Here is a 115,343-nt window from a genome sequence, read left to right on the forward strand (position 1 = left end):
GAAGTTTAACTGCTTGTAATTTAACCGTAACAAACAGTGCAATAGTAATTCTTCAAAGTGGAGATACCATAACTCTAAACGGAATTGTAGCGGTAGATTCTGGAAGTACACTTACTTTAAAAAACATGCCACTTTGCTTCAAAACACACCGCTACCAATACGGGAGCAATAAATGTGGAAAGAGATACTAATCCTTTAATGCGTCTAGATTATACACTATGGTCGTCTCTCCTTTGCGGGACACATTACAGGCTTTCTCTCCAGCTACACTAGCTACTCGTTTTTATACTTACAGTCCAATAACCGATTTATATACTGTCGTTGCTTCACCGTCCACAACCAATTTTTGATACTGCAACAGGTTATTTAATTCGGACTCCAAACACACATCCAGTAACTCCAACCATTTGGACAGGTACATTTACCGGAGTCCCAAATAATGGTGATATTGCTTTAACTGTTGACAATGCAACCTATAATGCAGTAGGAAAATCCTTATCCATCTAAAATTAATGCAGACGATTTTATTACAGCAAATGGATTAACAGAAGCATTGTATTTTTGGAGAAAAACAAACAATGCTACCACGGCTTCTTATGCAACTTATACCTTAGCTGTGGTGCAGGAACAGGTGCTAGTCCAGGTGATCCTCTTGCCTTAGTGCCAAATGGTATTATTCAAATCGGTCAGGTTTTATTGCCAAAGCAACATCTACAGCTTTAAATTTTACCAATGCTATGAGAGTATCAAATCCTAGCAATCAATTTTTTAAGACTACAGATTCAAATAGAAGCCGAATTTGGTTAGATTTAACTAATTCTTCTGGTATCTTTTCACAACTTTATTGCCTATATGACTGGCGCAACTGCTGGTGTTGATGCTACATTAGATGGAAAAGTACTAAGTGATGGGCAAACTTCATTAACTTCACTAATCAATAATCAATCTTTTTCTGTACAAGCAAAAGCATTGCCGTTTGAAAATACAGATAGTGTTTCCATTAGGATTTAAATCAGCTATTGCAGGTAGTTATTCGATAGCAATCAATAGCGTAGATGGTTTGTTTGAAAACCAAAATCAACCTATTTTCTTAAAAGATAATCTAAACCAATACTATCCATGATTTAAAAACCGGAAGTTATACTTTTAGCACAGAAGCCGGAGTATTCAATTCCCGTTTTGAAATCGTCTATCAAAACGCATCAACTTTAACCGCTACCCACTTTCTCACAAGATAACGTAGTAGTTTATAAACAAAATAAGCAGATCTTTATTAATACTGGCATTGCCATCATGTCCAAAGTAGAAATCTACGATATGAGTGGTAGGTTATTAATTTCTAAAGACGGAATCAATTCTTCAGAAGTTCATATGAACTCTGGTTTCAAATCAAGTTATCATAGTAAAAATTAGTACCGCTGATGGTATAATTGTATCTAAAAAAGTGTACAATAAAAAATAATCTACTACTATTTAAATCCTGCCTTGTTCCAAAAAACAAGACAGGATTTTTTATTTTAAATACCATTTCAATGCCGGAAACTGAATTTCAAGCAACGTTTGTTTTCTAAAAAATGGCAGATTGATGCTTTTGAAAATTATCAATATGTGCAGGAAAATTTCAAAACTATCGAACGTTTTTCAACATTGAATTTAACCGCGATTGGAATTTGACCACTTTGGAAGGCAATCAGAGTTTATTGATTATGGTTTGGATTTCATTTTGCCCGAAAAAGGAAAGCTAACGTATCAGTTTGAAAAGTTGGATTTCTCCAAAAGTTTCTCGGGAAACCGTCATATTCTCAATGGATTGTTCAAACTTAACAACTGGAATATTCTTCAAAACAGCAGTTATCTAAAAAGTGACGGAAACTTATTCTAATTCAACTTCATCAGAAAACAATTCACAAGTCCGTTATAACTTCAAAAGAATTGATTGGCAGCAGTCTGCGATTTGGAAAACAACAAAGAAAAAATAGTTGCAACACAGCAATTATCATCTTTAAGCCAACGATTTACACAGAATATGGCGCTTTTGTTGGACGAGGCGACAGCACTAAAGTCTTTGTAGAATTGGGTTATCTGCAACGTTTAAATGACAGTTTGCAAAACAGCTTTTTGCAAAAAGTCAACACCTCTCTCAATCGTATATATTTTGAAATCGAAATTAATGCAGACTAAGAAAAGCGATTTGTCTTTGTTTGTGAATTATAGAAACCTAAAATATGTTGATACTGCTCGAAAAAATGAACCTTCCTCTGAATTCCAGATTGTTATATAACGACAAATATTTTAAACCAATTAATGCTTGTAACCACGGCTTATGAAACTACTTCGGGAACGATGCCCAACAGGAATTTACTTATTTAGAAGTCGAACCAGGGCAAGGTGTTTATACACCTGGATTGACTACAACGGCAACGGAATACAGAATTGGAAGAATTTTGAAGTTGCTGCTTGTTCCCGATCAGGCGAAATACGTTCGCGTGTTTTACCGATCAGATTTTTGTTAAAACCATCAAAATAATTCTCTCAAGCCTTGACTTTAAATATGAGTCAATGGCAGAATTCAATTGGTTTCAAAAAAGTTTTGTCCCATTTTTATAACCAAACTTCTTTTTTAATCGAGCGAAAATAAACGGAACGGAGACAATTTCGATTTAAATCCGTTTTCAACTTCCAACGATAATTTATTGGGATTGAACACCAGCTTCAGAAATAGTTTGTTTTACAATCGAGGCAACAGAAGCATTCTGTAACCTATACATTCATCAATAACCGAATAAAAAATCTACTTTCTGTAGGTTCACAGGAAAATATAACAGCACGCACCAATTGCAATATGCACATTTGGTTGAAAAACCGTGGTTGTTTACTTTGGGCACTGAAACTTCAGAATCGGCTTTGACTTCTGAGAATTACAGCAGCAAAATTATAAGGTAAATGGCTATCAAATCGGCCCGAAGATTTCTTTATCTCTTTAATAAAAATGCGAGTTGGGATATTTTTTATGAATATCAAAATAAGAAAAATCAGATAGGCAATTCCGAAAAATTAGTACAAAACCGTTTCGGAACTTCGTTTTCATATGCTAGTGAAAAGAAAGTCACGATGAACGGAGAATTTTCTTTGTATCAAAATAAATTCGATGGCGATGCACAATCAGCTGTGGCATTTCAGATGTTGGAAGGATTACAACCCGGAAAAAATATGACCTGGCGATTGTTGTTGCAAAAAAATCTAACACAGTTTTTAGACATCAACATTAACTACCAAGGCAGAAAAACCGAAACAAGCCAAACAATACATACAGGAAATGTACAATTGAGAGCATATTTTTAAGCATATCATTTTTTTGTGTTAAAAAAAGTATTAATTTTAATTTCAACAAACAAAAATTTTAAAGTCATGAAGAAACTTATTTTATTATGCCTAGTATTTGTTTTCTCAAATACATTCTATGCCCAAACTGCAAAAGAAAAAGCAGCTAAAGCTAAAACCGAAAAGGCTGCAGCCAAAAAAGAAAAAGCAGCCGAAGCAAAAGCTAAAAAAGAAGCTGAGAAGGCTAAAAAAGAAGCCAAAAAGATGCGACAGCAGCAAAAAAGGAAGTAAAAGGCAAAGCAGTTAAACAGAAAAGAAAGCCAAAGATGCTCCAGAAAAAACGGCATCCAAAACAAAAAAAGACGGAACACCAGATAAAGCGTTTTAAAGAAGCAGCAAAAGACGCACCTAAACTTAAAAAAGACGGGACAGTAGACAAACGCTATAAAGACGCAACAAAAGAAGTCAAAACAACTAGTGCGTCAGCAACAGGCAAAGCTAAATCTGTAGAAGGAAAAACTAAAGCAACAACAAACAAAACAGCAGCAAAAGTTAAAAAAACAGCAGCTGAAGAAAAAGAAGATATGAAAGAAACGGCTACGTCAAAAGCAGCCGAAAAGAAAGTTAAGGATAAAGTAACCGGAACGTATAAAGGTAAAAAAGTGTTTACAGGTCCAAGAGGCGGTAAATATTACATCAATAAAAACGGCAATAAAACCTATATTGATAGAGACGGAGAAGAATAAACCCTTTAAGTTTCTTTAAAAAGCCAAACGCATTTTTCAATCATAGAAAAATGCGTTTTTTTTATTCGAAAAATATCACTTTTCAGAAATGTTCAAAAATGTTAAAATTTTAGCGAAAGAAAATTCTTAACTACCTTTGTTTTAGGGGTTTTTCAAAGATTTGAATTTTTTAAACTACTGAAAATCAGTAAATACAAAAACAACAATACGAACATAAAAACACTGTAAATGTTAAAAACTAGAGCGTATTGTGAATAAGTTTGGCTTTCTTTTTACGATTCATTTGACAATCTTTGTAACATACAGATTGTAAAAAAAATCACCAAAAAAATAAAAAGACAAATTCAAAATGGCTAACATCGAACCAATTTTACAAGAAAATAAAAATCGTTTTGTGATTTTCCCAATTAAACATCATGATATTTGGGATTGGTATAAAAAAATGGAAGCTAGTTTTTGGACTGCTGAAGAAATTGATTTGCACCAAGATTTGTCCGATTGGAATAATAAGTTAAACAGCGATGAAAAGTATTTCGTCAAACACATTTTGGCTTTCTTCGCTGCTTCTGACGGAATTGTAAATGAGAACTTGGCCGAGAATTTTGTGAATGAAGTGCAATATCCGGAAGCTAAGTTTTTCTACGGTTTCCAAATCATGATGGAAAACATTCACAGCGAAACTTACTCGCTTTTGATTGATACTTACGTAAAAGACGAAGCCGAAAAAGCACAGCTTTTCAATGCTTTAGAAGTTTTTCCGGCAATTAGAAAGAAAGCAGACTGGGCTTTAAAATGGATTGGTTCTGATTCGTTTGCCGAAAGATTAATCGCTTTTGCAGCCGTTGAAGGCATCTTTTTCTCAGGCGCATTTTGCTCAATTTACTGGTTGAAAAAACGCGGATTAATGCCGGGCTTGACCTTCTCAAACGAATTAATTTCCCGCGATGAAGGCGTTCACTGCGATTTTGCGGTGCATTTGCACAACCACCATTTGGTAAACAAAGTATCAAAATCCAGAATTACAGAAATCATTACCGATGCTTTAGATATTGAACGTGAGTTTATTACCGAGTCACTTCCTGTAAGTTTGATTGGAATGAACGCAACGTTGATGACCCAATACTTAGAATTTGTTGCCGATAGATTGTTAGTAGAATTAGGATGTAAAAGAGTGTATAACTCAACAATCCGTTTGATTTTATGGACATGATTTCATTACAAGGAAAAACCAATTTCTTTGAAAAACGAGTTGCCGAATACCAAAAAGCAGGTGTAATGAATACCGATTCAGAATCAGGAAAGATTAGTTTCGACGCTGATTTTTAATCTTACTTTGTTTCTGAATCATTCAAAATTTGAACCATTAAGAGATTAAGAAAATTAAGCCTTAATGAAACTTAATTTCTTAATGGTTTCAAAAAGATAAAACGGAAAGCTGGAAACAGCTCCTTAAAAAGAAACTGAACTTTTTAATAAATCAGTACAAAGCAAAACCTTAACAAATAACCAAAAGCAGCGAAGGGATTTTCTGTTTTTAAAAACTGACAAGCTTATGTATGTAGTAAAAAGAGACGGCCACAAAGAGCCGGTAATGTTCGACAAAATCACGGACAGAATTAAAAAATTATGTTACGGATTAAACGATTTGGTCGACGCTGTAAAAGTAACCATGCGTGTAATCGAAGGATTATATGACGGTGTAACTACTTCAGAACTTGACAACTTAGCAGCAGAAACTGCCGCTTCCATGACTATTGCACATCCGGATTATGCACAATTAGCAGCGCGTATCGCGATATCTAACTTGCATAAAAACACCAATAAATCCTTCTCGGAAACCATGAAAGAAATGTACTTTTATGTAAATCCAAGAACGAACCAAAAGCACCATTACTTTCTGATGAAGTGCACGAAGCGATTCAGGCAAACGCCGAATTTTAAATTCTCATATCATCTACAACCGTGATTTCAACTACGATTACTTTGGTTTCAAAACCTTAGAGCGTTCGTATTTGCTTAAAATCAATGGAAAAATTGTAGAGCGTCCACAGCATATGTTGATGCGTGTAGCGGTTGGAATTCACTTAAACGACTTAGAATCCGTAATTGAAACCTACGATTTGATGTCAAAAAAATTCTTTACGCATGCAACGCCAACCTTGTTCAACGCAGGAACACCAAAACCTCAAATGTCTTCTTGTTTTCTTTTAACAATGAAAGACGACAGCATCGATGGAATTTACGATACACTAAAACAAACAGCTAAAATCTCGCAATCAGCAGGTGGAATTGGATTATCAATCCACAACGTTCGTGCGACAGGTTCTTATATTCGTGGTACTAACGGAACTTCAAACGGAATTGTTCCGATGTTGAGAGTGTTCAATGACACGGCACGTTATGTAGATCAAGGCGGCGGAAAACGTAAAGGAAGTTTCGCTATTTATTTAGAAACTTGGCATGCTGATATTTTCGAATTTTTGGATTTGAAAAAGAATACAGGAAAAGAAGAAATGCGTGCAAGAGATTTATTCTTCGCCATGTGGACATCCGATTTATTCATGAAACGCGTGCAGGAAGATACGACTTGGACATTAATGTGTCCAAACGAATGTCCGGGATTATGTGATGTTTACGGAGATGAATTCGAAGCATTATATACTTCGTACGAAGCCCAAAACAAAGGAAGAAAAACGGTTAAAGCTCGTGAACTTTGGGAGAAAATCCTCGAATCACAAATCGAAACCGGAACACCATATATGTTGTACAAAGATGCAGCAAACCGTAAATCGAATCAAAAGAATTTGGGCGTTATTCGTTCGTCAAACCTTTGTACCGAAATCATGGAATACACTTCTGCAGACGAAATTGCAGTGTGTAATTTGGCCTCGATTTCGTTGCCAATGTTTGTAGAAAACGGCGAATTCAATCACCAATTGCTATATAACGTAACAAAACGTGTAACCAGAAACTTAAACAAAGTAATCGATAGAAATTACTATCCTGTAAAAGAAGCTGAAAACTCTAATATGCGTCACCGTCCGGTTGGTCTTGGCGTACAAGGTTTGGCCGATGCTTTCATTTTGTTGAGAATGCCTTTCACCAGTGATGAAGCTAAAAAATTAAATCAGGAAATTTTCGAAACCCTATATTTTGCTGCAGTTACGGCATCTATGGAAGAAGCCAAAACAGAAGGACCTTATTCTACTTTCAAAGGTTCGCCAATTTCAGAAGGAGAATTCCAACACAACCTTTGGAACATCAAAGACGAGGAATTATCTGGAAGATGGGATTGGGCAGCGTTAAGAAAAGAAGTGATGAAACACGGTGTGAGAAACTCCTTGTTAGTAGCACCAATGCCAACAGCTTCTACTTCACAAATTTTAGGAAACAACGAAGCATTCGAACCGTACACTTCTAACATTTACACACGTCGTGTATTGTCTGGAGAATTCATCGTGGTAAACAAACATTTATTGGAAGACCTAGTAAAACGAGGACTTTGGACCGAAGATTTGAAACAACAACTGATGCGCAATAACGGTTCTGTTCAGGATTTGGATATTCCACAAGACTTAAAAGAATTGTACAAAACCGTTTGGGAAATGTCAATGAAAGACATCATTGATATGTCGCGCCACAGAGGGTACTTCATTGACCAATCGCAATCGTTGAACTTGTTTATGCAGGATGCAAATTATGCCAAACTAACATCAATGCATTTCTACGCTTGGCAAAGTGGCTTGAAAACCGGAATGTACTATTTGAGAACCAAAGCAGCAGTTGACGCTATCAAGTTTACATTAAACAACGATAAAAAAGCAGAACCAACAGCACAAGTTCCGGAACCAGTAGCTGTTGAGGTTGTTGCGCCAAATGAAACAGGGGAAATGACTGCCGAAGATTTCAAAGCAATGGTAGATCAAGCAAGAAACGCTGGACCGGATGATTGCGAAATGTGTGGGTCGTAAAAAGAGAATAGAATAAGGAAAATAGAATATAGAGAAACAGCTATCGATTGATGGCTGTTTTTTAGTATTTTTAGGAGCTATTTACCGCTATCCGTTGCAATCTTTTTGCTTTGTCACCCTGAGCGCAGTCGAAGTGCTTTTGTTAAAGCAAAAAGGATTTCCACTACTATCGGGGCTAGAAAATAAAATTAACCAAAACTATTTCGGTTAATCAAATCAACGAATAACCAAATCAACATATAAACATTATGTCAAAAGAAAAAAAAGGAGTGTACACAGGAATCATCGAAAAGGACAAAGACGGCAATTATTTTTGCGGTGAATACCTTTTGGATTATAAATATACCGAAGCCAGTTTCAAACTCGGAGACGAAATCAATATCAAAACGGTAATTGCCAATCCGAGTGATAAAAGCTTTAACCAATACCCAAAAAAATCAAGAAATTTCTTTTTGGCCAACCAAAAGGAATAATAATTATGGAAGAAAACAACAAAAGGCAATTCACGGTTACGGAAGAAATTTTAGCTTCACATAGCCAACGATTTTTAAATTTATTGATGGATTATATTGCACAATTGTTCCTGTTTATAATTGCATTTACTATAGCGGTTGCAATAGCCGAGTCAAATGGCAACAAAAACTTCATGACTAATTTTGTAAAAAACGATATTGCACAATACACTTTTGTAACTTGTATCGCTTTGGTTTATTACAATCTTTTTGAAATTTTTTTTGCGCGAACAGTTGGAAAATTTATAACGCAAACCATAGTCGTAGACGAAAACGGAGAAAAACCAAATTACGAACGAATTTTGATGCGTACAATTTGTCGTTTAATACCATTTGAATCACTTTCTTTTTTAACAATACCGGCGCGAGGTTGGCACGATAGTATTTCAAAAACGTATGTGGTCAATAAGCATTTGTTAGACGAAAAAAAGAAACAATTTTATGCTTTGCAAAATTCATAAGCCATGATTACAATTCAAAGAACCACTTCTGATAATGCAGATTTTGGCAATCTTGTGATACAACTCGATGCCTATCTAAGAGTTCTTGATGGTGAAGATCATGCTTTTTATGCACAGTTCAATAAATCTAGTTTGCTTAAAAATGCTGTCATTTGTTATGAAAATGATAAAGCAGTTGGCATTGGGGCCTATAAGGAATTCGAACCCAAAGTAGCCGAAATCAAACGCATGTATACTTTACCTGAATATCGCGGAAAAGGAATAGCCAAAACTACTCTTAACGAATTAGAAGCCTGGGCAAAAGAAGAAAAGTATACAACAGCAATACTTGAAACGGGATTTATGCAGGTTGACGCTATTGGCTTGTATCAAAAATTAGGATATAAAGTGATTGAAAACTTCGGGCAATACAAAGGGGTGGAAAATAGTGTTTGTATGCAGAAAAAAATAAAATGAAAAGTAACAAAACAAACTATTGAAGCATTTACCTAAAATCAATCTTTTTTATTGGGCACTAATTATAAGTGCTAATACTTTAGGAGAAACTGCGGGGGATTTAATCTCACAAACGTTTAGTCTAGGCTATGGTGGCGGAACCCTTGCTTTGATTGTACTTTTTCTGGTTGCCTTGCTGATTTCTATTTATTCGGAAAATCAAAAATCACTTTTATATTGGACCGTAATAACGCTTGCAAGTACAGCCGGAACCACAATTTCCGACTATTTTACAAGGACATTATTTAGAGATAACTTTGGGTATACAGAGCAGCAAGGTTATTTATTTGGGACAATTTTGCTGATTTTCGCTTTAGGTTTAACGTTTATTATTTGGAAAACATACTCCAAATCCAACACAGTTGAAAGCGGTTTAAACAAAATAACCGAGTTTTTGTATTGGATAGCTATTTTAACTTCAAGTACTTTAGGAACAGCGTTCGGAGATTTACTAGCACACGACACACCATTAGGTTTTTCAGGAGGAACATTATTGTTATCCGCTCTACTTGCATTAGTAGTTGGGTTAGTGTATTTGACAAAAATATCTAGAGAATTTCTATATTGGACTGCAATTATCTTGACACATCCAATTGGAGCAACAATGGGAGATTATTTGACAAAACCGGAAGGAATGAATCTAGGAAACATAAAAGCAAGTTTGGTTTTAGTTGTTGTATTTATAATTGTAATTGCGATAGGGCAACTTACTAAAAAGAGACAAACAGACTAAAAAACTGTTGTCAGTATTTGTATAAAAAAATAATTTAAAATGTATATTTGAGTGTAATTCCTAACTCTCAAATTCCTAAATCCTTAATCAATATGACCTGGGAACAACTTTTATCACTAAAACGCCAAGGCGACACTAGCAAACGGTTACGCATCGAGCAAGACGACACACGTCTCGGCTTTGAAGTTGATTATGACCGAATCATCTTTTCGTCTGCATTCCGAAGTTTACAGGATAAAACACAGGTAATTCCTTTATCAAAAACTGATTTTGTGCATACACGTTTGACACACAGTCTCGAAGTTTCGGTAGTTGGTCGTTCTATAGGAAGATTAGTTGGAAAAAAAATACTTGAAAAATATCCGCATTTAAAAGAAGTCCATGGTTATCATATGAATGATTTTGGAGCGATAGTAGCGGCAGCATCTTTAGCGCACGATATCGGAAATCCGCCATTCGGGCATTCAGGGGAAAAAGCGATTGGCGAATATTTCTCCATCGGAAAAGGGCAGCAATACAAAGACCAATTAACCGATAAGCAATGGCAGGATTTAATCGATTTTGAAGGGAACGCCAATGGTTTTTCAGTGCTTTCCAGTTCTCGCCCCGGTATAGAAGGAAGTCTGCGTTTGACCTATGCGGTTTTGGGTGCGTTTATGAAATATCCAAAGGAAAGTCTACCCAAAAAACCAACCAAAAACATCTCGGATAAAAAATACGGTTTCTTTCAATCTGATAAGGATTTCTTCAATGAAGTGGCAGAAGAATTAGGAATGATTTCCAACAAAACCGGAAATGATATTGGTTTCGAGCGTCATCCTTTGGCTTTTTTAGTCGAAGCTGCCGATGATATTTGCTACACGATTATCGACTTTGAAGACGGAATAAATCTCGGTTTGGTTTCCGAAGATTTTGCGTTGGAATATTTAATCAAATTGGTAAAAGACACAATTGATACAGCAAAATATCAAACCTTAACAACAAAGGAAGACCGAATTAGTTATTTGCGCGCTTTGGCGATAGGAAATTTAATAAACGACGCAGTAAGAGTTTTTATCGAAAACGAAGAAGCCATTTTGCAAGGAAAATTCCATTTTGCCTTAACCGATAAAAGCAAGTACAAAGCACAAATGGACGACATCATCAAGTTGAGCGTAAAGAACATTTATCAAAGCCGCGAAGTCATTGAAAAAGAACTTTCGGGTTACCAAATCATCAATAATTTATTAGACAAATTCATCACAGCGTACAATAATAATCACGAAGGGAAAACCACAAATTACGATAAGTTATTATTGAAAATCCTGCCTGAAAAACATCATCTGGAAAAGGAAACTTTATACGAAAGATTACTTCATATTTGCCATTTCATCTCTATGCTGACCGATGGGAAAGCGGTATTGTATAACAAAATTGTGACGGCTTAATCTTCATCTTGCTCTTCTTCCTCAAGCAGTCCTGAGAAAAGTGAGCGTAAACCATCAACATCGATGTTGCAAAATTGCTGCAGTTCGTCAACGGTTCCGTGTTCTATAAAATAGTCAGGAACACCGCAAAGGAAGATTTCGTTAACGTAATCATTTTTTGCTGCAAATTCTAAAACAGCACTTCCAAAACCACCAGTTGTAACGCCATCTTCAACCGTAATAATGGTTGAGAATTTATCACATATTTTGTGCAGTTTCTTTTCGTCTAATGGTTTTACAAAACCAAAATGATAATGCGCAAAATGGCCTTCGTCTTCTATGCCGTTTAACGCCTGAGTTACATTATCGGCAATAGTTCCGGTTGATAGAATGGCAACATTTTTACCTTTTTTAAGTTTTTTAGATTTTCCGATTTCTATCTTTTGAAAATCAGCTGGGAATTTCCAATCAACATTTTTCCCTCTTCCACGCGGATACCGAATCGCTATCGGATTTTTTAAACCTAACGAAGCGGTGTATAGAATATTTTGCAATTCGGCTTCGTCTTTTGGTGCATAAATAAGCATATTCGGGATGCAGCGTAAATAGGCCAAATCAAAAACACCGTGATGTGTTGCGCCATCTTCGCCAACCAATCCGGCGCGGTCTAAACAGAAAATCACTGGTAAGTTTTGCAGTGCTACATCGTGAATCACTTGGTCGTAAGCACGTTGTAAAAACGTCGAATAAATATTGCAGAAAACCACCATGCCTTGCGTTGCCATTCCGGCAGAAAGTGTCACAGCGTGTTGTTCGGCAATGCCAACATCAATGGCTCTTTTTGGGAAAGCTTCCATCATAAATTTCATCGAACTTCCGCTTGGCATAGCTGGTGTAATTCCGATAATCTTCGGATTGTCTTTAGCTAATTCAACTAAAGTCAAACCAAAAACATCCTGAAATTTCGGAGGCAAATTTTCCTCTGATTTTTTATGAATTTCACCAGTCGCCGCATCAAATTTTCCTGGCGCATGGTATTTTACCTGATCGTCTTCGGCTTGTTGTAAGCCTTTGCCTTTCGTTGTTACGATGTGCAAAAACTTTGGACCTTTAACTTTTTTCAAACGCTCTAATTCCTTGATTAAACCATCAATATCATGACCGTCAATTGGCCCGGAATAATCAATGTTCAACGATTTAATTATATTGTTCTGCTTCGGATTTTTGCCTTCTTTAACGGCGGTTAAATAGTTTTTCAACGCGCCAACACTTGGGTCAATTCCGATAGCGTTGTCATTTAGAATAATCAACAAATTGGCATCCGTAACTCCAGCATGATTTAAACCTTCAAACGCCATTCCGCTTACAATCGAAGCATCGCCAATCACCGCAATATGATGTTTGTTTTCGCCTTTAAGCTGTGAAGCAATCGCCATTCCCAAAGCAGCTGAAATTGAAGTAGAAGAATGTCCAACACCAAAAGTATCGTAAACACTTTCACTACGTCTTGGAAAACCTGAAATTCCGCCTAACTGTCGATTAGTATTAAACTTTTTTCTTCGTTCGGTTAAGATTTTATGTCCGTATGCCTGATGACCAACATCCCAAACCAACAAATCATTTGGCGTATCAAAAACATAATGCAAGGCAATCGTTAACTCAACCACACCAAGGGAGGCACCAAGATGACCTTCTTTTACCGAAACGATATCGATAATAAACTCACGCAATTCTTTTGCCAGTTGAGGCAATTGCGAAAGATCTAATTTTCGTAAATCAGTTGGGCTGTCTATATGGGAAAGAAGTGTGCTTTTCATGGTCTTAAAAAGCAAATTTACGGTATTAATCTGAAATTATTTCTTTTCTGTTTTTGTAGAGTCTAAAAACTTTACCTGACTAACCATTCCAGATGTCATTTCATTTTTTTTAGTTTCAGGGACTACTTTGACATCTCCAGTTAAATGCTGAATAACTACTTTTTCTTTTGATGGTTTAATAAATTTGACCTGCTTAACAGGCGGTGGTGGAGGAAGAGGCGGCATTTTTACACCAGCCTTAACTAAGGAATCATACCTTTTCATATCAATTTTACCTAATGTCACATGTTCTTCATTAATAGTATCTTTTTTTGGAAGAATAACACCAGTAGTAGTGTAGGTAGAGTCGGTCACTTCAACTCCATCAATTTTTTGTTTATCCCCATTGGAGTTCTGGCAACTAAACAAGGTCGTCCCCATGCTGACTAACAATGCCAGCATGAATATTTTATGAAACTGAACCTGAGAAAATAAAACGTCTCGTGGAATCTGGATAATAACCGAATCTAATTGCTCCGTTTTAAATCGGCCACAAATTTTTTGACCCTGATTCCGTATAAAATACTCTTGAATCTCGGTAGCTTTCATATCGGAGAAATCAACAACACTTTTTACACAACTATTGCAAAACCTACCTGTTTGGTCGGGCGTCATTTTATCCCAATCTTCGTGACACGGTTTTGGAACAGTTATTTTATAGTTAGTTTCCATAAAGAATAAAGTTTGTGTTTACACAGATAACGATAATAGTACTAAAATAGTATTTTTGTTTTATGGAAAATCCTTTCACCGATGACTATTTTATGAAGAAAGCTTTGCAGGAAGCTGAACTCGCTTTTGAAAAAGGGGAAATTCCAGTCGGCGCCGTAATTGTAATCGACAATAAAATCATTGCCAGAACCCACAATCTTACCGAAATGCTGAATGATGTTACGGCTCATGCCGAAATGCAGGCTATTACTTCAGCTGCAAATTTCATAGGCGGGAAATACTTAAAAGGATGCACACTTTATGTAACTTTAGAACCATGTCAGATGTGTGCCGGAGCTTTGTATTGGAGCCAGATTTCAAAAATCGTTTTTGGTGCTTCGGATGAGCAAAGAGGTTACCAAAATTTAGGGACTTCAATTCACCCAAAAACTCAAGTAATTAAAGGTGTTTTAGCCAACGAATGCTCGGATTTAATGCTTCGCTTTTTTGCTTCCAAAAGAAAATAATTTTACAGGAAAAATATTCCCAAATAATATTTTTTGTATTGAATAATATTTTGATACTTTTAGCGTTATATAGCTAATTGAGGAAAATCACTCAAGGATAAGTTCTAACAAATAATTCTTTTACAACCATGAAAACCAACAAGATTTTCGGCTTGTTCGTTGCAATTTTTTTATTGCAATCCTGTACTAAAAAATCGGCTTCCGATTTTGATTCAGATTACGCTCTTTACAAAGACTACATTACAGGATTTTCATCAGGGTTCATCTCGGTCAATTCCGATTTCAGGGTGCAGTTGGCCTTCAACAAAAGCGATTGGAAACCTAATCAGGAATTAGACGAGGATTTATTTGATATTTCGCCAAGCGTAAGCGGAAAAGTAGTAGCGCTTTCCAGTAATACCATTGCGTTTATTCCAAAAGAAAAATTGGATCAAAATACGTTGTACCAAATCACCTTGCATCTTTCTGATATCACCAATAAAGTTCCGAAAGAATTAAAGGATTTCAAATTTTCAGTAAAAACAATCAAGCAAGATTTTATTGTGAATACACAGGATTTGCAATCTTACAGCAAGGATTGGTATTACTTAAATGGAACTCTAAAAACAGCTGATAATCTTAGTTTTGAAGAAGCCCAAAAAATTATTGAGGCAACACAAAACGATAAAGATTTAAAGATAAAATTTGACAAAGCGACCAGCACCAATACTGAATTTAAATTCATGATTGACAGTATTCAGCGTTTTGAAACCGATAGCAAAATAAAAATTGCATGGGATGGTGACGATGTGGATATCGACCAAAAAGGCAAAGCTGAAGTTTTAATTCCCGGTAAAAACCAATTTAAGGTACTAACTATTCAGGTTGGCGATACCAACAACCAATCGGTGTTGATTAACTTTTCTGATCCATTAAAAAAAGACCAGGATTTTAAAGGATTAGTGTCTATTGAAAACACAAGTAATCTGAAGTTTTCCACTATGGGAAATGTTTTAAAAGTGTTTTACGACAAAGATCCCGTTAAGTCAAAAGTGGATAATGGTGCTTCCAATCAATCGGTAGCTGTTGAGGCAGTTGTTGATACTACAGCTGTTACTGTTGACACCACAGCAACAGTTACAGATGAACCCGAAATTACTCAAGTAGCAGCTGCAATTGAACAATCATTTACGGGAAGTAAATTGGTTGAGGTTTTTCAGGGAATTGAAAGCATCGATGGTTATAAAATGAAAAACAACTATTCTGAAAAATTGATGTTTGACCAAATAAAACCAGGTGTGAAATTATTAAAAAGTGGGACGATATTGCCAAGTTCCAATAATTTAAAAATCAATTTTGAAGCGGCTAATCTAAATGCAGTTGATGTAAAAATCTACAAGATTTACAAAAATAATATCATGCAGTTTTTGCAGGATAATGAAATTAACGGCACACGAAATTTAAGACAAGTAAGTCAGGCTGTCGCCAAATCGACTATCGAACTAAAGCAGAATAATTTACTGGATTATACTAAATGGAATACCTATTCTTTGGATATTTCAAAAATCATAAAACCAGAACCAGGAGCCATTTATCGTGTCGAGTTCTCTTATAAAAAGAAATATTCTTTGTATAAATGCGAGACATCAACAGCAACTTCGGAAGATAACAGCGAGAGCGAAGATGCCGAAGAAGAAAACGAAGATGATGTTAATTATAGCGGCAACGACTATGATGACTATTATTATGAAAGAGATTATGATTGGAGAGAAAGTGAAGATCCATGCACCGATTATTATTACTACAACACCAAAATCGGAACCAATGTTCTTGCTACAGATTTAGGAGTAATTGCAAAAAGAGGAACAGATAAATCAGTTGTCATTGCAGTTAGCAATATCGTTTCCACAGATGCGATTTCCGGCGCTTGTGTTGATTTATACAATTTCCAACAACAAAAAATCGCCACTTCTTCTACTGATGGTGATGGAATGGCTTCCTTCCAATTAGAAAAACTAGCTTATTTCGCCATTGTGACCAAAGGTGACCAAAGCACTTATGTGAAATTAGATGACGAACTTTCATTGTCGGTTAGTAATTTTGATGTTTCGGGTGAAACGTTACAAAAAGGATTAAAAGGCTATTTGTATGGCGAACGCGGCGTTTGGCGTCCGGGGGATACGATGTATTTGTCTTTTATTCTGAATGACAATGCTAATAAATTGCCAGCATCGCATCCCGTAAAATTAAAACTGAATGACCCACATGGGAAAACAGTGTATCAATCGGTTCAAAAACTGAATGAACTTAATCATTACAAATTTGTAGTGCCAACTCAGGATAGCGCACCAACAGGAAATTGGGAAGCGGTTGTAAGTATTGGTGGTGCGCGTTTTTATAAAAGCATCAAGATTGAAACGATTAAACCAAATCGTTTAAAAATTAAAAACAGTTTCAACGAACCTATTCTTTCGGCAAGCAAAAACAATGTGAATAATATTCAGGTTTTATGGCTACATGGCGCCGTCGGCAAAGATTTAAAAACCGAAGTTCAGGCTAAATTCTTCCAGCAGTCAACTACTTTTAAAGGCTATGATAAATATACTTTTGATGATCCGACCAGAAGTTTTTCTACTGAAGAAGTCAATATTTTCTCCGGAAAAGTGGATGGAAACGGTCGTGCTTCCATTCCGATAAAACCGAATATTCAAGGCCAAGCTCCCGGAATGTTGCGAGCGGCATTCATCACAAAAGTTTATGAAAGCGGTGGTGATGTGAGCACAGATGTGGCTTCAACTACCTATTCTCCATACAAAAGTTATGTTGGAGTAAAATCGCCCGAACCAAACAAATACGGCATGATCGAAACTGGGAAGAACAACCGTTTTGATATTGTAACTGTCGGAGAAAACGGAAAACCAAAATCGGTTAAAAATTTAGAAGTCCGTGTTTATAAATTACAATCGCGTTGGTGGTGGGATGCTTCCAATGATGATTTATCGAATTATAACACGTCAAACTCGACGATTGCTTATAAAAATTTCGTTGTCAGTACTGATTTTTCAGGAAAAACCAACATCTCTTTCTCGGTAAGAAATGAAGAATGGGGGAATTATTTAATTCGGGTTTCCGACCCAATCGATGGTCATGCTACAGGAACAAAAGTATATATAGACGAACCTTATTGGTCAGCAGAGGCCAGAACCGGCACAGGCGAATCGGCCACAATGCTACGGTTTTCTACCGATAAAACTAACTATGCCGTTGGAGATAAAGCTAAAATATTCTTCCCGTCAAGCGAAGGCGGCAGAGCCTTGATTTCTATCGAAAACGGAACTAAAGTAGTGAAAACGCTTTGGGCTAAAACCAAAAAAGGAGAAACCACAGTTGAGCTGCCAATTACAGGTGAAATGGCTCCGAATGTCTATATCAATATTTCATTATTGCAACCACATGCTTCAACCAAAAACGATTCGCCAATCAGAATGTACGGCATTGTTCCGATTGAAGTGGTAGATAAAAACACAGTGCTTGAACCACAACTTACGATGCCTGATGTGCTTCGTCCGGAGCAAACAGTGAATGTAAAAGTTTCCGAAAAACACGGCAAGAAAATGACTTATACTATAGCAGTTGTCGATGAAGGATTGTTAGATTTAACACGTTTCAAAACCCCAAATGCCTGGGATAGTTTCTACACCCGTGAGGCTTTGGGTGTTCGAACCTGGGATATTTATGATGAGGTGATTGGCGCTTATGGCGGAAAAGTAAATCAGGTTTTCAGTATTGGTGGTGATGCAGAAGCTGGTGGCGGAAAAGCTAAAAAAGCGAATCGTTTCAAACCAGTTGTACTCTATTATGGTCCGTTTGAATTGGATAAAGGCGAAAGCAAAATCACTAAAATAACCTTACCAAAATACATTGGCTCAGTCCGAACTATGGTTGTTGCTGCTGATGCAGAAACCAGTGCCTACGGAATGGCAGAAAAAGCCACGCAGGTTAGAAGTCCGTTAATGGTTTTGGCTTCATTACCAAGAAAAATTTCTCCTTCCGAAAAAGTGACTATTCCGGTTACCTTGTTTGCAACAGAGAAAAACATCAAAAATGTAACACTTCAAATCAAATCAAATAGCGCCGTTAAAGTGGTTGGAAGTAGTACTCAAAAAGTAACTTTCACTGAGCCTGACGAGAAAATGGCTTACTTCAATTTAGAAGTGGGAAGTATTACAGGAATTGGTAAAATAGATATTATTGCGACTTCCGGAAAAGAAAAATCAACCTATTCGGTAGAAATTGATGTGACCAATCCGAATCCGGTGACCAATGCGTATTCCGATATTGTGATTGAACCAAACAGTTCCAAAACAATTACATGGAAAACCTTTGGCGTAACAGGAAGCAATAAAGCTGGCATAGAAGTATCATCGGTGCCAACAGTAGATTTCGGGCGACGATTGAATTATTTAATTCAGTATCCGCATGGTTGTGTGGAGCAAACTACTTCGGCTGTTTTCCCTCAATTGTATCTTACCGATATAATGGATTTAGATGCCGTTCGCAAACAAAATATTCAGCAAAATGTTACTATTGGCATCCAAAAATTAGGGAATTTCCAATTGCCAAATGGTGGTTTCTCTTATTGGCAGGGAATGACTGAAGCCGATGATTGGGGAAGTTCTTATGCTGGACATTTCCTGATTGAAGCTGAGAAAAAAGGGTACGTATTGCCTATAAGTTTCAAATCTAAATGGATTTCTTACCAAGGCAAAATGGCAAAACAATGGCGTTTCGAAAAACAATATTACAACGATATGGCACAGGCTTACCGATTGTATACACTAGCATTAGCAGGTTTCCCTGATTTAGCTTCAATGAACAGATTGCGAGAAACGGTTGGAATTTCTAATGAAAGTAAACTGCGATTAGCAGCGACTTATGCATTGATAAAGCAAAATGCGGCCGGAATGGCATTGTTGAGTAAATCCTTTATCGATGAGCAAAATTTCAACGATGATTATTACTACTATTACTATGGTTCAGCCGATAGAAATAGAGCCATGGCATTAGAAACTTTGATTTTATTGGGACAAAAACAGCAAGCATTTGCCATGGCAACTAAATTAGCCAAGAACATGTCAAGCGACAAATGGATGAGCACACAAACTACGGCTTATGGTTTGTATGCGATGTCAAAATTTGCTAAATCCAATGGCAGCAAAGGCGTTTCGGTTCAATATACTAATGGAGGAAAACCAGTAATTATCAATACAAACAAAACGGTTGCCCAAAGAAATTTGGTGGTGAAAAATGGCGGAAATGCGATTACAATTAAGAACAACAAAAATAACACACTTTTTGTTCGTGTCTTGAACAGCGGAATCTTACCAGTTGGAAGCGAAAAAGTGATATCCAATAATTTGTCTGCCAGCGTGGTTTTCAAAGACCGAAAAGGGAAAGCTATTTCGGTTACAAAAATCGCTCAGGGAACTGAATTCTATGCCGAAGTTACATTGACTAACCGCAAAAATGAATGGGTTGAAAATGTTGCCTTGTCACAAATTCTGCCTTCCGGATTTGAAATTGTAAACACACGTTATACTGATTTTGGTGATGCAACTAGCAATATTGCTGATTACATCGATATTCGTGATGACAGAGCCAATTATTATTTCGGTTTGAAAGCCAACGAAACTCGAAAATTCAAAATCTTGCTGAATGCTTCTTATTTGGGTAAATATTATTTACCTGGATTACAATGTGAGGCGATGTATGATAATGATTTCTTGGCAAGAACTAAAGGGCAATGGGTGGAAGTGGTAAAATAAATTTACACCTGACAGGTTTTTAAAACCTGTCAGGTGTTTAATTCCATAAACGTGAAAACAAAACTTAAAGCGTTTTTCCAACGCTTCTTCAATTATATCAAGCGCAACCCAAAGAAGTCTGCTATCGTAGCCATTTTGCTGATAGTATATTACTTTTCGTTACCGCGCACCCTTTTCGAAGAACCCTATTCCACCGTTATCGAAAGCAGCGATGGCGAGTTGTTAGCTGCCAAAATAGCCCGCGATGGGCAATGGCGTTTTCCTGCAAAAGACAGCGTTCCCGATAAGTTCAAAAAATGTATTGTTTATTTTGAAGACGAACATTTTTACTATCATCCCGGCTTTAATCCTGTGGCGATGTTCAAAGCATTTCAGCAAAACAGAAGCGCCGGAAAAGTAGTTCGTGGCGGAAGTACCTTAACACAACAGGTCATTCGGTTATCGCGCAAGAATAAAAAGCGAACTTACTTTGAAAAAGGAATTGAAATGATTTTGGCAACCCGATTGGAATTGCGTTATTCCAAAGAAAAAATCCTCGAATTATATGCAGCGCATGCCCCTTTTGGTGGAAATGTGGTTGGGTTAGAGATGGCTTCTTGGCGTTATTTCGGAGTGCAATCGCATCAATTGTCGTGGGCAGAAAGTGCGACTTTGGCAGTGTTGCCCAATGCACCGAGCTTGATTTATCCGGGAAAGAATCAAATCAAATTGCTCAGAAAACGCAATGGATTGCTGTTGAAATTATACAATGAAAAAATCATTGATAAGCTTACGTATCAATTGTCGATTACGGAACCTTTGCCGCAAAAACCCTATTTAGTTCCGCAGATCGCGCCTCATTTATTGCAGCGCGTAGCCAAAACCGATGAAGGCAAACGCATCAAAACTACGATTGATGTTTCATTACAAAATCGCGTGAACCAAATTGCCACTCAATATTATAATCAGTACAAACAAAACGAAGTGCATAATCTCGCTGTGATTGTTATCGATATTCAAAACCGAAATATCATCAGCTATGTTGGGAATTCGCCAACGGATAAAGATCACGACAAAGATGTTGATGTTATTGGTGCGCCAAGAAGTACAGGTAGTATTTTAAAGCCGCTTTTGTTTGCTTCGATGCTCGATGAAGGCGAGATTTTACCCAATACGTTGGTTGCAGATATTCCAACACAGATTTCAGGCTATACACCTGAGAATTTTAACCATTCTTTTGACGGAGCAGTTCCGGCTCAAAGAGCTTTATCGCGTTCGTTAAATATTCCGGCGGTGTTGATGTTGCAGGAACATGGCGTTAATAATTTTTATGAATTGTTGCAAAAATTCAAACTCAAAAATATAAATAAGCATCCTGATCATTATGGTTTGTCGCTGATTTTGGGTGGAGCCGAAAGCAATCTTTGGGATTTGTGCCGAACCTATGCAAATTTGTCGTCAACCATAAATTACTTCAATGCTTCCGATGGAAAATACAGAACCAAAGAGTTTACCGAACTCAATTATGTCAGCGGATTTGAGCAGGATTATGGCGAAGAAAGTTATCAGAAAACAATCTTGGGTGCAGGTTCAATTTTCCTGACCTATAATGCCATGAAAGAAGTGAATCGTCCAGAAGGCGATGAAGCTTGGAAGTTTTACGACTCTTCATTAGAACTAGCCTGGAAAACCGGAACAAGTTTTGGGAATCGCGATGCCTGGGCAATCGGTACCAATTCCCGTTATGTAGTTGGCGTTTGGGTTGGAAATGCCAACGGAGAAGGAAGGCCCGAGTTGACCGGAGTAGGAAGTGCAGCTCCAATTTTGTTTGATGTTTTCAATTTGCTTCCGCGAAAAAAATGGTTCCAAACGCCGTTAAACGATTTGCAATATGCTGATGTTTGTGCGTTGAGTGGTCATTTGGCACAGGATGATTGTACGAAAATCAGACAATTAGTTCCCAGAAAAGGAATGAAAACTTCGGTTTGCGCTTATCATAAGTTGGTGCATTTAGATAAGACAGAGCAATATCGCGTAAACAGCAGCTGTGAAAGTGTAGACAATATCGTTTCCAAAAAGTGGTTTGTCTTGCCGCCGGTTATGGAATGGTATTATAAAAGTCTGCATATAGATTACAAACCTTTACCTCCTTTTAGAGACGATTGCCAGCAAAACCAACAGGCATCCATGGATTTTATTTATCCGAAAACGAACAGTAAAATTTATCTAGTTAAGGATTTTAACAGCAAGATTCAGCCGGTGATTTTAAAAGTGGCGCACTCCAACAAAGAAGCGAAGTTGTATTGGTATGTTGATAATGTCTACAAAGGCACCACTCAAACCTTTCACGAAATGCAAATTGAAGCCGAAACGGGAATTCATTACATTACCGTGGAAGATGAATATGGGAATGATATTAGGAGGAAGATTGAGATTATAAAGGATTAGCCCTAGCCCGGATTGCAACGTAAATCCTTTTTAAGGATTGCCCTGAAGAACAGCGCAAGGGAAATACAATCCTTAAAAAGATTGCAGTGGAAAGCCGGAATAGCTTCAAAAAAACACAAAAAAACCGCCAATCTCACGAAAGGCGGTTTTTATTTATTGTTTGATTTCCTTTCCTTCACCATCGAAGAATTGGTACTCAAAATACGTGTAAGCGTCACGAGGTATGATTTTCACCCACTTTTTATGTTCAAAAAACCATTTTGAACGTAATGATGGAAAACCTTTGGTAAGGTATGCTGCCACAAAAGGATGCACATTAAGTGTCACTTTTTTATGGTCTTTAATTATTTTTTCAAGAGAAAAAGCAATCTTGTCAATAATCTGGATTGGCGCATCGATGTCGCTTGTCAAATTATTTGGATTTTCTTCCCTTGTTTCAATATTTACTTCTGGTCTTACCCGTTGTCGTGTAATTTGAACTAATCCAAATTTACTTGGCGGTAAGATTTTGTGTTTGGCTTTATCATCGCTCATTTCTTCTCTAAGGAAGTTGAACAACACTTGGCGATTGTCTGGATCTTTCATATCGATAAAATCGACTACGATGATTCCGCCCATATCTCGCAATCGTAATTGTCTTGCGATTTCTGCTGCTGCGATCATATTTACTTCCAAAGCAGTATCTTCTTGGTTGTTGGCTTTGTTAGAACGGTTTCCGCTATTCACGTCAATAACGTGTAGGGCTTCGGTGTGTTCTATAATTAAATAGGCACCTTTGCTCATAGAAACAGTTCGGCCAAAAGAAGTCTTTATTTGTCGCTCAATATGATATTTTTCAAACAATGGCGTGTCTTTCGATTGATAAAACTTAACAATTTTTTGTTTGTCCGGAGCTATTTCGGCTAAATAGTCCTTTGTTTCTTGGTACAACTCTTCATCATCAATTTGAATACTGGTAAAAGTATCGTTGAATACATCTCTAAGTATCGAAGAAGCTTTATTTAGCTCTCCCAACACTTTGGATGGATGATGTGCAGTTGGTAATTTTTTACTCATTGCAGTCCATCTATTCATTAAGTTCTGCAAATCTTTTTCTAACTCGGCTATGTTTTTGCCTTCGGCTACTGTTCGCACAATAACGCCAAAACCCCTTTGTTTGATAGATTGTACAAGTTTTTTAAGACGGTCTTTTTCTTCTTTCGATTCTATTTTTTGTGAAACAGAAACGCGATCCGAAAAAGGCACTAAAACTAAAAAGCGTCCGGCGAAGGAAAGCTCACAGCTTATTCTCGGACCTTTTGTAGAAATAGGTTCTTTTACTACTTGTACTAATATTGACTGATTGGCGTTCAGTATGTCTGCAACTGCACCATCTTTGTCAATTTCTTTCTCAAACTGGAAGTTTTTTAGGGAGAAATCTTTTAGTTTACCTGCGCTTACAAGTTTTATGAATTTCAGATAAGAAGCGAAACTTGGACCCAAATCGTGATAATGTAAAAAGGCATCTTTTTCGTAGCCTACATTTACAAAAGCAGCGTTCAATCCGGCAACGGGTTTCCTTATTTTGGCAATAAAAATATCGCCAACCTGGAAGTTGCTTGTTTCCTCTTCTTTGTGTAATTCAATTAGTTTTCCATCTTTTAATAAGGCAAAATCTACAGCGTCAGCACTAGATCTAATGATTAGTTCTTTATTCACTTTGTAAATTTTTATCCAAACTATTAGTTTGCAGTTTACGGTTTACAGTTTACAGTTTTTCAACTCATAACTCATAACTCATAACTCATAACTGAATTGTAAGGATGGATTAAACATTTTAAACAGGTATTGTTTACCCGGTGAAGTTAGATTGTTAGAGTATTAGATTCTTAGATTATTAGATAAAAGCTCTAATTTTCTAAGTCGTCTAAGTCGTCTAAAAGGTCTAATCTTCCATTTCAATGAACGTTTTCTAAAAAAAGAAAAGTAGTTTAAAACTACTTTTTCTTTTTGTGTCGGTTAGCTCTCGCACGTTTTTTACGTTTGTGCGTTGCTACCTTATGTCTCTTTCTTTTTTTACCACTTGGCATAGTGAAGATTTTTGGTGATTAATAAATAAATTTATACTGCTACTTCAGTATTAGTTTTTATTGCTTCTACAAATACTTTTGCAGGTTTGAATGCAGGTATATTGTGAGCAGGTATTTTAATGGTTGTATTTTTAGAAATGTTTCTACCAGTTTTTTCAGCTCTAGTTTTGATAATAAAACTACCAAAACCTCTTAAATAAACATTGTCTCCAGTTTCTAAAGAAGTTTTTACTTCTTCCATAAACGCTTCAACTACTGCTTGAACATCTCCTTTTTCAAGTCCTTTTCTTTCTGAAATCTTTGCTACGATATCTGCTTTCGTCATTTTCTTTCGTATTTAATATTAATTATGTGATTTTTTTGAGGTTGCAAATATATGAATAATAAAAACAATATTTCAAGCATAATCTATTAAAATTTAATAACATAAAGATTTATTTTTGCTAACCATAATTTAACTATGAAATTCTCTAAAGCACTTATCCAATGGTATTTACAAAACAAACGTGATTTGCCTTGGCGAAATGACACAAATCCATACACCATTTGGCTTTCGGAAATCATGCTGCAACAAACACGTGTGGCACAAGGATTACCTTATTTTTTACGTTTTACGGCCGCCTTTCCTACGTTTTTTGATTTGGCAAAAGCCGATGAGGAAGAAGTGTTAAAATTGTGGCAGGGTTTGGGCTATTATTCCAGAGCCCGAAATTTGCATAAAACAGCCAAGCAAATTGCTTTTGAGTTTAATGGGGAATTCCCAAAGTCGTATGGCGAATTATTAAAACTAAAAGGAATTGGCGAATACACTGCGGCCGCAATCGCCTCTTTTGCTTATAATGAAAGTGTTCCTGTTGTTGATGGGAATGTTTTTAGAGTGCTCTCTCGGTATTTTGATGTGGAAACCGATATAGCTTCGACCGGAGCCAAAAAAGAATTCACCCAATTAGCAGCCGAAGTATTGCCAAAAGGACAAGCTAATTTATTCAACCAGGCCATAATGGAATTCGGTGCTTTGCAATGTGTGCCCAAAAATCCAGATTGCGGCATTTGCGTTTTTAATGACAGTTGTTTGGGGTTGCAGCAAAAGAAAGTGGCACAGCTTCCGGTGAAATCTAAAAAGATAAAAGTGACGAATCGTTTTTTTAATTATTTGGTTTTTTCGGATGAGAATGACAAAACTATTATCAACAAAAGAACCCAAAAAGGCATTTGGCACAATCTGTATGAGTTTCCAGTACTTGAAACGGAAATGGCAGAAAGTGACATCGCTGTTTTGGACTTAATTCAAAATCAAAGTTTTGTAGATAATCCAATTCAGGAAATTCAATTATACAATTCCGAAACTATTGTTCACAAACTTTCACACCAACATTTAGCAATAAAATTCTGGAAAGTAAAGGTAGAAGGAACGCTTGACAACGGAATGGATTGTGAATCAGCTTCTAAATTCCCTTTTCCTATTGTGATTTATAATTTTATTTCGAACCAATGGTTTTAATTTTCAAAAAATGTAGTAAATTTGAAAGAACTAAATTTAGTTGAAAAATGAATGGTACCTTAAATAAAGTAATGTTAATTGGTCATCTTGGTGACGACGTAAAGATGCATTATTTTGATGGCGGAAATTGTATCGGCCGTTTTCCATTAGCTACCAATGAAGTGTATATCAACAAACAAACCAACGAAAAAATCACCTCTACCGAATGGCATAATTTAGTAGTTAGAAATAAGGCTGCTGAAATTTGTGAAAAGTATTTGTCAAAAGGAGATAAAATATTTGTTGAAGGCAGAATAAAATCGCGCCAATGGCAAGCCGAAGACGGGACAACAAAATACACAACCGAAATACAAGTGACCGAATTTACATTTTTGACTACCAAAAAAGAGGTTGACGGACTAAAAACTACGCAAAATTTAGAACCAAAAGGAACTAATTTTGAAGCGCCAAATCCGGCAGCACCCGAAAACGATTTACCGTTCTGATATTGTTTAACTAATCTCTACTTCATTGGACCCAGAGCCCAGTACTACTATTTTCGCAACTATAGATACCAATTTACTTTTTGGAATTATAGCCATTACATTTCTTTTATTTTGTTCAGCCATGGTTTCTGCTGCAGAAGTGGCGCTTTTTTCGCTTACACAGCAAGACTTAAATACCTTATCGGAAGAAGATACTTCAAAAGCTAACTTAATTTCGAAATTACTACAACGACCAAAGAAACTTTTGGCAACCATTTTGGTAGCTAATAATTTTAGTCATATAGGCGTTGTGATAATTTTCTCTTTTGTGGGGAACAATATATTTTCAGGAATAGCATCACCAATTCTAAAGTTTCTTGTTGAAGTTTTACTGATAACCTTTCTTATTCTTTTATTTGGAGAAGTGTTACCCAAGATTTACGCTAGCAGAAACAATATTAAGTTCTCGAAGTTTGTGGCAAATCCGTTGACTTTTTTAGACAAACTACTCTCGCCAATTAGTTTGCCAATGCGAGCAGTAAGTGTTTTTCTGCATGAAAAATTAGGGAAACAGAAATCAAATATTTCGGTAGATCAATTATCACAGGCTTTAGGATTAACTTCAACAGAAGACACAACTTCGGAAGAACAAAAAATATTAGAAGGAATTGTCTCATTTGGAAACACAGATACAAAGCAAGTCATGAGTCCAAGAATTGATATTTTTGCACTCGAAATGGAAGAAACTTTTGCTGAGATTTACAATAAAATAGTTGATAGAGGCTATTCCCGAATTCCAGTGTACAAAGAAAGCATTGATCATATTGAAGGTGTTTTATTTGTTAAAGATTTGATTCCACATATTAATAAAAAAGAGTTCGATTGGAACAAACTAATACGGGAACCTTTTTTTGTTCCCGAAAACAAGAAGCTCGACGATTTATTAAAGGAATTCCAAAGTAAAAAAAGTCATTTAGCCATTGTGGTTGATGAATACGGAGGAACTTCGGGTTTGGTTTCGTTAGAAGATGTGATTGAAGAAATTGTTGGCGATATTTCGGATGAGTTTGATGATGAAAACCTGAGTTTTTCGCAAATAGACGACAAGAATTTTCTTTTTGAAGGCAAGATCAACCTCAAGGATTTTTACAGAATTGTTGATGTTGATGAAGAACTGTTCGAAAACAGCAAAGGGGAAGCCGAAACATTAGCCGGATTTATATTAGAAAATTTGGGCAATTTCCCTAAAAAGGGTCAGAAAATCCATTTTTCAAATGTACATTTCACCATTGAAGCTGTCGATAAAAAAAGAATAAAACAATTAAAAGTAACGCTCGAATAAGTTAAAAATGATAAAAAAAACCAGCTATTTTTTAGCAACACAATTGCTTTTGGTTCTTGTCATCAGTTGTAAAGATGACGTTTTGCCCAAACCTGCAAGTCAATTGCGATTGGATTATCCGGTTGCTAAATATGCTTCGTTTAGCAATCATTGTCCATTTGAATTTGAAATGAATGAAGAAGCCGTAATCAAAGAAGATAAAAATTGTGGCTTTTCGATTGAGTATCCCAAAATGAAAGCGACAATTTATTTGACTTATAAGACGGTAAACGGCGATATCAATAAATTATTGCGAGATGCACAAAAACTAACCTACGAACATGTTATAAAAGCAGATGATATTTTGGAACAACCTTTTATAAACGCTGACAAAAAAGTGTATGGAATGTTTTATCGCGTTGATGGAAATGCAGCAACCAATGCACAATTTTATGCTACCGATAGCATCAAACATTTTGTAACAGGTTCCGTATATTTTTATGCTAAACCCAAATTTGATTCGATTATGCCTGCGGCTGATTACGTCAAAAATGATATGCAGCGTTTATTAGAAACAATTAAGTGGAAATAAAAAAGGAACTCATTGAGTTCCTTTTTCGATATATATTGTGATTATACTTTTCCTTTAGTTTTCATTTCAGAAACTTTGTAAGTTTCGCCATCACCAGTAGTTTCTACAGCTTTGGTTAATTTTTCTGTAGATAAGACGGCTGCATCAAATTCGACAGTAGCCTCTTTTTTATCAAAATCAACAGTTGCTTTTTGAACCCCATCCATTTTTGATAATTTTGTTTCGATGGTTTTGGCACAACCCATAGCGCAAGTCATTCCTTCAATTTTAAAACTTGCTGTTTCCGGTTTTGCAGCAACAGCAACTTCTTTTTTAGTATTCGATTCATCTGTTCCAGCAACGGGTTTGCCTGCTGTGTCTTTACAGCTAAACAGTAAGGTGGAAACAAGACCAATAGTTAATAGTGATTTAGTAAAATTCATGATTTGAGAATTTATTAGTTGTGATTATTTTAATCAGGAACAAAATTAGTAAAAAATAAAAGTGATTATTCTTAAAATAATTACAAAATTTGAAGCATTCAAAAATAGTTATGAAAGCACAGCAGTTAAAATGGGTTATTCTGATAACACTTGCCCTGATTTGGGGAAGTTCTTTTATCCTAATTAAAAAAGGATTAGACGGATTGAATCCGTTTCAGTTGGGTTCGTTGCGAATCATTTTTTGCGCTGTTTTTCTTTTAATCATTGGTTTTAACAGTTTGAAATTAATTGCGCAGCACCAATGGAAATATATTGCTTTGACTTCGTTGTTTGGCACTTTTATTCCCGCTTATCTTTTTGCCATTGCCGAAACCAAAGTCAGTAGTTCTATCTGTTCGATTTTAAATTCACTTACTCCCTTGAATACTTTAATTCTTGGCGCCATAGCGTTTGGTTTAAATTTCAGAAGAAATCAGATTTTCGGAATCATCATCGGATTAATTGGCACTGCGGTTTTGATATTTAATGGAAAAGCTCAAGGCGTTTCTGAGGATTATTCGTATGCTGTTTTTGTATTAATAGCAACGATTTGTTATGCCACGAATGTTAATCTGATAAAAAAATACCTCTCTGATGTTAAGCCGTTGAGTATAACCACCGGAAACTTTTTAGTGATGCTGGTTCCGGCGATAGTGATTTTATGTTTAACCGATTTTACTTCCAAAATAAATTTGCCTTCCACACATCACGCGATGTTTTTTGTGATGATTCTTGGTATTGTTGGAACTGGTGTGGCCAATGTTATTTTTTATAAATTAATTCAAATTTCTTCTCCGGTTTTTGCTTCATCGGTTACCTATTTGATTCCGATTGTTGCCTTTATGTGGGGCATTCTCGATAATGAAATGCTCACACCATTACAGTTCTTCGGAGCCTTTATTATATTGATAGGTGTTTATCTTGCTAACAAGAAATAAAAAAAGCCCCGATAAATCGAGGCTTTTACTATAAAATGATTTCAATTATTTATTGAAAATCTGTATCTAAAACGCCTTCATTGATTTTAACATCACTCATTTTGATGTCTAATTCAAAACCAACATTCATTATAGTGTTGAAAGGCACTTTTACTCCTTTAACAGCTCTATAATCTTTGAAGTTAGTTACTCTAGTTGTTTTTTGTCCGCTTTTATCATCAGTAGTTGCTTCAGCAGTTTTCAAACCAGATTTCACATCAAAATAGTAAGTAGTATCTCCATCAACAACGGCATATGCATCAGAACCATCCATTGGTTCAATTCCTGAAACAGTAACGCCAGCTTTTGAGGCTAATAATGTTTCATTAAACAACACGGCACTTTCTTTCATTTTAGCTAGTTCTTCACCTTCTAAAACTTTTTTCTGACCTTGTTGCATCATATATCCTGTATTCCCGTTTACCACTTGTTTCATTATTGAACCCATACCAGCCATAGAAAGTTCTACTGCCATTCTTCCTTTTGAATCTATTTTTGAGCTAAAAGATAAAGGCATTGGAGCCTGAGGAATAGTTGTAGAACCTGTGTAAGCTATAGATTTCACCGCCTTCACCGCTTTATCTCCACCAATGGCAGTCACATAAGCATCGATTACTGTTTTTGCGGTAACTCCGGCAGGAACTGGTTTTTTCATTGCAGGTTTCTCTGTAGGATTTCCGAATTTATCAAAATAGAACATTGGAATTTTTGTACTTTCTAATCCGGCAATTACTTCTGAACCTTTTCCTACGACTAATATTCTTGCATTATCAGCTAAGAAATATTTATTAGCAACTCGCATTACATCATCAGGTGTAACTGCGTTGATGTTTTTGATGTAGTTTTCATAAAAATCTACTGGCAAACCTTCTGTTTCAATGTTTAAAGCATAACGTGCCACAGTGGCTGGTTTTTCAACTTGCATTACAAATTTCCCAACATAACCTGCTTTTACGTTATTCAAAACTTCGTCAGTTACTTTTTCGGTTCTGATTCTTTTTAATTCTTTCAAAGCCTGAACAACAGCACTGTCTGTTACTGCATTTCTTACTTGCGTATTCGCTCTGAATTCACTATATACATTTTTATCGAAACCTATTCCTGAACGTGCACCATATGTCCAGCCGTGAGCTTCTCTTAAATTCATATTTAAGTAGCTGTTAAAATCACCACCATAAACTTGATTGGCCAAAATTACCGGGAAATAATCAGCATCGGTCATTTTAAGATTTACCGTATTTAAAATAGTAATTTCAGATTGAACAGCATTTGGCATATCCACAAAGTTGATTTGAGAATATTGTACATTACTTGGATTAGAATAAGTCAATCTTGGTGCAGTAGCTTTTGTCCATGAACCAAAAAGATTTTCGACTAATTTCTTAACGTCTTTAGTTTTCACATCTCCAACAACTACTAAATAAGCATGTTCCGGAACAAAATAGGTTCTGTAATTGTCTTTTACATCTGCAAGAGAAACATTATTAATGGTTTCTTCAGATAAATATTCTCCAGAAGGATGATTTCTTCCATAAGCTAATACTTTCTCAACTCTACCAGCAACAGCGGTTACACTTTTCTCTTGTGTTTTTAGGCCTTCGATAAGTTTGTCTTTTTCTTTGTCAAATTCGTCTTGGGTAAAGTTTGGCATCAAAGCACCTTCAGCCATTAATTCCATAATTCTTTTGGCGTGTTTCGACAATCCGCTTGCTGATGCACCAGAAGAATAGAAGTTAATGCTGGCGCCAAGGAAATCGATTTCTTCGTTGAAAGGATCTTTAGCTGTTTTTGTTGAACCGTTTCCGATTAAGCTACTGGTTAAATCGTCAACTCCTTTTTTGTTGCCTTCAGCATAAGGGGTATTGTCAATAGTTAAACTATAAGAAACTCTTGGAAGTTTGTGGTTTTCAACAACCAATACTTTTAATCCGTTTGGTAACGAAAAAGTTTCAGGTTTTTTAATGTTGATTTTTGGAGCCGGACCAGGTTTTGGTTGTGTTCTGTCTTGTGCTTGCATAATTAGAGTTAAAAACAAGCTTGATAATACTATAATTGATTTTTTCATTTTCTTACGGTTTATTGTTTGTTTTCAGCTTTGTCTTTTGCAGGTACATAATCCAAAATCAAACGTTGGTTTGGATTTAAGTATTTTTTAGCTGCAGCTCTCATTTCTTCACGAGTTACAGAACGTAAAATGTCTATGTCCGTGTTGATTAAGTTCACATCACCATACAATAAATAATAGGTAGCTAAATTTTCTGCAACACCTTCAATGCTTGAATTAGCATCTACATAATTGCTTTCGTTGATGTTTTGTAATTTTTGAAAATCTTTTTCAGAAATTAAATCGGTTTGAAGTTTTACGATTTCTTCATCAATTTCTTTGATTAAATCATTTGAAGTGAAATCACCTTGTGGCATTCCGTAAAGGATGTATTGTCCATAATCTTCTTGAGCGTAATTGAAGGCTCCAATTTGTAAAGCCATTTTCTTATCGTCAACAATTTTTTTGTACAATTTAGAGCTTTTTCCATTGCTTAAATAAGTAGAAACCATATCTAAAACTCTGGCGTCACGCGTTTTCATAGATGGAATTCTGTAAGCAGCAACCACCATTGGTTTTTGGATGTTTGGATCTTCGAAAGTAGCGTGAATAGTTTCGGTGATTGGTGTTTCAACGAAAGTTTCTTTTTTCAATTCAACACCTCTTGGAATTGGTCCAAAATAGTTATTAATCCACTCTTTAGTTTGCGCAATATCAATTTGACCAGCTACTACTAAAACCGCATTGTTTGGAGAATAAAACTTTTTGTTGAATGCTTGAAACTCTTCTAGTTTTGCAGCATCTAAATGTGCCATTGAACCGATAGTTGCCCAACGGTATGGATGCACTTTAAACATATTTTTCTTTACTTCGGCAATCAATTGTCCGTAAGGTTGATTGTCAACACGAAGTCTTTTTTCTTCTTTTACTACTTCGTTTTGGGTGTCAACACCAATTTGGTTGATAACCGGATGCATTAATCTTTCTGATTCCATCCACAAACCTAACTGTGTGTTGTTTGAAGGGAAAACTTCAAAATAATAGGTTCTGTCTTCTGTGGTGTTGGCGTTGTTAGTTCCTCCGTTAGAAGTTACAATTTTAAACCATTCACCACGTTTGATGTTTTCGGTTCCTTCGAACAATAAGTGTTCAAAAAAGTGTGCAAATCCAGTTCTTTCCGGATTTTCATCTTTTGCACCTACATGATACATAACAGAGGTAATTACAACAGGTGCCGATGGGTCATTGTGTAAAATTACATGAAGACCATTTGGCAAATCGTACTCCTCAAAAGCGACCTTTTGGGCGTGAGCTACTCCTCCAAGCATAAGCATTGAACTTAAAGCGATTAATGAATTTTTCATAAAAAATTAAATTTTTTCAGTTGATTGTTTCGTTAGTAAACTAACCTTAAATTTTGTTACATCAAAAGTAGTTTTTTTTCTTTATTGTGATAAAATTATTTACGGGTCCTAATGGCTTGATTTTTAACACTGAATTTTTTTTACATAAGGGTTGCGTGTGTAGAAAATAGTCGTATATTTGCCCACTTAAAAAAATTAACTAAATAGTAACGTTATGTATGCAATCGTAGAGATAGCAGGGCAACAATTCAAAGTAAGCAAAGACTTAAAGGTTTATGTTCACCGTTTGGCTAATGAAGAAGGTTCAAAAGTATCTTTTGACAAAGTTCTTTTATTAGACGATAATGGTAGCATTACTTTAGGCGCCCCAGCTATAGAAGGTGCTTCAGTAGAAGCCAAAGTGTTATCACACTTAAAAGGAGACAAAGTTATCGTTTTCAAAAAGAAAAGAAGAAAAGGGTACAAGAAAAGAAACGGACACAGACAATACCTAACACAAATTTTGATTGAAGGTATATCTGCAACCGGAGGTAAAAAAGCAGCGCCTAAAGCAGAAAAAGCTGTAGCAGCAACGGAAGAAGTAGAAGCTCCTAAAAAAGCAAAAGCTCCTAAAGCTGAAAAAACAGAAGAAGCAGCTCCAAAAAAGGCAGCTCCTAAAGCAAAAAAAGAAGATACTCAAGAATAATAACAATATAAAACTAATACGTCATGGCTCACAAGAAAGGTGTCGGTAGTTCTAAGAATGGTAGAGAATCAGAATCAAAACGTTTAGGCGTTAAGATTTATGGTGGACAAGCTGCAATTGCAGGTAACATCATTGTTAGACAAAGAGGTTCTAAACACAATCCAGGTGCAAATGTTTACATCAGTAAAGATCACACACTACACGCAAGAGTAGATGGAGTTGTTCAGTTCCAAAAGAAAAAAGATAATAAATCATATGTTTCTATACTTCCGTTTGAAGCATAAGGATTAGATTTATTTAGAATAGTAAAAAACCCGATTCAGTGATGATTCGGGTTTTTTGTTTTTAGACCGGTTAGGTTTGGAAGTAAAGATTTAGATGTTTAATCCTTTTACCATTTTGTATTCGTTTGAATCAAGACCGTATTGCGATAGTATCATATCTTTTATTCTCTTGGCGGTTGCTGAAAGTTGTATGAAGCCCTTTTGTCTTGATGCAATTAGGGGTTTGTATACCGCTAGTTTTTGTGAAACATTGTTAGTAGCGAACGTTGCATTGTTTAATAAATCCTGCAATTTAGAAAGGGATATTTTATCATTAATTGGCTTATAATTGTCGCCGAATTTTGTTAGGAGTGTTATTATATCTCCAAAGTAGATTAATTGGCTACCATATGATTTTTCGGAACGACTTATGGTAGTTTCTTTTGAGTTTTCGGTGATGTTTATTCTTCTTCCTTGTCCTCGTATCTTTAATACTAATGTTCTAATGTCATGGTATTGCTGTGAATCGCTTCCTAATTTACCGCGAACATTTGCCCGTATTGGAGGCAGGAGTTTTGAGATGGATTCGTCGTCTTTGTCGAACAACTTGCGACGGTCTAAAGCGGCTTTAGAGTAATCGAAGTGTTTTGTAGTGTGTTCTTCCTGCACTGCGTGTAGTTCGGTAGTTTGAGTTTGAAAAGCAGCAGCTGTGAGCTCTGCCTCACCTGGGTTGTAGTTGGTGAACGTGTTTAGGTACTCAATTAGTTTTTCCCCTTCTGTTAAACGTGAGCTGAAAGAAGCTCTGGATTTTGAGTTCATAATTTCTCGTTTTTAATGGTTAATACTATTTTTCCTTAAAACAATGTGCATGCCAAAAAGTGTAAGAAATAAACACTTAAGCTAAATTTAAGAATTGACTGTTAGCTAGTTATGAGGTGAGGAGCCGAAATATAAAGTGAGGAAGGGCAGTTATAAAGTGAGGAGGGCAAATTATAAAATCAGGAAGGGCAATTATGACTTCAGGAGGTCATGTTACGCGTTCAGGAGGCGATGTTACAAAGTGAGGAGGTCGTATTACAAAGTGAGGAGGTCAAGTTATGAAGTGAGGAGGTGATGTTACACGTTCAGGAGGTCGTATTACAAAGTGAGGAGGCGATGTTACAAGGTGAGGAGGTGTAGTTACAAAGTTGGGTCTAGCTATTGTGGTTGTTGGGATTTTGGTGGTTTTTTAGGGGTGGAGACCACACAAAGGGATTCATGCGGTAGCGAGGGTTACCAATATAGCATCCCTAACGGGATTGAAAAAAACACTCACAGCAAGGCGAGGGTTTCTTTATTGGGTTCCCGTCTGTGCGGGAATGACAGATTAATGATTAATATCTATAAATACTCAGGCTTAAACGGCCCTCTAAAAATATAATCTTCAATTTCGGCAACCTTAGCTTGTGGGCTATTATTGATTACTTATTTTAAACCAGTTATTAAATAAAAACAAATTTCCATGACCTGGTAAAACGATAGTGTTTTTTGAGGTTAAATTTTTTATTTTATCAATGGATTCTTTATAATCTATCTTGTTACTTCCGGGTAATTTCAGCACTAAATTTTCTTTTTCAATTACAGTATCGCCTCCAAAAAGCATGTTTTTATACATAAAGCAAACTGAAAATTTACTATGTCCGGGTGTTACTATAATCTCAAAAAAATTAAATTCCGTTTGTTTACTTAAAACAGATTCTATCGGGGTATTGTAATAATAAGACAGATTCTTTCTGCCGCATTTAATTGCTTGTTCAAAGTCGATAGAGATACTAAAGGCTGCTGTGTTTTCAAATGCTAACAATTTATTTACATCATAATGATGATCGAAATGTTCATGAGTTAGATAAATGATTTTCTTATGAGCTTTAAATTGTTCTAACCAATGGTAAACTTCTTCACTCAATCTTCCGGGATCAACAATAATTACTTTTTCCTGATCCACTAAAAAATAAGTACACACTCCAAATAAATCGGAAACAGATCGATATACAATAGACCTATCGTCGAGATTACAAAATAGTGGTTCTATCATCAATGCTGTTTTTTTGTTTGGACATTCAGGTTTTTAAATGTAGTATAGAAAATAGTCTATCTTTTACTTTATTTACAAAAGAGAAGTCCTACCGCCGTCAATAACAATTGATTGACCAGTTATCCATTTTGAAGCGTTGGAAAGTAAAAATACAACAGGTAATGCAATGTCTATAGGTTCTCCATATCCTAAAGGGTATTTAGACCGATCAATATCCATTAGTTCTTTGGACAAAATATTTTCTGCCTGCTTAGACATTTCGGTTTCTACCATACCTGGTTGAATGGTATTAACTCTGATATGTTTTGACGATAGTTCATTTGCATACACTTTACTTATACTATCTAAAGCTGCTTTAGTTATAGCATATAGACCGTTTCCTTTAGCGCCTCTAATTGAAGAAATAGAACTTATAAAAACAACAGAGGCATTTTTGTTAATCTTTTTTTTCTTTAACAGTTCCGTAAATAAAACCAATACACTATCTAAATTAATTTTTCTAACGGTTTCATAATCGGCATAATTAAAAAAATGCATTGGACTTACATGTGCAATGCCAGCTGAATGAACAAAACCATCTATTTTTATGGGTAACTCAGCTACTATTAAATGAATGTTTTCAATCTCTATTAGATCAAACTTAACTACTTGTGAAGCTTCTAATTTTTGATCCTCTATGTACTGTTGTAATTTCTCGATATTTCTTCCAATACCAATAAAATTACCTCCAGCAATAGCTATTTGTTTACAAATTTCAAAGCCTATACCAGACGTAGCGCCAGTTACTAAAATTGTTTTATCAATTAAAGAAAAATTATCATCCTTCATATTCAATTAATTCATTTACGAAAACGTCACCTGTTTCAAAATACCCACAACCAATACTTAATCCGATACCGAAACCACACATCGCAATTTTTTTGTTTCTTGCGCCTGCACCAAGTAATGATAAGGTTAAAGGGATGCTTGCTGAACTTGTATTACCATATTTTGTAATTGAATAAGGAACCTGGCTACTTTCCAATTTCACTTTTTTTCTTATCATTTCTAACATAAACATATTAGCTTGATGAAAAAGAAAATAATCAATATCAGAAACGTCCTTATTTATTTGTTGTAGAAATGATTTTATTTCACGAGGTACTTGCGTTATTCCAAAAGAAAAAACATCCGTTCCGTCCATTTTAGGATTTATTTTAGTTCTCTTACTGCCATCGGCATCTTCTATGACATGTAGTGATTCTTCTGAGAATCTATTTCGGAAACCACCATCTGGAATCATTATCGATTTAAAACCAGACCCATCAGACCAAAGTTTAAAATTTATATTTTTTCCTTCCTTACATTCAAAAGCAATAGCACAGCCTGCATCTCCAAATAATGGTGCTGATGTTTTATCTTCTTTATAAGCAAGAAGACTAGAGGAATCACCGACTAATAAAATGCCTTTTTTAAATCCCTGAGAAGTTAGCATTGATGAAATAACGGATGCACCATATACAAACCCACTACATCCTAGCGGAATGTCAAAACAAGCTGTGTTTTTTGATAAACCTAAACGATCTTGTAAAATTATTGCAGTATTAGGAATTAAATAATCTGGTGTTTGTGTCACCATAATTAATACTCCTATTTCATCTTTTTCCCATTCTAATTTTTTAATTAATAGTTCAGCTGCTTCAAAACATAAATCAGATACCAAAACACCTTCCTCTAAATGTCTTTTTTCTTTAACTCCAGTCATTTCAACAAACTTTAGTGCTTCCTCAGAAGAATTAAAAAGTTCATTTTTTACATTAGATATTATGGTCTTTGGAACGCAACTTACAGAACCGGATATTTGTACATTAGATATGTTTAAGATACCGTCTGTCATAATTATTTAGATTGTATTCTAACGTACAAATTTTCGAGAGTCAAACTTTCTTCAATATCTTTTCCAATTATCTGTTTTCCGTATTTTTCGTCTACCATAGCAATAAGCATAAGGCTAGTCATAGAATCCCATTCATCCAGGTTTTTATATTCTGTATTTTGATTTATTTCGCTAGTGTCAGTGTCTTCTAAAATTTCGTAAAAATTTTCAATAAATTCTTCCATGATAATTAAGTTTAAATTTGTATTTTTTTTGCAGGCATACCAAAATAGGTACAGTTATTTTTTATGTTTCTTAGAAGCATTGTATAAGACCAAATGTTATTATTATCTCCAATACTTTTGTTTTGTAAAATGGCAGAATTTAAACCGAATGTATTACCATTACCAATAGTTACATTTCCAGAAATAGAAACTCTAGGTGAAAAGGTGTTAAAATTACCTATTGAAGAGTCATGACCAATTCCTGTTCTGGCCCCAATAATATTAAAGTCACCTATAGTTACATTACCTGTGATACCTACAAAATCCATTATTATATTTCCTTGCCCCAATTTACTGTATTCTTCGTCAAATATTAATGTTTCATCCAGTAAATTTGGAAAATTAATTTTAATATTTTCTTTTAAAATAAGAGCAACAATAGTATTTCTTATTTGTGGATTATTGATTGTAACTAAGGCATCTCTTTCTATATCACCTTCATTTTTGCATTTAACTATAAAATCATTAACATTAGAAATAACATCAACATTTCTGATCTTAGAGCCAATTTTTTCTGAATTATCATCAATAATATAAATGTTATTCCATTTTTTTTTGTAAAATCTATCAATCAAAAACAAAACTTCCATTGTGAATCCACCTGCACCAATGATATACAAATCTTTCATCTGTTTACTATATATTTTTAAAGATTACATGCTGTTAATTATTCTCTCTGGCAATAAAAACGGTAGTATGCTCTTTTAATGATTTAATAATTTATTATTTTACAGAAATCCAATTTTTCTAATTTCCATTTGATAACGCTCCAGGTTAAACCAACTCCAAACCCGCCAAAACAAACTTTATACGAATCAGTTAATGCCTTTTCGCCAATGTTTTCGCAAACATTTAGTGGGACGGTAGTACTACTGCCGTTACCATATTTTTGACTAATATTATTAGGCATTTGTTCATAAGGAATATTCATTTTTTCAGCTAATTTCTCCAGCATAAATTTATTAGGCTGATGAAAAAGATAATAATCAAAATAAGATTTGTCAATTTTCAACGTGTCAAACATTTCCTGAATTATTTCCGGAACTTTAGTTTGGACAAAGTTAAACACTTCGTCACCTTTCATTACCAAGTGATCTAATGCGCGTAAATTTCCAGATTCATCTTTAGTCAACTCAGCTGTTTCCGGTGTAGATGGAAGCCTGAAACCACCGGCGGGAATCTGTAAACTTAATGCACTCGTTCCATCCATTTTAATAAACATATCTATTTCCTCATCATCAGATGAATTTTCTATGATTGTTATCGTAGCACCATCACCAACTAACGGACGACTATTTCTGTCTTTAATAGAAATTTTTTTACTTAAAACATCGGCATTCAGAAGCACTACTTTATTTATATTTCCTGTATTTAATAACATAAATGCTTGCATCAAGCCCACTTCAAATCCGGCACAACCCTGATTTATATCCATTGAAATCACATCTTGACTCAAAGCCAGTCTTCCTGAAATCACGTTGGATGTTGCAGGTAAAAAATAATCAGGAGACTGAGTACACAAAACAACAGCTCCTATAGCATCTTTATCAAGCAATTTATTGTCAAATAAATAATTCATTCCAAAAACACACAAATCAGAAACCGTAGTTTTATTGTCTACAATTCTTTGGGTTCCATAACCCATAATTTTTCCAAGTTTAACGCTTTGTTTTTCTGAAAAATTATAATTGTCTATTTCGTCCAAATAATGAATTTCATTACTTGGCAAAACAGAAAGTATTCCAGTTATTTTTTTGTTTTTAAACTTGAGATGCATCTTTTGAAAGTTGAATTAAATTGGCAATAGCCTCAATGCTTTTGAAATTTTCAGGAACAATTAAGGCACCACTAATTTTTACATCAAAAGCAGTTTCTAAATCAACTACAATACTTATGATGTCAAAAGAATCTAAATATCCGGCTTCCATGAAGTTAGCTATTGATTCATTAAATTCAAATTCGGGGCGTATCTCCGTTAATATTTCAATAATTTTTTCTTTCATGATTCTTTGTATAATATATAATTTTTTAATCCATCTTCTTTAAATCCAAGACGTTTGTGTGCAAGTATTGAATAGTCTAATTTTTGACTTATCCATGAAGTAATTCTTTCTATTTCTTGGTCAGATGTCAGAATTCGTTTCATTAATATATCACCATATTTTCTGCCTCTATAGTTTTGTAAAACTAACCAATATCTGTATACCAAAGTAACACCTTTTTTTTCAGCTATAAAAAAGGCAACTATTTGTCCATTGTCTTTGATTACAAATGTTGTTTTGGCTAAAGATTCTAATTCTTCTACAGAAGGAATTCTATCGCAATAAACATCAAAATTAGCTTCTAATAACTCTTTTATCTTTAAAAAATCCCCTGCGCATGGTGTTTCAACCATACTAAAATCAACATCTTGAACATCGATATCTATTTTATCCTTGTATAATCTAATAAACGTATCGTATAATTTGAATCCTCCTTTTTCTTGAAATGTTTGTACTATTGGTTCCCATTTTTCGTTTTGAGATTCACGTACGATAATTTCTGCTACCAACTTCTTTCCTTGAAAAAAACCCCAAGTAATTTTACTAATATCTTGAATATAAAAATATAATCGCCAAAAATCATACTGGCTTTTTTCAACAAAAAGCAATGCATGTGATTGTTTATCGATTAGCGTATTACTTTCTTCAAGTATACTTAAAGTATCTTCACTAGACCTATAAGAATTTGTGCATTTAATACCTTGTTGTATTTGCTCAAGATATTTTTCTTTCATAAGTGTATATTTCAATTTATAACATATTTTTTAGTTCCAATCGATTAATTTTTCCATTTGCATTCAAAGGAAATTGTTCGATATTAATCCATTTTGTTGGAATCATATATTTTGGTAAAGCAAGCATAAGTTCTTTTTTAATTTCAACCCCCGTTTTTTTGCTTTTAAAAAATGCTACAATTCTTTTTTGATTATCATCGTATAATACGCATGAATTGCCTACTTCTTCGATTCCTAAAATTGCCGTTTCTATTTCTCCTAATTCAATTCGGTAACCCATATGCTTAATTTGTGAATCTTTTCTACCAACAAAAATAATTTCATTCAAATCATTTTCATATACTAAATCACCTGTTTTATATACAATATCGGGATATAAATTATGTAACGGATTTTGAACAAAAGCTTCTTTAGTTTTTTCACTATTATTATAATAGCCATATGCCAATAATGAGCCTCTTACATGCAATTCACCCATTTCTCCTTTTTTTACTGGTTTGCCATCTTCTGCAAAGATGAGCGTTTGTGTGTTTTTGCAAGCTTTACCTATTGGTAATGATTCATCGTCTTTAAAAGTCCTGTTTACAATATAATAGGTAGCAATAACTGTAATTTCTGTTGGACCGTAAAGATTGGAATATAAAGCATTCGGATAATTATTTCTCCAATAGTTCAAATGTTTGTTGGGCATTGCTTCGCCACCAAATAATATTTTAGTTAATGATGTAGGTTTAATTACAGAAAAAGCATCAAAATTTGAAACATTATTCAAAACAGAAGGCACCCAGAAAATTAGATTTATATTTTTTTCGTTTACATATTCAATTAATTTGATGGGAAACGCAAAATGTTCTTCGGGAATAATGTGAAGTGTTGCCCCGGTAAAGACCATTAAATAAATATCTAAGACAGACATGTCGAAATATAACGGGACTTGATTGCCAATTATAGCTTTATCAGTTATATCATAAGTTGATATTCCCCATTCAATAAAATCGATAACCCCTCTGTGAGAAATTAGAACCCCTTTTGGATCTCCTGTAGAACCTGATGTAAAAATGGAATAAATTGGATCTAAATCGATAATTGAATTCGATATTTGCTCTAATTTTGTAATCGCATCTTCTGATATTGGATTACTAACAACGTCTTCAATACAAATAATATTTCCTTGATAACCTAAGTTAATCAAATTTTCTTTGTGCTCATAATTTGTTATTATCCAAGATGAATTTAGGGTTTCAATAATTTTCAAAATGCGTTCGCCGGGAGACTTTATATCTAGAGGAATATAAAAATTCCCACTTTTAAAAATCCCGATAAATGAGGCTACAGACCATCTGTTTTTTGGTAAATAAACCGCAATTGGTTGTCTTGAATCTTTTGTTTTTGAAACTATTTCTAATGCAATTTGGTCAGAAATTTTATTTAATTCAGAGAACGACATTGTAGCTTGATTATCATCAATTGCTACTTTATTCGGGAAACCGGATACTGTATTTTTAAAATATTCAGTTAAATTATTATTCATTGTTCACTTAATTTATAAAATTCAGTATTAGTAAAATTAATCTAATTTTTAATGTTGTAGTGATAATAAAACTATACACTTAATCTTTAGTAGCTATAACCGTCATTATTACAAGCTTTTCAAATAAAATTTGACATAATTTATAATCTTAGGAGGTAAAATAAAAATTACACTTTTACAATTTTGTTGAGGTTATGTTAAGGTATAGAAGATATTTTTTTGCATAATTACTCAATTAATTTATTTTTTAAGCAACGATAAAGCACTAATGATAAAAAACGGGGTGTTTTTTTGAATCTTCTATTAAAACGGAATTAATATTGAATAAATACAAAAAGGCTTGTAAAAACAGTTTTCTATACATTAAACATTTTTAAATAAAATTCTAACCATTTTTCAGAGATGGTTTTTGATGAAAAATTCTCCAATACATACTCTCTTCCTCCTTTACCTAATGATACAACAAGATTTTTATCATTAAATAATTTCTCCATAGCAAGATATAGAGAATCAACGTCTGCTACTTTATGTCTTATGCCTGTTTTGTTTTCAATAATGCTTTCCATAAGGCCATAAGTATCGCTACATATTATTGGTTTTTCCAATAACGAAGCTTCTATTACACTTAAACCAAAACCCTCTCTATAGCTAGGCATGCAATATATATCACAAGCTTGTATTAAGCGCTCAGGTGTTGGAGTAACACCATAAAATATAACGGACTCAATATCTTTTACTTTTTGTTTTACGATAGGCGTCATATTCTCTTCATCACCTCCAACTAGCAATAGACGAACATTTTCATATTTTTTACGTAAACTATTAAAAGCTTCAGCTAATTCATTTATACCCTTCTCGGAATTCATTCGCCCTAAAAACATATAGACCACTTCATTTTCTTTTATGCCTAATTCATTCCTTACTTCCTTTTTTACAATGGCATTTGGAACAAACCTATTTGTATCTACCCCGCTAATAGAACCTTTCCCTAAAACAAAAGAATTAGATTCTTCAACTATTTTATTTTTAATTAAAAATTGTCTTTGAGATTGCCCATCTACCAAAATATGAGTTGAATTCCAAACTATAAAACGATCCATAAACATTAATAAATGTTTAGAAACACTTTTTTTTGTATGCCAAACCTGACCTGTAAAAATATGAATACGATTAGGAACACCTGCCAAACGTGAGGCTAAAATGCCCAATAAACCAGCTTTTGGTGTTACAGTGTGTACTGCATCAAACTTCATTTTTTTGAAATAAGAACATAAATGTAATAAAGAACGTAAATCATTTATTAAAGTTATGCCTCTTATTATATTTACATTCTTTATTTCTTTTATTGGAGTATCCTTAAAATAAATCATTTCTTCCTCTAGAACATTAGCAACCAAGTAAACGTCAAAATAAATGCTTAATTCTTCGATATGATTCTTAAGAAATACCCTTGCTGTGCCTACGTAAGGAACCACAAAACAGATTTTTTTTCTTTTCATAATTATAATGATTAATTTTTTATTTTAACTTAATTTGTAAAAGTATTCTAATACTGTAATTATAAAAATTCTTTACTAAATGTTAGATTTCTAGTTATTTATATTATAGTTTACCTTATTTCTTTTTTAATTCTTATTAATTTAATATTTTTCTAGCTTTTGATATTCTTCTAATATAGCCTCCCAAATTATTTTTTGTTCATATCTCGAAGTTATTAACACACGCGAATTATTTGCTGCTTTGCCAACTTCTTTTGGATTTTCTATACAATATTTCATTTTATTATAAATCGCTTCTTCATCTTTTACCGGAATAATCCAACCGTTTTCACCTTCTTTAATAATTTCGTTACATCCATTAATATTACTTACAATACTTGGTAATCCCATAGCGCCAGCTTCCATTACTACATTAGGAAAACCTTCACGATGACTTGGAAACACTAAGACGTTAGCAATTGCAAAATAGGGTCTAACATCTTGTTGAAGACCAAGATTAATAATATTATTATTACTTTCAATTTCTTTTATTGTCTTTTTTTGTAAAGGATCTAAATGGGATTCTAATGGGCCAACTAATACTAACTTTATTAAATCAACTTCTTTGTTTAGTCTTTTGAAGGCCTTAATCATTTCGTTTATTCCTTTATCCGAAACTAATCTTCCTATAAAAATAAAAACCAAGTCGTTTTTATCAATACCTAAATTACTTTTCAATTCGTTATTTTTATTTTCAGGAAATAATGAAGGATCAAAATGCTTAATATTAACACCATTTGAGCTACCGTTTGCAAGAACTTTTAATTTTGAAGAACTACAAAAATTATGTTCTAATATTATTTCTTTTAAACCAAAAGAATTTGGAAACACTTCTGTAGCACATGTGTAAGTAACCTTTTCAACTAAATTTAATACTTTTCTTTTATTCCCATTTGCTAATAACAAGGGTAATCCCCCAACTGTATGCAATCTATGAGGCACACCGGCAAATTTTGCGGCTATCATACCTAAAATCCCAGCTTTTGGTGTATGCGTGTGCACTATTAAAGGTTTTTCTTTTTTTAATAAAAAATATAATTGAATTAAAGCTTTTAAATCTTTAAAAGGAGAAATAGTTCTTTCCATATTTAAAGGGACAACTCTCACACCTTCATGTATTTTCACTTCATTTAACATTTGCCCCTCTGACGAAACTGCAATAACGTCATATTTATCACTCATAAATTTAAGTTGTCCACTTAATATTCCTCTTAAAGAATCGGGTACAGTAGTTATTCGAATAAGTTTTTTGGGCATTTGGGATAAATTAGATTTCTTAAATGATTTAGAAAACAACAAATAATTAATTTAAAAGGACTTTGGAAACATTTAAAAACTTCGTAATAGGTTCAATGTTTTTATGTTTTCAAATGTTAAACTAATGATTTTTTTCTTTCATAAAAATAATTAATAATAATGAATAATGTTAATAAGATTAAACTAATATAATTTGAAAACAGAAAGCATTTTGAAAGCAGTAAAGCATTCCCTTCAAATTTTAATTTTATATAAAAACTAAAGAGTCCTATTGTTAAACCTTCTCTTAAGAATCTAAAGAAAAGATAACTCCATCTTTTCTGAATAGAAATTAAATATTGAAGCAAGACCAAACTAGAACAGAAGGGTAAAATCCCTAAAATTAAATTTATAAAAACTTTGTTCAAATTTTCTTCAAAATAACCTCCAAACAATGAAAAAATAGGTTTCGAAAAAACATAAAATACGAAACCAACTATTCCCGACAATATCAAATTTAAAAAAACTGTTTTTAACAAAAACTTTTCTTTGTTACTTGAAATTGATATGTAAGACAATACAATGTTATTTAGTAAATTAGGTATAAAAACAATAAACATAACCATGCGCATTGCTATATTATATAACCCTAAATCCTCAAAATTAGCATTCTTAATTAAAATTATTGAAGTATAAAAAGCGGTAAGAGTAACAAGTAATTCGCCAATACCTATAGGAAAAGAAAAGATATATAGTTGTTTTAAATCATTCTTTATGTGACTCACTCCTCGGTTTTCGAAAGAACGACCTTCTTTAAAATAAATGTAAAAAAACTGTATAAGATAATGAACTAAAAAAGCTAAAAAAACACCTATAATTCCAAATTTAAATCCAAAAAAATAGGATAGTGGGACATAAAACAGTGCTGAAATAATGACTGACTTAAAATAAGTTTTTAAAGATTTAATTCCAATAAAATAACTTTCAATAAAAGTTAAAATTAAATTTATTAAAAGTGTTGAAGCAAAAATTAAGAGAAAAAACAGGTTATAAGAAAAATCATAGTCTTTCAATAATTTATCTCTAAAAAAAATACTTCCTAAAAAAAACACTATAACAATTAATATAACAAACTTAATAACACTTAAAAGCTTATTTAAACCATCATTTTTATTAATTGCTGAAAAGTAAATTAAAGATTTATCGCCTCCGAATAAAATAAAAATAATTATAACATCGTATGCTTGTTTTATGAATGCATATTTTCCAAATAGATTTGGACCAAAAATACGAGCTAATAATATAGTGACAATTAAAAAAGCCGCTTTTTGAATGAAATTAGCAGCAAGTGATAAAATTCCATCTCCGTATTTGCTTGTAATATTTTTAAATAATTTTACTGCCATCCCAAATAGATTTTTTATTTTGTTTAATACTTTCAATTAGAACAACGACCATTATTAAAGCTGGATATATTTTTGCTCTATGCCTCATTGCGGTTCCTGAATTTTCTGTTCCTAAGGCGAAACCTAATGAAACGGTTAAAAATAAAATAAGAAATATTTTGGGAAATATTCTAAAATTAGTTGTTACAATTTTTCTACTCCTTATGATTTTGTAAATTAAAAAATAATAAAAAGAGCTATCTATTAAAATTGCAATGATATCACCAAGACCTCTTACATCATATGGCATTGGAGAAAGGATAAAATAAATTAATTTTAATGGTACAAAAGTTATGAAATCAACCGCAGAATTCATTTTGTAACCTTTTAAATAAGTAGATCCTCCTTCTTCTATACCGCTATTAGATTGATATTTTTCAATCAAACTTTGATTATTCTCATCGGTCTGTAAAATAGAAAATTTTCCATTTAAAATGGATGAATCATTAGCAATTACTGCGAATGACATACCGAACAATAAAAAAAATAAACTTAATCTCTTTAAAGAATAATTAAATCTATTTTTCTTTACGTCTAAAAATAAAAATATATAAACATAAACCAGCAAGCTAATTATCATCCCTGAGTGAAACAGTGAGGATAACAAAACAAAAATGATAGATTTAAACATATTAACTCTATCATTTGTCATTACCCATTTTGTAAAAAAATAGATGCTGTAAATAAAAAAGAACTGTATAAGTCCTTCTCTCAATAAGATTGAAGAAAATATTATATTTTGAGGATATAAACCATAAATAGCTAAAAAAAACAACTTTTTAGAATCTTTAAAACTAAATAAATCAAGAATTTTGTATAAAACAAAAATTGACCACGTACCTAAAATTACATTAATAAATTGTGAAAAGAGTCTTTGATCCCCAATAATCCAATATAAAATTCCCAGAAAATCTGTATATCTTGTATATGTAATTTCATTCATTAAACTCAAATCTTTTGAAATAAGCATGCCCCATATATAAAATCTTTCAGTGTCACCGCCACTATGTAAAATACTAACTATCGCTTTTCCATAGTAATCTATGTATAATAAAAATACTCTAAGAAGGAAAAAAATAAATATTAGAAATTTGGCTATATCATTTTTAATACTTAGAAAGATAAATAAAAGAATTAGTAATGAGTTAAAAGCAACGAGTATGTTTGATATTAATTCATTGTTAATAAATGATTTAAATAAAAAAGAAGTAAACAAACTACAAAAAAGTATAATTAAAAAAAATTTTTCAGTTAATTTTAGATTTATCATTCTTATTTTAAATAACGTTTTTTCATATACTTTAAACTCCACATTTTTTCCAATACAAAGTATTGGGAATTGGTTTCAGTAGGAATAATGTTAATCCTTAATTATACTTTAATTGTTATGCTTTTTGCAAAACCTTGAATGCTTTTATTGCCTGAGAAAAATTTGAAGATGTAATTATTCTAATATTTGTTTAAAAATGTTTTTTAACACTATAAAAAGCAATGATAGAAATAAAGCGATAAGACTTCCCAAAATTACTCCTGACATTATTCCCACTTTATCTTTCTTTAATGGTAAAATAGGACTGTCTATTACTTGAATTAAAGGGGTCTCTTTGCGAAGAGCCACTTTAGCTAGTTCTGTTTGTTTTACTAATTCGGTTAAAATAACAGTATTTGCTTGAACATCTACTTGTCTTCTAGAAGTTGAGGCCCTTTTTATATTTAAAGCAGGGTTCAAATTGAAAGTATTATCAACGGAAACTGCAACTCCTGTGATGGCACTATTCAATTCACCACGAATGGAGTCTGTTTGCTTCATTAAAATACTCACATTTTCACGAGCCTTTTTGCTTTTATAATCAATATAAAAATCAGAAACTTGCTTTGCTAAAGCTTCCGTAAAATATTTAGCAAACAGTTCATTTGTAGATTTTGCATTAATATAGATAATTCCATTTTTTTTATCTTTTTGAGATACAGTTAAATCGGTTTTGGAAAGATCTTCATAAATAATACCCAAAATACTATCATTCACTCGTGTGAAGCCGGAGCGATTAGAATTTGGCAAAAATTGAATCGATTTCAATTGTGGATTTTCATTCCAAATTTTGCGCCAACCCTTATTTTGAATATACATTTCAGCCAGCGATATTTTTTTCTTTTCAAAAAGTACGGGTGTTAATAATGTTCTTTCAACCATATTCCTGGACATGAATAGCTCGGGCAAATTAGAACTCGAAAAAGCTCCTCCATTGCCTCCTCCAACCAAATCAATTCCGAATGGACTGTCAATGCTTAAAGAATTCATTCCACCAGAACTTTTGTCTTCCAAAGCAAAAGATAAAGATGCGCTATATTCGGGTTGTTTAATTGAAGAATAGGCCAAGCCTAAAATTGCACCAACCAGCATAGCTTTGTAAACGGTTTTACGTCTGGAAACTATATATTCCCAAAACCCTTTTCCTCGTATTACTATTTCTTTAATGGATAGTTCTTCGTCTGTATTTGGATTAATTTCCATATTCTTTTTGTGGTAAAAATTATTTAAAAGCTGTTACAAAAATCAACGACAGACTTGCTAAGATACTTCCTATACTTATAAATTCTACGGTAGAAAGCTTTCTGCGTTCAGGTTTTTGCGGAACAATAATCTGTGAGTCTGGTTTGACTTTTGGATTGAATCGCAAAAACAAAAACGATTTTGAAACCGCTGCTTCACCATTAGGATAAATAATATAGGACTTGCGCTGCCATCCTTGATTATCTACTCCGCCTACCGCATTGATATAATATCCAAATCCTTTACTTTTATCATATGGAATCTCGGAAGTTAAAAGCACATTTCCAGCTACTTTCACACCTTCTCTAAAAGTACTCACTTCTATTATGTCACCTGGAAATAGAGTAACGTTGGTATTGCTCTCTTGATTTTTTTCTACTTCTTTCCAGTTCACTGGAATGGTGGCATATTTTAAATCAAGTGCCAATTTATTAATTACTCTATTTTGAATACTATCTTTTTTATCTAGTTTTAAATTAATATTCTTAATTTTCTCAATCTGTTTGGTGTCTATAGGTCTTCTTATTTTTACACCGTCAATATTGGCTAATGATGTTAATCCACCTGCCCTTTGAATTACATCATATATTTTATCTTTTTTGTTTGCTAAAACGTAATTTCCAGCATAATTAACCGCTCCGCTTACGGTAACCATCTCGGGTTTTTCATAGACAGCAACTTTACGAATGTTAATCACATCAAAAGGTTGCAATGCAAAGTTTTTTGCTTGTTCGTTATTGGATGCAGAAATTTCTATGTTAATTAATTCTACCTTCTTCGGGTTCGTGTCATCTATCTCTTCTGATTTTATCATCCTTGCCACTTCCACACGTTTTGATGCCGAACCAGTCAAACCTCCTGCTTGAATCAATAAATCATTTAATGTTAGATTTTCAAAATAATGATAAACTCCTGGATTACTAATTTCACCATCAATAGTTACATTATAGTCTTCTTTAAATTCTAAAATAGAATAAACTGTAACTCTGTCTTCTTTTTTCAAAAGGATATTAGCTTCGGCATCTCCATTAATTGCTTTTGCAAGATCGACATTAACAATTTCAGAAGTCAAATCAGGTTTAACTCTAATAATTGCAGCTCTATTTGTATAGGCATCTTCTTTTAAACCATCGGCTTTAGAAACCAAGTCTAAAATACGCATTCCTTCATTAAATGAGTAAGTATCGGGTCTAAAAACCGCACCATCAATACTAATTCTATTCTCAAAACGATTCAGAATTTTAGAAACTTTAAACACATCGCCAGATTTGGGAATGTAATTTTTAAATTCGGAAGATTTAATATCTTTAACTTTAAACTCTTTGTCCGTTTTTTGGATTACATTAACAGATGCTTTGTAAGCCAAATCGTTAAATCCGGATGCAAATCTTAATAAATCGTCAAAAGTCTCTCCATCCTTCATTTCAAAAATCCCCGGACGTTTAACCTCTCCTTCTAAAATAACGCGCAGTTTGTATGCCGGAATTCGAATCACATCATTATCTTTTAATCCCAAATTGTCTTCTTGGCTTCCATTGACCAAAAAGTTATAAATATCTACAATTTTTATGACCTTATTATTTCGCAATAACTCAATGTTTCTATATGTTTCATTATTACCTGGTCCACCGCCTAAAAAAAGAGCGTTATAAACTGTTGCCAAAGACGAAATAGAATAATTACCAGGTTGCTTGCTACCAATTAATGTTATTTTAATGGTTCTAATACGACTCAAACTGATTCCAACCTGAGATTGTCCTGATGCTACAGTTGAATATACTTTGGCAATAGCGCTTTTAATTTTTGTAGTTGCCGCTTCAAAGGTCATGCCCGAAACCGAAAACTGTCCCACGTTTTGAATGCTCACCTTACCTTCAACACTCACCACAACAGTTGCATTATATTCCTGAACACCAAAAACACTCACTTGAAGTTCATCGCCAGGTCCTAAAACATAATTTACAGGACTTGCAATTTTTAAATTTGGCTCAAAATTAAGTGTTGGGTTATCAAACAATTGTGACCCAAAAATCAACGAGTTCTGATTGTCTTTCTCCTTTATGTTTACAACGGCTTCTTGTTTACGATCAGTGTCAGTGCCAGTTGTTGTTTCATTGACCTTAACAGTTGAAGCTCCTAAACGTAATTTTAGTTTAATAAACTCAGCGGCTGTCATCCCTTTGCTCAAGACCATAGGCATAACTTGCTCTATAGTTTGTTTGTTTGCTATAAGTTGAGACTTAATTTCAGCAATATCGTTTTCACTAAGATTATCTACTTTAATAGTACTCAAATCGGTACTTTTCATTATGTCCTGAGATTGCATCTTTACTGACTGAAAAAGAGCAAACATCAATAAAAAAAGAGGGATTATTTTTTTCATAAAGCACAACATTATTCTATTGTTTAGGACAATTCCTAATACTTTAGTAATTAGTATAAATTTATATTTATCAACAGTTTAGCATTATTTTTTAATACTACTATTTTTCATTAGGTTACAAACATACAATAAATGTAAATAAATTTTCGATTAATCAATATAAAAAAACTCAACAAACGCTGTAAACAGTAAACAAAAAACCCTCACATTTCTGCAAGGGTTTTGTCTTTATACTTAATACTAAAATTTTAATACTAGTATCTGTAATACTCCGGTTTAAATGGCCCTTGAACTTCAACACCAATATATTCCGCTTGGTCAGTTCTTAAAGTTTCCAATTCAACGCCTAATTTTGCAAGATGTAACATCGCTACTTTTTCATCTAAATGTTTTGGTAACATATAAACGTCATTGTTATAAGCCGCACTGTTTTTCCACAATTCGATTTGCGCTAACGTTTGGTTTGTAAATGAATTACTCATTACAAAACTTGGGTGACCTGTAGCACAACCTAAGTTTACCAAACGACCTTCAGCTAAGATGATGATATCTTTTCCTGCAATAGTATATTTGTCTACTTGTGGTTTGATTTCTACTTTAGAAGCACCGTGGTTTTTGTTTAACCAAGCCATATCAATTTCGTTATCAAAATGACCAATATTACAAACGATAGTTTTGTCTTTCATTTTTTCGAAATGAGAACCTAAAACGATGTCTTTATTTCCGGTTGTTGTAATGATGATATCAGCATTTTCAACTACAGTATTTAATTTTTTAACTTCAAAACCGTCCATAGCCGCTTGCAAAGCACAGATTGGATCAATTTCGGTAACGGTTACAATAGAACCAGCACCACGGAAAGAAGCCGCAGTTCCTTTTCCAACATCACCATATCCGCAAACAACTACTCTTTTTCCGGCTAACATAATATCAGTTGCTCTACGAACAGCATCAACAGCTGATTCTTTACAACCGTATTTGTTGTCAAATTTCGATTTAGTAACCGAATCATTAACATTGATGGCAGGCATTGGTAAAGTTCCGGCTTTAACTCTTTCGTAAAGTCTGTGAACACCTGTTGTAGTTTCTTCAGATAATCCTTTGATGCCAGCAACCAATTCAGGGAAACGGTCGATAACCATGTTTGTCAAATCTCCACCATCATCTAAAATCATGTTCAATGGTTTTCTGTCTTCACCAAAGAATAAAGTTTGCTCAATACACCAGTCAAATGATTCTTCATCAAGACCTTTCCAAGCATAAACCTGAATTCCGGCAGCAGCAATGGCAGCAGCAGCCTGATCCTGAGTAGAGAAAATGTTACAAGATGACCAAGTAACTTCAGCTCCAAGAGCAATCAAAGTTTCAATTAAAACAGCCGTTTGAATAGTCATGTGTAAACAACCAGCAATACGAGCTCCTTTTAGAGGTTGTTCGTTTTTGTATTCAGCTCTAAGAGCCATTAATCCTGGCATTTCGGCTTCTGCCAATTCAATTTCTTTTCTTCCCCAAGCTGCAAGTGAAATATCTTTCACTTTAAAAGCTACATAAGGTAATGTTTGTGTACTCATCTATTATGTATATTTGTTTTTTTAATTTCGGTGCAAAATTACAACATAGGTTTTGATTTTAATAATTTATTTTTAAAATTATCAATTGTTTAACCGTATAATGTTTTGAAAAACAGTAAAATACTAAATGCCAATACTAAAATCCATAGCTTTAAACGATTACACGCAACTGTTGGTTTGGAAAATAACCGAGACATTTGACGAGTTGTTTAGCAGTGTTGCCTTGAAGGACGTTTCATTAGCCCGTGTTGAAAACATGAAAGCCGAAGGACATCAAAAAGGTTTTCTAAGTGTTAGACGATTATTGATGGAAGCAGGTTATACCGATTTTGATTTGTACTATGATGAGTTTGGAAAGCCCCACTTAAAAGATGACAGACACATCTCGATTTCACATTCACATGACTATTCGGTGATTGTTGTAAGCGATGTAAACATTGGTGCCGATTTAGAAATACTAAAAGACAAAACCTTAAAACTAGCACCACGTTACATGGATATTTCGCATCTTGAAAATCTTAGTCAAGAGGACAAATTGATAAAAGCAACAGTGATTTGGGGAATTAAAGAAGCAGTTTTTAAAGTTAAAAATGTAATTGGAATCAGTTTTAAAGACCACATTTTTGAAAACGATTTTGATTTAAGCGATAAAAATTGTACCGTTGAATTGCGAGTTGATAATAGCGTTGAATATCTTGATATACTTTTTGATTTCATTGAAAACTATGTTTTTGTTTGTGCCTTTGAGAAGAAATAATGAGAAAAATCTACAATCAAATACTTGATTCAAAATCAAAGAACCAGAAACTTTTAGCCATTCTTCTTGATCCCGATAAATTGGATTTGGGTTCAATGGATGCATTAATATCAAAAATCAATCAATCACCAGCCACGCATATTTTTGTAGGCGGAAGTTCTTTTGAAGGCCTTCATCTAGACGATATTATTCAACGATTAAAAGAAAAGACCGAATTACCTATTGTGCTTTTCCCAGGAAATCCATCTCAGATTTCAGCTGAAGCCGATGGAATTTTATTCTTAATGTTACTTTCGGGAAGAAATCCGGATTATTTGGTTGAACATCAAATTAACTCGGTTCCAATTCTAGAAAAGACAAACTTAGAAATCATTTCCACGGGTTATATTTTAATAGAAAGTGGTGCAGAAACTGCCGTAGAACGGGTAAGTCAAACCAAGCCTTTATCTAAAACTAATATCGATTATATTGCTCAAACCGCAAAGGCAGGCGAATTAATCGGGAACAAAATAATTTATCTCGAAGCGGGCAGCGGAGCGCAAAATGCAGTTCCTTTAGAAATTATAAAAAAGGTTTCAGAGCGGATTTCGATTCCGTTAATAGTAGGAGGTGGTATTCGTTCTAAAAAACAAATTGAGAAAGCATACAATGCAGGAGCAGATTTGGTTGTTATTGGAACAGCGTTTGAAAACGATATAAACTTTTTTGACTAATGTTTGAATTCCTCTTTAATCAATATAGAGACTATCCAACCTACGAAATTGTATTGGAAGTAACCGCAATACTATTTGGATTGTTGAGTGTATGGTATGCGAAGAAAGATAATATTTTGGTCTTCCCAACAGGAATAATCAATACGGCCATTTATACGTATTTGCTTTGGAAGTGGTCGTTGCTTGGTGATATGATGATTAATTTTTACTATGTTTTGATGAGCATTTATGGCTGGTATCATTGGACTCGAAAGAAAGAGAATGTAGTTGAATTCCCGATTTCGAGAATGAATACTTACGAAAAGAAAGTTTCAATAGTGCTTTTCATCGGAACTATAGTTTTCGTCATTGCCGTATACACTTTTTTTGATAAATTTACCCACTGGACATCATACGTTGATACATTGGTCACCGGAATTTTCTTTGTTGGAATGTGGTTGATGGCCAGACGAAAAATAGAGAATTGGATTTTATGGATAATTGGTGATATCATATCCATTCCAATGTATTTTGTCAAAGGCTATTCGTTTACGAGTATTCAGTATTTAATTTTTACAATAATTGCCATTTTTGGTTATTTAGAATGGAAGAGAACTTTACAACAAAAGATAATTTAATAAATAAATACGGTTTTACCGAAGCAGATTTTGAACAAATCAATGCTTTGGGTATTTCATTGGATAAAATCGAAGGTGAGCTTTTGTTGTTTAAATCAGGAATTCCAAAGATTACACTAGAGAAACCTGCAACAGTAAACGATGGAATTGTAAAATTATCAGTCGAAGAGTTTCAAAAATATGCAAGTTTTTTTGATGCTAAAAAGGATCAGTTGAAACTAAAAAAGTTTGTCCCGGCTTCAGGAGCAGCTAGTAGGATGTTTAAATTTTTAAGTGAATTTTTAAATGATTTTGACTATGAGAATGAAACTATAAATGCTTATATCAACCGGAAAAAAGACAAAAATCTACCAATATTTTTAGCTGGAATTGAAAAATTTCCATTTTTCGAAACTATAAAATCAAAGGTAAAAGAAATTCATGGTAATTACTATTCTTTAGAAAGCCATGAAAAAAGTTATCATTTCATAAAAACAATGATGTCGCAAGACTATTTTGATTTTGCGAATAAACCAAAAGGGGTTTTAGATTTTCATAAATACGAAACAGAAATTACTACTCCAGCCGAGGAACATTTAAATGAATGTGCCTTTTATGCCAGTGCCAATTCGGTTTCGCATCTTCATTTTACTGTTTCGCATCATCACGAAGATTTATTTCAAAATATAATTGGTAGAGTTAAACATAAAGTTGAAGAGAAGTCTCAAACCACGCTTCACGTTGCTTATTCCCATCAGGACAAAAGCACAGACACGATTGCAGTTACCCCAAACAATGAGCCATTTCGCAATGAAAATGGGCAGCTTATTTTTCGTCCTGGCGGCCATGGTGCTTTAATCAATAATTTGAATAATCTTGAAGCTGATGTGATTTTTATTAAAAATATTGATAATGTAATTCAGAACCATATTAAGGAAATCACTTTGTATAAAAAAGGATTAGCAGGTGTATTACTCAATCTGCAAGAACAAATTTTCAAAATTATTAAAGCTGTTGAAAATAATGAAATGGACGAAAGACATATTCCAGATATTATTGATTTCATGGAAAAAAAATTGAATATTGATGTTCTGGAAGATTTTTACAAATATACTGTTGAGAATAAATTAGAGTTCATAAAAAGCAAATTAAACCGACCAATTAGAGTATGCGGAATGGTAAAAAATGAAGGAGAACCTGGTGGCGGACCATTTTGGGTAAGAAGTTATAAAGGCAATGTTTCATTGCAAATTGTTGAAAGTTCGCAGGTTGACACTCATAATACTGAACAAGCAAAAATTTTGACAAAAGCCACCCATTTTAATCCGGTGGATTTGGTCTGTGCTACCAAAAACTATTATGGTGAAAAATTTGATTTAACCCAATTTGTTGATACAAGTACTGGTTTTATTGTTCATAAAAATAACAAAGGGAAAGACCTAAAAGGTTACGAATTGCCAGGACTTTGGAATGGTGCCATGGCAAAATGGATAACGGTTTTTGTAGAAGTTCCGTTGGTTACTTTTAATCCGGTAAAAACAGTAAACGATTTGCTAAAACCGGCACATCAACCTCAAAATGGAAACTGAAAAAATCATAACAGAACTTAATTTTAAAGCCATTAGAAGTTCTGGAGCTGGCGGACAAAATGTAAATAAAGTTTCTTCCAAAGTTGTGCTGACATTTGATTTGAATGCTTCTCAGGCATTAAATGAAGAAGAGAAAGTATTAATTGCAACAAAATTGGCTACGAAATTAACATCCGAAAACCTACTCATTTTAAATTGTGATGAAGACAGAAGTCAACTCAAAAACAAAACAATCGTGACAAAGCGGTTTTTGGGATTAATCGAAAAAGCTTTGATTATTCCTAAAAAACGAAAGCTAACCAAAGTTCCAAAATCAGTAGTTGAAAAACGATTAAAAGATAAATCAACTATTTCCGAAATAAAACAAAATCGCAAAAAACCAGAGTTGTAAAATCTAATAGTCTAAAAACCTAAAAATCTAAAAATCTTTTTTTACTTTTGTCCTGTCTCAAAAGGGGTGCTCTAAATAACGAGCTGAGATTATACCCAATGAACTTAGAACAGGTAATGCTGTTTAAGGAAAAGTGACAGCTAAAAGAACATGCTTTTTGTCACAGGAAACACATATTAATTTTTAACAAAGAATAATTACCTCTTTTTATTCGTAAAGTATTTACGGATGGAAAATTTATTCAAAAACCTATGCGCCTTTTCGCCTTTGCGAGAGAAAACAATACTCTTCGTAACAGTATTAGTTACTTTTTTAAGTTTTTCACAAGAAAGACCCAAAGACACTATCAAAGTTAATCAACTTGATGAGGTTTTGGTGTCGGCAGTTCGCGCTAACAAAAAAAATCCGGTTACGTTTACCAATGTAACCAAAGAAGAAATTGCTCCGCGAAATCTGGGGCAAGACATTCCAATTTTATTAAACTATTTACCTTCGGTTGTCACAACTACTGATGCCGGAAATGGCGTTGGCTACACTTACATGCGAGTTCGTGGCGCTGATGGTTCGAGAATTAATGTAACGCTGAACGGTGTTCCGTTTAATGACAGCGAAAGTCAGGGAACTTATTTTGTCGATTTACCTGATTTTGCAAGCTCATTAGAAAGTATTCAACTGCAACGTGGCGTTGGAACTTCAACTAATGGTGCCGGAGCTTTTGGGGCGAGTTTAAATATGCAAACCAAATCATTTCAAGAAAATGCTTACGCGGAAATCTCAAATTCAGGTGGAAGTTTCGGCACCAGAAAACACACTTTAGCTTTCGGAACCGGTTTGCACGATAATCTGGAAATCAATGGAAGAATTTCACAAATAGCTTCCGATGGCTATATTGATAGGGCTTCTACTAAGATGTTCGGTTATTTTTTCAATATCAATTATATAAAAAAATCGACCTCATTACAGTTTCTTGCCTTTGGCGGAAAAGAAAAAACCTACCAAGCCTGGAACGGATTGGAAGATCCTTATCTGTTAGAAAATGACAGAACATATAATTCAGTCGGAATGTATACTGATGAATATGGGAATACCAAATTCTATGACAATGAAACCGATAATTATTGGCAACATCATTTTCAGTTGCATTGGTTTGAAAGATGGTCTGAAAAATGGACCTCCAACATGGCACTTCATTATACTTTAGGGAAAGGCTATTACGAGCAATATAGAGAAGATGCAACATTGGGCGATTATAATCTGCCAGATTTTCAAGGAAATGCAACAGCTGATTTAGTCAGACAGAAATGGTTGGATAACGACTTTTTTGGAACAACATTTTCGCTGAATTATAAAAAAAATAAAACCGATTTTTTGTTTGGTGGTGCAGCAAATCGATACTTAGGAAAGCATTTTGGAGAAGTAATTTGGACGCAGTTTTATGTTCCGGCATCCAATCTTTATTATAATGATTTCGGAAATAAAGACGATGTAAATTTCTACGCTAAAGCATCGCAAACATTCGGAAAAATAAACTTATTTGCCGATTTGCAATACCGAATGGTTTTTTACAAAGCAACCGGTGAATCATTTTCTGATGTAAATGACACGTTTCGTTTTTTCAATCCGAAAGTCGGAGCAAATTATCAATTGAATTCCAAAAATGTGATTTATGTTTATGCCGGAATTGCTAACAAAGAACCAAGACGCGATGATTACGAAAACGGAAGCACAAAGCCAGAGCGTCTGTTCGATTATGAATTAGGATGGAAATACAATGCTAAAAAGGTAACGGTAAACACCAATGCTTTTTATATGCAGTACAAAGATCAGTTGGTTTTAACAGGTGCGTTAAACGATGTTGGTTCACCAATTTTCACCAATAGCGGGAAAAGTTATCGTTACGGAATCGAAATAGAATCAACAATCAAAGTAATTAATAAGCTTACTTTTCAGCCGAATATTACTTTAAGTCAGAATAAGAATAAAGATTTTTACTTTCAGCGTGATGGTGTTTTGCAGAATTTGGGAAATACAAACATTGCATTTTCTCCGGATATTGTTTTTGGAAACAGTACAACTTATTCTCCTATAAAAAACCTAAATCTTACTTTGTTAAACAAATTTGTTGGAAAACAATTTATGGGGAATATTGATTCACAAACTTCAGTTTTGAAAGCTTACAATGTTCATGATTTGAATGTGACTTATTTATGGACTATCAATAAAGGAGTAAAATCGATTCTCTTTTCAGGATTAGTTAATAATCTATTCGATTTTAAATACGAGTCAAATGGCTATTTCTACAATTATGATGATGATTTTTCAACGCCTGGAGTTATAACAACTATCGAAGGCGTAGGATATTATCCGCAGGCAGGAATTAATTTTTTGGCAGGAGCAACGCTGAAATTTTAATTTGTAATGATAAGGTTTCCACCGCTGATTTCTACGCGATAAGGTTTCAGCGGATAGTTTTGACCGGCACTTTGCCCTGTGTACAAGCTATATCCATTTTCGGCTGTATTGCATTGACATTTTGCTTCTATAGCACCTGAAGATGATATGCTCAAAGGTAAAGAGCATAGGTTAAAAGCCTGGTTTGGACAAGCTAAATCGAAAGCATTATAACCGCTTCCGGTATTGAAAATCACAATTCCTCTAACGCCTTGTGAATAATCTTTAACATTATAACCTGGAAATTGAAGATTACTGTATTGAGGTAAACTCATATTAATTTGTAAATTGACAGGATAGTTTGGAATATTTGGATTGTTATAATTAATACTTCCGGCATCGCAGCCAAAGATAAAAGGGAAGAACACCAATAGAATTAAAATCTTTTTCATATTATTTTTTTAAAATACTATAGCGAAACAAATTTAAATTAATTAACTTTGACAAGCGTTATAAAAACGTCAACAATTTTTAAATAACATTAAAATTATATCTTTGCAAAAAGAAATCCCGTTGCGATGGGATTTTTTCTATTTATATAAAAGAGGAAACCATGAGTACAGTATCATATTACACAGCAGAAGGATTAAAGAAATTGAGAGAAGAATTAGATCAATTAAAAAGTATAGAAAGACCAAAAGCTTCACAAGCTATTGCAGAAGCAAGAGACAAAGGTGATTTGTCTGAAAATGCAGAATACGATGCAGCCAAAGAAGCACAAGGAATGCTTGAAATGAGAATTGCTAAATTAGAAGAAGTACATTCAAACGCACGATTGATAGACGAAACACATCTTGATGTTTCCAAAGTGTTGGTTTTATCAAATGTGAAAATCAAAAACCAAGCTAATGGAATGGAGTTGAAATATACTTTAGTAGCCGAAAGCGAAGCCGATTTAAAAACCGGAAAAATTTCTGTTACTTCACCAATTGGCAAAGGATTATTAGGAAAATCAGTTGGACAGGTTGCAGAAATTACGGTTCCAAATGGTAAACTAAACTTTGAAGTTTTAGAGATTTCTCGCGATTAACATTTGTCACACTGAGCCCAGTCGAAGTGCCATTTAAATAAATTAAAACCATGTCTAGCATTTTCACCAAAATAGTTAACGGAGAAATACCTTGTTATAAAATAGCTGAGGATGAGAATTATTTGGCTTTTTTAGATGTAAATCCAAATGCAAAAGGACACACGCTTTGCATTCCTAAACAAGAAATCAATAAGATTTTTGATATGGATGAAGCTTTGTATTTGGGCTTAATGAAGTTTTCAAGAAAAGTAGCCAAAGCGCTTGAAAAAACGGTTGAATGCAAACGTATTGGTTTGGCAGTTGTTGGACTTGAAGTGCCACACACTCACGTACATCTAATTCCGCTACACGATATGGACGACATGCGTTTTCAAAGAAAAGTATCGTTATCTAAAGAAGAATTTGAGCAATTGGCTTCCGACATTCGTGCTAATTTGTAGCCTTAATTTCATTTCAAAAACAATAATAACCTGCTGATTTTAATAGTTTAGCAGGTTTTTTAATACTTAATAAGTTTATGAGAATTATATTGGTATTTACTATGGTGTTGTTGTTCCAATTTGGGTTTGGCCAGACTTCTGTAAATTATTCTTATGTTGACAACAAAATGGCAACTATTCCTGAAAATTTGACTACAACTACATCCCAAATAGCGGATTACATTAATTCTAATTTCACCAGTCAGGACGAAAAAATGAGAGCCGTTTACTATTGGATAACATCAAATATAAGTTATGATGTTCCTAATATGTATGAACCAAATAATCTGGATTCTCCACAGGTAAAAATTGCCAATACATTAAAGACTAGAAAAGGAGTTTGCATTCATTATGCTGAAGTTTTTAATGACATTGCTAATAAAGTCGGTGTCAAAAGCTATATCATAAGTGGCTATACAAAACAGTTTGACCAAGTCGCAAGTATTTCGCACGCATGGAATGTATCTCAAATTGACGGAAAATGGTTGTTGTTTGATGCAACCTGGGGAGCAGGATTTATTGACGGTAAAAAATTCACAAAAAAGCAAAACACCACTTATTTTAAAAGAAGTCCGGACCGAATGATTGTTAATCACATGCCGTTTGATTATTTATGGCAACTTCTAAATGAGCCATTGACTAATAATGAATTTATAAGCGGAAAATCGGATACTGTAAAGCCTAAAATGAATTTTGATTATAATGCAGAAATTGAAAAATACGAAAAACTTTCTGATGCAGACAAAGCATTCGAAGCATCTAAAAGAATAGAAAAAAATGGCCTTTTAAACAACTTGATTTCGGATTATTACAATTTAAAAAAGAAAGAGTTCACGGTTTTAATCCAAAATAAAAGTGTAGAAAAATTGATCGCAATTACGGCAGATTTTAATGCTGCAATCAGTGATTTGAATGACTTTATTATGTTCAGAAATAAAAGATTTAAGCCGACACAATCTGACGAAACATTGAAAAGAATGATGCAGGATATAAGAGACAAGATGAATAAATGTAAGGATGATGTGTACAATGTTGGTTCTGTAAGCCCAGAAAATGCATCCAATTTGAACAGTTTGAAAAGAGCTATTTTGGCTGGAATGGAAAAAACTAAAGAAAGCGAAGATTTCCTAAAAGAGTATTTAAGTAAAGGCTTATTAGGAAGAAAAATGATGTTCACTAACTTGAAATAATCATCCCTTTTTAAAAGAAACTTGCATTGTTGTTCCCTTTCCAATTTCAGAATGCAAGACTTTTATTTTTCCTTTGTGGTACTCTTCTACGATACGTTTTGTTAAAGACAGACCTAAACCCCAACCGCGTTTTTTCGTAGTAAAGCCGGGTTCAAAGACTCTTTTAAATTGGTTTTTTGGAATACCATTTCCAGTGTCAGAAACTAAGATTTTAACCAAATTATTTTCGTTTTCAATCACCACCGAAATTTTGCCTTTGCCCTTCATTGCATCGATAGCGTTTTTGACTAAATTTTCAACTGTCCAACTGTGAAGTGCAGGATTGAGAGAAACCATAATAGGTTTTTTAGGCGCTTTAAAGGAAAATTCCACTTGCTTTGAAAACCTCGATTTTAGATAATCAAAAGATTGTTCTGTTTCTGCAATGATATTCATACGTTCCAAAATAGGTTCAGAGCCAATTTTTGAAAATCTATCGGTGATGGTTTGCAATCGGTTGATGTCTTTTTCAATTTCGGTAATGGTTGTTTCATCAACATTATCGGCTTTCATTATTTCCAACCAACCAATTAAGGAAGATAATGGTGTGCCAATTTGATGTGCCGTTTCTTTCGCCATTCCGGCCCAAAGTTTGTTTTGGGTTGCCATTTTTGTACTGCGGTAAAAGTTATAAACCAAAGCGCCAAAAAGAAAAATAATTAGCAACAAAGCAATAGGGTAATATTTTAATTTATTGAGTAACGAAGAATTCCCATAGTATAAATGCTGCACTTGTCCAGGCCCAATTTTTATAACAATGGGATCGTTTTGTTTTTTTAATTTGTCCAAAAAATCAGCTAGTTTAGCTTTATCCTTTACAATATTTTCATCAATATTTGTAGTGTTGATAATGGCATTATTTTCGGTTAATATTATTGGAATTGTTTTGTTATTACTCATTACTTGTCTCGGAAGTTCTACATCGTCTTCCAATGGGTCGGCGTTGAGTAAGGTTTTTAGACTCTCTGCCCAAACTTCCATCTTGACACGCTCATCGTTTTTAAAGATTTGAAAAAATGAATAGGTATTCCATAATATTAAAATCACAATGACAAAGGAAGCCATGATGATAATCCAACGGGTAAGGTTTCTTTTTTCAGAAAACTGCATTGATAAATTTTTTATAAATATAATTAAAAGTATTAAAGATTAAACTTATTACATTTGTAAAAAAATAGCTAAATACAATGCTCAGTTTCGAACCACACACACTTTCTCCGGCGCAATTGCAAGGCTATTTACAAAGCGCGGTAGCACCAAGACCAATTGCTTTTGCAAGTACGATAGACAAAAATGGGAAACCTAATTTGTCGCCTTTCAGTTTCTTCAATGTGTTTAGTTCTAATCCGCCAATTTTGGTTTTTTCACCAGCCAGACGCGTTCGAAATAATACCATTAAACATACTTTGGAAAACTGTGAAGCCACTAAAGAGGTAGTAATTAATGTGGTGAATTATGCTATTGTCCAACAAGCATCATTATCAAGTACGGAATATCCGGATGGTGTAAATGAGTTTTTGAAATCGGGTTTAACGATGTTGCCTTCGGATATGGTAAAACCGTATCGTGTTGCCGAAAGTCCGGTGCAAATGGAATGCAAAGTGAACGAAATTATAGCCTTAGGAAATCAAGGTGGAGCTGGAAATTTGATTATCTGTGAAGTCATAAAAATTCATATCCACGAAAACATATTGGATGACAAGAATATGATTGACCAAAGTAAAATTGATTTGGTTTCCCGTCTCGGCGGGAATTGGTATTCGCGTTCCAATCAAGGTCTTTTTGAAGTTGAAAAGCCCATAACAACACTGGGAATAGGAGTGGATATGATTCCGGATTTTGTTAAAAAAAGCCCTGTTTTTGACGGGAATGATTTAGGTAAATTAGGTAATGTAGAAGCATTGCCAACACAAGAAGAAATTACTATATTTGTAAAGCAAAATTTTGCTGTAAAAGGTGTTTTGAGTTCGGATGATGCAATGAAAATCCACCAAAAAGCAAAAGAATATTTAAATAATAATGAAGCGCTTTCGGCTTGGAAAGTGCTTTTAGCAAAACAATAATTATGGAAGTTACGGGGAAAATTAAAGTGATTAACGCTGAGCAACAAGTGAGCGCCAGCTTTAAAAAAAGAGAATTGGTTGTGGCAACAGAAGAGCAGTATCCACAGTTTATCAGCATCAACTTTGTGCAGGACAAATGCGATTTATTGAATAATTACAATGTGGGTGATGCCGTAAAGGTGTCAATCAATTTGAGAGGAAGAGAATGGGTTAACCCACAAGGAGAAACCAAATATTTCAACGATATTCAAGGTTGGAGAGTTGAAAAACTACAAGCAGAAGCTCCAGCAGCTGGAATGGCGCCAATGCCTCCGGCAGAAGCCTTTGCTCCAGCAACTAACTTCAATGAAGAAGAGCACGACGATTTGCCATTCTAGAAAATAGAGCAAAGAAGAAAGAAGAAAGACCATTCCAACAATTATAATGTGTGAATGGTTTTTTTAATTAAATTTTCTTGCTTCTTTTCTCTTGCTTCTTTACTCTATTCTCTCAAAATGTATTTCCTATCCAAAGATTTATATTTTCCGCCAGTCGACGAAGCTTCCATAGAAGGCATTCTTGCCATTGGGGGGGATTTGTCCGTGGAGCGATTAATACTTGCTTATCGTAAGGGAATTTTTCCTTGGTTTAATGAAGAAGAGCCAATTTTATGGTGGTCTCCGCCAGAGAGAATGGTGGTTGTTCCTTCCATTTATAAAGTTTCAAAAAGTATCCGGAATCTACTCAATCAAAATAAATTTAGCGTTACGTTTAATCAAAACTTTAGTGAAGTAATTCTCGGCTGTCAGCAAATCGAACGCCCTGGTCAAGATGGAACCTGGCTTTCTGATGATTTTATAGATTCCTATTCTAAACTTCATCAAATGGGAATAGCAAAATCGGTTGAGGTTTGGCAAAACGATGAATTGGTAGGCGGATTATACGGTATCGATTTAGGACATATTTTCTGTGGTGAAAGCATGTTCTCTAAAGTCCCGAATGCAAGCAAAATTGCGTTTGTGACTTTGATTCAATATCTAAAAGAAAACAATTACAAACTCTTGGATTGTCAAGTTCACAACGACCATTTGGAAAAACTTGGCGCTTTTGAAGTTTCGAGAGAAGTGTTTATGAGGGTTTTAGAATCTCAAGCAATTAATTTCGCTTCCAACAAGTTGAAACATGGTCATTAACCATTCCGGTTGCTTGCATGTGGGCATACACAACGGTTGAACCTACAAATTTAAATCCTCGCTTTTTTAAGTCTTTGCTTATGTTATCTGAAAGTGGTGTTGACGCCTGAACATCACTCATTTTTTTGATATTATTATGGATAGGTTTTCCGCCCGTAAAACCCCAAATGTAGTTGGAGAAAGTTCCAAATTCTTTCTGAACTTCCATAAAGGCTATTGCATTGGAAATGGTTCCTCTAACCTTTAATTTATTTCGAATAATTCCAGCATCTTGCAATAATTCTTGAACTTTATCTTCATCATATTGAGCTACTTTTTTATAATCGAAATTATCAAAAGCATTTCTGAAATTGTCTCGTTTTTTCAAAATCGTATACCAACTTAAACCTGCCTGAAAAGTTTCCAAAACCAAAAATTCAAAAAGGGTGTCATCGTCATAAACAGGATTTCCCCATTCATTATCGTGATAATCTCGGTATAAATCGTCTTTTTCACACCAGGCGCAGCGTATTTTATTTTCCATCTTTAGCAATGTATTTATCAATTAAATTATGTCCCAAATAAATCATTGGTGTCATCAAAACAGCAATAGCAAGTTTAACCGAATAGCCAGTCATTGCCGAAAGTAAAAATGTTTTGGTGTCCATAATTCCGGGTAGCCAAAATGCAATTCCCAAAACAATAAAACTATCAAACAATTGTGATATCACTGTTGAACCGGTACTTCGCAACCAAATCATTTTGTGTCCCGTTTTTCTTTTGAAAAAATGGAAAATGCTTACGTCAATCAATTGCGAAATCAAAAAGGCCGTAATGCTTCCCACAATTATCAATTGACTTTGACCAAAAACGGCATTAAACTGCGAAGTTGAAACCGTGCTTATACCCGTCGATGGAATTTTCATTGCAAAAAATAATATGATAAATGTATAGGCAATTAAACAAGCCGTAATTATGGAAAGTTTGCGAACACCTTTTTCACCAAAATATTCGTTGATTAAATCGGTGGTAACAAAAACTATGGGCCAAGGCAAGATGCCAATACTCATTACAGCAGGGCCAACGTCTATTAGTTTTCCGCCGATAAGTTCTGCAACTACAGCATTGGTAATAAATATTCCGGCAAGAACTACATATACAATATCTTTTTTAGATTGAAACATAGGATGGTATTTTTCTCAAATTTATACAATTTTGGTTAATGATTATTATGTGGTGAGATGAATTGATTTTTCATTACTTTTGATAAAAAACAAACTGATTTATAATGAAAAAAATAATTTTAACTTTACTTATGATTGCCCCGACAGTTCTGATAAATGCGCAAGCAAATCGAAATGCCTTTTTAAATGATTGGACTGGACCTTACGGAGGTGTTCCTGCATTTACAGAGTATAAACTAAAAGATTTAAAGCCTGCTATTGAATTTGCTATTCAGGAAAAACTGAATGAAATTTCCAAAATCGCCAACAATCCAAAACCGGCAACTTTTACAAATACTATTGTAGCGCTTGAGAAAACAGGTAAAAAATTTAGTCAAATTTACGCTGTATTTGGAATTTATAGTTCCAATATGAACAGTCCGGAATTTGAGCCTATCGAAACCGAAATGACGCCTAAGTTTTCTGAAGTATCTAATAAAATTTATCAAAACGCGAAACTGTTTGCCAGAATTTCAAAGGTTTACAATTCGCCTTTAACAAAAAAACTAACGAAAGAACAACAACGTTTAGTTTGGTTGTATTATTCCAACTTTGTGCGTGAAGGTGCTAAGGCAGACGCAAAATCAAAACTTAGAATTGCTGCAATCAATCAGGAATTGGCAGGTTTGTTTACCAAGTTTAGCCAAAATCAGTTAGCAGATGAAAGCAATTATTATTTAGAATTAGAAACAGAAGCTGACTTTGATGGTTTGCCTGAAGAATTAAAAAATGCTGCTATGGCTGATGCCAAAGACAGAAAGCTGGATGTAATGGGTTGCATTGCCAATACACGTTCGTCTATTGAGCCGTTTTTGACGTTTTCAAACCGAAGAGATTTAAGAGAAAAAGCATTTCAGATTTTCACCAGTCGTGGCGATAATGATAATGCCAATAATAACAATAAGACTTTAGTTCAAATTTTAAAACTGCGTGCAGAGAAAGCTAAATTATTAGGTTTTAAAACTTTTGCCGATTGGAGTTTGTCCAATACCATGGCGCAAAAACCACAAAAAACATTAGATTTAATGATGTCAGTTTGGACACCAGCAGTTGAAAAAGTGCATGCGGATGTTGCTGATATGCAAAAAATGGTAGATGCTGAAGGTGGTAATTTCAAAATTGCTGCTTGGGACTATCGATATTATTCTGAAAAAGTTAGAAAGGCAAAATATGATTTAGACCAAAATGATTTAAAACCGTATTTACAACTAGAAAAATTGCGCGAAGGAATGTTTTGGGTTGCTGGAGAAATATTTCATTTAGGATTTAGACAAGTAACTAATGTTCCTGTTTTTCATCCTGATGTTAGAGTTTGGGAGGTTTACAACAAGAATACTAATAAAATAGTTGGCGTTTGGTATTTTGACCCTTATGCTCGCAAAGGAAAACGTTCAGGTGCTTGGATGAATGCCACTAGAGAGCAAAGTAGAGTGAATGGAGATGTGATTACGATTGTGTCTAACAATTGCAATTTTATTAAAGGTAAAGACGGAGAACCAATTTTGATTTCATGGGAAGATGCCAGTACATTATTCCATGAATTTGGACATGCCTTACACGGTTTGAATTCGAATGTGACATATCCAAGTGTATCGGGAACCAATGTGCCAAGAGATTATGTTGAGTTTCCTTCTCAAGTTATGGAACGTTGGTTAGCCACGCCACAAGTATTGAATCAGTTCGCGTTGCATTATAAAACAGGTGAACCAATGCCAATGTCTTTGGTAGAAAGAAATGACAAAGCAGCAACCTTTAACGAAGCATTTTCAACAGTTGAAACTATTGCAAGTGCTTTGGTAGACATGAAATTACATTTGTTAGAAAACCCAGATATTGACCCAAAACAATTTGAAAAAGAAACTTTAGATGCCTTAAAAATGCCAAAAGAAATCGTGATGCGTCACCGTATTCCACAGTTTGGGCATATATTTTCAGACGATGCTTATGCTGCTGGTTATTATGGTTATTTGTGGGCTGATGCTATTAGTGCCGATGCTACAGAGGCTTTTACCGAAACTAAAGACGGTTTATATAACAAGGAAGTGGCTAAAAAATTATATGATAATGTTTTCAGTATAGGAAATACTGTCGATCCTGCAATCGCCTATAAAAAATTCCGTGGTAGAGATGTGAATACCGATGCTTTAATGCGAGCAAGAGGTTTTGCAGTTCAGAAGAAATAATAATAAACAAAAAACCCGATTCAATTGAATCGGGTTTTTTTATTTTGTTTTGGATTGATTATCCTAAAGCAACTCTTCTGAAACCAGTTACAGTCAAACCTGCATCAACAGATTTAATGTAATTAGCAACGCTCATTGAGCTGTCTTTGATATAATCTTGGTTTACCAAAGTATTGTCTTTAAAGAAACGACCCAATTTACCCTTAGCGATATTTTCAATCATAGCTTCTGGTTTTCCTTCTTGACGTAGTAAATCTTTAGCGATTTCAATTTCTTTAGCGATAACGTCTGCATCAACTCCGGCTTCATTTAAAGCGATTGGAGACATAGCAGCAGCTTGCATTGCAACGTTTCTTGAAGCTTCTTCAGCACCAGCAACGTTAGCAGATAATGAAACTAAAGTAGCAATTTTGTTTCCAGCGTGGATATATGAACCAACAAAAGCACCAGACAATCTTTCGAAAGAAGCGATTTCAATTTTTTCTCCAATAACACCAGTTTGCTCAATTAATTTTTCAGCAACAGTAAGTCCGTTGAAATCTGCAGCTAAGAAAGCTTCTTTTGTATCAAAGTTCATAGCCAAGTTAGCTAAATCTGTAGCCAATTTTACGAAACCTTCATTTTTTCCAACGAAGTCAGTTTCGCAGTTTAATGTAATAACAACACCAGAAGTTTTGTCTGCATTTACAACAGCAATAGCTGCACCTTCAGTAGATTCTCTGTCTGAACGGTTAGCAGCAACTTTTTGACCTTTTTTTCTAAGGTTTTCAATTGCTAAATCAAAATCTCCTTCAGCTTCTACCAAAGCTTTTTTACAGTCCATCATTCCTGCACCGGTAATTGTTCTTAGTTTATTTACGTCTGCAGCAGTAATTGTGATTGTTGACATAATAATATTTCTTTTATAATTAATATTTCTTTTTTAATGAATTATGAGTTATAAATTATGAGTTATGAGTTTAATTCATAATTCATAATTTATAACTCATAATTTGTAACTGTTTTACTCTTCAGTCTTAGTTTCAGTAGCTTCAGCTTCTACTTCCGGAGTCGCTTCAACTTCAGCAGCTGGAGCTTCAACAACAGTAACTTCTTCTACTACTTCAGCAACAGGAGTTTCCACTTCAGCAGTAGCTTCTACTACCACTTCAGCAGCTGTAACTTCTTCAACAGCTTCAACTTCATGAGTATCATCACCTTCTTTATCAGAAGTTCTGTTAGCCAATCCGTCAATAACTGCAGCAGTTACTAAAGATAAAATTTTATCAATTGATTTAGAAGCATCATCATTGGCTGGAATAACGTAATCTACTTCACGCGGATCAGAGTTAGTATCAACCATTGCAAAAACTGGAATGTTTAATTTTTGTGCTTCTTTTATTGCGATGTGTTCTGCCTTAATATCCACTACAAATAATGCAGCAGGTAATCTTGACATATCAGCGATAGAACCTAAGTTCTTCTCTAATTTGGCACGAAGACGATCTACTTGAAGACGTTCTTTTTTAGACAATGTCATAAAAGTTCCGTCTTTCTTCATTTTATCAATAGTAGCCATTTTTTTAACAGCTTTACGGATAGTAACGAAGTTGGTTAACATACCACCAGGCCATCTTTCAGTGATGTACGGCATGTTACAAGCTAATGCTTTTTCAGCAACGATGTCTTTTGCTTGTTTTTTGGTAGCTACGAAAAGTATTTTTCTACCTGATGCTGCGATTTTTTTCATGGCTTCGTTAGCCTCTTCAATTTTTGCAGCGGTTTTATATAGATTGATAATGTGAATTCCATTACGTTCCATATAAATGTAAGGAGCCATGTTTGGATCCCACTTACGAGTCATGTGTCCAAAATGAACACCTGCTTCTAATAAATCTTTAACTTCAATTTTGTTTGCCATTGTGTAATAGTTTACGTTCCGTTTGATTAGCAATGCGTCACCTTTTTCGCTTCAAGACTTTTTGCTTTAAGACTTTGGACTGCATTTCGATGCTAAACTAATTCCCTTTTTACAAGGAATATCGACAACTTTGTTTTAAATTCTAATTTAATTGTAAAAAATAATCTGAAAAAATATTCTGGTAAATACCGAATATTAACGTTTCGAGAATTGGAATCTCTTTCTCGCTTTTTTCTGACCGAATTTTTTACGTTCTACCATTCTTGGATCTCTTGTTAGTAATCCTTCTGGTTTTAGGATAGCTCTGTTTTCAGCTTCCACTTCACACATTGCTCTTGCAATTGCCATTCTCACAGCTTCTGCTTGCCCTGTAGAACCACCACCGTATACATTTACTTTTACATCAAAGTTAGTTGCGTTTTCTGTCATAGACAATGGTTGCAACACTTTGTACTGTAAAGTAGCTGTTGGGAAGTAGTTGTTAAATTCTCTTTTGTTTACGGTAATTTTTCCAGTTCCTTCTGAAACATAAACACGTGCAACTGCACATTTTCTTCTACCGATTTTGTGAATAACTCCCATTATTTAAGATCGTTAAGGTTAACTGTTTTAGGTTTTTGAGCGCCTTGTTTGTGCTCAGTTCCTACAACAACATTTAAATTTCTGAAAAGTTCAGCACCTAATTTGTTTTTAGGTAACATTCCTTTAACAGCTTTTTCTACTAGTAATGCAGGATTTTTTTGTTGCAAAACTTTAGCAGTCAAACTTCTTTGCCCTCCTGGATAACCTGTGTGACGGATATACGTTTTCTCGTCAAGTTTGTTACCTGTAAGGTTGATTTTCTCTGCGTTGATAACAATTACGTTATCTCCACAGTCGACGTGAGGTGTATAACTTGGCTTGTATTTACCTCTTAAAAGCATCGCAACTTTTGAAGCAAAACGACCTAAGTTATGACCATCAGCATCTACAATGATCCACTCTTTAGTAACAGTGGCTTTGGTTGCAGATTGTGTCTTGTAGCTTAATGCGTCCATAATTTTATTTTAATTAAACATTCCATTCCCAATAAAGGGAGCGCAAAAGTACAATTATTTATTAATAAAGCAAATAGCAAAATTTAATTATTTTAATAAAACCCAAAAATTCTAATAAAATACTAATAATGAATGGACTTAACAGCTGATTAGCAGACAATTTATAGAACAAAACAACTCAGAATTATCTACATTTTGTGTTTAACTTTACTACTTGTATTATATTTTGCAGAAAAAATTTCACTATTTTTACATTTTTAAGACAATAATAATGAGATCGAAAGCCACATTAAAACAAATTGCAAAAGAGTTAGGAGTTTCTGTTTCGACAGTTTCAAAAGCGTTGAATGGAAGCCCTGAGATAAGCGAACCAACAAAGCAACGAGTTCAGGAATATGCGAAGTTGAAAAATTATAAACCCAATGTTATTGGACTCAATTTAAAAAACAGGAGAACCAAAACAATTGGCGTTATTATTCCAAATATTCTAAATTCATTTTTCGCCAAAGTTTTTAGTGGCATTGAAAAAGTAGCTGATGAAAAAGGATATAAAGTAATTACTTGTATTTCTAATGAGTCTTTAGAAAAAGAAATCAACGCACTCGAAATGTTGAGCAACGGAACTATTGATGGTTTTATTCTGTCAATTGCCGAAGAATCACAAATGTTGCAAAAATTCAATCATTTTACGACTATAATTAATGAAGGAACCCCAATTGTAATGTTTGACCGAATTGCGGATGAAGTAAATTGCGATAAGGTAATTGTTGATGACTTTGAATCAGCCATGAATGCAACAGAGCATTTAATCAAAACCGGTTGTAAAAAAATCGCACTATTATCAGCCATTGATAATTTAAGTGTTGGCAAATTAAGAGCACAAGGCTTTTATAAAGCGATGGAAAATAATGGACTCAAAGTAGACAATAATTTAGTTATCCTGACCAATAATAATGATGAATTCAATTCCAAAATTGGAGGATTTTTTATAAAAAACAAACCCGATGGCGTTTTTGCAGTCGATGAGCACGCATCAGTAACGGCTATGAAACTCGGAATCCAAAACGGCTATAAAATACCTCAAGATTTATCACTTATAGGTTTTGCTGATGGTGTTTGGTCACGAAGATTGACACCAAGTTTGTCAACAGTAAGCCAACACGGTCCTGAAATTGGTGAAGTGGCTGCGCAACTATTAATAGATAAATTAGAAAGTAAAGATGAAATAGTCACTTTTACTACAACTACTATAAAAACAGAGTTACGTCAGCGCGATTCAACTAAAAAATTGTAGAAACATTTACAAAGTTTTAAAAACAGGATGTTTACCTTTTGTCTACCTTAATTTTTTGATTGATACAGTAGCTTAAAATATATTTGTTAAGCTAAAATTATTCAACATAAAATTAAGTCATACATGAAAACAAGAACTTTACTTTCGCTATTACTGTTATCAATTAGTTTAACAGGTTTTTCAACAACTTTTACAATTACAAATTCAGGATTTACTTTTAGTCCTTCGACGTTAAACATTTCAGTTGGTGATAATGTGAATTTTGTTTTAGCAGGTTCTCACAATGCTTTAGAAATAAGTCAGGCTACATGGAATGCAAATGGGACAACTCCACTGGCTGGTGGTTTTCAAACCGCATTTGGAGGAGGTATAGTTTCTTCATCACAATTGACTGTTGGAACGCATTGGTATATTTGTGAAAATCATGCGGCTTCAGGAATGAAAGGGAGAATAATAGTAGGTTCTTTAGGTCTTCCTGAAAATCAATTGTTTACTAACATTTCTATTTTTCCAAACCCAACAAAAGATTTAATTACAATTAAAGTAAGCGATAAAGTTGCCGATTCGGCCTATAATATTGCTGACGCATCCGGAAGAGTGGTTTTGGCTGGTAAATTGAGTGATCTAACAACTTCAATTGACATCAGTCAGTTAACCAATGGGGTTTATTTCTTTCAACTAAATGAAAGAAGAAGACAAGCTGTAAAATTGATAAAGAATTAAATTGAAAAGAAGGCGTTTTGTAAGTAACAGCAGTTTCAAAATCAATGCGCTTCCAACCAATCTTTTCCAACTCCAATTTCAACATCTAAAGGGACATCTAGTTTAAAAGCGTTCTCCATTTCGTGCTTAATCATCGGTTGGATTTTTTCTAACTCCGAATTATGCACATCAAAAACCAATTCGTCATGTACTTGCAGAAGCATTTTTGATTTCCAGTTTTCAGCGTTTAGTTTTTTGTAGATATTAATCATTGCAATTTTGATGATATCAGCAGCAGAACCCTGAATCGGTGCATTCACAGCATTTCTTTCTGCACCACTTCTTACTATTGCATTGGCTGAATTGATGTCTTTCAAATAACGTCGTCTTCCTAAAACGGTTTGCACATAGCCATTTTCTCGGGCAAAATCCACCTGCTCCGACATATAGGATTTTAGTTTTGGATAGGTTTTGTAGTAGGCATCAATCAAAGCTGCACTTTCTGAACGAGATAACGAAGTCTGATTGCTCAAACCAAAAGCGGAAACACCATAAATGATTCCGAAGTTTACCGTTTTTGCATTGCTACGTTGCTCTTTGGTAACTTCTTCCAGCGGAACGTTGAATACTTTTGCAGCCGTACTTTTATGAATGTCTTCCTTGTTTTGAAATGCTTTTATCATGTTTTCTTCACCAGATAAAGCAGCGATAATTCGAAGTTCTATTTGAGAATAATCCGCAGAAAGCAAAGTATAATTTTCATCACGGGCAATGAATGCTTTTCTGATTAATCGTCCTCGTTCGGTACGAATTGGAATATTCTGCAAATTTGGATTATTCGAACTCAAACGACCAGTTGCCGCAACCGTTTGCATATAATCCGTGTGTACTCTTTGCGTTTTTTTATCAACCTGATTTGGCAATGCATCTATGTAAGTGCTTTGTAATTTCACCATTTGACGCCATTCCAAAATATCTTTTACAATCGGATTATCATTTGCCAAATAACTCAACACTTCTTCACCAGTCGCATATTGGCCTGTTTTGGTTTTCTTTTGTTTGGCTCCGCCAATTTTTAGTTTGTCGAATAAGATATCGCCGAGTTGCTTTGGTGAAGCTAAATTGAATTTTTCACCAGCCGTTTCATAGATTTTTTGTTCAAACTCGTTAATGTCTTTTTGCATGTCAACCGACATTTTTTTTAGATATTCTTCATCCAAATTGATGCCTTCCATTTCCATTGCAGCTAAAACCGGAATCAACGGAATTTCGATTTCCTCAAACAATTTTTTCGTTTCGGCTTTGTCCAAAATCGGACTAAAGACTTCTTTTAATTGAAGTGTAATATCAGCATCTTCAGCAGCATATTCTTTAATATCTTCTAACGGCACATCGCGCATTGATAATTGGTTTTTACTTTTTTTGCCAATTAAGGTTTCAATTGATTTTGGCGAATATTTTAAATACGTTTCACTCAAAACATCCATATTGTGACGCATATCCGGATTAATCAGATAATGTGCAATCATGGTGTCGAATAATTTTCCTTTGATTTGAATGCTGTATTTCGACAACACTTTCAAATCGTATTTGACGTTTTGTCCAATCTTTTCAATGGTTTCGCTTTCGAAAAACGGTTTGAATTTATCAACTAAAGCTTGAGCTTCTTCTTGATTTTCTGATACCGGAACATAAAATGCTTTTCCTTTCGCCCAGGCGAATGACATTCCGACTAACTCGGCATTCAAAGCATCAATTCCGGTAGTTTCAGTGTCAAAACAAACCGAAGATTGATTCATCAGGTTTTGCAGAAACAATTTTGTTCCTAATTCACCTTGAACAACTTGGTATAAATGTTCGGTGGTTTCTAATGTGGCATAATACGAATGTGGTTTTGGCTCATCGCTTTCATCATCTGAAAAACCAAATAAATCGAATTGATTTTCATTTTTTGGAGTGGTTGCTTTTTTGGCAGGTTTCGGAGTTTCATTTGAAGTTTCTGTGCCATTGCCATTGGTTTCAATTTCATCAAATTCTTTTCCGGTTCCGAACCATTTGTCGAATTGTGCTTTCATTTGACGGAATTCCAATTCGTGAAATAATGCATCCGTCTTTTCAACATCGGGTTTTGACAATTCATAATCTGTAGCATCAAAAGTTACTGGGCAATCCAGCATAATTCGGGCTAGTTTTTTGGATAAAAGTCCTAGTTCTTTATTATTTTCGATTTTGTCTTTCAGAGCACCTTTTAGTTTATCAGTATTTTCTAAAAGATTTTCCATCGAACCGAATTCTTTCAGCAATTTTTTGGCAGTAACTTCTCCAACGCCAGGGAAACCGGGAATATTATCGGCAGTATCACCCATCATTCCCAGAAAATCAATTACCTGTTCAGGATGTTCAATTTCGAATTTGGCTAATACTTCCGGGATTCCCCAAATTTCAATATCATTACCCATTCTGGCAGGTTTGTACATAAAAATATTTTCGGAAACCAATTGTGCAAAATCTTTATCTGGAGTAACCATAAAAACCTGAAAATTTTCTTTTTCGGCTTGTTTTGCTAAGGTTCCAATTAAATCATCGGCTTCAAATCCTGCTTTTTCTATAATTGGAATATGCATCGCTTTTAATAATTCCTGAATATACGGAACGGCAATTTTGATAGCTTCCGGCGTTTCATCGCGATGTGCTTTGTATTCCTTATACATTTCATAACGATAATCGCTTCCGCCTTTATCAAAAGCAACGGCTAAATGATCCGGTTTTTCACGTTTGATGACATCCATTAAGGCGTTCATGAAACCCATAATTGCCGAAGTATCCATTCCTTTTGAATTGATACGTGGATTTTTTATAAAAGCATAATACCCACGAAAAATTAAGGCGTAAGCATCAAGAAGGAAAAGGCGTTTTTGTGACATAATTTAAAATAGGATTAGAATCCAAAATAAATTTGGATCAAGTTGTAAAAATAGCTAAAGTTTCAAAAATGATCGATTGTTTTTCAACAGAAATTAAATCAATGTTAAAAAAGATTTAATAACATCAATAGCATTAACTTTCTTTGTTAATTTGTTAAAAAAATTAAAAATGGGTTTTCGCTTTCTAATTCTTTTCATAATCATTGCCATAGTTGAGCTGTATGCTTTTCAAGCCATAAAAACAGTTACTAAATCTAAATGGATTTTGATTAGCTATGCTATAGTTTCACTCTTAGCAATACTATTTATCACCTATGAATTACTAAAGTTTGATAGAAGTGTTGGACAAACTAAGACGACTTTGATTACTTTGGGATTGTTGCTTTTAGTTTTACTTCCAAAAATAGTGTTGACATTTGTAATGCTTTTGGAAGATGTTTTTCGTTTTTTAATGGGAACAGTTACCCATTTTATGGGACACAATTCTGATAGTTTTTTACCTGAAAGAAGAAAGTTTGTCAGTCAGGTTGCAATAGGATTAGCAGCAGTTCCGTTTCTTTCTTTGATTTACGGAATGACCATTGGCAAATACAATTTCAAAGTAATTCGACAAACCTTATTTTTCCCTGATTTACCCGATGCTTTTGACGGTTTTAAAATCACGCAAATTTCAGATGTTCACAGCGGAAGTTTTGATAACGAAGAAAAAATACGCTATGCTATTGATTTAATAAACGAGCAGGAAGCCGATTTGTTATTGTTTACTGGAGATATTGTTAATGCTAAAGCAGATGAAATGCATCCGTGGATTTACATTTTCAACGGCATAAAAAAATACGAATATGGCAAATATTCCATTTTGGGAAACCATGATTATGGCGCTTATTTGGATTGGAAATCGGAAAAAGCAAAAGCCGATAATTTTGCAGCCATCAAAGATTTACACCGTCAGATTAATTTTAAATTGATGTTGAATGAGCATGTAAAAATCAAAAAAGGGAATGATGAAATCGCTTTGATAGGTGTTGAAAACTGGGGAAAACATTTTGGAGAATTTGGCGATATAAACAAAGCATCTGAAAATTTAACGGCAGCCGATTTCAAAATCCTGATGAGTCATGACCCAAGTCATTGGGAATATATTGTAAAGCAACATCCGAAAAATATTCAGTTAACACTTTCTGGGCATACACACGGAATGCAGTTTGGAATAGAAATTCCAGGGTTTTTCAAATGGAGTTTGGCGCAATATATGTACAAACAGTGGGCAGGATTGTATGAAGAATTCGGAAGATATGTGTATGTTAATCGTGGATTTGGTTTTCATGCTTATCCTGGCAGGGTTGGAATCATGCCCGAAATAACGGTTTTCGAACTAAAAAAAGGGGAAAAAGTAGCATAATTAGTTAAAAATGCTACATTTGTGCTTTAATGTTACTTTCAAACTGTAATAAGTAAGTAAAAACGTTTTGGTTTTATGTCAAAATTTGGAGAATTAATCAATGCTCAAGTGCCTGTGTTAATTGATTTTTACACAGAGTGGAATGAATCTTCAGTCTCAATGCATCCAGTTATTAGAGATGTAGCAGCTGCGCTTGGCGATAGAGCAAAAGTGATAAAAATTGATGTAGATAAAAATCAGGAATTGGCCGATGCACTTCGCATCAAAGGATTGCCAACCCTGATGATTTACAAAGAAGGTCAAATGGTTTGGAGACAATCAGGAGAATTGGATGCCAATACTATTATTGGATTGGTTCAAGAGCAATTGTAGTCACTACACAACATTATAAAAAAGGCGAACCATTTATTTGGCTCGCCTTTTATTTTTTAGATAACTTAAAAAGCGCGTTTAGAAATTGGTAAAAATCACAAGTTATGCACTTGATATAAATACCTGTTAGGCGCTGTGTTTATTTTTGTTCTGCCAATTCTTTCAATTTACTGTTCATTGCTTCAAATCCTTTTTTCGTGTTATTGTCAAGTTGTTTTTTGAAAAGTGGAACAAGAATACCTTTAAATTTTTCACTTTGCTTAAAAGTTGTTGTTCCGTTTCCGTTGTCAATAAGTTCAAATTTATGTTCTCCATCAAAAAGCCCTGCAAGCAATAAATGTCCAAGCCATTTTAACTCCTTGTTAGTTTCATAGGTCAAAACTTTTGGTTTAAATGTCATTCCTTTTGCTTTTGGAGGTTCAATTCTTGCGGTTATTTTATTTCCAACTTTTACATCACCTATAATTGATTTTATAAACGGATTCCAATTCGGATAACTTTTGAAGTCAGTAAGAATAGCCCACACTTTTTCTGGCTTTGCGTTTATTACTATTTCTGTTTTTATTTCTTTTGCCATTGCTGTGTATTTTAAATTAGTTCTAATTAAATTCCATTTGTTTCTTTATAAGAGTAGATTGTTTTATTCGGATACTTCTTATTTTTTCTTTCTAATAGCAAAAGAATACCCAATACTTACGTTAAATACCCATGGTGTTGCGTTGAAACCTGGGTCTTGCGTTTTGATTTCCTCATTAGCTAAAGTATTTTTATTAAAGTAACTGAATTTATTCCCGACTAAAGTTGAAGCTACAGTAGGCCAATATCTAATGCTCGGTGAAATCATAATTCCTCTTAGATAGTATGATTTGTTCTTAAAAGGTTGATAGTTGCCATATACACCGATACCTAAACTCATGGTATTATAAGAGATAATTTGATTGCCATTATTTTGTGATTCGCCTTCATAATAATATTCAAAGCGATGCCATTTTGGTTCTACTCTAACGTTTATCCATTCTTTTACACGATAGCCTATTCCAAATCCGGTTGTCCAAGGAATATGAACTGCTATACCTTGTCTTTTTAGGTCAGTTGTTACCGTATTTCCAGAATAATCTAAAGAAACACCATGAGAGTAATCAAAAATAAATCGATTATAGATGTAGTTACCTTCTATATTGAAGCCTTTAGCTAAAAGAGGTTGTGTTAATCCAAACAGCACATTTATTTTTTTGTCTGTTTTCCATTCTTGCGCTTGTAAATCAAACATGTTTAAAGTCAACATAATGAGTAATGCTAATTTTACTGAGTTTTGAATTTTTGTAATCATGATTTTATTTGTTTTAAAATGATGATGCAAAATTCGCTCAGTAAAAAGTGCTACACATTCACATTTGTTAATAAATGCTATTTCACTTTCGTATTCGACTTAAGGATTGAGGTTTAATTCCCAAATAGGCTGCAATATGGTATTGAGGCACTCTTTTGATTAACTCCGGATAATCAGTCATAAACTTATAATACCGTTGTTTGGCATCCAGCGTAGTCAAATTATAGGTTTGTCGCGAAATGCGTATAAATGAAAGTTCAGTATAGTAACTTCTTAAAGCCATAAATTTGGGTTGAATAGCCAAAAGTTCATCCATTTTTATGTTTGACAAGGTAAATAAGCGGGTGTCTTCTAGCGCCTTTATATTCATATCTGAAGCAGAACCTGTTGTGTAACTTTTCAGGGAAACTACCCAATCATGTTCCAATGCAAAATCAGATGGGACTTCATTACCCTCTATAATTTTATAATACATCATTAAACCGCTCGTTAAATATCCGAATCTAGTACTTATTTGCCCTTCTTTTAAAAAATGTTCCCCTTTTGGAATTGTCTTTTCTTCTAACGCTTCAATAAAAAGCGTAATGTCTTCTTTAGAAAAATCCGTTATAGTATTTATTTCAGCTATTAATTTGTCAACCATTTTGTTCAAATTGCTTCCCTTTGTAGTGTATTATTCTCAAATGTAATTCTTTTTTTAAAATCATCAAATGGCCATTCAATTTGTTCCAGTGTATTTTTTAAATCAAGTTAAAAAAACTTTGGCAAAATTTTTGTTTAAAAAAGTGTCACATAAAGAAACGTCACAAAAATAAATGAGACAATAAAGTTTGCGACACTGAATTTAAATAGGATTTAATAAAAGAAACCATGAAAAGAAAGAATTATCGAGCCCAAACTGACAGAGAATCGTTGGGGCTTACACAGCAGGAAATCGCTTTAATATTAAATGTTAGCCGAAGTCATTTGTCCCACCACGAAGGGTTCAGAAGACATCTGCCTTCAGGCGCAGGATTAAGGTTAAGTGAAATGATCTTGTACATGCTCTCGCCAGAAGCCAAAACTTTTAAAGCCTTGGACAAAATCGAATGTGAGGATGATAAAACAAAAAACATACTTGAAAAAAGGATAAAGGAAAACGAATTTCAGCTGAGAGTCATTATGCGAAAAATAGAGACAGCACAGGCTAAATTTGATAAATGTAAGAACGCTATCCAGCTGATGTCCTTTTTAAATTCACCTGAAGAAGCCAAAAAAGCAGCAAAACCTGAAACTTTATCTTTAATAGAATCAGTAGCAATAATAAAATTCAAGAAAGCTAAATCAGAATTGAGTTTATTGTTAATAGACATGGAACTTTTGCAGCTGCAACAGGAATGTTATGTAAAAGCGCTAAAGAAATAGGAAATTTATAATGGAGTGCTTTCCGCAATTTTATCACAAACAAACCCTTTTTCATTCAAAAATGCTAAGGTTTTTGGTAAAGCATATTTGAGGTTTGGCGCTGCTTTGACACTATCGTGAAAAACAATAATGCTTCCGGGTGTTACATTTTTTAAAACATTATCCAAGCATTCTTCAGGAGTAATAGTTTGGTCAAAATCGCGACTCAACACATCCCACATTATTATTTTGTAACCTAGTTTTCTTAAAATTCTGGATTGCGAAGGTTTTATCTTCCCATAAGGCGGTCTGAATAAAGTTTTTTCTTGCCTCTTGCTTCTTGCTTCTTGCTTCTCCATAATCAAGGCACACTTTTTCACATTTTCAAAATAAATTTCATTTTGTGTTTTCCAGCCTTTCAAATGATTAAAAGTATGGTTTCCAATAGCATGATTGTCTCGAATTATTTTCTGAAAAATCTCCGGATGCTTTTCAATATTGTTGCCAATGCAGAAGAAAGTGGCTTTGGCATCGTATTGTTTTAATAGCTCGAGTGTCCATTCGGTAATTTCGGGTGTCGGACCGTCATCAAAGGTCAGGTATACTTTGTTTTCATGATTGGGAATGTCCCATACATAATTTGGAAAAATCTTTTTGACGAAGTAATTTGTTTTTACCCAGAAACTCATAGGCTAAATATAAAAAAAAATGTGTCAATAAGAAATCTTCAAATTGACACATCTTCAAATTTTCAAATGGATTTACTCTAAATCTCTTCCGAAACGACTAAATCTTTGAACCAAGGCGTTAAAGGCAGGTTTATTTTTGTTGTAAAAATCCATGTCTTTATGATCTTTCATAACGAGTAATAAACTTCTGTAGCGTTCAATATCTGTAATAATATCAGTGGCAATTCCATTTTGAATGGATGGCTGAACAGAAGAATAATACGTTAGACTTTGTTTGTATTTCGTCATTAAACGTTCTAATAATTTTTGGGCCTTTGCTTTTTCGCCCAGTTCATAATAGCCGCTGGCAAATGGTTCAACCATGGTATAATAGCCATAGTAATCCATTGGCATTTTAGTTAAAGCTAAATCAATGATTTTTTTGGCCTTTTCCATTTTGCCTTCGTTGATTAATTGTTCCATCAAACGAGCCATGTTGGTTCGGTAGGAAATGCTGTTTTTTCTGGTTTCAGGATCGTGATAAATAGTGGTTAAATCGCCATTACCCCAACTCCATTTCATTACGATATCATACATTTTATCGCTATCAATATCGCCCATGTCGTATGGATTTTCTTTATCGATAGGCGTTTTTATAGGCACTAATTTATAAACCAATCCATCCAACTGAAGATAATCTTTCATCCAAAGATAATCATCATCGCCAAAGCTTCCTCCGGTAAAATAAATTGGGCGTTTCCAGTCGTTATTTGCCAATACATCAAAAGCCATCAATCGATTTTTATATAAAGCACTTCCTTTAATGTCTAAATCGATGTAAGGAACAATCGAATCATAATATTTTGGATTAACAACCTTATTCTTGATGATGTTGTTTTTATCAATTGGGATTCTGATTTTATTGGTTGGATAAAAATGAATGGTTTGTCCGTTAGACATTTCAACCGTTGATTTTGGGTTTTTGATAAAATCAATCCAAGCTTTGATATCCCATCTTGCTTCTGTTTTTGGAATATGAGCCACGTAATCTAATTTATCCCCAACGTACTCGTTATGTTTAAACGATATTGGCAAACCATCAGATTTGTAAGTTTTAAATTTCATTTGGTCGATATACCAATCGGTCATAAATAATTGTGTATTCACAATTTTAATATCGGTTCTGATGCCTTCAATTTCCTGTGCGTACCAAAGCGGGAAAGTGTCATTATCGCCAATAGTATAAAGAATTGCGTTTTGGTCACAAGATTCGAGGTAATTCTTAGCCATGGCAATAGCCGTATATTTTTTGGCTCGACTGTGATCATCCCAGTTTTGAGATGCCATTAAAATAGGTGCCGCCAAAAGACAGGCTCCAATTACTATTGGTCCAACGAATTTCGATTTCACCTTTTCGGCTATTATTTCATAAATCGCATACACTCCAAAGCCAAGCCAAATCGCAAAAACATAAAATGAACCAACTAGTGCATAATCTCTTTCACGAGGTTCAAAAGGTCTTTCGTTTAAGAATATTTTTAAGGCAATACTGGTAAATAAAAACAAGGCTAACAATACATAAAAGCTTTTCAAATCTTTTTGTGCGTGGTACATTAATCCGATTAGTCCAATGAAGAACGGCAGGAAGTAATATAGGTTTCTGCCTTTGTTGTTTTTAACATCATCGGGAAGATTTTCCTGCGTTCCTTTACCTAGGTGGATTTCGTCAATAAATTTTATTCCGCTTAACCAGTTACCATCAAGATTATCGTATTTTCCTTGAACGTCATTTTGTCTTCCAACAAAATTCCACAGCAGATATCGGCCATACATATAGCCAAATTGGTATTCAATCATAAAACTTAAGTTGTCCCAAGTTGAAGGTTTTTCTACTATAATATAATCGCTGTATTTTTTTAGGAAAGAAACATAATCTTCGTTATCAATTTTTTTCTGAGCGTAAGCAGTTTTAAACTGCGAAACCGTTTTACTCATTTCATCTTTTAATTGACCAACTGCCATAGCAACCTGTTCTTCGCTCAAACTATCAATGTTAACACCATATTGTGCTAAGTCATCTTCATAGGGGTAATTTTGATTAAGTTCCATTTTTGGAACGCCTGTAAACTGAATATAATTCTCAACATGGTCTGTGCTCCAAAGACGAGGAAGAATTGCTTTTTGAGCATTATCGCTGTTTTGTTCGGCATTTTTGTAATTGTTTACAATAACATATTTTCCGGTTTTATAATCTCTTTCATAGTTGGGCGCTTTGTCTAAGTAAGGTTCGTCTTTATCTAAACCGGCAAAAGTGTCCGTGTATTGCGGGCCATAAAACAATGGATTTACACCATATTGTTCTCTGTTATAATACGCTAAAACTTCGGCAGCATCAGATGGTTTATTTTCATTGATAACCACATTCGCATTGGCGCGGATTGGCAGCAACGCCCATACAGAGAATCCGATAAGAACAAAAAGTACACACAATAAAGCAGTGTTGTAAAAAGGATGTCCTTTTGCTCGAGTGTATTTTAATCCAAAATAGAAAAAAGCTATAATTAGTAAAAGCGCAAAAATGGTTCCGGAGTTAAACGGTAAACCAAAGTCATTTACCATAAAGATTTCCATTTTTCCAAAGAATGCTAAAGTATAAGGTAATAATAATTTGAAAATGAATAATAAAATGGCAACGATTATAATGTTGGCAATGATAAAATTTTTAATGGTGATGGTTTTCCAATTCTTAAAATAATACAAAAACCCAATAGAAGGAATGGTTAGCAACGCCATAAAGTGCACCCCAAATGAAAGCCCGACAAGTAACGAAATTAACAACAACCAACGATTACCTCTTGGCGTATGCATATCTTGCTCCCAACGTAATCCAAGCCAAAACAATAAAGCAATAAATAACGAAGCCATAGCATATACCTCGGCTTCAACGGCACTTGACCAAAAACTATCAGAAAAAGTAAACGCTAAAGAGCCAACCAAAGAACTTCCCAGTATAACAATTGCTTTGTTTTTGTCTATTTCGGTATATTGAGAAATTATTTTTCTTAACAATATAGTCGATGACCAAAACATAAACAAAATAGTGAAGGCGCTTGAAAATACAGACAACATATTTACCATCAAGGCCACAGTTTCTTTGCTTGTAGCAAACATGGCAAAGAAAGCTCCCAGAATTTGGAATAAAGGTGCTCCGGGCGGATGACCAACTTCTAGTTTTGCTGAGGTTGAGATATATTCGCCACAATCCCAAAAGCTCATGGTAGGTTCAACAGTTAAAGAAAAGGTAATTAAAGCAATGGCAAATACGGTCCATCCTAAGATGGTGTTCCATTTGTTAAAGTTAAAATTCATCATATAGATATGAAATGAAATGGTTTTATTTAATGCTACAAAGAAACTATTTTTTTTAACGCAAGTAAACGCGCATTAACAAAATTTTTCAAATAGGATAATGGGTTAATAACAAGTTTATTGAGTTTGATGTTGCATAGATTTTGGGTTTAGTTTTTAATTTTTATAGTTATTTGTTTGTGTAAAATAAAATTTGTGTTAAATTTGCACTCGCGTTAAGCAAAACGGCTGTTTCACTGAACACCGCTGTTAATATTGCTAAGTGAAGTAAAGCTGGTCTATGGTGTAATGGTAACACAACTGTTTTTGGTGCAGTCTTTCAAGGTTCGAGTCCTTGTAGACCAACAAAAAATCCTCTCAATTTGAGAGGATTTTTTGTTTTTATAACCTTGTAAATGGTATTTATATTTTAAAAGTAATTACTGGTCGCAGCGCATGATTTACTAAGTCTTCACTAATACTTCCGTTAAAAAAGTGGGAAAGACCTTTTCTACCATGTGTACTAACTCCAATTAGATCAGCATCAATATGGTCTGCGAAATGCAATATTCCGTTTTCAACATTGATATCATTATAGACATTTATGGAATAGTTATTTACAGTAAAACTAGAAACAAAGTCTTTCATGATTTCCAGGGCAACATGAGTTGGCTTGAAGGTGCTGGGTGTATTAATCATAACTAAATTTAATTCAGCTTCAAATCTATTGGCAAACTCAACAACTTTAGCAAAAGGTTTTTTTATTTCATTTGAAAAATCAGAAGCAAAAACAAATTTGTTTACACTAAAATCACCTTCGTCTTTTTTGATTATTAAAACAGGCGTGTCTGAATTACGAACAACTTTTTCTGCATTGGAACCAATAAACATTTCTTTAAATCCATTTGCGCCATGAGAGCCCATTACAATTAAATCAATGTCATTTACTTGGTTAACTTTCATAATTCCTTCGAATGCTAAATCAAATTGAATAATTTCGGAAACTTTTATTCCTTCTAAACATTCATGATCCATAAGGTCTTCCAATCTATTAAGAGCGGCATTTTTAAAAATCATAATTTCTGGAATATCTGCTCCACTGCCAACAGCATCTCCCGCCTGATGAGGTAATTCAAGAATATGAAGAAGAAAAATTTCACCATTATTTTTTTTAGCGATTTGTGCAGCAACTTTTAATGCGTATTCGGCATGTTTGGAAAAGTCAGTAGGGACTAAGATTTTTTTCATAATATAAAAGTGATTTTGTATAGTAAAAATTAACTCAATAAAGGTATTATTTTTTTTTTGATACAACAACAATTTTTGGTTTATAAAAAAATAACTATATTTGCACCGTTATTTACCATTTAAAATTAAATAATGAGGGAAGCATTGCTTCCCTCTTTTTATACAACTATGGCATTTAGAGATAAAATTTTAGCGTTATTGGAAGAAGGATTAAAGGAAAAACCTTCATTGTTTCTTGTTGATTTAACAGTTTCAGAAACATTCAAAGTCATAGTAACATTAGATGGAGATAATGGTGTAAATTTGCAGGATTGTATCGATATAAGTCGTGCAGTTGATACTAATTTAGACCGGGAAGAACAAGATTATGCATTGGAAGTAGCTTCAGCAGGAGTTTCAACACCTTTAAAAATGGTAAGACAATATCGAAAAAATATTGGAAGAACATTAAAAGTGAAAACAAGTACTGAAACTATAGAAGCAGTGTTAGATCAGGTTTCAGAAGAAAGTATTGCACTTTCTTGGACAGCAAGAGAACCAAAGAAAATAGGAAAAGGAAAAGAAACAGTGGCACATAAACGTGAAATTCCTTATTCAGATATAAAAGAAGCAATTGTTACAATAATATTTAATTAAATTAGGCATGGAGAATATTGCATTAATCGATTCGTTTTCAGAGTTTAAAGACGATAAGCTTATTGATAGAGTAACGCTTATGGCGATTTTGGAAGATGTATTTAGAAACGCATTGAAAAAGAAATACGGTTCAGACGATAATTTTGACATCATTATCAATCCTGATAAAGGTGATATGGAAATTTGGAGAAGAAGAGTTATCGTTGCTGACGATGATTTAGATTTGGAAAATGAAGAAATCACTTTAACAGAAGCAAGAAAAATTGAAGCCGATTTTGAAATTGGTGAAGAAGTTTCTGAAGAAGTAAAATTGATTGATTTAGGAAGAAGAGCTATTTTGGCTTTGCGTCAAAACCTGATTTCTAAAATTCACGAACACGACAACACCAATCTTTACAAACAATTTAAAGATTTAATAGGCGAAATTTACACTGCAGAAGTACACCATGTGCGTCCAAGAGTTGTGATTTTGATTGATGATGAAGGAAATGAAATTGTTCTGCCAAAAGAAAAACAAATTCCATCTGACTTTTTCCGTAAAGGAGACAACGTTCGAGGAATTATTGAAAGTGTTGAATTGAAAGGGAATAAGCCGCAAATTATCATGTCGAGAACGGCAGATAAATTCCTGGAAAAATTATTCGAACAAGAAATTCCGGAAGTTTTCGATGGTTTAATTATGATTAAAAATGTAGTAAGAATTCCAGGTGAAAAAGCAAAAGTAGCCGTAGATTCTTATGATGACAGAATTGATCCTGTTGGAGCTTGTGTTGGTATGAAAGGTTCAAGAATTCACGGAATTGTTCGCGAACTTGGAAATGAGAATATCGACGTAATAAATTACACAACCAATTTGCAATTATACATCACAAGAGCATTAAGTCCTGCAAAAGTATCTTCAGTTAAAATTGACGAAGAGAAAAAGAGAGCTGAAGTTTTCTTGAAATTAGAAGAGGTTTCAAAAGCTATTGGTCGTGGAGGACATAATATCAAATTGGCCGGACTTTTAACAGGCTACGAATTAGATGTCATAAGAGAAGGGATTGCTATCGAAGAAGATGATGTTGAATTAACAGAGTTCTCAGACGAAATCGATGGATGGGTAATTGACGAATTTGCAAAAATTGGATTGGATACAGCAAGAAGTATCCTGAATCAAGATGTTGCCGATTTAGTGAGAAGAACCGATTTAGAGGAAGAAACCATTTTAGAAGTAATAAGAATATTAAAAGAAGAGTTTCAAGACTAGTCTTTTAGCGCAAAATAGATAACATTAATAAGATTTTATGTCTGAAGGAAATATTAGAATTAATAAAGTTTTAAGGGAATTAAATATTTCTTTGGAAAGAGCTGTGGATTATCTAAAAGATAAGGGAATTGTCATTGAGGCAAATCCAAACACAAAAGTTTCCGATGATGTATATTCTATTCTTTGCGGACAGTTTGCCGGTGACAAAGGGAATAAAGAAGCTTCAAAAGGTGTAAGCGAAGAAATTAGAAAAGAAAAAGAAGCACTTCGAATTGAAAGAGAAAAAGAAATCGAAGACAAACGCAAGCAAGACGAAGAACGTCAGCAACAACAAGAGTTGATTAAAGCGAAAGCAACAATTGCTGCTCCAAAACAAGTTGGAAAAATTGATCTAGAGCCAAAAGCACCAGCTACTCTGATTCAACCAGCAAAACCAGTTCAGGAAGTAAAACCAGTAATTGAAAAGAAAGAAGTCGTTGCTAAGAAAGAAGAAGAAGCACCAATAGTTGTTCCAAAAGTAGAAAAAGTGGTTGCGCCAGTTGCTGAAGAAGAACCAGTTGATGAAACGCATACTACACAATATCAGAATCTTACTGGTCCGGTATTAACGGGGCAAAAAATAGATTTAGCACAATTTAATAAACCCAAAAAGAAAAAAGAGGAGTTTAAAAAAGATGGTGCTAAACCTGCAACTCCAGCTACTGGAGCAAATGTAGCAGCAAATAATGCAAACGCCAATAAAAATAAAAGAAAAAGAATTCCGGGCAAACCAGAACCAGGGAAGCCTGTTGTTGGTGGCGGTGGTGGAGGAAACGCTTTTGGACCTACTAAACCAGGTGGTGGTGCTAAGCCAGGCGGTGGCGGATTCCAAAAAGGGAATCGTCCTGCTATAGTTCAAAAAGTCGAGCCAACGGAAGAAGAAGTTAAAAATCAAATTAAAGAAACTTTAGAGCGTTTACAAGGAAAAGGAAACAAATCTAAAGCAGCAAAATATAGAAGAGATAAGCGTGATACGCACCGTCAACGGTCAGAAGACGAACAACAAGCATTAGACGAAGGAAGCAAAACAATCAAAGTAACCGAGTTTGTTACCGTAGGTGAAGTAGCAACCATGATGGATGTGCCTATTACAAAAGTAATCGGAACTTGTATGTCACTTGGCATCATGGTAACCATGAACCAACGTTTGGATGCAGAAACGTTATCAATTGTTGCTGATGAGTTTGGTTTTGAAGTTGAATTTATCACATCAGATATCGAAGATTCGATAGAAGTTGTTGAAGACAAACCTGAAGATTTAGTACCTCGTGCACCAATCGTAACCGTAATGGGTCACGTAGACCACGGTAAGACATCGTTACTGGATTATATCCGTAAAGAAAATGTAATTGCCGGAGAATCAGGTGGAATTACACAGCACATCGGTGCTTATGCCGTTACTCTTGAAGGTGGACAAAAAATCACTTTCCTAGATACACCAGGTCACGAAGCGTTTACCGCGATGCGTGCCCGTGGAGCTCAGGTTACCGATATTGCAATTATTGTAGTTGCTGCCGATGATGATATCATGCCACAAACCAAAGAAGCTATCAGCCACGCACAAGCGGCTGGAGTTCCAATGATATTTGCAATCAATAAAATAGATAAACAAGGCGCTAACCCTGAAAAGATTAAGGAGAAATTAGCAGCCATGAACTTGTTAGTGGAAGACTGGGGTGGTAAATACCAATCGCATGATATTTCGGCTAAAAAAGGAACAGGCGTAAAAGAATTGTTAGAAAAAGTATTGCTGGAAGCTGAAATTTTAGACTTAAAAGCAAACCCAAATAAACCTGCTGTTGGAACTGTTGTCGAGGCACAGTTAGACAAAGGAAGAGGTTACGTATCAACCATATTGGTACAATCAGGAACTTTGAAAGTAGGCGATTATGTATTGGCAGGAAAGAATCACGGAAAAGTGAAAGCCATGCATGATGAAAGAGGACATAGTGTGACTGAAGCTGGTCCATCAACACCAATATCTATTTTAGGTTTGGATGGTGCGTCAACGGCTGGAGATAAATTCAACGTATTTGAAGACGAAAGAGAAGCTAAACAAATTGCGACTAAACGTTTACAATTAATGCGTGAGCAATCGGTTAGAACACAACGTCATATTACCTTGGCGGAAATCGGTCGTCGTATTGCTTTAGGTCAATTTAAAGAATTGAACATTATCCTTAAAGGAGACGTGGATGGTTCTGTGGAAGCACTTTCAAGTGAGTTTTCTAAATTGTCTACAGATGAAATTCAAATCAATATTATACATAAAGGTGTTGGGGCGATTACCGAAACTGACGTAATGTTGGCTTCTGCTTCTGATGCAATTATCATCGGATTTAACGTTCGTCCGGCTGGAAATGCCCGTCAATTAGCACAAAAAGAAGAAATCGATATCAGAAGTTATTCTATTATTTACGATGCTATCAATGACTTGAAAGACGCGATGGAAGGCATGCTTTCTCCAGAAATGAAAGAAGAAATTACAGGTACGGCAGAAATCAGAGAGATTTTCAAAGTATCAAAAGTGGGAACTATCGCAGGTTGTATGGTTACCGATGGTAAAATCTTTAGAAATTCTAAAATCAGAATTATCCGTGAAGGCGTTGTTGTTTTCACAGGTGAATTAGCAACATTGAAACGTTTCAAAGACGATGTAAAAGATGTATCGAAAGGATATGACTGCGGTATGCAAATCAAGAATTACAACGATATTGAACAACTGGATATCATCGAAGCTTTCCAGGAAGTGGAGGTCAAGAAAAAGATGAAATAGTAATAAAAAAGTCCCGATTTAATCGGGACTTTTTTATTTATTAGGTTTAATCAAAAAAGCATTCGGATACTTCTTCTTTAAATCGTTTAGGTTTTTTTCAGCTTCAATTCGGGTTTTGAAATTACCAACCCAAACCTTATATAAGGGTGTGCTGAATACAATAGTGGCATCAATATTCTTGTTCTCTCTCTTAAAATCAAGCAGTGTTTTTTTAGAATTTTCGGTGTCACCATTAAAAATCTGAATTTTATACCGGTCATTTATGGTAATGGAACTGTTTATTTTTCTTTTTTCGTTTAAGAGTTGTTCAAACTTCGGGTCTTGACTTACACTTACTTTAGCCTCTTGACTATAGCTTTTTTGCGTTATAAATACCAGAGTCAGAGTCACGAAAGTGAATTTTATTTCTTTTAAAAATTTCATAAGGGTTTGATTTTTATACAAATGTAAAACTTATAGAATTAAACAAAAGAGAAAACATTATTTAGAATTAATATAAATTGATATTTAAGATATATTTAAGGTTTTGAGAATAGTTCATAAGTCGTATTTTTGTCCAAGTTTTTAATAAAGCGTCGATTTTTACTGGGAAATTTTTTAGAAAAAATCATGCCAACATTAGCCGATAATTACTTATTATATGAAAAAAGTGGGTAACCATAATTCGATTTCAAGGAAAATAATTTACAGTTTAGCTTTAATGCTAACCATCTCCTTCACTTCATTTTCACAAGCAACTCCGCCAGCAGCAGCTACACCAGCAGCAACTGCCACAGCTACAGCAGCACCAGCTGCAACCGCTGGAGGTGACGCAGTAGCAGGAAAAGCATTGTTTAACGCAAATTGTGCAGCTTGTCACAACCTTGATAGGAAAATGACAGGTCCGGCATTAAGAGGAGTTACGGGTCGTCATGCCAAAGAATGGTTTTATCCATGGATTGCCAATAGCTCGGCCATGATTAAATCTGGCGATGCTGATGCGGTTAAATTGTTCAATGAGAACAACAAAGCAGTAATGACAGCGTTTCCTCAATTGTCTAAGCAAGATGTAGATAATATTTTAGCTTATACAGATGAACCTAAACCTGTAGCTGCAACTGCACCTGGAGTTACTCCTGATGGTAAAGGTGGAAAAGCGGATGATAGCGGAATTTCAAATGACATTATTCTTGGCGCACTATCATTAGTAATGTTAATGTTGGTCGTTATGTTGTTCTTTGTAAACAATGTATTAACCAAGGTAGCTAAAGCAAATGGTATTGAAGTTGCTGAAGCAGAAAAAAGAATGCCAATTTGGAAAGCATTTGCTAAAAACCAATTTTTAGTTCTAGTATCTTCTATATTCTTATTATTAGCTAGTGGTTTTTTTGTTTATGGTTATTTAATGCAAATAGGTGTTGATCAAGATTATCAACCAGTACAGCCAATTCATTATTCTCATAGAATTCACGCAGGAAGCAACGGAATCAATTGTAAATATTGTCACTCTGCTGCTCGTGTTAGTAAAAATGCAGGTATTCCTTCTTTAAATGTTTGTATGAACTGTCATAAAAACATTGCTGAAGTATCTGACACAACTGCTACACCTGAGTATTCAAAAGCATTCTACGACGGTGAAATAAAAAAATTATACACAGCTGTTGGTTGGGATGGTTCAAAATATACCGGAAAAACTTCTCCTGTGAAATGGGTTAGAATTCATAACTTACCAGACTTTGCTTATTTCAATCACTCACAACACGTAACGGTTGCCGGAATTGAATGTCAAAAATGTCACGGTCCAGTTCAGACTTATGAAATCCAGAAACAATTTGCTCCATTAACTATGGGTTGGTGTATTAAATGTCATCGTGAGACCGATGTGAAAATGGAAGGAAATGCGTATTACACAAAAATTCACGAAGAACTTTCTAAACGTTACGGAGTAGACAAATTGACTGCTGCGCAAATGGGAGGAATCGAATGTGGTAAATGCCACTATTAAAAATAATTTAAGAAGCTAATATTTATATACGATGTCATCGAACAAAAAATACTGGAAAAGTGTTGAGGAATTAAACGAAAACAGTTCTATTGTTGAGGCGCTTAGAAATAATGAATTTGTAGAAGAAATTCCAACTGACGAATTTTTATCTGACAAAGATGCATTATCTTCTTCCTCAACTACTCGTCGTGATTTCTTGAAATACGTTGGATTTACAACTGCAGCTGCAACATTAGCAGCTTGTGAAGGTCCGGTACATAAATCAATCCCTTACGTTTTACAACCAGAGCAAATTATTCCTGGAGTTGCTGATTATTATGCAACATCTATGTTTGATGGTTTTGATTTTGCCAATTTATTAGTAAAAACACGTGAAGGGCGTCCAATTAAAATAGAAAACAACACTATTGCTGGTGCGAAGTTTGCTGCCAATGCAAGAGTTCATGCTTCTGTATTATCATTGTATGATAGTATGCGTTTGAAAAGAACGAAAGTGTCTCAAAAAGAAGCAACTTGGCAAGAAGCCGATTTAAAAATAAAAGCAAGTTTAGTCGATGCAAAAGCTAAAGGAGGACAAATAGTTTTATTGACTAATACTTTAGCAAGTCCATCAACTGAAAAATTAATAGCTGAATTTATTGCAAAAAACCCAACAGCAAAACACGTTGTTTACGATGCTGTTTCTGAATCGGCTGCATTAGATGCGTTCGAAGCAGTTTATGGAGAAAGAGATTTAGTAGATTATGATTTTTCAAAAGCAAATACTATAGTTTCACTTGATGCTGACTTCTTAGGCGATTGGCAAGGAGGAAGTTTTGATTCGGGTTATGCAAAAGGAAGAGTTCCTCAAGCCGGAAAAATGTCAAAACACTATCAGTTTGAAGCGAACATGACTTTGTCCGGAGCTGCTGCTGATAAGCGTGTTCCAATGACCATTGCAAATCAAAAACAAGCTTTAGTTAAAATATATAATGTAATTACAGGTTCTGCGATATCAACAGGAAAAGTTGATAATGAGGATGTCGTTACGAAAGCAGCACAACAATTGAAAGCTGCAGGAAGCAAAGGACTTTTAGTTTCAGGAATCCAAGATAAAAATGCTCAGTTATTAGTTTTAGCTATCAATCAAGCTTTGGCTAGTGAAGCATTTTCAACTATCGGAACTCGTCAAATCAGAAAAGGATCTAACGAAAAAGTAGCTCAATTAGTTGCTGATATGAATGCAGGAAGTGTTCATACTTTAATAATGAGTGGCGTGAATCCGGTTTACACTTTAGCCGATAGTGCTAAATTCGTAAGCGGATTGAAAAAAGTAAAATTATCAGCTGCATTTTCTTTAAGAGAAGATGAAACAGCTTCAATCACAAATATAGCAGTTCCTGCACCTCACTATTTAGAGTCTTGGAACGATTTAATGTTGACCAAAGGAACTTATTCTTTAACACAACCAACCATTCGTCCATTATTCAGCTCTAAACAATTCCAAGAAGGATTATTGTCATGGAATGGAAACAGCGCAGCTTATTATGATTACATAAAAGCAAATGCTACAGCATATACAAATGGTGCTTCATGGAACCAGACGGTTCATGATGGTATTGCTATTGGAGCTTCTACTAGTGCATCTGCAAGTTCAGCTGATTATGCTGCTGCGGCTAACGTATTGGCACAATCAAAACCTGTCAACGGATTTGAATTAGTATTGTATACTAAAACAGGTTTAGGTGATGGGCAACAAGCTAATAATCCATGGTTGCAAGAGTTACCAGACCCTATCACGAGAGTATCTTGGGATAACTATGTTACAGTTTCTCCTTCAGACGCCAGAGATAAAGCTTTAGGTTTTGAAAATAAAATTGTTGCTAACGGTGGACTTAACGGAAGTTATGCAACACTTACGGTAAACGGAATCAAATTAGAAAATGTTCCAGTTATAATCCAACCAGGACAAGCTAAAGGAACTTTAGGGTTAGCTTTAGGTTATGGTAAAAAAGTTGGACTAAAAGAAGAAATGCAAGTGGGTCTTAATGCATATGCATTTTACGCTGGCTTCAATAATGTACAATCAGCTTCTATCGCTAAAGCAAGTGGAGAACATGAGTTTGCTTGTGTTCAGTCACAAAAAACGTTGATGGGAAGAGGCGATATCATCAAAGAAACAAACTTAACTATTTTCAATACTAAAGACGCTAAAGAATGGAATACTGTTCCTATGGTATCTTTGGATCACAAAGAAGTTGAAGCAACATCTGTAGATTTATGGGATTCGTTTGATCGTTCAGTTGGTCACCATTTTAATCTATCAATAGATTTGAACGCTTGTACCGGTTGTGGTGCTTGTGTTATTGCTTGTCATGCTGAAAATAACGTCCCGGTTGTTGGAAAAGCAGAAATCAGAAGAAGCCGTGATATGCACTGGTTGCGTATTGACAGATACTACTCATCTGAAGATACTTTTGCTGAAGACAACGAGAAAAAAGAAAACTTTGATGGACTTGATTTAGTTGGCTTTATAGCCGGAAATGAAGAGACTAAAGGTTCGCTAGGAGGATTCAGAAAAATGGAAAGTCCAGCGGATAATCCACAAGTATCTTTCCAACCTGTAATGTGTCAACATTGTAATCACGCACCTTGCGAAACTGTTTGTCCTGTGGCAGCAACTTCTCATGGTCGTCAAGGTCAAAACCAAATGGCTTATAACAGATGTGTCGGAACTCGTTACTGTGCAAACAACTGTCCATATAAAGTACGTCGTTTTAACTGGTTCTTATATAACGGTAACGACGAATTTGATTTCCATATGAATGATGATTTAGGTCGTATGGTTATTAATCCAGATGTAAATGTTCGCTCACGTGGAGTTATGGAAAAATGTTCTATGTGTATTCAAAAAACACAGTTGACTATTTTAACAGCAAAACGTGAAGGAAGAGAAGTAGCTGTTAATGAATTCCAAACTGCTTGTTCGGCAGCTTGTTCAACAGGAGCTATGGTATTTGGAGATGTTAACAATAAAGAAGATCAAGTTACAAAACTATCCGAAGATAAAAGAATGTACCACTTACTAGAAAGTGTTGGTACAAAACCAAATGTGTTTTATCACGTTAAAGTTAGAAATACGTAGTATAAAAATATTAATTAAGAAATAAAGGAATATGTCGTCTCATTACGAAGCACCCATTAGAAAACCATTAGTTATTGGTGAGAAATCTTATCACGATATAACTGTAGATATAGCTGCTCCAATTGAAGGAAGAGCCAACAAACAATGGTGGACTGTATTTAGTATTGCATTAATAGCTTTCCTTTGGGGAATTGGCTGTATCATTTATACCATTTCAACAGGTATTGGAACTTGGGGTTTAAATAAAACCGTTGGTTGGGCTTGGGATATTACTAACTTTGTTTGGTGGGTAGGTATTGGTCACGCCGGAACACTTATCTCTGCCGTGTTATTATTATTCCGTCAACGATGGAGAATGGCCATTAACCGTTCTGCAGAAGCGATGACTATTTTTTCTGTAATCCAAGCGGCAATATTTCCGGTTATACACATGGGACGTCCATGGTTAGCATATTGGGTATTACCAATTCCGAATCAATTTGGATCGCTTTGGGTAAACTTTAACTCTCCATTACTTTGGGATGTATTTGCCATCTCAACGTATCTTTCTGTATCCTTGGTTTTCTGGTGGACAGGATTGTTACCTGACTTTGCAATGCTTAGAGACAGAGCTGTAACACCTTTCAGTAAAAAGATTTATTCTATATTAAGTTTTGGATGGAGCGGAAGAGCTAAAGACTGGCAACGTTTTGAAGAAGTATCTTTGGTACTTGCAGGTTTAGCAACGCCACTTGTACTTTCGGTTCACACGATTGTAAGTATGGACTTTGCTACTTCAATTGTACCAGGTTGGCATACTACCATTTTCCCACCTTACTTTGTTGCGGGAGCAGTATTTTCAGGATTCGCAATGGTAAACACCTTGCTTATCATTATGAGAAAAGTGTCAAACCTTGAAGATTATATCACAATTCAACATATCGAATTAATGAACATTGTAATAATGATTACAGGTTCTATCGTAGGTGTTGCTTACATTACTGAGCTATTTATCGCTTGGTATTCAGGAGTTGAATTTGAACAATATGCATTCCTGAACAGAGCTACCGGTCCTTACTGGTGGGCATATTGGTCGATGATGACCTGTAATGTTTTCTCTCCTCAGTTTATGTGGTTCAAGAAATTAAGAACAAGTATTATGTTCTCTTTCATTATCTCTATTGTAGTAAACATCGGTATGTGGTTTGAGCGTTTCGTAATTATCGTTACCTCATTACACAGAGATTACCTTCCATCATCATGGACGATGTTCCAACCAACATTTGTAGATATTGGAATTTTTATTGGAACAATAGGTTTCTTCTTTGTATTATTCCTTTTATATGCCAGAACTTTCCCAGTGATTGCTCAAGCAGAGGTTAAAACAATCTTGAAATCCTCGGGAGAAAATTTTAAGAGACAAAGAGAATTAGAAGATCACAATCATTCAGATAAACATTAATAATTGCTATGAGTAGTAATAAAGTTATACACGCAATATACAATGATGATGATATCTTAATGGATGCTGTAAAGCAAACCAGAAAAGCGCATCACCATATTGAAGAAGTTTTTACACCATTTCCAGTTCATGGTTTGGATAAAGCAATGGGACTTGAACCAACACGATTAGCTATTTGTGCTTTCATCTATGGATTAATTGGTTTGACAGTAGCCACGACCATGATGAATTATATCATGATTCAGGATTGGCCACAAGATATTGGAGGAAAACCAAGTTTTGCTTACTATCAAAACATGCCGGCTTTCGTGCCTATTATGTTTGAGATGACGGTATTCTTTGCAGCGCATTTAATGGTTATCACTTTTTATATGAGAAGTAGATTATGGCCATTCAAACAAGCTGAAAACCCAGATGTTAGAACAACAGACGACCATTTCCTAATGGAAGTATCCGTTAAAGATAATGAAGATGAATTGGTGAAGTTTTTGAAAAGCACAGGCGCAGTAGAAGTTATAGTAGTTGAAATTGATAAGCATTAATATAGATATGAAAAGTTTACTTAAAATAGCATTTGTATTAGGTATCGTTGTTTCCTTTTCGTCTTGTAAAGATAATTTGAAACCAAACTACCAATACATGCCCAATATGTATGAATCGGTAGCTTATGAAACCTATTCAGAATCGAATGCTTTCAATTCGCCATCAGGTTTAAAAGGTAAAGAAGGTCAATTGCCAGTCGATGGATCAATTAAAAGAGGTTTTGTTCCTTACGAAATTCCAAATACCACAGAAGGGTATGCTTTTTCAAAGACAATTGTAAAATCACCATTAGATTCTACTGCTGTTGACATGAAAAAGGCTGAAGAATTATACGGAATTTACTGTGCTATTTGTCATGGAGAAGCTGGAAATGGCATGGGAAAATTAGTGAAGCAACAAAAATTTCTTGGTGTTCCAAATTACAAAGACAGACAAGTAACTATAGGAAGTATTTTCCATGTTGAAACGTACGGATTAAATTCAATGGGTTCTTACGCGAATCAATTGAGTCAACAAGAGCGTTGGATGGTTGCGGCTTATGTTCTTGAACTTAAAAGCAAATTATAATTGTAAAACAAACTGATTGTTATAGATATGTATACCTTTTCAAGTAAATTAAAAACTTTTTCTTTCATCTTAATGCTTTTAGGAGCTTTGGGTATTGGTATTGGTTTTATGTCGGCCCCAAAAACAATTCAAGATGTTGAGACTATTCTGAAAGCGGAAGAAGCACATCATGAAGGTGGACACGAAGCAGCAGCAACTCATGAAGAAGTAAAGTCTCCGGCCGAAGCTAAAGCAGAACATGAAGAGCATGTTGAACATGTTTTTCATCAATTACAAAATAAACCATGGGCTGCATTATATGTTGCCTGTATCTTCTTCTTGTTAATAACTATGGGTGTTTTAGCATTCTATGGTATTCAACAAGTGGCACAAGCAGGTTGGTCTCCGGTGTTGTTTAGAGTAATGCAGGGAATTACGGCTTATTTACCGGTAATATCAGTTATTTTCTTCGTATTCCTATTGTTGTCAGGATTCCATCTTAACCATTTGTTTGTATGGATGAATGAAGGAGTTACTGACCCTAAAAGTCCAAATTATGACGAAATAATTGCAGGCAAATCAGGCTATCTAAATTTTGCTTTTTGGATTTCAAGAGCGGCTATATTCTTATTAGGTTGGAATTTATACCGTTACTTATCTAGAAAAAATTGTTTGGCACAAGACGCAGCTAGTGATGATGTTTTCTATAAAAAGAACTTCAAAATGTCAGCAGCATTTTTAGTATTCTTTATCGTTTCTGAATCTATCATGTCTTGGGATTGGATTATGTCTTTAGACCCACATTGGTTCAGTACACTTTTTGGATGGTATGTTTTTGCCAGTTTCTTTGTAAGTGGTATTACCGTGATTCAAATGGTAACTATCTATTTAAAATCTAAAGGGTATTTAGAGAATGTAAATTCTAGCCATATTCATGATTTATCAAAATTCATGTTTGGTATCAGCGTTTTCTGGACATACTTATGGTTTTCACAATTTATGTTGATTTGGTATGCTAACATTCCTGAAGAAGTTACTTATTTCAAAACGAGAATAGAAGTTTATAACTTGCCATTCTTTGGTGCTTTCTTTATGAATTTCGTATTCCCAATTTTACTTTTAATCAACAGCGATTTCAAACGTATTTTCTGGATTGTTGTTATGGGCGGAATCGTAATCTTGTTTGGACACTATGTTGACTTTTTCAACATGATTATGCCGGCAACAGTTGGTGACAGATGGTTTATAGGAATTCCTGAAATATCAGCATTATTATTTTTCTTTGGATTATTCATTTTTGTAGTATTCAGCGCTTTAGCAAAAGCACCGCTAGTTCCAAAACGAAATCCTTTTATTGAAGAAAGTAAACATTTTCATTATTAATATTTTAAAGTAAATTACAAATGACAACTCTTTTGGTACTTATAGTTGTAGTTTTATTGGCCGTTGCCTTGTGGCAGTTAACTAAGATATTCGACTTAACACAAGTTGGCGTGAAGGTTAGCGATACACAGGTTGCAAGCGATAATGATAATAAAGTAAATGGATATTTAATGTTTGCTTTCTTAGGATTCATTTACCTGACTACTATTTATTGTTTCTTAAACTATGGACACTTTCCTTTAGTTAGTAATTCGGCATCACAACATGGTCCTGAAGTAGATAATCTTATGATTATCTCGATGACAATTATTTTTATTGCTCAAACTATTACTCAAGCTTTATTGCATTATTTTGCTTTTAAATATAGAGGAAGAGAAGGTCAAAAAGCACTTTACTTTTCAGATAGTAATAAATTAGAATTTATTTGGAGTATTATACCAGCTATCGTATTGGCGGTATTAATTCTTTATGGATTGTACGCTTGGACTAACATTATGTTTGTCTCTGAAAAAGATGATAAAAACGCCGTAGTGATTGAACTTTATGCGCAACAATTTAAATGGACTGCAAGATATTCTGGAGCAGATGATGTTTTAGGAAAAGCAAACGTAAGATATATTGAAGGTGTAAATAACTTAGGTGTTGATTTATCAGATCCAAATGCACAAGATGATTTCATGTCTTCTGAATTACACATTCCAAAAGGGACAAGAGTTGTTTTTAAAATTCGTTCTCAAGACGTTTTGCACTCGGCTTACATGCCTCACTTTAGAGCACAAATGAACTGTGTTCCCGGTATGGTAACCAACTTCTCGTTCATTCCAACAGTTACTACTGCCGAAATGAGAGAAAAACCAGAGATGGTTGAGAAAGTAGCAAACATTAATAGCATCAGAGCAAAAAAAAGTGCCGATTTAGTTGCAAAAGGTGAAGCCGCCCTTGATCCTTATACCTTTGATTATTTATTGTTGTGTAATAAAATATGTGGTGCATCTCATTACAATATGCAAATGAAAATTGTTGTTGACACACCAGAAGAATACAAAGCTTGGTTAAAAGAAAATGCGCCAAAAACTATTGTACTAGCGGTTAAAACTGCAGCAGCAGAAGCAAAAGCATCTGAAGCAGGAGCAACACAAACAAAGGATTCAACAAATGCAGCAAGCAAAGACACTACAGTAGTTGCTCAAGCAGAAATGAAATAATTTATAAAATTTAAAGTTTACCTATTATGTCAGCAGAAGCTCACAATCACGACGAAAGTCACGATCACGAACACCACCATAAAGACACTTTCATTACTAAATATATTTTTAGTATTGATCACAAAATGATTGCCAAGCAGTACTTAATTACTGGTATTATAATGGGAGTTATTGGAGTTGGTATGTCTTTACTTTTTAGAATGCAACTAGCATGGCCAGAAGAGTCATTCAAAGTATTTAGCTTTTTTCTAGGAGAAAAAATGGCTCCAAATGGCGTGATGACTAATGAAGCTTACCTCTCGTTAATTACAATTCACGGAACCATAATGGTTTTCTTTGTACTTACGGCAGCATTGAGTGGTACGTTTAGTAACTTGTTGATTCCACTACAAATTGGAGCAAGAGATATGGCATCAGGAATTTTGAACATGATATCTTATTGGTTGTTCTTTCTTTCAAGTGTCGTGATGGTTAGTTCTCTTTTTGTAGAATCAGGACCAGCTAACGCTGGATGGACTATTTATCCACCGTTAAGCGCATTGCCACAAGCAATTTCAGGATCTGGAACGGGTATGACTTTATGGTTAGTTTCTATGGCTATATTCATTGCTGCATCCTTATTAGGATCTTTAAATTATATTGTAACTGTAATTAACCTAAGAACTAAAGGAATGTCTATGACAAGATTGCCTCTAACAATTTGGGCATTCTTTATTACAGCTATTATCGGAGTTATATCTTTCCCAGTATTACTTTCTGCAGCTTTGATGTTGATTATGGATAGAAGTTTTGGAACGTCATTCTTCTTATCTGATATTTATATTGCTGGTGAAGTTTTACATTATCAAGGTGGTTCTCCAGTATTGTTTGAACATTTATTCTGGTTCCTAGGACATCCAGAGGTTTATATTATTTTGTTACCTGCACTTGGAATCACTTCTGAAGTTATTGCAACCAATTCTCGTAAACCAATCTTTGGATACAGAGCGATGATTATGTCAATTATTGCGATTGCATTTTTGTCAACTATCGTTTGGGGTCACCACATGTTTATATCAGGAATGAATCCATTCTTAGGTTCGGTATTTACTTTTACCACTTTATTGATTGCAATTCCATCTGCTGTAAAAGCATTTAATTATATCACTACTTTATGGAAAGGGAACTTGCAATTAAACCCTGCGATGTTATTTTCTATCGGATTGGTTTCTACTTTTATCACAGGAGGTTTAACAGGAATTATTTTGGGAGATAGTACATTGGATATTAACGTTCACGATACGTATTTTGTTGTAGCACACTTCCACTTAGTAATGGGTATTTCTGCTCTTTACGGAATGTTTGCCGGAATTTACCATTGGTTCCCAAAAATGTTCGGAAGAATGTTGAACAAAAATTTAGGATATGTTCACTTTTGGGTAACTGCAGTTTGTGCATATGGAGTATTCTTCCCAATGCACTTTATCGGAATGGCAGGTTTACCAAGAAGATATTATACCAATACCAACTTCCCATTGTTTGACGATTTGCAAAATGTAAATGTTATCATAACAGTCTTTGCTTTAGTTGGTGGAGCTTTCCAATTAGTTTTCTTATGGAATTTCTTTACCAGCATTTTCTATGGTAAGAAAACAGTTCAAAACCCATGGAAATCTAATACATTAGAATGGACAGCACCAATCAAACATATTCACGGAAACTGGGAAGGTGAAATTCCTCATGTACACAGATGGCCATATGATTATAGCAAACCCGGACATGATGATGATTTCGTCCCTCAAAATGTTCCAATGCAACCAGGTGAAGAACAACTACACCATTAATTCATTAGTACAAAATAGTAAAATGCCTTTCCTTCGAAAGGCATTTTTATTTGCAACCAACTTTATCTTATATTTGTGGTATGAATGAAAATCTTAATCCAACCAACGATAATTTTAATCCCGAAGAACTTGACCTCGAAAAAAAGTTAAGACCGTTATCTTTTGATGATTTTACCGGACAAGAACAAGTGTTGGATAATCTAAAAGTATTTGTTGAAGCAGCCAATCAAAGAAGTGAAGCACTTGATCATACATTGTTTCATGGTCCACCCGGATTAGGGAAAACCACTTTGGCAAATATCTTGGCTAACGAATTAGGCGTAGGAATAAAAATCACTTCTGGACCTGTTTTAGATAAACCTGGAGATTTAGCCGGTTTGTTAACCAATCTTGAAGAAAGGGATGTTTTGTTTATAGATGAAATTCATCGTTTAAGTCCGATTGTCGAAGAGTATTTATATTCTGCCATGGAAGACTTCAAAATCGACATCATGATTGAATCAGGGCCAAATGCCAGAACGGTTCAAATCAACCTAAACCCATTTACACTTGTTGGAGCAACCACACGTTCCGGATTATTGACAGCACCAATGCGAGCTCGATTCGGAATTCAAAGTCGTTTACAATATTATAACACCGAGCTTTTAACCACCATTGTCCAGCGTAGTTCCAGCATTTTAAAAATGCCTATCACTATGGAAGCTGCTATAGAAATAGCCGGAAGAAGTCGAGGAACACCTCGTATTGCCAATGCCCTTTTGCGTCGTGTTCGAGATTTTGCCCAAATTAAAGGCAACGGTAAAATAGATATTGAGATTGCAAAATATGCTTTAAAAGCTTTACATGTTGATGCTCATGGTTTAGACGAAATGGATAATAAAATTCTAGTTACGATAATAGATAAATTCAAAGGCGGTCCAGTTGGATTGTCAACATTGGCAACAGCCGTTTCTGAAAGTGGCGAAACAATTGAAGAAGTATATGAACCGTTTTTAATCCAGGAAGGATTTATAATTCGGACACCTCGTGGAAGAGAAGTTACCGAGAAAGCCTATAAACATTTAGGCAAAATTAAAACTAATATTCAAGGCGGACTTTTTTAATTTATCATTATGGCTGAAAATAAGAAATACACTTATCCAAAACAGCTTTCGATAGTTAGATTCTTATTAAAAGCAGAAAGTTTTCGGAAAAATCCAATTCCATTTCACACCAAATTCTTTAATGAATTTGGCGATACTTTCTCTCTGCAAATAGGGAAAACAAAACACGTAATATTATCACGAGATAATGAGGTGGCTGAATATATCCTCCAGAAAAATCAAAAAAAATATCAGAAATCAAAATTGCAAACACAATTCTTGTCTAAATATTTGGGCAAAGGATTACTCACGGTTAACGGAGATTTTTGGTTAAAACAACGACGATTAATACAACCTGCTTTTCACAAACAAAAGATGAATCAGTTGGTTCAAAATATGCAAGAAGCTGTAACTTTTGATCTAAAAGATTTACCCGAAGGAAAAGAGATTGCGCTGTTTCCAATAATGAATAGTTTAGCGTTTAATGTGGTCGCAAAATCATTATTTCACATTTCTTTTATAGAAGAGAAATTGGATAGATTAAAATTTATTATCGAACAAGTTCAGGATTTTGTAATTAAAGAAATACGGTTGCCCTATAAAGCAGTTTGGTATAAACTTAGCGGTCAAGTAAAAAAACACCAACAATTGGCTATAGAAAGTGATGCCATTATCAATGAAATTATAGCAAATAGAAAACTTTCAAATCAAGAGCACAACGATTTGCTAAATATGTTACTCGAAACCCGTTACGAAGATTCAGGAGAAGCAATGGCTACTCAACAACTGATAGACGAAATTAAAATCCTCTTTATTGCCGGTCATGAAACTACTGCTAATGCCTTAACGTTTACTATGCATCTGTTAGCAAATCATCCCGAAATTCAGCAAAAAGTATTTGAAGAAGTTTTGGCTGTAGCTTCAGAAACAGATGATGTAGTTGAACAACTTCAAAAGTTGACGTATACTAATGCCATAATCAATGAGTCCATGCGATTGTATCCGCCGGCTTGGATTACCGACAGAGAAAACATAGAAGACGACACGCTTTTAGGATACAACATCAAGAAAGGAACATTAATCGGAGTTTCTTTTTATGAATTACATCGAAATCCAAAGTATTGGAAAGAACCGGAAGTTTTTAATCCGGAAAGATTTTTAGGAGATCAAAAAAAGGAATCTATGACTTATTTTTATCCTTTTGGCGCCGGACCACGTATGTGTATAGGTTTTGGTTTTGCCATATATGAAATGGGCTTGACGATTTCTTATATCGTAAAGAAATACAAGATAACATCTCAACATCAAAGTATTCAATTCAATCCTTTGATCACTTTAAAACCGGTTGGTGTTTCCGTAACTTTCTCTAAAAGATGATTATCAATTCTAAAACAGAACAGTATTCCAAACTGATAAAAGCAGAAGCCAAGCGCCTCGGTTTTTTGTCTTGTGGAATTTCAAAAGCTGGTTTTTTGGAAGAAGAAGCACCGCGATTAGAGAATTGGTTAAATAAAAATCAGCATGGCGAAATGAAGTATATGGAAAATCATTTCGACAAGCGTTTGAATCCAACATTGTTGGTTGATGATGCCAAAAGCGTGATTTCCTTATTGCTGAATTATTATCCATCAGAAAAACAAAATTCAGAAAGTTATAAGATTTCAAAATATGCTTACGGACAAGATTATCATTTTGTCATCAAGGAAAAACTAAAAGAATTTTTGCATACGATTCAAACCGAAATAGGAGAAGTTTCCGGACGCGCATTTGTAGATTCGGCACCAGTTTTAGATAAAGCATGGGCAGCTAAAAGCGGTTTGGGCTGGATAGGCAAAAACAGTAATTTACTATCACAGCAAGTTGGTTCTTTTTATTTTATTGCTGAATTGGTTGTGGATTTAGATTTGGAATACGACTACGCTACAACCGACCATTGTGGGACATGTACAGCTTGTATTGATGCTTGTCCGACCGAAGCTATCGTCGCGCCCTATGTTGTTGATGGGAGTAAATGCATTTCCTATTTCACGATCGAATTAAAGGAAAACATTCCGTTAGAAATGAAAGGTAAAATGGATGACTGGATGTTTGGTTGCGATGTTTGCCAAGATGTTTGTCCGTGGAATCGCTTTTCAAAATCGCATAATGAACCTCTTTTTAATCCAAATCCGGAATTAATATCTTTTACCAAAAAAGACTGGGAAGAAATCACGGAAGACACTTTTAAAAAAGTTTTTAAAAACTCGGCAGTAAAGCGAACAAAGCTCGAAGGCTTGCAAAGAAATATTAAATTCTTAAAGTAGATTCTCTTTCAATAATTCCGGTTTCAAGCTCAATAGTCTTAGGATGAAAAGGGAGCAATTCTTTTTTAGCATTTATTTCTTCTAACAATAAACCAAATGATTGAACACCCATTTCAAAACTCGGTTGATCAACGGTACTGAGTTTTGGAGTAATTACTTGTGACATAAACCAATTACTAAATCCAATAACTTTTACTTGCTCAGGCACTTTAATGTTTACTTCATTAAAATAGGCCAAAACGCCAACAGCAACTAAATCGGTAATAACAAAAACACCATCAACATCAGGATGTTCATCAATTATTTGCTTTGCGAATTGTTTTCCCTCATCAAAGGTCACATTCTTGCAAGTATAAACTAGCTTCTGATCAAAAGTAATATTGTTTTTCTCTAAGGCTTTTTTGTAACCTAAAAACCGATCAATAGCATTTTGAGGATTTACCGGACCACGAATATGAGCAATTTTTTTACAACCTTTTTGTATTAGATGCTCTACCGCATTGAATGCTGCTTTTCGGTCATCAATAATAACTTTAGAACACGGAATGAGTTTTGAAATCTTATCAAACATAACAAACGGCAGCTCTTTTTTGATAATCTCTTTGATATGTTCATCATCATTAGATTCATTTGACAACGACATAATAATACCATCAACTCTTTTATTTATGAGAAGTTCTACTTGCTTTTTTTCTAGCTCTAAAGATTCATTCGATTGAAGGATAATTACCAAATAGCCATTTTTCTCTGCTTCATCTATGATTCCGTTAATAACATTAGAAAAAAAGTGATGCACCACTTCAGGAATTATTAAACCAATAGTTCTAGATTCTTTTGTTCTAAGATTAACGGCAAAACTATTTGGTGTATAACTTAGCGATTTTGCCAAATCTAAAACAGCTTTCCTGGTTTTTGGACTAACATCAGGATAGTTTTTCAGTGCTTTAGACACCGTAGTGATTGAAATTCCTAAAGTTTCAGCAATTTGTTTAAGTGTTATCTCTCTCATTTAACAAATATGATAAAAAAATGTCAATATTTATCGAAAACGTTTTCGGTATTTTCGAAAACGTTTTCGATAAAAATTTCATAATATTATGTTAACTAAAAATATAATTTCGGAAAATAAATTAACTATAAATACTAATCAAACAATTTACAAAAAATGAAAAAAAGTACTTTATTTATGAAAAGATTACTGTTTTTTATAGCTATAATGCTATGCAATCTTTCCTTTTCACAAAGTAGTAGTTTGTCAGGAAAAGTTACTGACTCAAAAGGCGAAGCTATTGCTGGAGCCAATGTTGTCATAAATAATGCTGGTAAATCTACTGCAACAAATGCTGATGGTATCTACTCTATTTCGGGCTTGTCAGATGGTCCGGTTACAGTAACAGTTTCCTACATTGGTGCTGCATCTCAAAACCAAACGGCAACTATTAGTGGCACAACAACTTTAGATTTCCAATTACAAGATGATTCTAAGCAATTAGAAGAAGTTGTGGTTACCGGAGTTGTTAATCCAAGAGCCAAAATTAAGTCAAGTGTTTCTATCACAACTCTAGACGTTAAACAAGTAGAGCAATCTGCACCGAGATCAACAGCTGAAATTTTCAGAACTATTCCAGGTATTCGTTCCGAGTCTTCAGGCGGAGAAGGTAATGCAAATATTGCAGTACGTGGTGTACCAATTTCTTCAGGTGGTTCTAAATATTTGCAATTGCAAGAAGACGGATTACCAGTACTTTTATTCGGAGATATCGCTTTTGCAACTTCTGACATTTTTACAAGATTTGATAGAAATATAGCCAAAATTGAAGCTATTCGTGGAGGTTCAGCTTCTACATTATCTTCAAATTCACCAGGTGGAATCATCAACTTTATCAGTAAAACAGGTAAAACAGAAGGCGGAAGCATGGCCACTAGCTTTGGATTAGACTACAATGATTTCAGAACCGATTTAGAATACGGTGCAAGAATAGGAGACGGATTATATTTTCATGCAGGCGGATTTTACAGAGCCGGAGAAGGTGTGAGAAGCCCGGGTTTTGTTGCAAATAATGGAGGACAAGTAAAATTTAATATTACTAAAGAATTTGAAAAAGGTTCGGTTACTGTTTATGCTAAATTCTTAAACGATAGAGCAGCAGCTTTTATGCCAATGCCAATGAAAGTTACCGGTACAAATGATAGTCCAAATTGGGGAAGCATTAGTGGATATGATGCAACTCACGGAGCCTTACAATCTGTTTTTTTAAGTCATAATGTTGGTTTAGGTCCAGACGGACAATTGCGCAGAGCTAGTGTGGCCGATGGAATGCATCCGGTTTCAAAATCTATTGGTGCCAATGCAACATTTGAATTAGCTGATGGATGGAAAGTGACTGAAAACGGACGTTATTCATCTAACAGCGGTGGATTTATCGCGCCATTTCCAGCAGAAGTAGCTTCGGCAGCAACTATCGCAAACTCTTTTGGAGCAGGTTCAACGTTAACCTATGCAGATTCTGGAACAGCTTTCAATAATCCAAACGGATTAGTAACCAGAATTCACATGTTTGATACACAATTAAACGATTTCAATAACTTTATGAATGATTTAAGAATCACTAAAAAGTTTGATAAAATCGGAGTAACAGCAGGTTATTTCAAATCTATTCAAAACATCTCAATGTCATGGTTGTGGAACTCTTACCTTCAAGAAGTGTCAGATGATAATCCACGTTTAATTAATGTAACTGATGCTGGTGGAAACTTGCTTTCACAAAACGGATTGTATGCTTATGGTGTTCCGGCTTGGGGTAACTGTTGTACTCGTAACTACGATACACAATACAATGTTTCTGCGCCTTATGCTAACGTTTCTTTTGATGCAACTGATAAATTATCGCTCGAAGGAGGTTTGCGTTATGATAAAGGTCAAGTAAACGGCTCGTTTGCAGGTTCTTCTCAAACTACTTTTGACATCAACAACGATAACATAATCTCAGCTCCTGAAAGTAGTGTGTCTGCTATAAATACGGCTAACACAACGGCTGTAGATTATGATTATAGTTATGTTTCTTATTCTGTTGGGGCAAATTATTTATTAAATGCACAACAATCCTTTTTTGCAAGATTCAGTAGAGGTGCCTCAGCGAAAGCAGACAGAATTTTGTTTTCTGGATTAAATTATTTAGATGGTGGTAAAATCAACTCTTTAGATTTTTTAACACAAGCAGAACTTGGATACAAAAGAAAATTCTCTAAAGGATATTTATATGCTACGTTATTTAGTTCAAAAACGGATGAACAAGGTGGTTATGAAGCGACTTCTAACAGCATCATCCAAAATAATTACAAATCTTTAGGGTTAGAATTAGAAACATCATACAACGTAAATGAGGATTTGAATTTACGTGGTGCATTTACTTATACTAAAGCTGAAATCACTTCTGGTACTAACCAAGGTAACGAAGCAAGAAGACAACCAAAAATGATGTATAACTTCATTCCAACATATAAATTTTCTAAACAAAAGAATGCAGTTGGATTGAGCTTCATCGGGCAAACAAAAGCATTTACACAAGATAGCAATGAACTTGTTATGGATGGATTTGTACTTGTAAACGGATTTGTAGAATTTACAGTAACTAAAGGATTATCACTAAATGTTGCAGGAAACAATTTACTGAATACTTTAGCCATTACCGAAGCCGAAGAAGGAAGCATCACAAATAATACCACAAACTATGTTAGAGCAAGACCTTTGCCAGGAAGATCAATTTCTATGTCATTGTCTTATAAGTTCTAGTAAAATTTCATGTTTAATTTGAGTAATTCCTGTATCAATTTTTAATTGATATGGGAATTGTTTTTAAATTAGTATTCAAATATAAAATGATCAAAATGAAGAAAATACTCTTTATATTTTTTTTCTCAACAGCAATTTTCCGATGTGATGTGTATGCCCAAAATACAACTACTGCTGTTGAAATCAAAAAAGAAAAACCAATGCTTATCCTTTACGGAAGTGATGTTTGCGATCATTGTATAGCCACACAAAAATATTTGAAAGACAACAATATTGAGTTTAAATTTTATGATATCGATAAAAACCCTGAAGCACTAAAAGAAATGCTTTTCAAATTGAGAAATGCAAAAATAAGCACCAATAACCTTGGAATTCCAGTGGTGGATAAAGCCGGTGTGTTGTTTACCAATGTTGGTGGTTTTGAAGAGTTTTTAGAGAAATTAAAATAAAATCATGACCAAAAAAATAAACCTGAGCTTTTGGCAAATCATCAATATGAATGTTGGCTTTTTCGGAATTCAATATAGTTTCGGATTACAACAAAGTGCCGTAAATCCTATCTATGATTTTTTAGGGGCGCATCCTGATCAAATTCCGTTGCTTAATCTTGCTGGACCGTTAACTGGATTATTAATTCAACCTATAATTGGAGCATTGAGTGATAAAACTTGGTCACCCAAATTAGGCGGAAGAAGAAAACCCTTTTTTCTCATCGGTGCTTTGATTTGTAGCGCAGCATTATTCCTTTTTCCGTTTAGTAGTTCGTTATGGATGGCGGCCGGTTTACTTTGGATTTTAGATGCCGGAAACAACACCGCAATGGAACCTTACAGAGCTTTCATTGCTGATAAACTGGATGAATCTCAACAGCCAATAGGCTTTCAAGCGCAAAGTTTTTTTACCGGATTTGGGCAAACATTAGCCAATGTCTCGTTATTTATTTTTCCGTTAATTTTCATCGGAACCACAGGCAAACTACCAACTTGGGTTTTCGCATCATTCTTTTTGGGAGCTATTTGTTCGATTGCTTCCGTTTGGTGGAGTTCTTATACCACAAAAGAAATTCCTCCAACGCAAGAAGAGTTACAAAAAATGCAATCAGAAAGAATCAGCATTTTTACCCCATTTATCGATATTGCGAAAGCCGTAAAAGAAATGCCTAAAGTAATGTGGCAACTGGCTTTAGTGTATTTATTTCAATGGTATGCCTTATTTTGTTATTGGCAAAATTCGTCAAAAAGCATAGCCCTTTCGGTTTGGCATACGACTCCCGAAAAAGACATTAAATTATATGGAGAAGCTGTAAGCTGGACAGGTTTGGTAAATGGCTGGTACAACATAGTGACCTTTTTATGTGCCTTTTCTTTAGTTTATTTTGCCAGAAGATTTTCGCCAAAGTTGGTTCATTTTGGATGTTTGTCTTTGGCAGCTATCGGCTTTTTAATTTTTCCACACATCGAAAACAAATACTTATTGTTTCCCGCTATCACCGGATTCGGAATTGGCTGGGCCAGTATGATGGGAATTCCTTATTTGATGGTTGTATCTAATATACCAAAGGAGCGCTACGGAGTTTATATGGGTATAATTAATATGATGATTGTAATCCCAATGTTCATTCAAACCATAACTTTTGGCTTTATCATGAAACATTTTTTACATAATGATGCTCGATTAGCCATCACTTTTGCTGGCGTACTTTTGATTTTTAGTGCTTTTTTCACCCTTTTTATTTCAACCAAAAAACAAACTAAAAGTGAATAATATTACCTATTGTAAAGCCATCGAGTTATTGCACCAAGTTTCTACAGCCAACGGATTTTTAGCTAGTGCAGAAAACACGACAAACTACAAAAGAGTTTGGGCGCGTGATGGAGTTATCTGCGGATTAGCGGCATTAGCATCTGGTGATGAAGAATTAATTTTAACGTTTAAAAAAACTTTAGAAACGTTAGCCAATAACCAACATAAAGTCGGAACAATTCCATCCAATGTTTTGCTATCTGAAGACAAAAACGATATAAGTTATGGCGGATTAGCCGGAAGAGTCGATGCCGTAACTTGGTTTGTGATTGGGGTTTGCCAATATGCAATTTATGAATCTGATTCTTCTTTTGTAACCAAATACAATTCCGAAATTGAAAAATGCCTTGATCTTTTAGACGCGTGGGAATTCAATAATAAGCACTTGTTATATGTACCACTCTCAGGAAATTGGGCTGACGAATATATTACGGATGGTTATGTTTTGTATGATCAATTATTACGTATTTGGGCATTGAAAAGCTATAATTATTTTGTGAAAAGCGATGCTATAACAGAAAAAATTCAAAATATTATCACACAAATAGAAATTAATTTCACACCCAATTCTGTCGGAGAAAAATATCATGAGCGTGCCTATGATGAAGTAAAATTTCAAGATTATATGCCTTGTTCTTTTTCCCCTTCTGGTTATAAAACGCAGTTTGATGCCTTTGCCAATTCTTTGGTTTTATTGCTCAATATTGGTTCAGATGAATTTCAGAATAAGATATTGAATTATGCTGTAACACTAGCGGAAAATACAAATTTAGGGTTGCTTCCTGCTTTTTGGAAACCCATTTTTGAAAACGACGAACATTGGAATCTACTCAAGAATAATTGCAAATACGAATTCAGAAATCACCCATATGAATTTCATAATGGCGGAAGTTGGCCAATGGTTAATGGTTTCTTCGGATTGGCATTAATCGCAAAAGCACAAACCAAAAAAGCTACACTTATTTTGGATAAAATTAATGCGGCGAATGGCATAAATGCTTTTTCGTTTTATGAAAATTTCAACACTAAAACAAGCGCTTCCAACGGAGTCGCATTTTGTGCTTGGAGTGCTGCTGCAACCGTTTTAGTGCACCAATCATTACATACTAACTTTAAAATGTATACTTAATTGAAATCGATAGACATCATATGTATTGGCGAAGTGCTGATTGATTTTATTGGACACGAAATCAACACCTCTATTAACAGAACAAAAGATTACCATCGTTTTTTGGGTGGTTCACCAACAAATGTTGCAGTAAATGCTTCCCGATTGGGTTTAAACGCTGTCCTTGTTGCTTCCTGTGGCGAAGATGGACTGGGCGATTATGTTGTTAGAAAATTAAAATCGAATAATGTAAATACAAAACAAATCAGAAAATTAGAGGCGATACCAACTTCTGTAATTTTTGTGTCAAAATCAACAGAAACGCCCGATTTTATTCCGTATCGTCAAGCAGATTGTGAAATTTATGAAAGCCAATTGCCCGATGAAATTATAGCTGATGCAAAAATATTTCATACCACTTGTTTTGCATTGAGTAAAAATCCGGCAAGGCAAACTATATTAAATCGTGCCAAAAAAGCGGCAGAACTAGGATTGAAACTTAGCATTGATGTTAATTTTTCCGAAAGAATTTGGTCTGACAGAGAAGAAGCTAAATTGGTTTTAAAAGAATACTTGGCCAACGACCCATTAGTGAAATTAAGCGAAGATGATTGCTACAGGTTGTTTGCAGCTGTAAAATCGGAAGACTATATTTTCAAGTATTTCCATAGTTTAGGAGCGTCAACAGTTTGTTTAACTAAAGGCAAAAAAGGAGTTGTTGTTTCTGATGTTAATCAAGGGATTTTTTTTCAAAAGGCAATTAAAATAGATGAAGTTAAAGACACAACTGGAGCAGGAGATGCTTTTTGGACAGGGTTTTTGTATGCCCAAATTAAAAATAAAAATTTAGAACAAAGTATTTCTATAGCACAAAAACTAGCCATCATTAAACTTCAAAATGTTGGTCGTTTGCCAGATAATATTAATATCAATCAACTAATACAAGAATAAATTTTATAAAGATTTTGAGTTAAGTTAAGTTTTGAAAAGCTGTGGTCTTTGATTGCAGCTTTTCTTTTCAACTTTTTTTAAAAGAACTCCCTAAAAGTTTCCTTTTTTCATTCAGTCTTCTACCTTTGTAGGTATCAAAATAAAGACCATGCACAAAGATAGTAAACGTAGAGAAGCGCTTTTATACCACGCCAAA

102 protein-coding genes, 1 tRNA gene and 4 pseudogenes (1 of these 107 running past the window's edge) are annotated in these 115,343 nt (G+C 34.4%); 66 read left to right on the plus strand and 41 right to left on the minus strand.

Annotated features, from left to right (window positions below; translation table 11 throughout):
• From QWY90_RS01610 to QWY90_RS01680, 17 genes and pseudogenes are all read left to right on the plus strand, one after another.
• The coding region (locus QWY90_RS01610; protein WP_290284073.1) for a hypothetical protein at positions 1-191 on the plus strand (191 nt) is incomplete at its 5' end.
• A gap of 130 nt (positions 192-321) precedes the next feature.
• Positions 322-507, plus strand: coding sequence for a DUF8693 domain-containing protein (locus QWY90_RS01615; RefSeq protein WP_290284074.1), 186 nt, complete (start codon positions 322-324; stop codon positions 505-507).
• Between the two features lie 188 nt (positions 508-695).
• Positions 696-1,011: pseudogene (locus tag QWY90_RS17660) on the plus strand (DUF8693 domain-containing protein).
• Positions 992-1,123 (plus strand): DUF8693 domain-containing protein, encoded by a 132-nt coding sequence (locus tag QWY90_RS17665; protein ID WP_500683694.1) that lies wholly within the window; start codon positions 992-994, stop codon positions 1,121-1,123. Before QWY90_RS17660 ends, QWY90_RS17665 begins: the two are co-directional and overlap by 20 nt.
• Positions 1,124-1,230: 107 nt before the next feature.
• Positions 1,231-1,413, plus strand: a pseudogene (locus tag QWY90_RS17670) (DUF8694 domain-containing protein); the annotation flags it as partial.
• Between the two features lie 250 nt (positions 1,414-1,663).
• The gene (locus QWY90_RS01625; protein WP_290284076.1) at positions 1,664-1,882 is read left to right on the plus strand and encodes a hypothetical protein; all 219 of its coding nucleotides are present in this window, start codon (positions 1,664-1,666) and stop codon (positions 1,880-1,882) included.
• A 50-nt stretch (positions 1,883-1,932) separates the two neighbouring features.
• On the plus strand, positions 1,933-2,181 hold the full coding sequence (locus QWY90_RS01630; protein WP_290284077.1) for a hypothetical protein: 249 nt from the start codon (positions 1,933-1,935) through the stop codon (positions 2,179-2,181).
• A gap of 762 nt (positions 2,182-2,943) precedes the next feature.
• A complete protein-coding gene (locus tag QWY90_RS01635; protein WP_290284078.1) occupies positions 2,944-3,342 on the plus strand; it encodes a hypothetical protein in 399 nt (132 codons plus the stop codon).
• Between the two features lie 66 nt (positions 3,343-3,408).
• A complete protein-coding gene (locus QWY90_RS01640) occupies positions 3,409-3,612 on the plus strand; it encodes a hypothetical protein (protein ID WP_290284079.1) in 204 nt (67 codons plus the stop codon).
• A 35-nt stretch (positions 3,613-3,647) separates the two neighbouring features.
• On the plus strand, positions 3,648-4,067 hold the full coding sequence (locus QWY90_RS01645) for a hypothetical protein (protein WP_290284080.1): 420 nt from the start codon (positions 3,648-3,650) through the stop codon (positions 4,065-4,067).
• Between the two features lie 349 nt (positions 4,068-4,416).
• Positions 4,417-5,393 (plus strand): annotated as a pseudogene (locus tag QWY90_RS01650) (ribonucleotide-diphosphate reductase subunit beta).
• A 226-nt stretch (positions 5,394-5,619) separates the two neighbouring features.
• Positions 5,620-8,038 (plus strand): annotated as a pseudogene (locus tag QWY90_RS01655) (ribonucleoside-diphosphate reductase subunit alpha).
• Between the two features lie 248 nt (positions 8,039-8,286).
• Complete coding sequence (locus tag QWY90_RS01660; protein ID WP_290284081.1) at positions 8,287-8,511, plus strand: hypothetical protein; 225 nt, start codon at positions 8,287-8,289, stop codon at positions 8,509-8,511.
• 5 nt (positions 8,512-8,516) lie between these two features.
• Positions 8,517-9,011 carry an RDD family protein gene (locus tag QWY90_RS01665; protein ID WP_290284082.1) on the plus strand — a complete coding sequence of 165 codons (495 nt, stop codon included), beginning with the start codon at positions 8,517-8,519 and terminating at the stop codon, positions 9,009-9,011.
• A 3-nt stretch (positions 9,012-9,014) separates the two neighbouring features.
• On the plus strand, positions 9,015-9,467 hold the full coding sequence (locus QWY90_RS01670; protein WP_290284083.1) for a GNAT family N-acetyltransferase: 453 nt from the start codon (positions 9,015-9,017) through the stop codon (positions 9,465-9,467).
• 19 nt (positions 9,468-9,486) lie between these two features.
• Positions 9,487-10,239: a COG4705 family protein gene (locus QWY90_RS01675; protein WP_290284085.1), complete on the plus strand. Its 753-nt coding sequence runs from the start codon at positions 9,487-9,489 to the stop codon at positions 10,237-10,239.
• A gap of 92 nt (positions 10,240-10,331) precedes the next feature.
• A complete protein-coding gene (locus QWY90_RS01680; protein ID WP_290286914.1) occupies positions 10,332-11,666 on the plus strand; it encodes a deoxyguanosinetriphosphate triphosphohydrolase in 1,335 nt (444 codons plus the stop codon).
• Here QWY90_RS01680 and QWY90_RS01685 read toward each other — a convergent pair.
• A complete protein-coding gene (locus tag QWY90_RS01685; RefSeq protein WP_290284086.1) occupies positions 11,663-13,462 on the minus strand; it encodes a 1-deoxy-D-xylulose-5-phosphate synthase in 1,800 nt (599 codons plus the stop codon). The two genes, QWY90_RS01680 and QWY90_RS01685, sit on opposite strands and share 4 nt — an antisense overlap.
• A 36-nt stretch (positions 13,463-13,498) precedes the next feature.
• Positions 13,499-14,173, minus strand: coding sequence for a hypothetical protein (locus QWY90_RS01690; protein WP_290284087.1), 675 nt, complete (start codon positions 14,171-14,173; stop codon positions 13,499-13,501).
• A gap of 62 nt (positions 14,174-14,235) precedes the next feature.
• Between QWY90_RS01690 and QWY90_RS01695 the strand changes: the two genes are divergently transcribed.
• From QWY90_RS01695 to pbpC, 3 genes are all read left to right on the plus strand, one after another.
• Positions 14,236-14,679 (plus strand): nucleoside deaminase, encoded by a 444-nt coding sequence (locus QWY90_RS01695; RefSeq protein WP_290284088.1) that lies wholly within the window; start codon positions 14,236-14,238, stop codon positions 14,677-14,679.
• Positions 14,680-14,807: 128 nt separating this feature from the next.
• Positions 14,808-20,483, plus strand: coding sequence for an alpha-2-macroglobulin family protein (locus QWY90_RS01700; protein ID WP_290284089.1), 5,676 nt, complete (start codon positions 14,808-14,810; stop codon positions 20,481-20,483).
• A 51-nt stretch (positions 20,484-20,534) separates the two neighbouring features.
• Positions 20,535-22,910, plus strand: coding sequence for a penicillin-binding protein 1C (gene pbpC, locus QWY90_RS01705; protein ID WP_290284090.1), 2,376 nt, complete (start codon positions 20,535-20,537; stop codon positions 22,908-22,910).
• Positions 22,911-23,063: 153 nt separating this feature from the next.
• Here the strand turns inward: pbpC and QWY90_RS01710 are convergent, their stop codons facing one another.
• Together QWY90_RS01710 and QWY90_RS01715 are read right to left on the minus strand one after the other, a co-directional pair.
• A complete protein-coding gene (locus QWY90_RS01710) occupies positions 23,064-24,608 on the minus strand; it encodes an Rne/Rng family ribonuclease (RefSeq protein ID WP_290284091.1) in 1,545 nt (514 codons plus the stop codon).
• A 402-nt stretch (positions 24,609-25,010) separates the two neighbouring features.
• Entirely contained in the window at positions 25,011-25,304 is a 294-nt protein-coding gene (locus tag QWY90_RS01715; protein ID WP_290284092.1) for an HU family DNA-binding protein, read from the minus strand.
• A 135-nt stretch (positions 25,305-25,439) separates the two neighbouring features.
• Between QWY90_RS01715 and mutY the strand changes: the two genes are divergently transcribed.
• From mutY to gldD, 4 genes are read left to right on the plus strand one after another with little or no spacing between them, the layout of a single operon-like run.
• Positions 25,440-26,480 (plus strand): A/G-specific adenine glycosylase, encoded by a 1,041-nt coding sequence (mutY, locus tag QWY90_RS01720; protein ID WP_290284093.1) that lies wholly within the window; start codon positions 25,440-25,442, stop codon positions 26,478-26,480.
• Positions 26,481-26,527: 47 nt separating this feature from the next.
• A complete protein-coding gene (locus tag QWY90_RS01725; protein WP_290284094.1) occupies positions 26,528-26,965 on the plus strand; it encodes a single-stranded DNA-binding protein in 438 nt (145 codons plus the stop codon).
• A gap of 25 nt (positions 26,966-26,990) precedes the next feature.
• Positions 26,991-28,286: a gliding motility-associated protein GldE gene (locus QWY90_RS01730; RefSeq protein ID WP_290284095.1), complete on the plus strand. Its 1,296-nt coding sequence runs from the start codon at positions 26,991-26,993 to the stop codon at positions 28,284-28,286.
• A gap of 7 nt (positions 28,287-28,293) precedes the next feature.
• Positions 28,294-28,857 carry a gliding motility lipoprotein GldD gene (gene gldD, locus QWY90_RS01735; protein ID WP_290284096.1) on the plus strand — a complete coding sequence of 188 codons (564 nt, stop codon included), beginning with the start codon at positions 28,294-28,296 and terminating at the stop codon, positions 28,855-28,857.
• Positions 28,858-28,898: 41 nt separating this feature from the next.
• Here gldD and QWY90_RS01740 read toward each other — a convergent pair whose 3' ends face one another.
• A complete protein-coding gene (locus QWY90_RS01740; RefSeq protein ID WP_290284098.1) occupies positions 28,899-29,279 on the minus strand; it encodes a heavy-metal-associated domain-containing protein in 381 nt (126 codons plus the stop codon).
• Between the two features lie 110 nt (positions 29,280-29,389).
• On the opposite strand from QWY90_RS01740, the gene QWY90_RS01745 reads away from it, so the two are divergent.
• On the plus strand, positions 29,390-30,256 hold the full coding sequence (locus QWY90_RS01745; RefSeq protein ID WP_290286915.1) for a DMT family transporter: 867 nt from the start codon (positions 29,390-29,392) through the stop codon (positions 30,254-30,256).
• 49 nt (positions 30,257-30,305) lie between these two features.
• Here the strand turns inward: QWY90_RS01745 and QWY90_RS01750 are convergent, their stop codons facing one another.
• Positions 30,306-32,360 carry an insulinase family protein gene (locus QWY90_RS01750; protein WP_290284100.1) on the minus strand — a complete coding sequence of 685 codons (2,055 nt, stop codon included), beginning with the start codon at positions 32,358-32,360 and terminating at the stop codon, positions 30,306-30,308.
• 11 nt (positions 32,361-32,371) lie between these two features.
• The gene (locus QWY90_RS01755) at positions 32,372-33,703 is read right to left on the minus strand and encodes a M16 family metallopeptidase (protein WP_290284101.1); all 1,332 of its coding nucleotides are present in this window, start codon (positions 33,701-33,703) and stop codon (positions 32,372-32,374) included.
• A gap of 214 nt (positions 33,704-33,917) precedes the next feature.
• Here QWY90_RS01755 and rplU point away from each other — a divergent pair, with 214 nt between their 5' ends.
• A complete protein-coding gene (gene rplU / locus QWY90_RS01760) occupies positions 33,918-34,388 on the plus strand; it encodes a 50S ribosomal protein L21 (protein ID WP_290284102.1) in 471 nt (156 codons plus the stop codon).
• A gap of 23 nt (positions 34,389-34,411) precedes the next feature.
• Positions 34,412-34,672, plus strand: coding sequence for a 50S ribosomal protein L27 (gene rpmA, locus QWY90_RS01765; protein WP_290284103.1), 261 nt, complete (start codon positions 34,412-34,414; stop codon positions 34,670-34,672).
• Between the two features lie 90 nt (positions 34,673-34,762).
• On the opposite strand, the gene QWY90_RS01770 is transcribed toward rpmA, so the two are convergent.
• From QWY90_RS01770 to ahcY, 17 genes are all read right to left on the minus strand, one after another.
• Positions 34,763-35,470, minus strand: coding sequence for a hypothetical protein (locus tag QWY90_RS01770; RefSeq protein ID WP_290284104.1), 708 nt, complete (start codon positions 35,468-35,470; stop codon positions 34,763-34,765).
• 634 nt (positions 35,471-36,104) lie between these two features.
• The gene (locus QWY90_RS01775; protein WP_290284105.1) at positions 36,105-36,725 is read right to left on the minus strand and encodes an MBL fold metallo-hydrolase; all 621 of its coding nucleotides are present in this window, start codon (positions 36,723-36,725) and stop codon (positions 36,105-36,107) included.
• Between the two features lie 72 nt (positions 36,726-36,797).
• Positions 36,798-37,553 (minus strand): SDR family NAD(P)-dependent oxidoreductase, encoded by a 756-nt coding sequence (locus tag QWY90_RS01780; protein WP_290284106.1) that lies wholly within the window; start codon positions 37,551-37,553, stop codon positions 36,798-36,800.
• Positions 37,543-38,601 carry a ketoacyl-ACP synthase III gene (locus QWY90_RS01785; protein ID WP_290284107.1) on the minus strand — a complete coding sequence of 353 codons (1,059 nt, stop codon included), beginning with the start codon at positions 38,599-38,601 and terminating at the stop codon, positions 37,543-37,545. Before QWY90_RS01785 ends, QWY90_RS01780 begins: the two co-directional genes overlap by 11 nt.
• Positions 38,602-38,603: 2 nt before the next feature.
• Complete coding sequence (locus QWY90_RS01790) at positions 38,604-38,825, minus strand: acyl carrier protein (protein ID WP_290284108.1); 222 nt, start codon at positions 38,823-38,825, stop codon at positions 38,604-38,606.
• 11 nt (positions 38,826-38,836) lie between these two features.
• Positions 38,837-39,493: a PglD-related sugar-binding protein gene (locus QWY90_RS01795; protein ID WP_290284109.1), complete on the minus strand. Its 657-nt coding sequence runs from the start codon at positions 39,491-39,493 to the stop codon at positions 38,837-38,839.
• Between the two features lie 83 nt (positions 39,494-39,576).
• Positions 39,577-40,641: a 3-oxoacyl-ACP synthase III family protein gene (locus QWY90_RS01800; RefSeq protein WP_290284110.1), complete on the minus strand. Its 1,065-nt coding sequence runs from the start codon at positions 40,639-40,641 to the stop codon at positions 39,577-39,579.
• Positions 40,625-40,867, minus strand: a complete 243-nt coding sequence (locus QWY90_RS01805; protein WP_290284111.1) for an acyl carrier protein — start codon at positions 40,865-40,867, stop codon at positions 40,625-40,627. The genes QWY90_RS01800 and QWY90_RS01805 overlap by 17 nt, the downstream gene beginning before the upstream one ends.
• On the minus strand, positions 40,864-41,640 hold the full coding sequence (locus tag QWY90_RS01810; protein WP_290284112.1) for a GNAT family N-acetyltransferase: 777 nt from the start codon (positions 41,638-41,640) through the stop codon (positions 40,864-40,866). Before QWY90_RS01810 ends, QWY90_RS01805 begins: the two co-directional genes overlap by 4 nt.
• Positions 41,641-41,656: 16 nt before the next feature.
• Positions 41,657-43,171, minus strand: a complete 1,515-nt coding sequence (locus QWY90_RS01815) for an amino acid adenylation domain-containing protein (protein ID WP_290284113.1) — start codon at positions 43,169-43,171, stop codon at positions 41,657-41,659.
• A 356-nt stretch (positions 43,172-43,527) separates the two neighbouring features.
• A complete protein-coding gene (locus QWY90_RS01820; RefSeq protein ID WP_290284114.1) occupies positions 43,528-44,670 on the minus strand; it encodes a glycosyltransferase in 1,143 nt (380 codons plus the stop codon).
• A gap of 141 nt (positions 44,671-44,811) precedes the next feature.
• Positions 44,812-45,966 (minus strand): glycosyltransferase family 4 protein, encoded by a 1,155-nt coding sequence (locus tag QWY90_RS01825; protein WP_290284115.1) that lies wholly within the window; start codon positions 45,964-45,966, stop codon positions 44,812-44,814.
• Positions 45,967-46,082: 116 nt separating this feature from the next.
• Positions 46,083-47,351, minus strand: coding sequence for an oligosaccharide flippase family protein (locus QWY90_RS01830; protein ID WP_290284116.1), 1,269 nt, complete (start codon positions 47,349-47,351; stop codon positions 46,083-46,085).
• Positions 47,332-48,702, minus strand: coding sequence for a hypothetical protein (locus tag QWY90_RS01835; protein WP_290284117.1), 1,371 nt, complete (start codon positions 48,700-48,702; stop codon positions 47,332-47,334). The genes QWY90_RS01830 and QWY90_RS01835 overlap by 20 nt, the downstream gene beginning before the upstream one ends.
• A 132-nt stretch (positions 48,703-48,834) precedes the next feature.
• On the minus strand, positions 48,835-49,902 hold the full coding sequence (locus tag QWY90_RS01840; RefSeq protein WP_290284118.1) for a lipopolysaccharide biosynthesis protein: 1,068 nt from the start codon (positions 49,900-49,902) through the stop codon (positions 48,835-48,837).
• Between the two features lie 19 nt (positions 49,903-49,921).
• A complete protein-coding gene (locus QWY90_RS01845) occupies positions 49,922-52,324 on the minus strand; it encodes an SLBB domain-containing protein (protein ID WP_290284119.1) in 2,403 nt (800 codons plus the stop codon).
• 254 nt (positions 52,325-52,578) lie between these two features.
• Complete coding sequence (gene ahcY, locus QWY90_RS01850; RefSeq protein ID WP_290284120.1) at positions 52,579-53,895, minus strand: adenosylhomocysteinase; 1,317 nt, start codon at positions 53,893-53,895, stop codon at positions 52,579-52,581.
• 127 nt (positions 53,896-54,022) lie between these two features.
• Here ahcY and QWY90_RS01855 point away from each other — a divergent pair, with 127 nt between their 5' ends.
• From QWY90_RS01855 to QWY90_RS01880, 6 genes are all read left to right on the plus strand, one after another.
• Entirely contained in the window at positions 54,023-54,652 is a 630-nt protein-coding gene (locus QWY90_RS01855; RefSeq protein WP_290284121.1) for a 4'-phosphopantetheinyl transferase family protein, read from the plus strand.
• Positions 54,652-55,365, plus strand: coding sequence for a geranylgeranylglyceryl/heptaprenylglyceryl phosphate synthase (locus QWY90_RS01860; RefSeq protein WP_290284122.1), 714 nt, complete (start codon positions 54,652-54,654; stop codon positions 55,363-55,365). The genes QWY90_RS01855 and QWY90_RS01860 overlap by 1 nt, the downstream gene beginning before the upstream one ends.
• Positions 55,365-55,982 (plus strand): nicotinamide riboside transporter PnuC, encoded by a 618-nt coding sequence (gene pnuC / locus QWY90_RS01865; protein WP_290284123.1) that lies wholly within the window; start codon positions 55,365-55,367, stop codon positions 55,980-55,982. The genes QWY90_RS01860 and pnuC overlap by 1 nt, the downstream gene beginning before the upstream one ends.
• Positions 55,949-57,550 (plus strand): DUF4301 family protein, encoded by a 1,602-nt coding sequence (locus tag QWY90_RS01870; protein WP_290284124.1) that lies wholly within the window; start codon positions 55,949-55,951, stop codon positions 57,548-57,550. Before pnuC ends, QWY90_RS01870 begins: the two co-directional genes overlap by 34 nt.
• Positions 57,540-57,941 carry an alternative ribosome rescue aminoacyl-tRNA hydrolase ArfB gene (gene arfB / locus QWY90_RS01875; RefSeq protein WP_290284125.1) on the plus strand — a complete coding sequence of 134 codons (402 nt, stop codon included), beginning with the start codon at positions 57,540-57,542 and terminating at the stop codon, positions 57,939-57,941. Before QWY90_RS01870 ends, arfB begins: the two co-directional genes overlap by 11 nt.
• Before the next feature lie 228 nt (positions 57,942-58,169).
• A complete protein-coding gene (locus QWY90_RS01880; RefSeq protein WP_290284126.1) occupies positions 58,170-60,353 on the plus strand; it encodes a TonB-dependent receptor in 2,184 nt (727 codons plus the stop codon).
• Here QWY90_RS01880 and QWY90_RS01885 read toward each other — a convergent pair.
• A complete protein-coding gene (locus tag QWY90_RS01885; protein ID WP_290284127.1) occupies positions 60,350-60,784 on the minus strand; it encodes a Rieske (2Fe-2S) protein in 435 nt (144 codons plus the stop codon). The genes QWY90_RS01880 and QWY90_RS01885 overlap by 4 nt on opposite strands.
• Before the next feature lie 161 nt (positions 60,785-60,945).
• On the opposite strand from QWY90_RS01885, the gene greA reads away from it, so the two are divergent.
• From greA to QWY90_RS01900, 3 genes are all read left to right on the plus strand, one after another.
• Positions 60,946-61,422 carry a transcription elongation factor GreA gene (greA, locus tag QWY90_RS01890; RefSeq protein ID WP_290284128.1) on the plus strand — a complete coding sequence of 159 codons (477 nt, stop codon included), beginning with the start codon at positions 60,946-60,948 and terminating at the stop codon, positions 61,420-61,422.
• A gap of 50 nt (positions 61,423-61,472) precedes the next feature.
• Entirely contained in the window at positions 61,473-61,862 is a 390-nt protein-coding gene (locus tag QWY90_RS01895) for an HIT family protein (RefSeq protein ID WP_290284129.1), read from the plus strand.
• Positions 61,863-61,939: 77 nt separating this feature from the next.
• The gene (locus QWY90_RS01900; RefSeq protein WP_290284130.1) at positions 61,940-63,091 is read left to right on the plus strand and encodes a transglutaminase domain-containing protein; all 1,152 of its coding nucleotides are present in this window, start codon (positions 61,940-61,942) and stop codon (positions 63,089-63,091) included.
• On the opposite strand, the gene QWY90_RS01905 is transcribed toward QWY90_RS01900, so the two are convergent.
• Complete coding sequence (locus tag QWY90_RS01905) at positions 63,092-64,240, minus strand: sensor histidine kinase (RefSeq protein WP_290284131.1); 1,149 nt, start codon at positions 64,238-64,240, stop codon at positions 63,092-63,094.
• Positions 64,241-64,317: 77 nt separating this feature from the next.
• On the opposite strand from QWY90_RS01905, the gene QWY90_RS01910 reads away from it, so the two are divergent.
• The 3 genes from QWY90_RS01910 to aat all read left to right on the plus strand — a co-directional run bounded on the left by QWY90_RS01910 (position 64,318) and on the right by aat (position 66,365).
• Complete coding sequence (locus tag QWY90_RS01910) at positions 64,318-65,193, plus strand: flavin reductase family protein (RefSeq protein ID WP_290284132.1); 876 nt, start codon at positions 64,318-64,320, stop codon at positions 65,191-65,193.
• 2 nt (positions 65,194-65,195) lie between these two features.
• The gene (locus QWY90_RS01915) at positions 65,196-65,570 is read left to right on the plus strand and encodes a DUF3127 domain-containing protein (RefSeq protein WP_290284133.1); all 375 of its coding nucleotides are present in this window, start codon (positions 65,196-65,198) and stop codon (positions 65,568-65,570) included.
• 117 nt (positions 65,571-65,687) lie between these two features.
• A complete protein-coding gene (gene aat / locus QWY90_RS01920) occupies positions 65,688-66,365 on the plus strand; it encodes a leucyl/phenylalanyl-tRNA--protein transferase (RefSeq protein ID WP_290284134.1) in 678 nt (225 codons plus the stop codon).
• On the opposite strand, the gene QWY90_RS01925 is transcribed toward aat, so the two are convergent.
• Entirely contained in the window at positions 66,328-66,888 is a 561-nt protein-coding gene (locus tag QWY90_RS01925) for a DNA-3-methyladenine glycosylase I (protein WP_290284135.1), read from the minus strand. The two genes, aat and QWY90_RS01925, sit on opposite strands and share 38 nt — an antisense overlap.
• Entirely contained in the window at positions 66,878-67,528 is a 651-nt protein-coding gene (locus tag QWY90_RS01930; protein ID WP_290284136.1) for a queuosine precursor transporter, read from the minus strand. The genes QWY90_RS01925 and QWY90_RS01930 overlap by 11 nt, the downstream gene beginning before the upstream one ends.
• A 104-nt stretch (positions 67,529-67,632) precedes the next feature.
• Here QWY90_RS01930 and QWY90_RS01935 point away from each other — a divergent pair, with 104 nt between their 5' ends.
• A complete protein-coding gene (locus QWY90_RS01935; protein ID WP_290284137.1) occupies positions 67,633-69,750 on the plus strand; it encodes a M3 family metallopeptidase in 2,118 nt (705 codons plus the stop codon).
• A gap of 58 nt (positions 69,751-69,808) precedes the next feature.
• Here the strand turns inward: QWY90_RS01935 and tsf are convergent, their stop codons facing one another.
• The 4 genes from tsf to rplM all read right to left on the minus strand — a co-directional run bounded on the left by tsf (position 69,809) and on the right by rplM (position 72,687).
• Complete coding sequence (gene tsf / locus QWY90_RS01940; RefSeq protein WP_290284138.1) at positions 69,809-70,639, minus strand: translation elongation factor Ts; 831 nt, start codon at positions 70,637-70,639, stop codon at positions 69,809-69,811.
• 114 nt (positions 70,640-70,753) lie between these two features.
• Positions 70,754-71,650, minus strand: coding sequence for a 30S ribosomal protein S2 (gene rpsB / locus QWY90_RS01945; RefSeq protein WP_290284139.1), 897 nt, complete (start codon positions 71,648-71,650; stop codon positions 70,754-70,756).
• A gap of 195 nt (positions 71,651-71,845) precedes the next feature.
• Positions 71,846-72,232 carry a 30S ribosomal protein S9 gene (gene rpsI / locus QWY90_RS01950; RefSeq protein ID WP_290284140.1) on the minus strand — a complete coding sequence of 129 codons (387 nt, stop codon included), beginning with the start codon at positions 72,230-72,232 and terminating at the stop codon, positions 71,846-71,848.
• A complete protein-coding gene (rplM, locus tag QWY90_RS01955) occupies positions 72,232-72,687 on the minus strand; it encodes a 50S ribosomal protein L13 (RefSeq protein WP_290284141.1) in 456 nt (151 codons plus the stop codon). The genes rpsI and rplM overlap by 1 nt, the downstream gene beginning before the upstream one ends.
• A 271-nt stretch (positions 72,688-72,958) precedes the next feature.
• On the opposite strand from rplM, the gene QWY90_RS01960 reads away from it, so the two are divergent.
• Positions 72,959-73,981 (plus strand): LacI family DNA-binding transcriptional regulator, encoded by a 1,023-nt coding sequence (locus QWY90_RS01960; RefSeq protein WP_290284142.1) that lies wholly within the window; start codon positions 72,959-72,961, stop codon positions 73,979-73,981.
• Positions 73,982-74,104: 123 nt separating this feature from the next.
• Positions 74,105-74,704 (plus strand): T9SS type A sorting domain-containing protein, encoded by a 600-nt coding sequence (locus QWY90_RS01965; protein ID WP_290284143.1) that lies wholly within the window; start codon positions 74,105-74,107, stop codon positions 74,702-74,704.
• Positions 74,705-74,745: 41 nt separating this feature from the next.
• On the opposite strand, the gene polA is transcribed toward QWY90_RS01965, so the two are convergent.
• Complete coding sequence (gene polA, locus QWY90_RS01970) at positions 74,746-77,610, minus strand: DNA polymerase I (protein WP_290286916.1); 2,865 nt, start codon at positions 77,608-77,610, stop codon at positions 74,746-74,748.
• 166 nt (positions 77,611-77,776) lie between these two features.
• On the opposite strand from polA, the gene QWY90_RS01975 reads away from it, so the two are divergent.
• A complete protein-coding gene (locus QWY90_RS01975) occupies positions 77,777-79,009 on the plus strand; it encodes a metallophosphoesterase (protein WP_290284144.1) in 1,233 nt (410 codons plus the stop codon).
• 75 nt (positions 79,010-79,084) lie between these two features.
• The gene (locus QWY90_RS01980; RefSeq protein ID WP_136150834.1) at positions 79,085-79,381 is read left to right on the plus strand and encodes a thioredoxin family protein; all 297 of its coding nucleotides are present in this window, start codon (positions 79,085-79,087) and stop codon (positions 79,379-79,381) included.
• A gap of 139 nt (positions 79,382-79,520) precedes the next feature.
• Here the strand turns inward: QWY90_RS01980 and QWY90_RS01985 are convergent, their stop codons facing one another.
• The 3 genes from QWY90_RS01985 to QWY90_RS01995 all read right to left on the minus strand — a co-directional run bounded on the left by QWY90_RS01985 (position 79,521) and on the right by QWY90_RS01995 (position 81,354).
• Positions 79,521-79,958 (minus strand): SRPBCC domain-containing protein, encoded by a 438-nt coding sequence (locus tag QWY90_RS01985; protein ID WP_290284145.1) that lies wholly within the window; start codon positions 79,956-79,958, stop codon positions 79,521-79,523.
• Between the two features lie 78 nt (positions 79,959-80,036).
• A complete protein-coding gene (locus QWY90_RS01990; protein ID WP_290284146.1) occupies positions 80,037-80,711 on the minus strand; it encodes a hypothetical protein in 675 nt (224 codons plus the stop codon).
• Positions 80,712-80,793: 82 nt separating this feature from the next.
• Complete coding sequence (locus tag QWY90_RS01995) at positions 80,794-81,354, minus strand: Crp/Fnr family transcriptional regulator (protein ID WP_290284147.1); 561 nt, start codon at positions 81,352-81,354, stop codon at positions 80,794-80,796.
• A gap of 227 nt (positions 81,355-81,581) precedes the next feature.
• Here QWY90_RS01995 and QWY90_RS02000 point away from each other — a divergent pair, with 227 nt between their 5' ends.
• Positions 81,582-82,115 carry a helix-turn-helix domain-containing protein gene (locus QWY90_RS02000; protein WP_290284148.1) on the plus strand — a complete coding sequence of 178 codons (534 nt, stop codon included), beginning with the start codon at positions 81,582-81,584 and terminating at the stop codon, positions 82,113-82,115.
• Positions 82,116-82,120: 5 nt separating this feature from the next.
• Here QWY90_RS02000 and QWY90_RS02005 read toward each other — a convergent pair whose 3' ends face one another.
• Both QWY90_RS02005 and QWY90_RS02010 read right to left on the minus strand, forming a co-directional pair.
• A complete protein-coding gene (locus QWY90_RS02005) occupies positions 82,121-82,783 on the minus strand; it encodes a polysaccharide deacetylase family protein (protein WP_290284149.1) in 663 nt (220 codons plus the stop codon).
• A gap of 72 nt (positions 82,784-82,855) precedes the next feature.
• Positions 82,856-86,134: a glycosyltransferase family 117 protein gene (locus QWY90_RS02010; RefSeq protein WP_290284150.1), complete on the minus strand. Its 3,279-nt coding sequence runs from the start codon at positions 86,132-86,134 to the stop codon at positions 82,856-82,858.
• A gap of 271 nt (positions 86,135-86,405) precedes the next feature.
• Between QWY90_RS02010 and QWY90_RS02015 the strand changes: the two genes are divergently transcribed.
• A tRNA-Gln gene (locus QWY90_RS02015) sits at positions 86,406-86,476 on the plus strand.
• A gap of 57 nt (positions 86,477-86,533) precedes the next feature.
• Here QWY90_RS02015 and QWY90_RS02020 read toward each other — a convergent pair.
• A complete protein-coding gene (locus QWY90_RS02020; protein ID WP_290284151.1) occupies positions 86,534-87,358 on the minus strand; it encodes a universal stress protein in 825 nt (274 codons plus the stop codon).
• Between the two features lie 168 nt (positions 87,359-87,526).
• Here QWY90_RS02020 and rimP point away from each other — a divergent pair, with 168 nt between their 5' ends.
• From rimP to infB, 3 genes are read left to right on the plus strand one after another with little or no spacing between them, the layout of a single operon-like run.
• Entirely contained in the window at positions 87,527-87,994 is a 468-nt protein-coding gene (gene rimP / locus QWY90_RS02025) for a ribosome assembly cofactor RimP (RefSeq protein WP_290286917.1), read from the plus strand.
• 7 nt (positions 87,995-88,001) lie between these two features.
• The gene (gene nusA / locus QWY90_RS02030; protein ID WP_290284152.1) at positions 88,002-89,243 is read left to right on the plus strand and encodes a transcription termination factor NusA; all 1,242 of its coding nucleotides are present in this window, start codon (positions 88,002-88,004) and stop codon (positions 89,241-89,243) included.
• Between the two features lie 37 nt (positions 89,244-89,280).
• Entirely contained in the window at positions 89,281-92,058 is a 2,778-nt protein-coding gene (infB, locus tag QWY90_RS02035) for a translation initiation factor IF-2 (RefSeq protein WP_290284153.1), read from the plus strand.
• Positions 92,059-92,091: 33 nt separating this feature from the next.
• On the opposite strand, the gene QWY90_RS02040 is transcribed toward infB, so the two are convergent.
• Positions 92,092-92,481 carry an SPOR domain-containing protein gene (locus QWY90_RS02040; RefSeq protein WP_290284154.1) on the minus strand — a complete coding sequence of 130 codons (390 nt, stop codon included), beginning with the start codon at positions 92,479-92,481 and terminating at the stop codon, positions 92,092-92,094.
• A 217-nt stretch (positions 92,482-92,698) separates the two neighbouring features.
• Between QWY90_RS02040 and QWY90_RS02045 the strand changes: the two genes are divergently transcribed.
• The 11 genes from QWY90_RS02045 (at position 92,699) to queG (ending at position 107,492) form a co-directional block, all read left to right on the plus strand.
• A complete protein-coding gene (locus QWY90_RS02045; RefSeq protein WP_290284155.1) occupies positions 92,699-94,042 on the plus strand; it encodes a cytochrome c3 family protein in 1,344 nt (447 codons plus the stop codon).
• 31 nt (positions 94,043-94,073) lie between these two features.
• Positions 94,074-97,166 (plus strand): TAT-variant-translocated molybdopterin oxidoreductase, encoded by a 3,093-nt coding sequence (locus QWY90_RS02050; RefSeq protein ID WP_290284156.1) that lies wholly within the window; start codon positions 94,074-94,076, stop codon positions 97,164-97,166.
• Between the two features lie 31 nt (positions 97,167-97,197).
• Positions 97,198-98,607 carry an NrfD/PsrC family molybdoenzyme membrane anchor subunit gene (gene nrfD, locus QWY90_RS02055; protein ID WP_290284157.1) on the plus strand — a complete coding sequence of 470 codons (1,410 nt, stop codon included), beginning with the start codon at positions 97,198-97,200 and terminating at the stop codon, positions 98,605-98,607.
• Between the two features lie 8 nt (positions 98,608-98,615).
• On the plus strand, positions 98,616-99,149 hold the full coding sequence (locus tag QWY90_RS02060) for a DUF3341 domain-containing protein (protein WP_290284158.1): 534 nt from the start codon (positions 98,616-98,618) through the stop codon (positions 99,147-99,149).
• 7 nt (positions 99,150-99,156) lie between these two features.
• Positions 99,157-99,717, plus strand: coding sequence for a c-type cytochrome (locus tag QWY90_RS02065; RefSeq protein WP_290284159.1), 561 nt, complete (start codon positions 99,157-99,159; stop codon positions 99,715-99,717).
• A gap of 27 nt (positions 99,718-99,744) precedes the next feature.
• Complete coding sequence (locus QWY90_RS02070) at positions 99,745-101,079, plus strand: quinol:cytochrome C oxidoreductase (RefSeq protein WP_290284160.1); 1,335 nt, start codon at positions 99,745-99,747, stop codon at positions 101,077-101,079.
• 20 nt (positions 101,080-101,099) lie between these two features.
• Entirely contained in the window at positions 101,100-102,284 is a 1,185-nt protein-coding gene (locus QWY90_RS02075) for a cytochrome c oxidase subunit II (RefSeq protein ID WP_290284161.1), read from the plus strand.
• Positions 102,285-102,310: 26 nt separating this feature from the next.
• Positions 102,311-104,107, plus strand: a complete 1,797-nt coding sequence (locus QWY90_RS02080) for a cytochrome c oxidase subunit I (protein ID WP_290284162.1) — start codon at positions 102,311-102,313, stop codon at positions 104,105-104,107.
• A gap of 80 nt (positions 104,108-104,187) precedes the next feature.
• A complete protein-coding gene (ruvB, locus tag QWY90_RS02085; protein ID WP_290284163.1) occupies positions 104,188-105,210 on the plus strand; it encodes a Holliday junction branch migration DNA helicase RuvB in 1,023 nt (340 codons plus the stop codon).
• A gap of 9 nt (positions 105,211-105,219) precedes the next feature.
• Positions 105,220-106,566, plus strand: coding sequence for a cytochrome P450 (locus QWY90_RS02090; protein ID WP_290284164.1), 1,347 nt, complete (start codon positions 105,220-105,222; stop codon positions 106,564-106,566).
• Positions 106,563-107,492: a tRNA epoxyqueuosine(34) reductase QueG gene (queG, locus tag QWY90_RS02095; protein WP_290284166.1), complete on the plus strand. Its 930-nt coding sequence runs from the start codon at positions 106,563-106,565 to the stop codon at positions 107,490-107,492. Before QWY90_RS02090 ends, queG begins: the two co-directional genes overlap by 4 nt.
• Here the strand turns inward: queG and QWY90_RS02100 are convergent.
• Entirely contained in the window at positions 107,476-108,501 is a 1,026-nt protein-coding gene (locus QWY90_RS02100) for a LacI family DNA-binding transcriptional regulator (RefSeq protein WP_290284167.1), read from the minus strand. The two genes, queG and QWY90_RS02100, sit on opposite strands and share 17 nt — an antisense overlap.
• 156 nt (positions 108,502-108,657) lie before the next feature.
• On the opposite strand from QWY90_RS02100, the gene QWY90_RS02105 reads away from it, so the two are divergent.
• The 6 genes from QWY90_RS02105 to QWY90_RS02130 all read left to right on the plus strand — a co-directional run.
• Positions 108,658-111,285, plus strand: a complete 2,628-nt coding sequence (locus tag QWY90_RS02105) for a TonB-dependent receptor (protein WP_290284169.1) — start codon at positions 108,658-108,660, stop codon at positions 111,283-111,285.
• Positions 111,286-111,380: 95 nt separating this feature from the next.
• Complete coding sequence (locus tag QWY90_RS02110) at positions 111,381-111,734, plus strand: glutaredoxin family protein (RefSeq protein ID WP_290284170.1); 354 nt, start codon at positions 111,381-111,383, stop codon at positions 111,732-111,734.
• Positions 111,735-111,738: 4 nt separating this feature from the next.
• Positions 111,739-113,049, plus strand: coding sequence for an MFS transporter (locus QWY90_RS02115; protein WP_290284171.1), 1,311 nt, complete (start codon positions 111,739-111,741; stop codon positions 113,047-113,049).
• Positions 113,042-114,217, plus strand: a complete 1,176-nt coding sequence (locus QWY90_RS02120) for a glycoside hydrolase 100 family protein (RefSeq protein WP_290284172.1) — start codon at positions 113,042-113,044, stop codon at positions 114,215-114,217. The genes QWY90_RS02115 and QWY90_RS02120 overlap by 8 nt, the downstream gene beginning before the upstream one ends.
• On the plus strand, positions 114,218-115,147 hold the full coding sequence (locus QWY90_RS02125) for a carbohydrate kinase family protein (RefSeq protein WP_290284173.1): 930 nt from the start codon (positions 114,218-114,220) through the stop codon (positions 115,145-115,147).
• 148 nt (positions 115,148-115,295) lie between these two features.
• Positions 115,296-115,343, plus strand: the beginning of a protein-coding gene (locus tag QWY90_RS02130) for an NADP-dependent malic enzyme (protein ID WP_290284174.1). It continues 2,244 nt past the right edge of the window; 48 of the gene's 2,292 nt are visible here — the first part of the coding sequence; the start codon lies at positions 115,296-115,298; its stop codon lies off the right edge, out of view.

This window comes from Flavobacterium paronense (assembly GCF_030409795.1).
Classification (GTDB): Bacteria; Bacteroidota; Bacteroidia; order Flavobacteriales; family Flavobacteriaceae; genus Flavobacterium; species Flavobacterium paronense.

Coding starts and splice junctions, on each gene's coding strand:
- QWY90_RS01635 (WP_290284078.1), top strand. CDS start 2,944: ATGGCTATCAAATCGGCCCGAAGATTTCTTTATCTCTTTAATAAAAAT.
- QWY90_RS01640 (WP_290284079.1), top strand. CDS start 3,409: ATGAAGAAACTTATTTTATTATGCCTAGTATTTGTTTTCTCAAATACA.
- QWY90_RS01645 (WP_290284080.1), top strand. CDS start 3,648: ATGCTCCAGAAAAAACGGCATCCAAAACAAAAAAAGACGGAACACCAG.
- QWY90_RS01660 (WP_290284081.1), top strand. CDS start 8,287: ATGTCAAAAGAAAAAAAAGGAGTGTACACAGGAATCATCGAAAAGGAC.
- QWY90_RS01665 (WP_290284082.1), top strand. CDS start 8,517: ATGGAAGAAAACAACAAAAGGCAATTCACGGTTACGGAAGAAATTTTA.
- QWY90_RS01670 (WP_290284083.1), top strand. CDS start 9,015: ATGATTACAATTCAAAGAACCACTTCTGATAATGCAGATTTTGGCAAT.
- QWY90_RS01680 (WP_290286914.1), top strand. CDS start 10,332: ATGACCTGGGAACAACTTTTATCACTAAAACGCCAAGGCGACACTAGC.
- QWY90_RS01685 (WP_290284086.1), bottom strand. CDS start 13,462: ATGAAAAGCACACTTCTTTCCCATATAGACAGCCCAACTGATTTACGA.
- QWY90_RS01690 (WP_290284087.1), bottom strand. CDS start 14,173: ATGGAAACTAACTATAAAATAACTGTTCCAAAACCGTGTCACGAAGAT.
- QWY90_RS01695 (WP_290284088.1), top strand. CDS start 14,236: ATGGAAAATCCTTTCACCGATGACTATTTTATGAAGAAAGCTTTGCAG.
- QWY90_RS01700 (WP_290284089.1), top strand. CDS start 14,808: ATGAAAACCAACAAGATTTTCGGCTTGTTCGTTGCAATTTTTTTATTG.
- QWY90_RS01715 (WP_290284092.1), bottom strand. CDS start 25,304: ATGACGAAAGCAGATATCGTAGCAAAGATTTCAGAAAGAAAAGGACTT.
- mutY (WP_290284093.1), top strand. CDS start 25,440: ATGAAATTCTCTAAAGCACTTATCCAATGGTATTTACAAAACAAACGT.
- QWY90_RS01725 (WP_290284094.1), top strand. CDS start 26,528: ATGAATGGTACCTTAAATAAAGTAATGTTAATTGGTCATCTTGGTGAC.
- gldD (WP_290284096.1), top strand. CDS start 28,294: ATGATAAAAAAAACCAGCTATTTTTTAGCAACACAATTGCTTTTGGTT.
- QWY90_RS01740 (WP_290284098.1), bottom strand. CDS start 29,279: ATGAATTTTACTAAATCACTATTAACTATTGGTCTTGTTTCCACCTTA.
- QWY90_RS01745 (WP_290286915.1), top strand. CDS start 29,390: ATGAAAGCACAGCAGTTAAAATGGGTTATTCTGATAACACTTGCCCTG.
- QWY90_RS01750 (WP_290284100.1), bottom strand. CDS start 32,360: ATGAAAAAATCAATTATAGTATTATCAAGCTTGTTTTTAACTCTAATT.
- QWY90_RS01755 (WP_290284101.1), bottom strand. CDS start 33,703: ATGAAAAATTCATTAATCGCTTTAAGTTCAATGCTTATGCTTGGAGGA.
- rplU (WP_290284102.1), top strand. CDS start 33,918: ATGTATGCAATCGTAGAGATAGCAGGGCAACAATTCAAAGTAAGCAAA.
- rpmA (WP_290284103.1), top strand. CDS start 34,412: ATGGCTCACAAGAAAGGTGTCGGTAGTTCTAAGAATGGTAGAGAATCA.
- QWY90_RS01770 (WP_290284104.1), bottom strand. CDS start 35,470: ATGAACTCAAAATCCAGAGCTTCTTTCAGCTCACGTTTAACAGAAGGG.
- QWY90_RS01775 (WP_290284105.1), bottom strand. CDS start 36,725: ATGATAGAACCACTATTTTGTAATCTCGACGATAGGTCTATTGTATAT.
- QWY90_RS01780 (WP_290284106.1), bottom strand. CDS start 37,553: ATGAAGGATGATAATTTTTCTTTAATTGATAAAACAATTTTAGTAACT.
- QWY90_RS01785 (WP_290284107.1), bottom strand. CDS start 38,601: ATGACAGACGGTATCTTAAACATATCTAATGTACAAATATCCGGTTCT.
- QWY90_RS01790 (WP_290284108.1), bottom strand. CDS start 38,825: ATGGAAGAATTTATTGAAAATTTTTACGAAATTTTAGAAGACACTGAC.
- QWY90_RS01795 (WP_290284109.1), bottom strand. CDS start 39,493: ATGAAAGATTTGTATATCATTGGTGCAGGTGGATTCACAATGGAAGTT.
- QWY90_RS01800 (WP_290284110.1), bottom strand. CDS start 40,641: ATGCATCTCAAGTTTAAAAACAAAAAAATAACTGGAATACTTTCTGTT.
- QWY90_RS01805 (WP_290284111.1), bottom strand. CDS start 40,867: ATGAAAGAAAAAATTATTGAAATATTAACGGAGATACGCCCCGAATTT.
- QWY90_RS01810 (WP_290284112.1), bottom strand. CDS start 41,640: ATGAAAGAAAAATATCTTGAGCAAATACAACAAGGTATTAAATGCACA.
- QWY90_RS01815 (WP_290284113.1), bottom strand. CDS start 43,171: ATGAATAATAATTTAACTGAATATTTTAAAAATACAGTATCCGGTTTC.
- QWY90_RS01820 (WP_290284114.1), bottom strand. CDS start 44,670: ATGAAAAGAAAAAAAATCTGTTTTGTGGTTCCTTACGTAGGCACAGCA.
- QWY90_RS01825 (WP_290284115.1), bottom strand. CDS start 45,966: ATGCCCAAAAAACTTATTCGAATAACTACTGTACCCGATTCTTTAAGA.
- QWY90_RS01830 (WP_290284116.1), bottom strand. CDS start 47,351: ATGGCAGTAAAATTATTTAAAAATATTACAAGCAAATACGGAGATGGA.
- QWY90_RS01840 (WP_290284118.1), bottom strand. CDS start 49,902: ATGGAAATTAATCCAAATACAGACGAAGAACTATCCATTAAAGAAATA.
- QWY90_RS01845 (WP_290284119.1), bottom strand. CDS start 52,324: ATGAAAAAAATAATCCCTCTTTTTTTATTGATGTTTGCTCTTTTTCAG.
- ahcY (WP_290284120.1), bottom strand. CDS start 53,895: ATGAGTACACAAACATTACCTTATGTAGCTTTTAAAGTGAAAGATATT.
- QWY90_RS01855 (WP_290284121.1), top strand. CDS start 54,023: ATGCCAATACTAAAATCCATAGCTTTAAACGATTACACGCAACTGTTG.
- QWY90_RS01860 (WP_290284122.1), top strand. CDS start 54,652: ATGAGAAAAATCTACAATCAAATACTTGATTCAAAATCAAAGAACCAG.
- pnuC (WP_290284123.1), top strand. CDS start 55,365: ATGTTTGAATTCCTCTTTAATCAATATAGAGACTATCCAACCTACGAA.
- QWY90_RS01870 (WP_290284124.1), top strand. CDS start 55,949: ATGGAAGAGAACTTTACAACAAAAGATAATTTAATAAATAAATACGGT.
- arfB (WP_290284125.1), top strand. CDS start 57,540: ATGGAAACTGAAAAAATCATAACAGAACTTAATTTTAAAGCCATTAGA.
- QWY90_RS01880 (WP_290284126.1), top strand. CDS start 58,170: ATGGAAAATTTATTCAAAAACCTATGCGCCTTTTCGCCTTTGCGAGAG.
- QWY90_RS01885 (WP_290284127.1), bottom strand. CDS start 60,784: ATGAAAAAGATTTTAATTCTATTGGTGTTCTTCCCTTTTATCTTTGGC.
- greA (WP_290284128.1), top strand. CDS start 60,946: ATGAGTACAGTATCATATTACACAGCAGAAGGATTAAAGAAATTGAGA.
- QWY90_RS01895 (WP_290284129.1), top strand. CDS start 61,473: ATGTCTAGCATTTTCACCAAAATAGTTAACGGAGAAATACCTTGTTAT.
- QWY90_RS01900 (WP_290284130.1), top strand. CDS start 61,940: ATGAGAATTATATTGGTATTTACTATGGTGTTGTTGTTCCAATTTGGG.
- QWY90_RS01905 (WP_290284131.1), bottom strand. CDS start 64,240: ATGCAGTTTTCTGAAAAAAGAAACCTTACCCGTTGGATTATCATCATG.
- QWY90_RS01910 (WP_290284132.1), top strand. CDS start 64,318: ATGCTCAGTTTCGAACCACACACACTTTCTCCGGCGCAATTGCAAGGC.
- QWY90_RS01915 (WP_290284133.1), top strand. CDS start 65,196: ATGGAAGTTACGGGGAAAATTAAAGTGATTAACGCTGAGCAACAAGTG.
- aat (WP_290284134.1), top strand. CDS start 65,688: ATGTATTTCCTATCCAAAGATTTATATTTTCCGCCAGTCGACGAAGCT.
- QWY90_RS01925 (WP_290284135.1), bottom strand. CDS start 66,888: ATGGAAAATAAAATACGCTGCGCCTGGTGTGAAAAAGACGATTTATAC.
- QWY90_RS01930 (WP_290284136.1), bottom strand. CDS start 67,528: ATGTTTCAATCTAAAAAAGATATTGTATATGTAGTTCTTGCCGGAATA.
- QWY90_RS01935 (WP_290284137.1), top strand. CDS start 67,633: ATGAAAAAAATAATTTTAACTTTACTTATGATTGCCCCGACAGTTCTG.
- tsf (WP_290284138.1), bottom strand. CDS start 70,639: ATGTCAACAATCACAATTACTGCTGCAGACGTAAATAAACTAAGAACA.
- rpsB (WP_290284139.1), bottom strand. CDS start 71,650: ATGGCAAACAAAATTGAAGTTAAAGATTTATTAGAAGCAGGTGTTCAT.
- rpsI (WP_290284140.1), bottom strand. CDS start 72,232: ATGGGAGTTATTCACAAAATCGGTAGAAGAAAATGTGCAGTTGCACGT.
- rplM (WP_290284141.1), bottom strand. CDS start 72,687: ATGGACGCATTAAGCTACAAGACACAATCTGCAACCAAAGCCACTGTT.
- QWY90_RS01960 (WP_290284142.1), top strand. CDS start 72,959: ATGAGATCGAAAGCCACATTAAAACAAATTGCAAAAGAGTTAGGAGTT.
- QWY90_RS01965 (WP_290284143.1), top strand. CDS start 74,105: ATGAAAACAAGAACTTTACTTTCGCTATTACTGTTATCAATTAGTTTA.
- QWY90_RS01975 (WP_290284144.1), top strand. CDS start 77,777: ATGGGTTTTCGCTTTCTAATTCTTTTCATAATCATTGCCATAGTTGAG.
- QWY90_RS01980 (WP_136150834.1), top strand. CDS start 79,085: ATGTCAAAATTTGGAGAATTAATCAATGCTCAAGTGCCTGTGTTAATT.
- QWY90_RS01985 (WP_290284145.1), bottom strand. CDS start 79,958: ATGGCAAAAGAAATAAAAACAGAAATAGTAATAAACGCAAAGCCAGAA.
- QWY90_RS01990 (WP_290284146.1), bottom strand. CDS start 80,711: ATGATTACAAAAATTCAAAACTCAGTAAAATTAGCATTACTCATTATG.
- QWY90_RS01995 (WP_290284147.1), bottom strand. CDS start 81,354: ATGGTTGACAAATTAATAGCTGAAATAAATACTATAACGGATTTTTCT.
- QWY90_RS02000 (WP_290284148.1), top strand. CDS start 81,582: ATGAAAAGAAAGAATTATCGAGCCCAAACTGACAGAGAATCGTTGGGG.
- QWY90_RS02005 (WP_290284149.1), bottom strand. CDS start 82,783: ATGAGTTTCTGGGTAAAAACAAATTACTTCGTCAAAAAGATTTTTCCA.
- QWY90_RS02010 (WP_290284150.1), bottom strand. CDS start 86,134: ATGATGAATTTTAACTTTAACAAATGGAACACCATCTTAGGATGGACC.
- QWY90_RS02020 (WP_290284151.1), bottom strand. CDS start 87,358: ATGAAAAAAATCTTAGTCCCTACTGACTTTTCCAAACATGCCGAATAC.
- rimP (WP_290286917.1), top strand. CDS start 87,527: ATGGCATTTAGAGATAAAATTTTAGCGTTATTGGAAGAAGGATTAAAG.
- nusA (WP_290284152.1), top strand. CDS start 88,002: ATGGAGAATATTGCATTAATCGATTCGTTTTCAGAGTTTAAAGACGAT.
- infB (WP_290284153.1), top strand. CDS start 89,281: ATGTCTGAAGGAAATATTAGAATTAATAAAGTTTTAAGGGAATTAAAT.
- QWY90_RS02040 (WP_290284154.1), bottom strand. CDS start 92,481: ATGAAATTTTTAAAAGAAATAAAATTCACTTTCGTGACTCTGACTCTG.
- QWY90_RS02045 (WP_290284155.1), top strand. CDS start 92,699: ATGAAAAAAGTGGGTAACCATAATTCGATTTCAAGGAAAATAATTTAC.
- QWY90_RS02050 (WP_290284156.1), top strand. CDS start 94,074: ATGTCATCGAACAAAAAATACTGGAAAAGTGTTGAGGAATTAAACGAA.
- nrfD (WP_290284157.1), top strand. CDS start 97,198: ATGTCGTCTCATTACGAAGCACCCATTAGAAAACCATTAGTTATTGGT.
- QWY90_RS02060 (WP_290284158.1), top strand. CDS start 98,616: ATGAGTAGTAATAAAGTTATACACGCAATATACAATGATGATGATATC.
- QWY90_RS02065 (WP_290284159.1), top strand. CDS start 99,157: ATGAAAAGTTTACTTAAAATAGCATTTGTATTAGGTATCGTTGTTTCC.
- QWY90_RS02070 (WP_290284160.1), top strand. CDS start 99,745: ATGTATACCTTTTCAAGTAAATTAAAAACTTTTTCTTTCATCTTAATG.
- QWY90_RS02075 (WP_290284161.1), top strand. CDS start 101,100: ATGACAACTCTTTTGGTACTTATAGTTGTAGTTTTATTGGCCGTTGCC.
- QWY90_RS02080 (WP_290284162.1), top strand. CDS start 102,311: ATGTCAGCAGAAGCTCACAATCACGACGAAAGTCACGATCACGAACAC.
- ruvB (WP_290284163.1), top strand. CDS start 104,188: ATGAATGAAAATCTTAATCCAACCAACGATAATTTTAATCCCGAAGAA.
- QWY90_RS02090 (WP_290284164.1), top strand. CDS start 105,220: ATGGCTGAAAATAAGAAATACACTTATCCAAAACAGCTTTCGATAGTT.
- queG (WP_290284166.1), top strand. CDS start 106,563: ATGATTATCAATTCTAAAACAGAACAGTATTCCAAACTGATAAAAGCA.
- QWY90_RS02100 (WP_290284167.1), bottom strand. CDS start 108,501: ATGAGAGAGATAACACTTAAACAAATTGCTGAAACTTTAGGAATTTCA.
- QWY90_RS02105 (WP_290284169.1), top strand. CDS start 108,658: ATGAAAAAAAGTACTTTATTTATGAAAAGATTACTGTTTTTTATAGCT.
- QWY90_RS02110 (WP_290284170.1), top strand. CDS start 111,381: ATGAAGAAAATACTCTTTATATTTTTTTTCTCAACAGCAATTTTCCGA.
- QWY90_RS02115 (WP_290284171.1), top strand. CDS start 111,739: ATGACCAAAAAAATAAACCTGAGCTTTTGGCAAATCATCAATATGAAT.